Source organism: Krasilnikoviella flava (assembly GCF_900167525.1).
GTDB lineage: Bacteria > Actinomycetota > Actinomycetes > Actinomycetales > Cellulomonadaceae > Isoptericola > Isoptericola flavus.
Genome location: NZ_FUZQ01000002.1, coordinates 509,132 through 621,051 on the forward strand (window position 1 = coordinate 509,132; position 111,920 = coordinate 621,051).

Annotated in this window: 103 protein-coding genes and 1 tRNA gene (2 of these 104 running past the window's edge); 57 read left to right on the top strand and 47 right to left on the bottom strand. The window is 74.0% G+C overall.

Annotation, left to right across the window (positions count from 1 at the left end):
• Positions 1-287 carry the 5' portion of a DUF1905 domain-containing protein gene (locus B5Y66_RS06975; RefSeq protein ID WP_079572801.1) on the bottom strand. 10 nt of this gene lie to the left of the window's left edge, so 287 of the gene's 297 nt are visible here — the first part of the coding sequence; its start codon is at positions 285-287; the stop codon falls past the left edge of the window.
• Positions 288-387: 100 nt separating this feature from the next.
• Positions 388-2,049 (bottom strand): DEAD/DEAH box helicase, encoded by a 1,662-nt coding sequence (locus B5Y66_RS06980; RefSeq protein WP_079573282.1) that lies wholly within the window; start codon positions 2,047-2,049, stop codon positions 388-390.
• 270 nt (positions 2,050-2,319) lie between these two features.
• On the opposite strand from B5Y66_RS06980, the gene B5Y66_RS22485 reads away from it, so the two are divergent.
• On the top strand, positions 2,320-2,994 hold the full coding sequence (locus B5Y66_RS22485; RefSeq protein ID WP_176168801.1) for a ferritin-like fold-containing protein: 675 nt from the start codon (positions 2,320-2,322) through the stop codon (positions 2,992-2,994).
• A gap of 33 nt (positions 2,995-3,027) precedes the next feature.
• Here B5Y66_RS22485 and B5Y66_RS06990 read toward each other — a convergent pair whose 3' ends face one another.
• A complete protein-coding gene (locus tag B5Y66_RS06990; RefSeq protein WP_079572803.1) occupies positions 3,028-3,252 on the bottom strand; it encodes a DUF3107 domain-containing protein in 225 nt (74 codons plus the stop codon).
• A gap of 212 nt (positions 3,253-3,464) precedes the next feature.
• Between B5Y66_RS06990 and B5Y66_RS06995 the strand changes: the two genes are divergently transcribed.
• Together B5Y66_RS06995 and B5Y66_RS07000 are read left to right on the top strand one after the other, a co-directional pair.
• Complete coding sequence (locus tag B5Y66_RS06995; protein WP_079572805.1) at positions 3,465-6,953, top strand: PD-(D/E)XK nuclease family protein; 3,489 nt, start codon at positions 3,465-3,467, stop codon at positions 6,951-6,953.
• Positions 6,950-10,639 carry an ATP-dependent DNA helicase gene (locus tag B5Y66_RS07000; RefSeq protein WP_245806966.1) on the top strand — a complete coding sequence of 1,230 codons (3,690 nt, stop codon included), beginning with the start codon at positions 6,950-6,952 and terminating at the stop codon, positions 10,637-10,639. Before B5Y66_RS06995 ends, B5Y66_RS07000 begins: the two co-directional genes overlap by 4 nt.
• Here the strand turns inward: B5Y66_RS07000 and cynS are convergent.
• From cynS to B5Y66_RS07015, 3 genes are all read right to left on the bottom strand, one after another.
• On the bottom strand, positions 10,627-11,064 hold the full coding sequence (cynS, locus tag B5Y66_RS07005) for a cyanase (RefSeq protein WP_079572807.1): 438 nt from the start codon (positions 11,062-11,064) through the stop codon (positions 10,627-10,629). The genes B5Y66_RS07000 and cynS overlap by 13 nt on opposite strands.
• A 58-nt stretch (positions 11,065-11,122) precedes the next feature.
• Complete coding sequence (locus B5Y66_RS07010) at positions 11,123-11,980, bottom strand: formate/nitrite transporter family protein (protein ID WP_079572808.1); 858 nt, start codon at positions 11,978-11,980, stop codon at positions 11,123-11,125.
• A gap of 186 nt (positions 11,981-12,166) precedes the next feature.
• Positions 12,167-13,090, bottom strand: coding sequence for a macrolide 2'-phosphotransferase (locus tag B5Y66_RS07015; RefSeq protein ID WP_079572809.1), 924 nt, complete (start codon positions 13,088-13,090; stop codon positions 12,167-12,169).
• Positions 13,091-13,198: 108 nt separating this feature from the next.
• Between B5Y66_RS07015 and nudC the strand changes: the two genes are divergently transcribed.
• Complete coding sequence (gene nudC, locus B5Y66_RS07020; protein WP_079572810.1) at positions 13,199-14,200, top strand: NAD(+) diphosphatase; 1,002 nt, start codon at positions 13,199-13,201, stop codon at positions 14,198-14,200.
• Positions 14,201-14,210: 10 nt separating this feature from the next.
• Here nudC and B5Y66_RS07025 read toward each other — a convergent pair whose 3' ends face one another.
• Positions 14,211-14,480 (bottom strand): mycoredoxin, encoded by a 270-nt coding sequence (locus tag B5Y66_RS07025; protein ID WP_079572812.1) that lies wholly within the window; start codon positions 14,478-14,480, stop codon positions 14,211-14,213.
• 59 nt (positions 14,481-14,539) lie between these two features.
• Here B5Y66_RS07025 and B5Y66_RS07030 point away from each other — a divergent pair, with 59 nt between their 5' ends.
• Positions 14,540-16,576, top strand: coding sequence for an ATP-dependent DNA helicase UvrD2 (locus B5Y66_RS07030; protein ID WP_079572814.1), 2,037 nt, complete (start codon positions 14,540-14,542; stop codon positions 16,574-16,576).
• Positions 16,577-17,095: 519 nt separating this feature from the next.
• Positions 17,096-17,467, top strand: coding sequence for a WhiB family transcriptional regulator (locus B5Y66_RS07040; RefSeq protein WP_281251989.1), 372 nt, complete (start codon positions 17,096-17,098; stop codon positions 17,465-17,467).
• Positions 17,468-17,606: 139 nt separating this feature from the next.
• Here the strand turns inward: B5Y66_RS07040 and B5Y66_RS07045 are convergent, their stop codons facing one another.
• On the bottom strand, positions 17,607-18,692 hold the full coding sequence (locus B5Y66_RS07045; protein WP_079572818.1) for a ThiF family adenylyltransferase: 1,086 nt from the start codon (positions 18,690-18,692) through the stop codon (positions 17,607-17,609).
• 143 nt (positions 18,693-18,835) lie between these two features.
• On the opposite strand from B5Y66_RS07045, the gene B5Y66_RS07050 reads away from it, so the two are divergent.
• Positions 18,836-19,369: a M48 metallopeptidase family protein gene (locus B5Y66_RS07050; RefSeq protein ID WP_079573290.1), complete on the top strand. Its 534-nt coding sequence runs from the start codon at positions 18,836-18,838 to the stop codon at positions 19,367-19,369.
• Between the two features lie 20 nt (positions 19,370-19,389).
• Here B5Y66_RS07050 and B5Y66_RS07055 read toward each other — a convergent pair whose 3' ends face one another.
• Positions 19,390-20,877, bottom strand: a complete 1,488-nt coding sequence (locus B5Y66_RS07055) for a zinc-dependent metalloprotease (protein WP_079572820.1) — start codon at positions 20,875-20,877, stop codon at positions 19,390-19,392.
• Between the two features lie 272 nt (positions 20,878-21,149).
• Here B5Y66_RS07055 and B5Y66_RS07060 point away from each other — a divergent pair, with 272 nt between their 5' ends.
• From B5Y66_RS07060 to B5Y66_RS07090, 7 genes are all read left to right on the top strand, one after another.
• Complete coding sequence (locus B5Y66_RS07060) at positions 21,150-22,319, top strand: YlbL family protein (RefSeq protein ID WP_245806967.1); 1,170 nt, start codon at positions 21,150-21,152, stop codon at positions 22,317-22,319.
• 118 nt (positions 22,320-22,437) lie between these two features.
• Entirely contained in the window at positions 22,438-25,509 is a 3,072-nt protein-coding gene (locus B5Y66_RS07065) for a UPF0182 family membrane protein (RefSeq protein ID WP_079572824.1), read from the top strand.
• Positions 25,510-25,711: 202 nt separating this feature from the next.
• Positions 25,712-25,788, top strand: a tRNA-Met gene (locus B5Y66_RS07070).
• A 173-nt stretch (positions 25,789-25,961) separates the two neighbouring features.
• On the top strand, positions 25,962-26,552 hold the full coding sequence (locus B5Y66_RS07075) for a winged helix-turn-helix domain-containing protein (protein ID WP_079572826.1): 591 nt from the start codon (positions 25,962-25,964) through the stop codon (positions 26,550-26,552).
• Positions 26,549-27,805: an MFS transporter gene (locus B5Y66_RS07080; protein WP_079572828.1), complete on the top strand. Its 1,257-nt coding sequence runs from the start codon at positions 26,549-26,551 to the stop codon at positions 27,803-27,805. Before B5Y66_RS07075 ends, B5Y66_RS07080 begins: the two co-directional genes overlap by 4 nt.
• 69 nt (positions 27,806-27,874) lie before the next feature.
• On the top strand, positions 27,875-28,144 hold the full coding sequence (locus tag B5Y66_RS07085) for a DUF7218 family protein (protein WP_079572830.1): 270 nt from the start codon (positions 27,875-27,877) through the stop codon (positions 28,142-28,144).
• Positions 28,145-28,232: 88 nt separating this feature from the next.
• Positions 28,233-28,724, top strand: a complete 492-nt coding sequence (locus B5Y66_RS07090) for a dsRBD fold-containing protein (RefSeq protein WP_079572832.1) — start codon at positions 28,233-28,235, stop codon at positions 28,722-28,724.
• A 16-nt stretch (positions 28,725-28,740) separates the two neighbouring features.
• On the opposite strand, the gene B5Y66_RS07095 is transcribed toward B5Y66_RS07090, so the two are convergent.
• From B5Y66_RS07095 to B5Y66_RS07105, 3 genes are read right to left on the bottom strand one after another with little or no spacing between them, the layout of a single operon-like run.
• On the bottom strand, positions 28,741-29,976 hold the full coding sequence (locus B5Y66_RS07095; RefSeq protein WP_245806968.1) for an RNA polymerase sigma factor: 1,236 nt from the start codon (positions 29,974-29,976) through the stop codon (positions 28,741-28,743).
• 14 nt (positions 29,977-29,990) lie between these two features.
• On the bottom strand, positions 29,991-30,341 hold the full coding sequence (locus tag B5Y66_RS07100; protein WP_079572834.1) for a YciI family protein: 351 nt from the start codon (positions 30,339-30,341) through the stop codon (positions 29,991-29,993).
• Entirely contained in the window at positions 30,338-30,721 is a 384-nt protein-coding gene (locus B5Y66_RS07105) for a YciI family protein (RefSeq protein ID WP_079572836.1), read from the bottom strand. Before B5Y66_RS07105 ends, B5Y66_RS07100 begins: the two co-directional genes overlap by 4 nt.
• Positions 30,722-30,902: 181 nt before the next feature.
• Here B5Y66_RS07105 and B5Y66_RS07110 point away from each other — a divergent pair, with 181 nt between their 5' ends.
• The 3 genes from B5Y66_RS07110 to B5Y66_RS07120 are packed head-to-tail and all read left to right on the top strand — an operon-like array spanning position 30,903 to position 33,453.
• Entirely contained in the window at positions 30,903-31,766 is an 864-nt protein-coding gene (locus B5Y66_RS07110; protein ID WP_079572838.1) for an ABC transporter substrate-binding protein, read from the top strand.
• A 5-nt stretch (positions 31,767-31,771) separates the two neighbouring features.
• Positions 31,772-32,665 (top strand): amino acid ABC transporter permease, encoded by an 894-nt coding sequence (locus tag B5Y66_RS07115; protein ID WP_139820771.1) that lies wholly within the window; start codon positions 31,772-31,774, stop codon positions 32,663-32,665.
• Entirely contained in the window at positions 32,662-33,453 is a 792-nt protein-coding gene (locus tag B5Y66_RS07120) for an amino acid ABC transporter ATP-binding protein (RefSeq protein WP_079572840.1), read from the top strand. The genes B5Y66_RS07115 and B5Y66_RS07120 overlap by 4 nt, the downstream gene beginning before the upstream one ends.
• A 32-nt stretch (positions 33,454-33,485) precedes the next feature.
• On the opposite strand, the gene B5Y66_RS07125 is transcribed toward B5Y66_RS07120, so the two are convergent.
• Both B5Y66_RS07125 and B5Y66_RS07130 read right to left on the bottom strand, forming a co-directional pair.
• Complete coding sequence (locus tag B5Y66_RS07125; protein WP_079572842.1) at positions 33,486-34,157, bottom strand: response regulator; 672 nt, start codon at positions 34,155-34,157, stop codon at positions 33,486-33,488.
• Positions 34,158-34,208: 51 nt separating this feature from the next.
• The gene (locus tag B5Y66_RS07130; RefSeq protein WP_139820772.1) at positions 34,209-35,492 is read right to left on the bottom strand and encodes a sensor histidine kinase; all 1,284 of its coding nucleotides are present in this window, start codon (positions 35,490-35,492) and stop codon (positions 34,209-34,211) included.
• Between the two features lie 213 nt (positions 35,493-35,705).
• Between B5Y66_RS07130 and B5Y66_RS07135 the strand changes: the two genes are divergently transcribed.
• From B5Y66_RS07135 to B5Y66_RS07150, 4 genes are all read left to right on the top strand, one after another.
• Complete coding sequence (locus B5Y66_RS07135; protein WP_139820773.1) at positions 35,706-36,416, top strand: FxLYD domain-containing protein; 711 nt, start codon at positions 35,706-35,708, stop codon at positions 36,414-36,416.
• A gap of 92 nt (positions 36,417-36,508) precedes the next feature.
• Entirely contained in the window at positions 36,509-37,489 is a 981-nt protein-coding gene (locus B5Y66_RS22180; RefSeq protein WP_139820774.1) for a DUF2510 domain-containing protein, read from the top strand.
• Between the two features lie 147 nt (positions 37,490-37,636).
• A complete protein-coding gene (locus tag B5Y66_RS07145; protein ID WP_176168802.1) occupies positions 37,637-38,506 on the top strand; it encodes an NAD(P)-dependent oxidoreductase in 870 nt (289 codons plus the stop codon).
• A gap of 75 nt (positions 38,507-38,581) precedes the next feature.
• On the top strand, positions 38,582-39,928 hold the full coding sequence (locus B5Y66_RS07150; RefSeq protein WP_079572850.1) for a DUF2235 domain-containing protein: 1,347 nt from the start codon (positions 38,582-38,584) through the stop codon (positions 39,926-39,928).
• An 84-nt stretch (positions 39,929-40,012) separates the two neighbouring features.
• Here B5Y66_RS07150 and B5Y66_RS07155 read toward each other — a convergent pair whose 3' ends face one another.
• Positions 40,013-40,399 carry a universal stress protein gene (locus B5Y66_RS07155; RefSeq protein ID WP_079572852.1) on the bottom strand — a complete coding sequence of 129 codons (387 nt, stop codon included), beginning with the start codon at positions 40,397-40,399 and terminating at the stop codon, positions 40,013-40,015.
• A gap of 80 nt (positions 40,400-40,479) precedes the next feature.
• Between B5Y66_RS07155 and B5Y66_RS07160 the strand changes: the two genes are divergently transcribed.
• Positions 40,480-40,869: a TFIIB-type zinc ribbon-containing protein gene (locus B5Y66_RS07160; RefSeq protein WP_079572854.1), complete on the top strand. Its 390-nt coding sequence runs from the start codon at positions 40,480-40,482 to the stop codon at positions 40,867-40,869.
• Positions 40,870-40,891: 22 nt separating this feature from the next.
• Here the strand turns inward: B5Y66_RS07160 and B5Y66_RS07165 are convergent, their stop codons facing one another.
• On the bottom strand, positions 40,892-41,332 hold the full coding sequence (locus tag B5Y66_RS07165) for a SufE family protein (protein ID WP_079572856.1): 441 nt from the start codon (positions 41,330-41,332) through the stop codon (positions 40,892-40,894).
• Positions 41,333-41,437: 105 nt separating this feature from the next.
• Positions 41,438-42,364 (bottom strand): sulfurtransferase, encoded by a 927-nt coding sequence (locus tag B5Y66_RS07170; protein ID WP_079572858.1) that lies wholly within the window; start codon positions 42,362-42,364, stop codon positions 41,438-41,440.
• Between the two features lie 418 nt (positions 42,365-42,782).
• On the opposite strand from B5Y66_RS07170, the gene B5Y66_RS07175 reads away from it, so the two are divergent.
• The 5 genes from B5Y66_RS07175 (at position 42,783) to B5Y66_RS07195 (ending at position 49,961) form a co-directional block, all read left to right on the top strand.
• Positions 42,783-43,310, top strand: coding sequence for a nucleoside deaminase (locus tag B5Y66_RS07175; protein ID WP_079572860.1), 528 nt, complete (start codon positions 42,783-42,785; stop codon positions 43,308-43,310).
• A gap of 29 nt (positions 43,311-43,339) precedes the next feature.
• Positions 43,340-44,839, top strand: a complete 1,500-nt coding sequence (locus B5Y66_RS07180; protein WP_245806969.1) for an NCS2 family permease — start codon at positions 43,340-43,342, stop codon at positions 44,837-44,839.
• 90 nt (positions 44,840-44,929) lie between these two features.
• The gene (locus B5Y66_RS07185) at positions 44,930-46,180 is read left to right on the top strand and encodes an XdhC family protein (protein WP_079572864.1); all 1,251 of its coding nucleotides are present in this window, start codon (positions 44,930-44,932) and stop codon (positions 46,178-46,180) included.
• On the top strand, positions 46,171-47,049 hold the full coding sequence (locus tag B5Y66_RS07190) for an FAD binding domain-containing protein (protein WP_079572866.1): 879 nt from the start codon (positions 46,171-46,173) through the stop codon (positions 47,047-47,049). The genes B5Y66_RS07185 and B5Y66_RS07190 overlap by 10 nt, the downstream gene beginning before the upstream one ends.
• Positions 47,046-49,961 carry a molybdopterin-dependent oxidoreductase gene (locus B5Y66_RS07195; protein ID WP_079572868.1) on the top strand — a complete coding sequence of 972 codons (2,916 nt, stop codon included), beginning with the start codon at positions 47,046-47,048 and terminating at the stop codon, positions 49,959-49,961. Before B5Y66_RS07190 ends, B5Y66_RS07195 begins: the two co-directional genes overlap by 4 nt.
• Positions 49,962-50,029: 68 nt before the next feature.
• Here the strand turns inward: B5Y66_RS07195 and B5Y66_RS07200 are convergent, their stop codons facing one another.
• The gene (locus B5Y66_RS07200; RefSeq protein WP_176168803.1) at positions 50,030-50,665 is read right to left on the bottom strand and encodes a nucleotidyltransferase family protein; all 636 of its coding nucleotides are present in this window, start codon (positions 50,663-50,665) and stop codon (positions 50,030-50,032) included.
• Complete coding sequence (locus tag B5Y66_RS07205) at positions 50,662-51,084, bottom strand: winged helix-turn-helix transcriptional regulator (protein WP_281251990.1); 423 nt, start codon at positions 51,082-51,084, stop codon at positions 50,662-50,664. The genes B5Y66_RS07200 and B5Y66_RS07205 overlap by 4 nt, the downstream gene beginning before the upstream one ends.
• A 149-nt stretch (positions 51,085-51,233) precedes the next feature.
• Between B5Y66_RS07205 and B5Y66_RS07210 the strand changes: the two genes are divergently transcribed.
• From B5Y66_RS07210 to B5Y66_RS07220, 3 genes are all read left to right on the top strand, one after another.
• Entirely contained in the window at positions 51,234-52,106 is an 873-nt protein-coding gene (locus B5Y66_RS07210; protein WP_079572872.1) for an SDR family oxidoreductase, read from the top strand.
• 111 nt (positions 52,107-52,217) lie between these two features.
• Complete coding sequence (locus B5Y66_RS07215) at positions 52,218-53,198, top strand: bile acid:sodium symporter family protein (protein WP_079572874.1); 981 nt, start codon at positions 52,218-52,220, stop codon at positions 53,196-53,198.
• A 51-nt stretch (positions 53,199-53,249) separates the two neighbouring features.
• Complete coding sequence (locus B5Y66_RS07220) at positions 53,250-53,576, top strand: DUF3175 domain-containing protein (RefSeq protein WP_079572876.1); 327 nt, start codon at positions 53,250-53,252, stop codon at positions 53,574-53,576.
• An 11-nt stretch (positions 53,577-53,587) separates the two neighbouring features.
• Here the strand turns inward: B5Y66_RS07220 and B5Y66_RS07225 are convergent, their stop codons facing one another.
• Positions 53,588-54,526, bottom strand: a complete 939-nt coding sequence (locus tag B5Y66_RS07225) for an SDR family oxidoreductase (RefSeq protein WP_079572878.1) — start codon at positions 54,524-54,526, stop codon at positions 53,588-53,590.
• A 116-nt stretch (positions 54,527-54,642) separates the two neighbouring features.
• Here B5Y66_RS07225 and B5Y66_RS07230 point away from each other — a divergent pair, with 116 nt between their 5' ends.
• Complete coding sequence (locus tag B5Y66_RS07230) at positions 54,643-55,920, top strand: GAF domain-containing protein (protein WP_079572880.1); 1,278 nt, start codon at positions 54,643-54,645, stop codon at positions 55,918-55,920.
• Between the two features lie 8 nt (positions 55,921-55,928).
• Here the strand turns inward: B5Y66_RS07230 and B5Y66_RS07235 are convergent, their stop codons facing one another.
• Complete coding sequence (locus tag B5Y66_RS07235; protein ID WP_079572882.1) at positions 55,929-56,111, bottom strand: hypothetical protein; 183 nt, start codon at positions 56,109-56,111, stop codon at positions 55,929-55,931.
• 187 nt (positions 56,112-56,298) lie between these two features.
• On the opposite strand from B5Y66_RS07235, the gene exaC reads away from it, so the two are divergent.
• Both exaC and B5Y66_RS07245 read left to right on the top strand, forming a co-directional pair.
• Positions 56,299-57,822 carry an acetaldehyde dehydrogenase ExaC gene (exaC, locus tag B5Y66_RS07240; RefSeq protein WP_079572884.1) on the top strand — a complete coding sequence of 508 codons (1,524 nt, stop codon included), beginning with the start codon at positions 56,299-56,301 and terminating at the stop codon, positions 57,820-57,822.
• A 20-nt stretch (positions 57,823-57,842) separates the two neighbouring features.
• Positions 57,843-58,256, top strand: coding sequence for a DUF779 domain-containing protein (locus B5Y66_RS07245; protein ID WP_079572886.1), 414 nt, complete (start codon positions 57,843-57,845; stop codon positions 58,254-58,256).
• 7 nt (positions 58,257-58,263) lie between these two features.
• Here the strand turns inward: B5Y66_RS07245 and B5Y66_RS07250 are convergent, their stop codons facing one another.
• Positions 58,264-58,629, bottom strand: coding sequence for a DoxX family protein (locus tag B5Y66_RS07250; RefSeq protein ID WP_079572888.1), 366 nt, complete (start codon positions 58,627-58,629; stop codon positions 58,264-58,266).
• Between the two features lie 155 nt (positions 58,630-58,784).
• On the opposite strand from B5Y66_RS07250, the gene B5Y66_RS07255 reads away from it, so the two are divergent.
• The gene (locus B5Y66_RS07255; protein WP_176168804.1) at positions 58,785-59,780 is read left to right on the top strand and encodes a hypothetical protein; all 996 of its coding nucleotides are present in this window, start codon (positions 58,785-58,787) and stop codon (positions 59,778-59,780) included.
• A gap of 34 nt (positions 59,781-59,814) precedes the next feature.
• Here B5Y66_RS07255 and B5Y66_RS07260 read toward each other — a convergent pair whose 3' ends face one another.
• Positions 59,815-60,294, bottom strand: coding sequence for an HNH endonuclease (locus B5Y66_RS07260; protein WP_079572890.1), 480 nt, complete (start codon positions 60,292-60,294; stop codon positions 59,815-59,817).
• A gap of 188 nt (positions 60,295-60,482) precedes the next feature.
• Here B5Y66_RS07260 and B5Y66_RS07265 point away from each other — a divergent pair, with 188 nt between their 5' ends.
• Entirely contained in the window at positions 60,483-60,944 is a 462-nt protein-coding gene (locus B5Y66_RS07265) for a dihydrofolate reductase family protein (protein WP_079572892.1), read from the top strand.
• 55 nt (positions 60,945-60,999) lie between these two features.
• Here the strand turns inward: B5Y66_RS07265 and B5Y66_RS07270 are convergent, their stop codons facing one another.
• The 5 genes from B5Y66_RS07270 to B5Y66_RS07290 all read right to left on the bottom strand — a co-directional run bounded on the left by B5Y66_RS07270 (position 61,000) and on the right by B5Y66_RS07290 (position 64,138).
• Positions 61,000-61,653, bottom strand: a complete 654-nt coding sequence (locus B5Y66_RS07270) for a hypothetical protein (RefSeq protein ID WP_139820775.1) — start codon at positions 61,651-61,653, stop codon at positions 61,000-61,002.
• 39 nt (positions 61,654-61,692) lie between these two features.
• Positions 61,693-61,974 carry a DUF3892 domain-containing protein gene (locus B5Y66_RS07275; RefSeq protein ID WP_079572896.1) on the bottom strand — a complete coding sequence of 94 codons (282 nt, stop codon included), beginning with the start codon at positions 61,972-61,974 and terminating at the stop codon, positions 61,693-61,695.
• 93 nt (positions 61,975-62,067) lie between these two features.
• Positions 62,068-62,943 carry a DUF4190 domain-containing protein gene (locus B5Y66_RS07280; protein ID WP_079572898.1) on the bottom strand — a complete coding sequence of 292 codons (876 nt, stop codon included), beginning with the start codon at positions 62,941-62,943 and terminating at the stop codon, positions 62,068-62,070.
• A 53-nt stretch (positions 62,944-62,996) separates the two neighbouring features.
• Positions 62,997-63,608, bottom strand: coding sequence for a coiled-coil domain-containing protein (locus B5Y66_RS07285; protein ID WP_139820776.1), 612 nt, complete (start codon positions 63,606-63,608; stop codon positions 62,997-62,999).
• Positions 63,605-64,138: a hypothetical protein gene (locus B5Y66_RS07290; protein ID WP_079572902.1), complete on the bottom strand. Its 534-nt coding sequence runs from the start codon at positions 64,136-64,138 to the stop codon at positions 63,605-63,607. The genes B5Y66_RS07285 and B5Y66_RS07290 overlap by 4 nt, the downstream gene beginning before the upstream one ends.
• A 176-nt stretch (positions 64,139-64,314) precedes the next feature.
• Between B5Y66_RS07290 and B5Y66_RS07295 the strand changes: the two genes are divergently transcribed.
• The 4 genes from B5Y66_RS07295 to B5Y66_RS07310 all read left to right on the top strand — a co-directional run bounded on the left by B5Y66_RS07295 (position 64,315) and on the right by B5Y66_RS07310 (position 70,177).
• Positions 64,315-66,420: a hypothetical protein gene (locus B5Y66_RS07295; RefSeq protein ID WP_079572904.1), complete on the top strand. Its 2,106-nt coding sequence runs from the start codon at positions 64,315-64,317 to the stop codon at positions 66,418-66,420.
• Positions 66,421-66,434: 14 nt separating this feature from the next.
• The gene (locus B5Y66_RS07300) at positions 66,435-68,096 is read left to right on the top strand and encodes a class I SAM-dependent DNA methyltransferase (RefSeq protein WP_079572906.1); all 1,662 of its coding nucleotides are present in this window, start codon (positions 66,435-66,437) and stop codon (positions 68,094-68,096) included.
• A 163-nt stretch (positions 68,097-68,259) separates the two neighbouring features.
• Positions 68,260-69,249, top strand: a complete 990-nt coding sequence (locus B5Y66_RS07305) for a restriction endonuclease subunit S (protein WP_079572908.1) — start codon at positions 68,260-68,262, stop codon at positions 69,247-69,249.
• Positions 69,239-70,177, top strand: a complete 939-nt coding sequence (locus tag B5Y66_RS07310; RefSeq protein ID WP_079572910.1) for a 5'-nucleotidase — start codon at positions 69,239-69,241, stop codon at positions 70,175-70,177. Before B5Y66_RS07305 ends, B5Y66_RS07310 begins: the two co-directional genes overlap by 11 nt.
• Here B5Y66_RS07310 and B5Y66_RS07315 read toward each other — a convergent pair.
• From B5Y66_RS07315 to B5Y66_RS07325, 3 genes are all read right to left on the bottom strand, one after another.
• A complete protein-coding gene (locus B5Y66_RS07315; protein WP_079572912.1) occupies positions 70,170-71,153 on the bottom strand; it encodes an Abi family protein in 984 nt (327 codons plus the stop codon). The genes B5Y66_RS07310 and B5Y66_RS07315 overlap by 8 nt on opposite strands.
• Positions 71,154-71,307: 154 nt before the next feature.
• Positions 71,308-72,543 carry a HipA domain-containing protein gene (locus B5Y66_RS07320; protein ID WP_176168805.1) on the bottom strand — a complete coding sequence of 412 codons (1,236 nt, stop codon included), beginning with the start codon at positions 72,541-72,543 and terminating at the stop codon, positions 71,308-71,310.
• Entirely contained in the window at positions 72,540-72,806 is a 267-nt protein-coding gene (locus B5Y66_RS07325; protein WP_079572916.1) for a helix-turn-helix transcriptional regulator, read from the bottom strand. The genes B5Y66_RS07320 and B5Y66_RS07325 overlap by 4 nt, the downstream gene beginning before the upstream one ends.
• Before the next feature lie 268 nt (positions 72,807-73,074).
• On the opposite strand from B5Y66_RS07325, the gene B5Y66_RS07330 reads away from it, so the two are divergent.
• From B5Y66_RS07330 to B5Y66_RS07335, 3 genes are all read left to right on the top strand, one after another.
• Positions 73,075-76,374, top strand: a complete 3,300-nt coding sequence (locus tag B5Y66_RS07330; protein ID WP_079572918.1) for a type I restriction endonuclease subunit R — start codon at positions 73,075-73,077, stop codon at positions 76,372-76,374.
• Between the two features lie 109 nt (positions 76,375-76,483).
• Positions 76,484-76,657, top strand: a complete 174-nt coding sequence (locus B5Y66_RS22490) for a hypothetical protein (protein WP_176168806.1) — start codon at positions 76,484-76,486, stop codon at positions 76,655-76,657.
• A gap of 159 nt (positions 76,658-76,816) precedes the next feature.
• Entirely contained in the window at positions 76,817-77,965 is a 1,149-nt protein-coding gene (locus tag B5Y66_RS07335; protein ID WP_079572920.1) for a glycosyltransferase, read from the top strand.
• Between the two features lie 22 nt (positions 77,966-77,987).
• Here B5Y66_RS07335 and B5Y66_RS07340 read toward each other — a convergent pair whose 3' ends face one another.
• From B5Y66_RS07340 to aceA, 4 genes are all read right to left on the bottom strand, one after another.
• Positions 77,988-78,410, bottom strand: coding sequence for a hypothetical protein (locus tag B5Y66_RS07340; protein WP_079572922.1), 423 nt, complete (start codon positions 78,408-78,410; stop codon positions 77,988-77,990).
• Positions 78,411-78,475: 65 nt separating this feature from the next.
• Positions 78,476-79,402: a DinB family protein gene (locus B5Y66_RS22675; RefSeq protein WP_139820778.1), complete on the bottom strand. Its 927-nt coding sequence runs from the start codon at positions 79,400-79,402 to the stop codon at positions 78,476-78,478.
• Between the two features lie 89 nt (positions 79,403-79,491).
• Positions 79,492-81,246, bottom strand: a complete 1,755-nt coding sequence (gene aceB / locus B5Y66_RS07350) for a malate synthase A (protein ID WP_079572924.1) — start codon at positions 81,244-81,246, stop codon at positions 79,492-79,494.
• A gap of 51 nt (positions 81,247-81,297) precedes the next feature.
• A complete protein-coding gene (gene aceA / locus B5Y66_RS07355) occupies positions 81,298-82,614 on the bottom strand; it encodes an isocitrate lyase (RefSeq protein WP_079572926.1) in 1,317 nt (438 codons plus the stop codon).
• Between the two features lie 153 nt (positions 82,615-82,767).
• Between aceA and B5Y66_RS07360 the strand changes: the two genes are divergently transcribed.
• Positions 82,768-84,267, top strand: coding sequence for an XRE family transcriptional regulator (locus B5Y66_RS07360; RefSeq protein WP_079572928.1), 1,500 nt, complete (start codon positions 82,768-82,770; stop codon positions 84,265-84,267).
• 14 nt (positions 84,268-84,281) lie between these two features.
• On the opposite strand, the gene B5Y66_RS07365 is transcribed toward B5Y66_RS07360, so the two are convergent.
• Complete coding sequence (locus B5Y66_RS07365; RefSeq protein ID WP_079572931.1) at positions 84,282-84,965, bottom strand: TetR/AcrR family transcriptional regulator; 684 nt, start codon at positions 84,963-84,965, stop codon at positions 84,282-84,284.
• 118 nt (positions 84,966-85,083) lie between these two features.
• Between B5Y66_RS07365 and B5Y66_RS07370 the strand changes: the two genes are divergently transcribed.
• Positions 85,084-86,511 (top strand): MFS transporter, encoded by a 1,428-nt coding sequence (locus B5Y66_RS07370; RefSeq protein WP_217700747.1) that lies wholly within the window; start codon positions 85,084-85,086, stop codon positions 86,509-86,511.
• 81 nt (positions 86,512-86,592) lie between these two features.
• The gene (locus tag B5Y66_RS07375; RefSeq protein WP_245806970.1) at positions 86,593-87,354 is read left to right on the top strand and encodes a DedA family protein; all 762 of its coding nucleotides are present in this window, start codon (positions 86,593-86,595) and stop codon (positions 87,352-87,354) included.
• Here the strand turns inward: B5Y66_RS07375 and nhaA are convergent.
• Both nhaA and B5Y66_RS07385 read right to left on the bottom strand, forming a co-directional pair.
• Positions 87,320-88,681 carry a Na+/H+ antiporter NhaA gene (gene nhaA / locus B5Y66_RS07380; protein WP_139820779.1) on the bottom strand — a complete coding sequence of 454 codons (1,362 nt, stop codon included), beginning with the start codon at positions 88,679-88,681 and terminating at the stop codon, positions 87,320-87,322. The two genes, B5Y66_RS07375 and nhaA, sit on opposite strands and share 35 nt — an antisense overlap.
• 63 nt (positions 88,682-88,744) lie before the next feature.
• A complete protein-coding gene (locus B5Y66_RS07385) occupies positions 88,745-89,302 on the bottom strand; it encodes a DUF1697 domain-containing protein (RefSeq protein WP_079572935.1) in 558 nt (185 codons plus the stop codon).
• A gap of 351 nt (positions 89,303-89,653) precedes the next feature.
• Here B5Y66_RS07385 and B5Y66_RS07390 point away from each other — a divergent pair, with 351 nt between their 5' ends.
• Positions 89,654-90,937, top strand: a complete 1,284-nt coding sequence (locus tag B5Y66_RS07390; protein ID WP_245806990.1) for a PhoH family protein — start codon at positions 89,654-89,656, stop codon at positions 90,935-90,937.
• Between the two features lie 63 nt (positions 90,938-91,000).
• Here the strand turns inward: B5Y66_RS07390 and B5Y66_RS07395 are convergent, their stop codons facing one another.
• Positions 91,001-92,341: an FUSC family protein gene (locus B5Y66_RS07395; RefSeq protein ID WP_079572939.1), complete on the bottom strand. Its 1,341-nt coding sequence runs from the start codon at positions 92,339-92,341 to the stop codon at positions 91,001-91,003.
• Between the two features lie 50 nt (positions 92,342-92,391).
• Here B5Y66_RS07395 and B5Y66_RS07400 point away from each other — a divergent pair, with 50 nt between their 5' ends.
• The gene (locus B5Y66_RS07400; protein WP_176168807.1) at positions 92,392-92,901 is read left to right on the top strand and encodes a MarR family winged helix-turn-helix transcriptional regulator; all 510 of its coding nucleotides are present in this window, start codon (positions 92,392-92,394) and stop codon (positions 92,899-92,901) included.
• A gap of 188 nt (positions 92,902-93,089) precedes the next feature.
• On the opposite strand, the gene B5Y66_RS07405 is transcribed toward B5Y66_RS07400, so the two are convergent.
• Entirely contained in the window at positions 93,090-94,523 is a 1,434-nt protein-coding gene (locus B5Y66_RS07405; RefSeq protein WP_079572943.1) for a class II fumarate hydratase, read from the bottom strand.
• A gap of 83 nt (positions 94,524-94,606) precedes the next feature.
• Between B5Y66_RS07405 and B5Y66_RS07410 the strand changes: the two genes are divergently transcribed.
• Complete coding sequence (locus B5Y66_RS07410; protein ID WP_079572946.1) at positions 94,607-95,176, top strand: DUF1697 domain-containing protein; 570 nt, start codon at positions 94,607-94,609, stop codon at positions 95,174-95,176.
• A gap of 37 nt (positions 95,177-95,213) precedes the next feature.
• Here B5Y66_RS07410 and B5Y66_RS07415 read toward each other — a convergent pair whose 3' ends face one another.
• The 3 genes from B5Y66_RS07415 to B5Y66_RS07425 are packed head-to-tail and all read right to left on the bottom strand — an operon-like array spanning position 95,214 to position 97,143.
• Positions 95,214-95,855 (bottom strand): carbonic anhydrase, encoded by a 642-nt coding sequence (locus B5Y66_RS07415; protein ID WP_079572948.1) that lies wholly within the window; start codon positions 95,853-95,855, stop codon positions 95,214-95,216.
• On the bottom strand, positions 95,855-96,850 hold the full coding sequence (locus tag B5Y66_RS07420; protein WP_079572950.1) for a carbohydrate kinase family protein: 996 nt from the start codon (positions 96,848-96,850) through the stop codon (positions 95,855-95,857). The genes B5Y66_RS07415 and B5Y66_RS07420 overlap by 1 nt, the downstream gene beginning before the upstream one ends.
• Positions 96,847-97,143: an exodeoxyribonuclease VII small subunit gene (locus tag B5Y66_RS07425; protein WP_079572952.1), complete on the bottom strand. Its 297-nt coding sequence runs from the start codon at positions 97,141-97,143 to the stop codon at positions 96,847-96,849. Before B5Y66_RS07425 ends, B5Y66_RS07420 begins: the two co-directional genes overlap by 4 nt.
• Positions 97,144-97,244: 101 nt before the next feature.
• Between B5Y66_RS07425 and B5Y66_RS07430 the strand changes: the two genes are divergently transcribed.
• Entirely contained in the window at positions 97,245-98,864 is a 1,620-nt protein-coding gene (locus B5Y66_RS07430; RefSeq protein ID WP_079572954.1) for an ATP-binding cassette domain-containing protein, read from the top strand.
• A gap of 15 nt (positions 98,865-98,879) precedes the next feature.
• Here B5Y66_RS07430 and B5Y66_RS07435 read toward each other — a convergent pair whose 3' ends face one another.
• Complete coding sequence (locus B5Y66_RS07435) at positions 98,880-99,512, bottom strand: TetR/AcrR family transcriptional regulator (protein ID WP_079572956.1); 633 nt, start codon at positions 99,510-99,512, stop codon at positions 98,880-98,882.
• Between the two features lie 95 nt (positions 99,513-99,607).
• Here B5Y66_RS07435 and B5Y66_RS07440 point away from each other — a divergent pair, with 95 nt between their 5' ends.
• Positions 99,608-100,822 (top strand): FAD-dependent monooxygenase, encoded by a 1,215-nt coding sequence (locus B5Y66_RS07440; RefSeq protein ID WP_079572958.1) that lies wholly within the window; start codon positions 99,608-99,610, stop codon positions 100,820-100,822.
• On the opposite strand, the gene B5Y66_RS07445 is transcribed toward B5Y66_RS07440, so the two are convergent.
• Positions 100,806-101,957 (bottom strand): epoxide hydrolase family protein, encoded by a 1,152-nt coding sequence (locus B5Y66_RS07445; protein WP_079572960.1) that lies wholly within the window; start codon positions 101,955-101,957, stop codon positions 100,806-100,808. The two genes, B5Y66_RS07440 and B5Y66_RS07445, sit on opposite strands and share 17 nt — an antisense overlap.
• Before the next feature lie 61 nt (positions 101,958-102,018).
• Here B5Y66_RS07445 and B5Y66_RS07450 point away from each other — a divergent pair, with 61 nt between their 5' ends.
• On the top strand, positions 102,019-102,981 hold the full coding sequence (locus tag B5Y66_RS07450; protein WP_079572963.1) for a helix-turn-helix transcriptional regulator: 963 nt from the start codon (positions 102,019-102,021) through the stop codon (positions 102,979-102,981).
• Here B5Y66_RS07450 and xseA read toward each other — a convergent pair.
• Positions 102,947-104,239, bottom strand: a complete 1,293-nt coding sequence (gene xseA, locus B5Y66_RS07455) for an exodeoxyribonuclease VII large subunit (RefSeq protein WP_079572965.1) — start codon at positions 104,237-104,239, stop codon at positions 102,947-102,949. The two genes, B5Y66_RS07450 and xseA, sit on opposite strands and share 35 nt — an antisense overlap.
• Before the next feature lie 83 nt (positions 104,240-104,322).
• On the opposite strand from xseA, the gene B5Y66_RS07460 reads away from it, so the two are divergent.
• Positions 104,323-105,366, top strand: a complete 1,044-nt coding sequence (locus B5Y66_RS07460; RefSeq protein WP_079572967.1) for a 4-hydroxy-3-methylbut-2-enyl diphosphate reductase — start codon at positions 104,323-104,325, stop codon at positions 105,364-105,366.
• A 12-nt stretch (positions 105,367-105,378) separates the two neighbouring features.
• Here the strand turns inward: B5Y66_RS07460 and rmuC are convergent, their stop codons facing one another.
• On the bottom strand, positions 105,379-106,977 hold the full coding sequence (gene rmuC / locus B5Y66_RS07465; RefSeq protein ID WP_079572969.1) for a DNA recombination protein RmuC: 1,599 nt from the start codon (positions 106,975-106,977) through the stop codon (positions 105,379-105,381).
• A gap of 196 nt (positions 106,978-107,173) precedes the next feature.
• Here rmuC and B5Y66_RS07470 point away from each other — a divergent pair, with 196 nt between their 5' ends.
• From B5Y66_RS07470 to ychF, 5 genes are all read left to right on the top strand, one after another.
• Entirely contained in the window at positions 107,174-107,995 is an 822-nt protein-coding gene (locus B5Y66_RS07470; RefSeq protein WP_079572971.1) for an ABC transporter ATP-binding protein, read from the top strand.
• Positions 107,965-109,560, top strand: coding sequence for a hypothetical protein (locus tag B5Y66_RS07475; protein ID WP_079572973.1), 1,596 nt, complete (start codon positions 107,965-107,967; stop codon positions 109,558-109,560). Before B5Y66_RS07470 ends, B5Y66_RS07475 begins: the two co-directional genes overlap by 31 nt.
• A gap of 77 nt (positions 109,561-109,637) precedes the next feature.
• Positions 109,638-110,678: a GNAT family N-acetyltransferase gene (locus B5Y66_RS07480; protein WP_079572975.1), complete on the top strand. Its 1,041-nt coding sequence runs from the start codon at positions 109,638-109,640 to the stop codon at positions 110,676-110,678.
• 55 nt (positions 110,679-110,733) lie between these two features.
• The gene (locus B5Y66_RS07485) at positions 110,734-111,534 is read left to right on the top strand and encodes a DinB family protein (protein ID WP_079572977.1); all 801 of its coding nucleotides are present in this window, start codon (positions 110,734-110,736) and stop codon (positions 111,532-111,534) included.
• A gap of 25 nt (positions 111,535-111,559) precedes the next feature.
• Positions 111,560-111,920, top strand: partial view of a redox-regulated ATPase YchF gene (ychF, locus tag B5Y66_RS07490; RefSeq protein WP_079572979.1) — the start only. Its footprint extends 725 nt past the window's final position; 361 of the gene's 1,086 nt are visible here — the first part of the coding sequence; the start codon lies at positions 111,560-111,562; its stop codon lies beyond the right edge, outside the window.

A 111,920-nucleotide genomic window follows, 5' to 3' on the forward strand; every position in this document is an offset into this window, starting at 1 on the left:
ACCGGCTTCAGGGTGACCCGCACCGTGGCGCCGGGCTCGAGGCCCTCGGCGACCCGCACCGCCTTCTTCATCGGCAACACGTAGCCGCGCTGCTCGTCGCTGGGGAACACGGACGTCGACCAGGTGGTGGCGCCGACGGTCACGGTCACCTTGATCGACCCGAACCCGCGCGGCGGCCGGGGCAGCTCCGCGAGGGTGTCGGACTCCTCCGGCGGCACGGTGACGAACCACCACGAGTCAGCGCGCACCTGCCACTGCCACAGCGGTGCCGAGAACGTCAGGCGCATGCCTGCACGCTACGACGTGCCCCGGACAGCAGAACGGCGGTCGAGCCCGTCGAGACCCAGGACTCGGGTCTCGACGGGCTCGACCGCCGTTCTCGGGGGGTCAGCCCTCCGACGGATCCTGCGGGGCGGACGAGCCGCCCTCGACCGGGCGGCCGCTGCGGGTGCGGCGGCGGTTGCGGCTGCGACGACGGCGCTGCTCGCCGTCCTGCTGCTCGCCCGCGGCCGGCACCGCCTCGGAGCGCTCGCCGTGCGCGGAACCGCCCTGCGGCGAGCCGCCGCGCGCGCCCTGCCCGGAGCGCGAGCCGCCACGGCCACCGCTGCGCGAGCCGCCGTCACGACCGCCGCCGTCACGACGACCGCCGTCACGCTGGCCGGACTGCGAGCTGGTGCGCTTGCCCGTCTCGCCCAGGTCCTCGAGCTCCTCGGCGTCCAGGCCGCCGAGCTGCTGCTTGCTCTTCGGCAGCCGCCCCTTGGTGCCCTCGGGGATGCCGAGGTCGCTGTACAGGTGCGGCGAGCTCGAGTACGTCTCGACCGGCTCGGGGAACCCGAGGTTCAGCGTGCGGTCGATGAGCTGCCAGCGGGGGATGTCGTCCCAGTCGACGAAGGTCACGGCGGTGCCCTGCTTGCCCGCGCGGCCGGTGCGGCCGATGCGGTGCAGGTAGGTGCGCTCGTCCTCGGGGCACTGGTAGTTGACGACGTGCGTCACGTCGTCGACGTCGATGCCGCGCGCGGCGACGTCGGTGGCGACGAGGACGTCGATGTGGCCGTGGCGGAACGCGCGCAGCGCCTGCTCGCGGGCGCCCTGGCCCAGGTCGCCGTGGATGGCGCCGGCCGCGAAGCCGCGGTCGCGCAGGTCGTCGGAGACCTTCGCCGCGGTGCGCTTGGTGCGGGCGAAGACGATGGTGCGGCCGCGGCCCTCGGCCTGCAGCAGGCGGGCCAGCACCTCGACCTTGTCCAGCGCGTGGGCGCGGTAGACCACCTGGCGGGTGTTCTTCACGGTCGCGCCGTCGTCGTCCGGCTCGGCCGCGCGGATGTGCGTGGGCTGCGACATGTAGCGGCGGGCCATCGAGACGACCGGGCCGGGCATGGTCGCGCTGAACAGCATGGTGTGCCGCACCGCAGGGGTGCGCGACAGGATCTTCTCGACGTCGGGCAGGAACCCGAGGTCGAGCATCTCGTCGGCCTCGTCCAGCACGACCGTGGCCGCGCGGGTGAGGTTGAGGTGGCCCTGGTTGAGCAGGTCGACCATGCGGCCCGGTGTGCCGACGACGACCTCGACGCCCTGGTTGAGCATCTCGATCTGCGGCTCGTAGGCGCGCCCGCCGTAGATCTGGGCGATGCGCACGGAGCGCTTCTTCGAGGCGGTGGCGAGGTCGTTGGCGACCTGGACCGCGAGCTCGCGGGTGGGCGCGACGACGAGGGCCTGCGGCTTGCCCGGGGCGGGCAGCTCGTCGAAGCCCGGCTCGCCCGGCGCCACGACGCGGTGCAGCAGCGGCACGCCGAAGCCGAGCGTCTTGCCCGTGCCGGTCTTGGCCTGGCCGATGATGTCGTGCCCCTGCAGCGCCACCGGCAGCGTCATCGCCTGGATGGGGAAGGGGTGGGTGATCCCGGAGTCGCGCAGGGCCTCGACGATCTCAGGGCGCACCCCGAAGTCCGCGAAGGACACGTCCTGCGCCTGGATGGCGGCTGGGGTGGAGTAGTCGGGCTCGCCGGAGTCGCCGGGAGTGGTTGCCGCGGTGGCGGCGGTGTCGGTCGTGGTCACGGGTACCTTCGTCTGCTCGTCGGCGCGCGCGAACCGGGCTCCCGGACGGCCGGAGCCGGCGACGGGCCGCACTGTTCGGGTCGCAATGAGCGCCGAGGTGGTCGGCAGCCGATCGTGGAAGAACGTCGCTCAGGCCTCGCGGGACATCCCGCCGGGCCGCTGCGGTCGAGTCAAAGCGTGACGACCGGGCAACCGAAGTACGCCTCCCATGGTACGCGACGGGGCCCGGCTCCGGGTGTGACACGGCCTGGCGCCCCTATCCTGGGGCGCGTGAGCCAGCAGCCGAGCACCCCGGACCCCGCCCTGACGACGCTGGTGGGGCTCGCGGCCTTCACCGAGCTGGCGGCGTTCGGGCTGCTCGCGAGCCGCTCGGTGGACGCCCCCGACCTCCCCGTCCGTCAGACCCTGGCGACGGCGGCGGGCGACGCTCTGGGCCGCCAGGGACGGCTGCTGGCCCTGGTCGTGGGCCCGGGGGCCGACGGCGCGGCCGAGGCGATGGCGCCGTTCGACGGCGCCCTGACCGACTTCGACGCGCGCACGACGCCGTCGACCTGGGCGGAGGGCCTGCTCAAGAGCGTGGTGGGGCTCGGCGTCGCGCAGGACCTGTGCCGCGAGCTCGCGGCGGGGCTGCCCGACGGCGGGGCCGGCTTCGCGGCCGCCGTGGGCGAGCCGCGCACCGACGACCCGGCGACTGCGGTGCTGGCCGCGGCCGCCACGGCGGACGACGTGCTCTCCTCCCGCATGGCCCTGTGGGGTCGGCGCGTCGTGGGCGAGGCGCTGGGCCTCGTGCCCGTGCTGCTCGCGGCGCACGCACCGCTGGCGGCGCTGGCCTCCCACGCGCGGGAGGGCGAGCCGGACGGCGGTGCGACCGTGCAGGCGTGGCTCGTCTCCCGGCTCACGGCGGAGCACACGCGGCGGATGGACCGCCTCGGCCTCGCCGCCTGACGGGCGTCGCTCCACCAGCGCCCCCGACCGGCGTCAGAGGGCGCCGAAGCCCACCTTGGCCTGCTCCGTCGAGCCCACCTCGACGTACCCGATCGTGGCGGTCGGCACGAGGATCGTGCGGCCGCGCGAGTCCGTGAGCTCGAGGACCCCGCCGTCGGCGATCGCCTCGCGCACCGCGGAGGTCACGTCCGCGGCCGTCTGGTCGGTCTCGACGACCAGCTCGCGGGCCAGGTTCTGCACACCGATCGTGATGTCCACGTTGTCTCCTTCGCGAGCCGCCCCGGCCGTGCCGACGCGGCTGTCGGCCTTCTGTCGTTCCCGGTCGTCCCGGAAGTCCCGACGATCCTAGCCACGGGCGCGCGCCGCGACGGGCCAGGAAGGACTTTGTCAGCGGAGGGTGAAACCGCGCGGTGCGTGCTGGGGCGTGCGGCGGGTGTCGGGTGTCGGTGGGACGTGGTCGAATCGCTCCCGTGACGCCAGCGCCCCCCACCGCCCCCCGCCTCGTGGCGCCGGCGCGAGCCGACGTCGTGAGCGCCGGCGTCGTGCTCGACGCGACGCAGGAGGCGGCCGTCGCGGCTGCCCTCGACGGGCCCGTCACCCTCGTGGTGGGCGGGCCGGGCACAGGGCGCACCACGGTCGCGACGACAGTGGCGGTGCGCGCGCTCGAGGGCGGGGACGACGGTGCGCCGGGCGTCGACCCGGCGCGCGTGCTGGTGCTCGCGGCGTCGCGCCGGTCGGCGGCCCGGCTGCGCGACGAGGTCACCGCCCGCGCGGGCCGCACGGTCGGGGCGCCCATGGTGCGGACGCCGGCGTCGGCGGCGTTCGCCGTCCTGCGCACCCGCGCGGCGGCGCACAGGGAGGCGACGCCCACCCTCGTCTCGGGCCCGGAGCAGGACCTCGTGCTGGCCGAGCTGCTGGAGGGTCACCTCTCGGGCGAGGGCACCGACCTCGCGCTCCCGCCGGGGCTCCCGGAGGAGTCGCTGGGCCTGCGCGGCCTGCGCCAGGAGCTGCGCGACCTGCTGATGCGCGCGGCCGAGCGAGGGCTGGGCCCGGTCGACCTCGACGAGCTCGGGCGCCGGCACGACCGGCCGGAGTGGGTGCTCGCCGCGCAGCTCTACGAGGAGTACCTGGACGTCACGACGCTGCGGCTCGGCACCCCGGACGCGGGCGCGCGGTACGACCCGGCGGGCGTGATCGACGAGGCCGCGCACGCCCTCGCGGGCTGGGACGACGAGCTGCCGGACGTGCCGCGTCCCCGCTGGGACCTCGTCGTCGTGGACGACTACCAGGAGGCGACCGTCGCCACGGCGCGCCTGCTGCAGGTCCTGCACGACGCGGGTGCGCGTCTCGTGCTGCTCGCCGACCCCGACTCGGCCGTGCAGGGCTTCCGCGGCGCGTCGCCCGGGTTGGTCGGCCGGGCCGGCGCGCCCGTGCGGACCGGGGTCGTGGGGGCGTTCGACGCGCGCACCGTCGTGCTGGGCACGGCGTGGCGCCAGCCGGACGGGCTGCGCGCGGTGACGCGGGCCGTCACGTCGCGCATCGCGACTGTCTCCGGGGCGTTGCACCGCGGCGCCGGTGCCCGGCCCGAGCCGGACGAGGCCGGCGCGGACGACGCGGATGAGACCGATGTCGCCGACGAGGCAGGTGGCGACGAGCTTCCCGGCACGGCGCCACGCGACGGCGCGACCCGCGTCGAGGGTGGCACGCCGCCGCCGGGAGAGGGCCACGGGGCGTCAGAGGGCCGGACGGTGGAGGGCTCGGGGCGGGACGCCGCGCCGTCGGGCGTGCAGGTCGCGGTGCTCGCGGGACCGGCGCAGGAGGCGGCGTACGTGGCGCGCGAGCTGCGCGCGGAGCGCCTGCTGCACGGCACGCCGTGGGAGCGGATGGCGGTGGTGGCGCGCAGCGGCGACCGGCTGGCGTCGCTGCGCCGGGACCTCGTCGCGGCGTCGGTGCCCGTGGCATTGCTCGGCTCCGACCTGCCGCTGCGCGACGAGCCGGCGGCGGCGCCGCTGCTCGCCGCGCTGCGCGTGTGCGCGGCGGGGGGCGGCGTCGACCGGCTGCTCGCGGAGGAGCTCGGGGAGCCGGGCGTGGGGTCCACGCTCGACGCCGAGACGGCGGCGCTGCTGCTCACGTCGCCGGTCGGCGGCCTCGACGCGGTGGCGCTGCGCCGGCTGCGGCGCGCGCTGCGGGCCGAGGAGCTGTCGGGCGGCGGTGGACGGTCGTCGGACGCGCTGCTGGTCGAGGCGCTCGACGACCCGGCGCGCGCCGGGACGCTCCCGTCGACCGTGCGGCGCGGCCCGCTCGCCGTCGCGCGCGTGCTCGCCGCAGGACGGGCCGCCGCGGCCGAGCCGGGCGCCACCGCCCAGACCGTGCTGTGGGCCGTGTGGGCGGCCACCGGGCTCGCGGACCGGTGGCGCGACGCGGCGCTGGCGGGCGGCCCCGCCGGTGCCCGCGCCGACCGCGACCTGGACGCCGTCCTCGCCCTGTTCCGCGCGGCCGAGACCTACGTGGACCGCATGCCCGGGGCCCCCGTGGCGGCATTCGTCGACTACCTCGCGTCGCAGGACCTGCCCGCGGACTCGCTCGCGGCGTCGGCGACCGGGGCGCACGCCGTCGAGGCGCTGACGCCCGCGGGCGCTGCGGGGCGCGAGTGGGACGTCGTGGTCGTGGTCGGCGTGCAGGACGGCGTGTGGCCCGACCTGCGGCTGCGCGACTCGCTGCTGGGCTCGCAGGCGCTCGTGGAGCTGCTCGCCGGCCGCTCCGAGGACGCGCACGGCATGGGCCCGGAGGCCCGCCGCCAGGTGCTCGCGGACGAGCTGCGCGCGTTCGCCGTCGCGACGTCGCGCGCGCGACGCCGGCTGGTCGTCACCGCGGTCGAGGACGCGGAGGACGCGCCGTCGGTGTTCCTCGACCTCGTGTCCCCACCCGACGACGGCCCCGATGGCGCGGCAGGAGTCGACGGCCCCGACCCGCGGCGCGTGACGGTGGGCCCGCCGCTCGACCTGCGCGGCGTCGTCGCCGAGGCCCGCGCGACCTTGGTCCGCGCCGCCTCCCGGGACGACGTGGAAGGATCCGGCGACAGGCCCGTGGACGCGGCGGCCGCCCTGCTCGCGGGCCTGGCGGGCGCCGGCATCGCGGAGGCCGACCCGCGGACCTGGTACGGCGTCGCGGCGACGTCCAGCGAGGCGCCGCTGTGGGGGCCGGAGGACGTCGTGACGGTCTCCCCGTCCAAGGTGGAGACGGTGAGCACGTGCGCGCTGAAGTGGGCGTTCGAGTCGGCGGGCGCGACGGCCCCCGACGCGACGCACCAGACCCTCGGCACGCTCGTCCACGCCATCGCGGAGGAGCTCCCGAAGGCGTCGCTCACCGCGCTGCGCGCCGAGCTCGACCGCCGCTGGCCGGAGCTCGCGCTGCCCGACGGCTGGCCCTCGCGGCAGCTGCGGAACCGCGCCGAGCGGATGATCGAGCGGCTCGCCGCCTACTACACGGAGGCGGGGGAGCCGCTGCTGGTGGAGCCGGCGTTCGAGCTCACCGTGGGGCGTGCGCAGCTGCGCGGCAAGATCGACCGGGTCGAGGACGCGGGCGACGAGGGCGTGACGGTCGCCGACCTCAAGACCGGCCGCACCGCACCTGCCCGCGCGAAGGCCACCGAGCACCCGCAGCTCGGGGCGTACCAGCTCGCGGTGGCCGAGGGGGCCCTCGACCTGCCGCCGGGCACGCCCAGCGCGGGGGCGCGGCTGGTGTACGTCGGGACGCCGACCGTGGCGCCCACGCTGCGCAGCCAGCCCGCGCTGGACGTCGGCGAGGACGGGTCGAGCTGGGCGCGCGCCCTCGTGGAGAGCGCCGCGGACACCATGGCGGCGGGCCGCTTCACCGCGCACGAGAACGACCTGTGCCCGATGTGCCCCGTGCGCCGGTCGTGCCCCGTGCAGCCCGAGGGAAGGAACGTGATCGGATGACAGGGGACGGGACGACCGGGCCGGCCGCGCCCGAGCCCGGGCGCGACGGCGAGCTCGACGACGCCGCGGGCGCGTTCGCCCGGGACGCGTGGGCCGCGCTCGGCGAACCCGGCCGCGAGGCCGACCTCGGGTTCCCGGAGCTCGCCGGGCTCGTTGCCACCGCCCAGGGCGTCGGGGCCGCCTCCCCGGACGCGTTGCTGTTCGACGACGACACCCTGCGGGGTGCGGCGCCCTCCTCCCCGGCGGGACACCGGCCGGACGCGCCCGCGAGACCGGGCCTGTCCGCCCGGGACATCGCCGAGCTGCTCGGGCGGCCCGCGCCCACGGACGAGCAGGTGGCCGTGATCGAGGCGCCGCTGGAGCCTGTGCTCGTGGTCGCGGGCGCCGGGTCCGGCAAGACCGAGACGATGGCGGCGCGTGTGGTGTGGCTCATCGCCAACGAGCTCGTGGCGCCGGAGGAGGTGCTCGGGCTGACGTTCACGCGCAAGGCGGCGGCCGAGCTCACCCAGCGCGTGCAGTCGCGCCTCGCGGGGCTCGCCCGCGCGCAGGGGCGCGCGACGTCGGGCCTGGACCTGCTCGCGCGGCCCACGGTGGCGACCTACAACGCGTACGCCGCGGCGCTGGTCGCCGACCACGGGCTGCGGCTCGGCATCGAGCCGGGCTCGCGGCTGCTGGGCGAGGCGAACCAGTGGCAGCTCGCGGCGCAGGTCGTCGAGTCGTGGGCCGACGACCTCGGCACCGACCGCGCGGTGAGCACGGTCGTCGGGGCCGTGCTCGCGCTGTCCGGGGAGCTGGGGGAGCACCTGCTGCCCGTCGACGACGCGCGCGCCGCGCTGGCCGACGTCGTCGCCCGGCTGGACGCGCTGCCGCTCGGCCCGCGCCAGAAGAAGCGGACCAAGGAGATCCAGGGCCTGATCGACTCGGTGGCGGAGCGCACCAGGCTGCTGGACCTCGTCGCCGAGTACCGGCGCCGCAAGCGTGTCGCGGACGCGCTCGACTTCGGCGACCAGATCGCGTTCGCGGCCGAGCTCGCACGGTCGGTGCCGGCCGTCGGGGCCACCGAGCGCTCCCGCTTCCCGGTGGTGCTGCTCGACGAGTACCAGGACACGTCGTACGCGCAGGTGGAGCTGCTCGCAGGGCTGTTCGGCGGCGGGCACGCCGTGACGGCGGTGGGCGACCCGCACCAGTCGATCTACGGCTGGCGCGGCGCGTCGGCGTCGGGCCTCGCGCGTTTCGGCGAGCGATTCCGCACGCGCGGTGGCGCCCCCGCGGCGGTCCGCTACCTCAGCACGTCGTGGCGCAACGACGCCGCCGTGCTGGCGGCCGCGAACGTCGCCGCCGCGCCGCTGCGGGACCGCGCGCGGCGGACGGGCACGGGCGTCGACGTGCCGCCGCTGGACCTGCGCCCCGGTGCGGGCACGGGTGTCGTGCGCGCGCACGTCGCCGCCACGAGCGAGGAGGAGGCCGAGGCGGCCGCGGAGTTCGTCGCGGCGCGCTGGCGCCGCTCCACCCGGCGGGACGGCTCCGACCGTGTGACGGCCGCCGTGCTGTGCCGGGCGCGGTCGCAGTTCGCGGCCGTCGAGGTGGCGCTGCGGCTCCGCGGGCTGCCCGTGGAGGTCGTGGGCCTCGGCGGGCTGCTGTCCACCCCGGAGGTGGTGGACGTCGTCGCGCTGCTCGAGGCGGTGCACGACCCGTCGCGGGGCGACTCGCTGCTGCGGCTGCTCACCGGGCCGCGCGTCAACCTCGGCGCGTCCGACCTGCACGCTCTCGGCTCGTGGGCGTCCGACCTCGCGCGCGCCGACGGTGTGCGGCCGGGCAGGCGCGCCCACCCCCAGGGTGACCCGCAGGAGGACGACGACGCCGTGGTCGTCGAGGGCGACGTCGTCGACCACCGCTCGATCGTCGACGCCCTCGACGACCTGCCCGCCCCCGGGCGTCCGGCCCGGGACGGGCGCGTGCTGTCCGCCGCGGGCCACGGCCGGCTCTCGGCGCTGTCCCGGCTGCTGCGGGAGCTGCGCGGCCTCACGTACCTGTCGCTGCCCGAGCTGGTGGTCGTGGCCGAGCGCGCGCTGGGGCTGGACGTCGAGGTCGCCACGGCGCAGGTGCTCGCGGACACGCTCACCCCGGCCGCGGGCCCCGGGGGCGGCGCGGCCGCGGGGGTGAGCCTGCGCGGCCGGGAGCACCTCGACGCGTTCCGGGACGTCGCCGCGAGCTTCGCGCAGTCGGCCGACGTCGCGACCCTGGGGGCGTTCCTCGCCTGGCTCGGCGTCGCGGGCGACCAGGAGCGCGGCCTCGACATGCCGGTCCGCGAGCCCGACCCGGACGCGGTGCAGGTCATCACCGCGCACGCCGCCAAGGGACTCGAGTGGGACGTCGTCGCGGTCCCCGGTCTGGTGGACGGCGTGTTCCCGAGCCAGGCCGAGTCGTCGCAGGGGCGGCTGGACGGCGGCTGGCTCACGGACGTCTCCGCGCTGCCCTACCACCTGCGCGGCGACGCGCCGGACCTGCCCGAGTTCACCTGGGCGGAAGCCGCCGACACCAAGGACCTCGCCGCCCGTCGCGACCTGTTCCGCGCGGAGAGCGGCGCGCACCGCCTGGCCGAGGAACGCCGGCTCGCGTACGTCGCCTTCACGCGCGCCCGCCGGGAGCTGTTCCTCACCGCGCACTGGTGGGGCACCGGGAGCACGCCGCGGCGCGTGTCGCCGTTCCTCGCGGAGCTCGTCGAGGGCGGGGTGGTGCGCGCCGACGGCTGGGCCGACCAGCCCGACCCGGCGGCGGGCAACCCGCGCGACGCGGTGGAGCGCGCCGCCCCGTGGCCGGCGACCGAGCCGGCCGCGGGAGCACCGACGGACGACCCCGGGTCCGCACAGCGGCCCGACGACGACGGTCCGACGCCGCGCGACCTGCTGCGGTCGTCGGCGGCCCGGGTGGAGGCCGCCCGGGCCGAGGGGACGGGCGCGCCGACCGGCGTGCTGCGCGACTCGTCCGGCCGTGACCTCGTGCTGCTCGCGCGCACGCTGCTCGCCGAGCGCGGGGAACGGGGGACGCGGGAGGTCGAGATGCCGGCGCACGTGTCGGCGTCGGGCCTGGTGCGGCTCGCCGGGGACCGCGACGCCTTCGCGCTCCAGCTCCGCCGTCCCGTGCCGCAGGAACCGACCGTGCACGCCCGCCGCGGTACGCACTTCCACGAGTGGGTGGAGCGGTTCTACACGTCGTCGTCGCTGGTCGACGTCGACGACCTGCCGGGCGCCGAGGACGGCGAGATCGCGCCCGACGTCGACCTGGAGACCCTGCGGCAGCGCTTCGCCGACTCGGAGTGGGCGGCCCGCACGCCGCTCGCGGTCGAGGTGGACGTCGAGACCCCGGTGGGCGGCGTGATGCTGCGCAGCCGGATCGACGCCGTCTTCCCGGACCCGGAGGCGTCGTCGAGCGACGACGGCCCGCAGGCCGTCGTCGTCGTGGACTGGAAGACGGGTCACGAGCCGCGCGACGCGGCCGCCCGTTCCGCCCGCGAGGTCCAGCTCGCGGTCTACCGCCTGGCCTGGTCGCGGTACACCGGCCTGCCGCTCGACCGGGTGTCCGCCGCGTTCGTCTACGTGGCGGGCGGCACCACCGTGCGGCCGCGCCGGCTGCTCGACGAGGCCGAGCTGGAGGCGCTCGTGCGGGGCGAGCGTCACCAGCGGTAGTCGAGGAACTTCCCGTCGAAGGTCACCACGACCCGGTCGCCGTCCGGGTGCGGGCGGCGGGCGATGTCGACCTGGAAGTTGATCGCGGACATGATGCCGTCGCCGAACTCCTCGTGGATGAGCTCCTTGAGCGCCGGACCGTACACGCTGAGCGCCTCCGTGAAGCGGTAGATCGTCGGGTCGGAGAGCACGGCCTCGTCGCGCACGCGGTACGGCTGCAGCCGCAGCGCCTCGGCGACGTCGTCGCCCAGGCCCAGCAGCTTGCACGCGGAAGACGCCTGCTCGGCGCTCATGGGGTGGTTGCCGAGCAGCGCGGCGGTCGTCCAGACGACCGGTGCTCCGACCGTGTCGGCGATCTCCTGCCAGGTGCGGCCGGACCGGAGGCGGGCGGTGACGACCTGCTCGGCCGCGGCGGCCTTGGTCATGATCGGATCCACGGGTGTCCTTCGTTCGGGGTGACGGGGCGGGCTGGGGGAGGGCCGGTCAGCCGACCGGCGTGGCCACGCGCTCCTCGACGGGCTCCGCCGGCGCGGGACGACGGCGCTCCGGCCGGGTCTTGTAGTGGGTCAGGTACAGCGGGAGGCCGACGAACGTCAGGCCGCCGACGAGGTTGCCCAGCACCGTCGGGAGCTCGTTCCACACCAGGTAGTCCATGACGGTGAAGTCGCCGCCGAGCAGCAGGCCGGAGGGGAACAGGAACATGTTCACCACCGAGTGCTCGAAGCCCATGTAGAAGAACAGGAACACGGGCATCCACATCACGACGGCCTTGCTGATCGTGTCCTTCGACATGAGGAACGCGACCACGCCGGTGGAGACCATCCAGTTGCACAGCACGCCGCGCACGAACAGCGTGAGCATGCCGGCGGCGCCGTGGTCGGCGTACCCGACGGTGCGGCCCTCGCCGATCACACCGAGCGCCTGCCCGATCTCGTTGGGCGGCGTGGAGAAGCCGTAGGTGAACGTGATCGCCATGAGCACGGCCACGGTGAACGCGCCGGCGAAGTTGCCGCAGAACACCAGGCCCCAGTTGCGCCACATGCCCGCCCACGTGGCTCCGGGGCGGCGGGCGATGACGGCGAACGGCACCAGGGTGAAGACCCCGGTGAGCAGGTCGAAGCCCATCAGGTACAGCATGATGAAACCGATCGGGAAGAACGCGGCCCCGAGCAGCGGGTTGCCGGTGTTCGTCGAGATGGTCACGGCCATCGCGGCGGCCAGGGCGAGGATGGCCCCGCCCATGAACGAGCGGATGAGGGTGTCCCGGGTGGACATGAACAGCTTCTTCTCGCCCGTGGCGATCATCTGCGAGACGAAGTCCTGCGGCATCACGTACGACATGTCGGACCCTTCGGCGGGAGTGGCGGCGCTGGTGTGCCGCCGAGTCTCGCCGCCGCAGGTTGTGGCCACGTCGCCACGGTGTTGAGGTCGTGTTTCGACCCGGGCCGGGGCGGTGATCCCCGTGTTTCGCGCACCTCGCAGGACGCCGGGAAGGTCGGTGAGGCCTCCCGGCGCTCTCCGGACGGGTCAGGCGGGGGCGTCCTCGCGCGTGGCCTCGTCGAGGTCGGCGAGCATCGCCTCGGCGTCGGCGACGACGTCGGGCAGGCCGCGGCGGACGCCGTGCAGCAGCCAGCGGGCCAGGGCCAGCTCGCCCACGAGCAGCGCGCGGTCCACGAGGCGCGCGTCGTGCAGCTCGGTGCGGCGCAGCTGGTAGGCCTCCATGATCGAGTCCACGGAGTCCGGCGGGGCGGCGACGAGCAGCCAGGCGAGGTCGTCGGCCGGGTCGGCCACGCGCGCGTCGGACCATCCGCTGATCGCGGTGACACGACCGCCGGTGACGAGCATCTGCTCGGTGGCGAGGTCACCGTGCACGACGACGGGCTGGAACCGCCACAGGGCCACGTCCTCGAGCGCCGCCTCCCAGCGGCGCAGCAGCGTGGGCGGCACCTTGCCGGTCGCGGCGGCCTCGTCCAGCTCCACCAGGCGCCGCTCCCGGTACTCGGCCGCGGTGTACGACGGCAGCCCGCACGACTCGACGACGGACGCCGGCAGCTCGTGCACGGCCGCGAGGGTGCGCCCGAGGTCGGCGGCGAGGCCGGGCCCGGGGCGCAGGGCCTCGAGGTCGAGCGCCGCGCCCGTCACGTGCCGGTGCACGACGGCGCGCCCGCCCTCGGGCAGCAGCGCGAAGCCGGCCACCTGCGGCACGGTGAAGGGCAGCACGCCGGCGTCGACGTACAGGTGCAGCGCGTCGAGCAGCTCGGTCTCCGCCTCGAGCGCCGCTCCGGCCATGGTGGTGCGGGGCGCGCGCACCAGCCAGTCCACGCCGTCGTCGGCCGTCACGACGGCGACGTCGTAGTCGCCCGGCAGCTCCTCGGGGCGGACCGAGCGGGCGTCGAGGCCCGGGACGGCGGCCGTCGCGAGGGCGGCGAGAGCGAGCGGACTGCGTGGCACCCGCCCACCGTAGACGGTGCCGGGGCCCGGCCGGGAGCACCGCGGTGCGCGTGTCCGCCGTCGCACGGCCGGGAGCCCGGGGCCAGTCGCCGCAGGTACGGTCGAGGCGTGACGGCCCCCTTCGCGCTCCCTGACCTGTCCTACACCCGCGCCACCCACGACCGGGCGGCCGCACGTCGCGCCGAGCCGGGCCTGCTGCCGCGGCTGCTGGCCGACCCGGCGACCCGCGTCGTGCTGGTGCTGCGCGGTCGCGTCGCCGTCGACGCCGCAGGGGACCTGCTCTTGCTGGACGCCGCCGCCGCGGAGGGCCTCCCGGCCGAGCCCGACCGGTCCGACCGCCCCGACGCGCACACGCCCGGGCACCGGTGGCTGTTCCTCGGTGAGCAGGACGGGGCGGGCCTGCTCGGTCTCGTGCTGCCCGACGAGGCGGACGCCGACGCCGTGGGGATCGAGGGCGTGTCCCCGGCGGCGCCTGCCCCGCGGCTGGCGCGCGAGCACGCCTGGGCGGGCCTGCGGGAGGTGGGCGGGCGGCACGGCGACGCGCTCGCCGCGGAGGCGGTGGCCCTCGCCGCGTGGCACGCCTCGCACGAGCGCTGCCCGCGGTGCGGCGAGCCGACCGTCGTCGAGCAGGCGGGCTGGGTACGGCGGTGCCCGGTGCAGGACGTCGAGATCTACCCGCGCACCGACCCCGCGGTGATCATGGCGGTGGTCGACGACGCCGACCGCCTGCTCCTGGGGCACGCCGCCCACTGGCCGGAGGGCCGGTTCTCGACGCTCGCCGGCTACGTCGAGCCGGGTGAGGGGCTGGAGCAGGCCGTGCGGCGCGAGGTGGCGGAGGAGACGTCGGTCGTGGTGGGCGACGGGCCCGGCGACGTCGTGTACCGCGGGAGCCAGCCGTGGCCGTTCCCCGCGTCGCTCATGCTCGGCTTCCGCGCGCGCGCCGTCGCGACCGACGTCGAGGTGGACGGCGTCGAGGTGACCGCAGCGCGCTGGTTCACGCGCGAGGAGCTGGCGGCGGGCGTGCGGGCGGGGGAGCTCGGGCTCCCCGGGCGCCCGTCGATCGCGCGGGCGCTGGTCGAGGAGTGGTACGGCGGCGAGCTGCCCGGCTGACGCCGCTCGCTCAGGCGGTCAGGCGCGCCTTCACGTCGTTCAGGGACGGGTTGGTCGCGGCCGTCCCGTCGGGGAAGACGACGGTCGGGACGGTGCGGTTGCCGCCGTTGACCTGCTCGACGAAGTCCGCCGTGTGCGGCTGCTCCTCGATGTCCACCACGGTGTACCCGATGCCCACGGAGTCGAGCTGGGTGCGCAGCCGGCGGCAGTAGCCGCACCACGCGGTCGAGTACATCGTGATCGTGCCGGGCTCGGGGAGCTGCGGCGTGACGGCGGTCATCGATCCTCCTGGGGACGACGGGAGCGGGTTGTCGGCGACGGCTGCGAGAATCGCAGACGATGTCGACCACCACCAACTCCCCGGCCCACCCGCTTCATCCCGACGCGATCCTCGACGCTCTCGACCCCGAGCAGCGGGAGGTGGCGCTCGCGCTGACCGGGCCGGTGTGCGTGCTGGCCGGTGCGGGCACGGGCAAGACGCGGGCGATCACGCACCGCATCGCCTACGGCGTGCGCACCGCCACCTTCAAACCGACGTCGGTGCTCGCGGTGACCTTCACCGCGCGGGCCGCGGGAGAGATGCGCACCCGGCTCCGCGAGCTGGGGGTGGTCGGCGTGCAGGCGCGCACGTTCCACGCGGCGGCGCTGCGCCAGCTCGGCTACTTCTGGCCGCGCGTCGTGGGCGGTGCCCCGCCCCGGATCCTCGAGCACAAGGCGTCCGTCGTGGCGGAGGCCGCCCGTCGCGTCGGGGTGAGCGTCGACCGGGTCGCCGTGCGCGACCTGTCCTCCGAGGTGGAGTGGGCCAAGGTGTCGCTCGTGACGGCGGAGGACTACGTGAAGGCGGCGCTCGTCGACGACCGCCCCGCACCCTCGGGCTACGACCATCAGACCGTGGCGCGCCTCATCACGGCGTACGAGGACGTCAAGACCGAGCGCGGCGTCATCGACTTCGAGGACGTCCTGCTCATGCTCGCGGACATGCTCCACTCGCACCGGCAGGTGGCCGACGAGGTGCGCTCGCAGTACCGGCACTTCGTCGTCGACGAGTATCAGGACGTCTCGCCGCTGCAGCAGTTCCTCCTCGACCAGTGGCTGGGCGACCGCAAGGAGCTCTGCGTCGTGGGGGACCCGTCGCAGACCATCTACTCCTTCACCGGCGCGACCCCGCACTACCTGCTCGACTTCACGCGGACGTACTCCGACGCCCAGGTGGTGCGGCTCGTGCGCGACTACCGCTCCACGCCGCAGGTCGTGCACCTGGCGAACCAGGTGCTGCGCCGTGGTCGGGTACCGGGAGCCCTCGAGCTGGTGGCGCAGCGCCCGGCCGGCCCGCCGGCGAGCTTCACGACCTACGACGACGACGACGCGGAGGCCACGGGGATCGCCGCCCGGGCCGGCCGGCTCGTCGCGTCGGGGGTGCGGCCCAGCGAGATCGCCGTGCTCTACCGCACCAACGCCCAGTCCGCCGCGTTCGAGTCGGCGCTCGCGGACGCCGGCATCAGCTACCTCGTCCGCGGCGGCGAGCGGTTCTTCCAGCGCAAGGAGGTGCGCGACGCCATCGTCCTGCTGCGCGGCGCGGCGCGGTCGGCCGACCCGGACGAGCCGATGCCGGAGCAGGTGCGGGACGTGCTGACCTCCGCGGGGTGGACCGAGCAGCCGCCCGCGGCCCGCGGCGCCGCGCGCGAGCGCTGGGAGGCGATGCAGGCGCTCGTGGGGCTCGCCGACGACGTCGCCGCCGCGGCACCCGAGGACGCGCCGGCCACGATGGCGGCTCTCGTCGCGGAGCTGGAGGAGCGCGCGTCGGCCCAGCACGCGCCGACCGTCGAGGGCGTCACGCTGGCCTCCCTGCACGCGGCCAAGGGCCTCGAGTGGGACGCCGTCTTCCTCGCGGGCGTGAGCGAGGGCCTCATGCCCATCTCGTTGGCGGAGACGGACGAGGCGGTCGCGGAGGAGCGCCGCCTCCTGTACGTGGGGGTCACCCGCGCGCGGGAGCACCTGGAGCTGTCCTTCGCGCGTTCCCGCAACCCCGGCGGGCGGGCCACCCGCAAGCGCACCCGGTTCCTCGACGGGCTCTGGCCGGACGACCCGGCGGACCGGCGCGGCCGCGGGCGTGCCGTACGAGGGCAGGCCCGGCAGCAGCTCACGGGGGAGCACGACGTGGCCCTGTTCGACGCGCTGCGCGAGTGGCGGCTGTCGGTGGCCCGCGAGACGGACAAGCCGGCGTTCACGGTGATGGGGGACGCCACGCTGGCCGCCATCGCGGAGCTCAAGCCCACGTCGGTGGCGCAGCTCGCCCGCGTGAACGGGGTGGGTCCGGCGAAGATCGACCGGTACGGGCAGACGATCCTCGCGATCGTGGCCGAGCACGCGGGCTGAGGACGCCTCCGAGGCCCCTCGAGTCGGCCGCACGCGGGGCCCGAAAAACTCGTCGAAGAAAAATCCGAAAAAGATGTGGCGGTCCTGGCGGGGCCGTCTATGCTCGGAGAGTCCCAGACGGAAGTGGCGTCTGCCGAGAGGCTGAGGTCCGAGAGCAGTGAGGAGGTGGGTGCAGAAGATGGACACGATGACTCAGATCGTGGTGGCGAACGCGTTTGTTGGCGCGCCCGGGTACACGTCTGCCCGTGGCGAGCTCAGCGCTGTCGTCCCGTTCCGTGCGCGGAAGCACGGAGCAGGCAACGCCGATCTCCACATCGCACCCGACTCCGCCCCCTGGAGCCATCCGGTCTAGAACCGGATCCAGGCCGCGGAGTCCCACCGGGACCCGCGGCCTTCGTCTTTCCGCCCAGGGAAGAAGACCTCACCAGGTCGTTCGAGCCGGCCCCCTGACTCCAGGGGGCCACCGCAGGTCCTGAACACCGAGTTCACATCAACACCCAGGACCTGACGGAGGAACTCGTGCGTCTCGCACAGTTGTTGGACGAGCGGCTGCTCGACACGATCCCCCAGGGCGGATCCGGCCCCTGGACCCCGCATCAACCCCTCACGCAGAGCCCGGCCGAGGTGGCCGAGCTCGACCGCCAGTTCGCGGCCCTGCTGCCGTGCCGCACCAACGACCCGGAGCTCTGGTTCGCCGAGCACACCGCCCAGGTCGAGGAGGCCAAGGCGCTGTGCCGTAGCTGCCCGCTGCAGGCCGGCTGCCTCTCCGGCGCCCTCGATCGGCAGGAGCCCTGGGGCGTGTGGGGTGGTGAGGTCTTCGTCGACGGCAAGGTCGTGGCCCGCAAGCGCGGTCGCGGCCGGCCCCGGAAGTCGGAGACCGTCGCAGCATGACCGCGCAGTGCGCCCGGGAACCCCGGCGCGCTGCGCAGGCTGAGCAGCAGGACACCATGACAGGCCTCCGGCGTACCCCGGGGGAGTGCGTCCGCACCCTGTGCGGACGGCTCTCCTCGGGTTCGCCGGGGGCCTGTCGTCATGCCGGCAGACGGGTGCAGCCGCAGCCCGGGTGCGGCGCGACGTCCCGCACACGCGGCACGGCCTCGGGGAGCGCCACCTCCAGCCGCCGCCCCACCGTCGTGGGCCTCGCGCCGTCGAGCTGCGCGAGCACCTGCCCGGCCGCGAGCGCGGCGCTCGTCGCGGCGAGCGTGGTCTCGTGGGCCACGTCCGCGAGCGGACGGCGCGCGAGATCGGCCACGACGAACGGCCAGCCCCGGTCCGCGTCGGCGGCGTGCCGGTCGCAGCACCCCACACAGGCGGACCGTCCGGGCAGGACGAGCGGGCCGACGACGACGTCGGCCTCCCGCACCACGACCGGCAGGTGCGGCACGGCCGCACCCAGCAGCCGCTCGTAACGCTCCGGGCGTGCCGCGTGCGACTCCACCACCACGACGACGTCCGGCAGCCCGGTGGGGCCTCGCCCCACGACCCCCAGCTCGCTGCCCACGCGCAGACGCGGGTGCGCGTGCCTCAGCCGCTCGGCGGTGGCCTGCTCCCGCGGGCGGCCCACGTCATCGGGGCCGTACCCGCCGAGGCCCAGGTCACCCACCTGGACCGGGTCGCGGTCGTCGAGCACGAGGCCGCCGACGCCGGCGTCGGCCAGGAGCCCCGCCAGCGCGGCACCGATCCGGCCGAGGCCGTGCAGCCCGACGACCTGTGCGCCGCGCCGGGAGAGCGTCGCCGCGCCGGCGCCGTCGGGGCGCAGCGCGCCCAGCACGGCGGAGTCGGAGGACCACCCCGTGTCGCCGCCGGGAAGGTCGGGCCCGCCGTCCTCCGCGGGGCGGACGAGGAACCCTCCGTCGGCCAGCGCGCGCACGATCTGCTCGCGGCGGTCGGGGTTCACCCCCCAGTGCCGGGCGCTGCGGTCGAGGGAACGGTGCCGCCGTGCCCCGACGTCGCGGAGCCAGCGGGCCTCGTGGTCGGCCAGCCCGGACAGGACCAGGCTCCACCGCGGGTCGGTGCCGACCTGGACCTCGCCGTCACCGTGGTCGAGCACGGGTGTCGCCGGGCGCAGTATGAGGAGGGAGCCCGTCCCGGCGGCCGGGCTGTCGGCGTCTGCCATGCGGTCACCCTGGCACGCGCGTCCCGGGTGCCCGGGCCGTCGTCCACAGGCCTCGGCGCGGGACCGGCCGACGCCCGGTTCGTGTGTTCTGACACACAAAGTTCACGATTCCCCGGTACCGTCGTGCCGTGGCCCACGACACGATGACGTCGGTGGAGGTCCGGCGCAGCCGCCGGCGGACCGCCACGGTGAGCGCGTACCGCGACGGTGAGCGAACCGTCGTGGCCATCCCCGCGCGATTCTCCCGTGCGCAGGAGCGCGAGTGGGTGGCGAAGATGCTCGCGCGGCTCGAGGACAAGGAGCGCCGGCGGCGCCCGTCGGACGCCCAGCTCGTGGAGCGGGCCAGGGAGCTGTCCGAGCGGTACCTGGACGGCCGCGCCCACCCGACGAGCGTCTCGTGGTCGCCCCACCAGGGTCGGCGCTGGGGATCGTGCACGCTGGCGGACGGCTCGATCCGGATCTCCACCCGCGTGCAGGGGATGCCCGAGTGGGTGCTGGACTACGTGCTGCTGCACGAGCTGGCGCACCTGCTGCACGCCGGCCACGGCCCCGCATTCTGGCAGCTCCTCGAGGGCTACCCGCGCACGGAGCGGGCGCGCGGCTTCCTCGAGGGCGTCTCGTTCGTCCAGGACGACGGCGGCGCCTCGCTTGCGCCCGGCGACGCCGCGGACGGCTGACCGCCGGCCGCGGCGCCGCGTCACCCCCGTGGGCCGTCGTCCTTCGACGAGTCTCCGGCCGAGGAGTCGCCCTGCGGTGCGTCGCCCTCCGCGGCGTCGAAGATCTGCGCGAGCGCCGCATCGACGTCGGACTGCTCGTCCGCCTGCTCCTGGCGGCGGGTGAAGTAGCCGGCCGGGTCGTCGAGGTCGGCGGTGCCGGGCAGCAGGTCCGGGTGGTCCCAGACGGCGTCGCGCGCCTGCGGCCCACCCTCGGCGAGGACGTGCGCGAAGAGCGCGGTGGCGTCGCGGGAGCGGCGCGGGCGGAGCTCGAGCCCGACGAGCGTGGCGAAGGTGTGCTCCGCAGGCCCGCCGGCCGCGCGGCGGCGGCGGATCATCTCGCGCAGCGGGTAGGTGTGGGGCAGGTGGGGGAGCGCCGCGGTGGCCGCGACCTCCGTGACCCAGCCCTCGACGAGCGCCAGGGCGGTCTCGAGTCGCAGCAGGGTGGCCTCCTGCTCGGGCGTGTGCTGCAGCCCGAAGACGCCACCGGTCAGCGCCCCGCGCAGGGCCTCGGGATCGCTGGGGTCGATGTCGCGCACCTGCTGCTCGAGCACGTCGATGTCGATGGTGATCCCGCGCGCGTACTGCTCGACCAGGCCGTGCAGGTGCGCGGCGAGCCACGGCACGTGGGTGAACAGCCGGGCGTGGGCGGCCTCGCGCAGCGCGAGGAAGTGGCGCACCTCCTCCACCGGGGCGTCCAGGCCGTCGGCGAAGGCGGCGACGTTGGTCGGCAGCAGCACCGTGGCGGGCTCGGGCAGCAGCGGGACGCCGACGTCGGTGGCCCCGAAGACCTCCCGCGACAGGGTGCCCGCCGCCTGCCCCACCTGCATGCCGAACACGGCCGAACCGAGGCGGCGCATCATCTGGGCGGGGTCGAGGCCGCCGCCCAGGGCACCGGCCGGGAGGCCCGCGAGGCCCGGCATGCCCAGGGCGTCGGCGTCCCCCAGGTCGTCGGGAAGCTGGTCGCGCAGCACCGTGGCGAGGGCGTCGGCGACCGACGTCGCGACCGGGGCCACCAGACGGTGCCAGGCCGGCAGGGTGGCCTCGACCCACTCCGAGCGGCTCCACGCGTGCTTGCTGCCGCCGGACGGCGGCAGGTCCGTCACGGCGTCGAGCCACAGCTCGGCCACCCCGAGGGCGTCGGTCGCGGCCTTCGCCTGGCCGCCCGTGAGCGACGGGTCCCCTTCGGCGACGGCCACCTGGCGGGCGATGTCGTGCGCGACGTCGGTGTTCACCGGGCCGTCGCCCGACGCCGACAGCAGGCGCTGCACCTGGGCCAGGACGTGCTGCATCGTCGCCGGGTCCGGGGTGCCGGCGCCGGGCATGCCGGCCAGCGCGGCGGGGTCGATGCCCTGCGCGCGCATCTGGGCGAGGACCTCGTCGGTGCGGTCGCCGAAAAAGCCCTCCAGCATCGAGCGCAGCATGCGCTCGCGCTCCTCGGCACCCTCGGGGTCGTCGGGAAGGTTGCTCATGAGGGCTCCTCGCCTCTGCTGCGGAACGTGTTCGGCGGATGGTCGGCGGACGTCGGCACCGGCCGTGGGCCGACCGGTTCACCGTAACCATCGACGACGCCCGGCCGGGCCGTGGGGTTCCACCAGTTCGCTCTGGGCGCAGATCTCCCCGAGCCCCTGGCCCGCCTGGGCCACCTCGCGCGCGGCCGGGCCCACGACTGTCGCTCACGACCACGCTCATGACCTGCTCACGACCCGGCGCGGCGTCCAGGAACGTCGGCGATGATGTGGCAGTGACCTTCGACCGCGACATCCTCGCGCCCGACGACCCGTCGTCGCCCGACGAGGACACGCACCTCGCATCGCGCGCGTCGCGACGCAGCGTGACCCTCGGCGTCTCACTGCTGGTGACGGCGCTCCTCGCCGCCGTGCTCCTGGTGCTCCCCACCCCGTACGCGATCCGGGCCCCGGGGCCCACGGAGGACACGCTCGGGCTCCAGGGCGCCGACGTGCAGGGTGGCGCGGGGGAGACGTCCAGCGGCGGCAAGAGCGCCACGGCGCTGCCGGTCGTCGAGATCGACGGCGCGAAGACGTACGACGTCACGGGCGAGCTGCGCCTCACCACCGTGTCGGTCTACGGCGGCCCCGGCGGCGACGTCCTGCTGGGGGACGTCCTGTGGGGCTGGGGCTCGCGCGAGCGGTCGGTGCAGCCGGTCGAGGCGATCTTCCCGGAGCAGACGACGCGGCAGCAGCAGCAGGAGGTCGGCCAGGCCCAGATGGCGGGGTCGGAGTCGGCCGCGACCGTGGCGGCGCTGACGGAGCTCGGGTACGAGGTGCCCGCCACGCTGACGGTCGCCGGCGTCGCGCCGGGTTCCGGCGCCGAGGACGTGGTCGAGGCGGGGGACGTGGTGCGCAGCATCGACGGCCACGCCGTCACGACGCACCAGGACCTGCTCGCCTCACTCGACGACGTCGACCCCGGCGACGACGTCGTGCTCGGCGTGGAGCGCGACGGTGAGGCGCAGGACCTCACGGTGACGACGGCGGAGGGCGACGGCCGCGCCGCACTGGGCGTCTACCTGGACCCCGTGTACGACTACCCGGTCGACGTGACCATCCGCCCGGGGGACATCGGGGGCCCCAGCGCCGGCACGATGTTCGCGCTGGCGATCATCACGAAGATGACGCCCGAGGACGAGCTGGACGGGGCGCACGTCGCGGGCACGGGCACGATGAGCGTGGACGGCAAGGTCGGGCCGATCGGCGGCATCCAGCAGAAGCTCTTCGGTGCGGTCGACGACGGCGCGGACTGGTTCCTGGCCCCGGCGGACAACTGCGACGAGGTCGTCGGGCACGTCCCGGACGGGCTGCACGTGGCTCGGGTGGCGACGATCGACGACGCCCGCGCCGCGATCGAGGCGATCGGCGCGGGGGAGGGCGCGGACCTGCCGACGTGCTCGTGACGGGCCCGTGAAGGGCCGGTCACCCACGTGGGGGCGAAGCGTGGGAACCTGAGGGATGACAGGGACGTTCCACATCAGAACGTCCGTCCGTCCCGAGCACGAGTGAGGTGCCCGCACCGTGTCCTTCGCTGCCCCACCCCGTCGACGACCAGGCGGCCCGCCCGCCAAGCGTCGTCGCAGCCCCTTGGCGATCACGCTGGTCGTGATCGCCGCGGTCGTCGTCGCGCTGCTGCTCCTCGCGCAGTTCTGGACCGAGATCATGTGGTTCGACGCGCTCGGCTTCGGCAACGTGATCTGGACGGAGTGGATCACGCGCGGCATCTTGTTCGTCGTCGGCTTCCTCGCGATGGCCGGCGCCGTGTTCTCGTCCTTCGCCGTCGCGTACCGGGTGCGCCCGGTCTACGCGCCGTCGACGCCCGAGCAGGCGACCCTGGACCAGTACCGGGAGGCGATCGAACCGCTGCGGCGCGTCGTGACGATCGCCGGGCCGGTCGTCGTCGGCTTCTTCGCCGGCGTGGCCGCGTCCGCGCAGTGGCGCAGCGTCCTGCTCGCGCTCAACCCGGCGTCGTTCGGCGAGCAGGACCCGCAGTTCGGCATCGACCTCGGTTTCTACGTCTTCTCGCTGCCCGCCCTGCGGTTCATCGTGAGCTTCCTGATGGCGGTCGTGATCATCGCGGGCATCGCCGCGCTGGTGACGCACTACCTGTACGGCGGGCTCCGGCTCGGGCCGGTGCCCGCGGGCACACCGCGCACGACGCGGGCATCCCGCGTGCACCTCGCCGTGCTGGGCGCGGTGCTCATGCTGGTGATCGGCGCCAACTACTGGCTCGACCGGTACTCGCTGCTGACGGCGACGAACGGCGGCAGCACCGCGGCCCGCTACAACGGCGCCTCCTACTCGGACGTGCACGCCGTCATCCCGTCCAAGGAGATCCTCACGGGTGTCGCGGTGCTGGTGGCGCTGCTGTTCGTCGTGGCGGCCGTCCGGGGGACGTGGCGGCTGCCGGCGATCGGCGTCGGCCTGATGGTCGTCTCGGCGATCGCGATCGGCGGCATCTACCCGGCTGTCGTGCAGCGCTTCCAGGTGAACCCCAACGCCCAGGAGCTCGAGGCGGACTACATCCAGCGCAACATCGACGCCACGCACGCGGCGTACGGGCTGGACGGCATCGAGACGCAGCCCTACGACGCCACCACGGAGGCCGAGCAGGGCGCGCTGCGCGAGGACGCCGACACCACGGCGTCGGTGCGTCTGCTCGACCCGCAGATCGTCAGCCCGTCGTTCCGCCAGCTGCAGCAGAACAAGCAGTACTACAACTTCGCCGACAACCTCGCGGTGGACCGCTACGAGATCGACGGCGAGTCGCGGGACACCGTGATCGCCGTTCGCGAGCTGAACCTGGCGGGGCTCGGTGACGGCCAGCGCAACTGGGTGAACGACCACACGGTGTTCACCCACGGCTACGGCGTGGTCGCCGCGTACGGCAACCAGCCCGGCCCGGACGGGCAGCCCGCCTTCTACGAGGGCGGCATCCCGACGCAGGGCGCGCTCACCGACAAGGGCTACGAGCCGCGCATCTACTTCAGCCCGTCCACCACGGACTACTCGATCGTGGGCGCGCCCGAGAGTGCCGAGCCCTGGGAGCTCGACTACCAGGCCGACGACGAGCAGGGCGGCCAGCAGGTCAACACCACGTTCCCCACGCAGGACGTGACCGCCGGCCCGTCGGTGGGGGCTTTCGGCAGCAAGCTCCTGTACGCGCTGAAGTTCGGCTCGCAGGAGATGCTGTTCTCCGACCGCGTGACGGAGGATTCGCAGATTCTCTACGACCGCGACCCGATGACCCGCGTGCAGAAGGTCGCCCCGTGGCTGACCCTCGACCAGGGCATGTACCCGGCAGTGGTCGACGGGCGGGTGAAGTGGATCGTCGACGGGTACACGACGTCGGACGCGTATCCGTACTCGACGAGCCGCCCGATGCAGGAGGCGACGGCGGACTCGCTCACCCTCGCCGCCCAGGGCGTGCCGGTGGAGATGCCGCCGGAGGTCAACTACATCCGCAACTCGGTGAAGGCCACGGTCGACGCCTACGACGGCACGGTGACCCTGTACGCCTGGGACACGCAGGACCCGGTCCTCAAGGCCTGGTCGGACGTGTTCCCGACGTCCGTGCAGCCCCTGTCGGAGATCTCCGGCGACCTCATGAGCCACGTGCGCTACCCCGAGGACATGTTCAAGGTGCAGCGCACGCTGCTGACGCAGTACCACGTGAACGACGCGGGGCAGTTCTTCTCCGGCCAGGACTTCTGGGCGAACCCGGCTGACCCGGTGGCGAGCGGCAGCACGTCGGAGGCGAAGCAGCCGCCGTACTACCTGTCGTTGCAGATGCCGGGACAGGACAGCTCGGCGTTCTCGCTGACCAGCACGTTCATCCCGGGCGGTAATACCGACCGAGAGATCCTCACCGGATATCTCGCCGCGGACGGTGACGCCGGGTCCTCCGAGGGCGAGGTGGCCGAGGGGTACGGCAAGCTGAGGCTGCTGGAGCTCCCGCGCGACTCGACCGTGCCCGGCCCCGGGCAGGTGCAGAACAACTTCGACTCCAACCCGACGATCTCGGAGCAGCTCAACATCCTGGAACGCGGGTCGTCGAACGTCGTGCGCGGCAACCAGCTGACCCTCCCCGTGGGCGGTGGCCTGCTCTACGTGCAGCCGGTGTACATCCAGTCCGCCGGGGGTACGGCGTACCCGCTGCTGCGCCGTGTGCTGGTCGCGTTCGGCGACCAGACCGGGTACGCGGAGACGCTCGACGAGGCCCTGGACCAGGTCTTCGGCGGAGACTCCGGCGCGACGGCCGGCGACGCCGGTGGCGAGGTCGAGACCGACGTGCCCACCGCGCCCGTCGAGGGCGAGGACGGCGCGACGGAGCCGTCCACGGAGCCCAGCACGGAGCCGTCGACCGAGCCGTCGACCGAGCCGTCGACGGAGCCGACCGGCGGCGCGACGCCGTCGGGCGACGCGCAGTCGCGTCTGAACGCCGCCCTCCAGGAGGCGAACGACGCGATGACCGCCAGCGACCAGGCGCTCAAGGACGGCGACTTCTCCGCCTACGGCGAGGCGCAGGACCGCCTGCAGAAGGCGATCGAGGACGCGGTGTCGGCCGAGAAGGAGATCGAGTCCGCCGGCTGACGGTCCGGGGGAGCGCGTGCGGGGTCGTCGGTCCACGGACCGGCGGCCCCGCGGCGTTTCTCCGGGGCCGGCGTGGCCCGCGATCCGGCCCGGCCCGTGGCCGGCACGAAGCCCGGAGCACGGTCTGAAGTGTGACCTGGGTCCCATCTGCCCGTTTCGACTTGTCTCGTGGCCGACCACGCCGTAATGTTCAGGGAGTCGACGCGGGGTGGAGCAGCTCGGTAGCTCGCTGGGCTCATAACCCAGAGGTCGCAGGTTCAAATCCTGCCCCCGCTACCACGGGATGTCGTCGACATCCACGAAGGCCCCGACCGGGATCCGGTCGGGGCCTTCGTCATGTCCACGGTCGGGCAGCGATCGCCCGTAGGGCCCGGCGCCGATGGTCCGCCGTGGGGTGCGAAGAATCGTCCGCACTGGTTGCGAAGAACTCTTCGCATCTCTACCGTGCCGCTATGGGACACGACGACGCAGCTCCATCGCGCGGCATGCGCGAGGCCGAGGCCGGGACCGCACAGCTACGCGTGCTCGCCCATCCCACGCGGCTGGCGCTCCTCCGGCGGCTGCGCACGATGGGGCCCGGCACCGCGCGAGCCCTCGGCCGAGAGCTTGGCCTGGACTCGGGTGCGGCGAGCTACCACCTGCGCCGACTGGCCGAGGGCGGGTTGATCGTGGAGGAGCCGGGGCTCGGAACCCGGCGCGAGCGCTGGTGGCGGGCGGTCGCCGACTCCGTGCAGTTCGACCCCGCGGAGCACGAGGACGACCTGACGCGCGAGTATGTCCGGGCGACCCTGGCCGCGTTGGCCGACGACCTGCGCGGCGTCGCCGCCGCCGTCCCGTCGGTACCGCGCGAGTGGCTCGAGCGCGCGGCGTTCCTGGACGACCGCCTCTGGATCGACGACGGCACGGCCGACGCGCTCCGCGGGGAGCTGCTCGCTGTGCTGGAGCGTTACCGGCCTCGGTCGCTGGCCCCGGATGTCGAGGGCCAGGCCGAGGGGCGCCCCGCGCCGACGATCGTGCAGGTGCAGCTGTACCGACGGCCATGAGCGGTGCCGGCGCCTGGCGGGGCGGTGCGGCGCGCTGGGTCGTGGCGTACACCGTCGCGGTCGTCGGTGACGTCAGCTACTTCCTCATCCTGACCTGGGCAGCCGCCGAGGCGGGCGGACCGCGCACCTCGGGCCTGGTCCTGGCGCTCGGCGCGGTACCGCGGGCCGTGCTGATGCTGCTCGGTGGGGTCCTGGCCGACCGGGTCGACCCGCGTCGTATCGCGGTCGGCACGGACGCGGCCCGCGCCCTCCTGCTCCTGCTCGCGGCAGGCGCCGCGTCCTGGTACGGCCTGGTGCCGTGGTGGCTCGCCGTGCTCGCCGTCGCCTTCGGCGTGGTGGACGCGTGCTTCATCCCCGCAGTGGGTGCGATGCCCGTGCGCCTCGTGCCCATCGAGGCGCTCCCGCGACTGCAGGCGTGGCGGCTCACCGGGCTGCGCGTCGGAAACGCCGTCGGCCCGTCGCTGGGCGCGCTGCTGGTCGCGCTCGGGATCTCCGCCGCCCTCGCCTCGGTCGCCGTCCTGTTCGCGATCTCGGTCGTGCTGCTGCTCACGGTCCGCAGCCGTCCCGGCGAAGGGCCGGCCCCGGCGGCCGCAGCGCCCGCTCCACCGCTCCGCCTGTCGCGGCTGCGACAGGAGGGTCTCGTCCCGCTGGTGGTGGGCACGGCTCTCTCCGAGCTGCCGTTCTCCGGACCGGTGGCGATCGGCGTCGTCCTGCTGGCCCAGGAACGGGGCTGGCCGGTCGCGTCGGCCGGAGGCGTCCTCGCGGCCTTCAGCGTCGGAGGCCTCGTGGTGAGCGTCCTGCTTGCGACGATCCCGACCCAACCCCTGGGGCGACGGGCGACGCTCGCCGCGCTCTGGCCGACCGCTCCGTTGCTCGTGCTGCTCGGCACTACCCCGGTGGTCGGGGTGGCGATCGCCGCGAGCGGACTCCTCGGGGCGATGACCGGGACCGTGATGGTGCTGTGCCACGGACGGATCCAGCAGTCCACGCCGCCGGCCCTGCTCGGGCGGGTCACCGCCCTGCTCTCGATGGCGACGCTCGGGCTGAGCCCGCTCGGCTACGGCGCGGTCGGCATGATTGCCGGTGCCTGGGGGGTCGGGGTGTTCTTCGTGCTCTCCGCCGCCGTCGTCACGCTGGCGGGCCTGGTGCTCCTCCGCGACAGGTCGTGCCCGCCGGTCGCCGCGCCGTCCACCGGCGGCGCGGTCGACCACCACGACCCGAGACCCGCGGGTGCCGACATGTGCGGTGAGTGATATGTCTCGAGCGTGGGCACCGCGTGAAGCCGGCGCGCGGGCGTGAGCCGGTCACGGGAGGGAGACACCATGCCGCGACGAGATGCGGGACCGAGCGTCAAGGACAAGGAGCTCTACGAGGAGCTGCGCGACGAGGGCAACAGCAAGGAGAAGTCCGCGCGGATCGCGAACGCCGCCGCCGCGCGGGGGCGCAGCAAGGTCGGCGAGAAGGGCGGGAAGTCCGGCTCCTACGACGACTGGACGGTCGCCGACCTGCGCAAGCGGGCGTCGGAGATCGATATCGAGGGACGGTCGTCGATGCGCAAGGCCGAGCTCGTCAAGGCGCTGCGCTCGCACTGATTGCGCCGTGCCAGGGGCCCGTGCCGGGCGCATGATGGAAGGAGCCACCGCCGGGACGGCGGGTATCCGACGACGCGAGGAGGCTGCGATGAGAGCGACCGTGGGCGACCGGATCGTGGTGGCGTCCGGAGTGGTCGGCGGGGCGGTGCGCGACGGGGTCGTGGTCGGCTGCCCGCACGACGACGGCTCGCCGCCGTACCAGGTGCGCTGGTCGGACACCGGGGAGGAGACGCTCGTCTTTCCCGGCGCCGACACCCTGGTGCAGCACGACGGCGGGGAAGCGGAACGGATGCGGCCGCCGCCGTCTCCGGCGCGGGCGCTCACCTGGGACGTGCGCGTCTCGCTCGTGGAGTCGGCCGGGAGCACCACCGCCGAGGCGATGCTGACGCCCGGGCCGGACGTGGGGTCGCTGCGTGCCGTCGGGCACGCGCGCAAGGACCCGGAGGATCTCCAGGTCCCGGTGATCGGGGACGAGGTCGCGGCGGCGCGCGCGCTGCGCCGGTTGGCGGACGCCCTGCTCGAGCAGGCGGAGCACGACATCTCGTCGCAGACGGGGCACCAGGCGCACGTGCACCCCTGACCGCCCCGGGCAGGGCTCAGGCGAGCTCCGCGCGCCTGAGCCGCAGGTGGTCGTGCTCGGCGGCGTGGCCGCACAGGGCCAGCGCCGCGTCGTAGGCCCGGCGCGCGCCGTCCGTGTCGCCCGTCCTGCGCAGCAGCTCGGCCCGTAGCGCCGGCAGCCGGTGCCCGGGCAGGGCGACGCCGGCGAGGGCGTCGAGCCCGGCGCGAGGCCCGGCCACCTCCGCGACGGCGACAGCGCGGTTGAGCCGCACCACCGGGGTGTCGGTCAGCGTCAGGAGCTCGTCGTACCGCGCGAGGATGCGGTCCCAGGCGGTGGCGTCCGCGGTGCGGGCGATCGCGTGCTCCGCGGCGACGAGGGCCTGCAGCAGGTAGGGCGTCGGAGGGGCGGTGGCGAGCGGTGTGAGCAGGTCGAGGGCCTCGGCGATCTCGTCCTGGTGCCACCGGGAGCGGTCCTGGTCCGGGAGCAGCACGAGTGCGCCGTCGTGCACGCGGGCGTCGCGTCGCGAGTGCTGGAGGAGCACGAGGGCGAGGAGCGCGTCGAGCCCGAGAGCGTCACGGGCACCGGCGCGGTCGCCGTCGCCCGAGGGCCGCACCTCTCGGACCACGCGGACGAGCCGCACCGCCTCCGCGGCGAGGTCGCCCCGCACGACGTCGTCCCCGGTGGCGGGCGTGTACCCCGCCGTGAACGCGAGGTAGGCCACGTCCGCGGCGACACGGAGACGGTCGACGAGCTCCTGGCCGTCCGGCAGGGCGAACCGCTCACCGGCGAGCTTCTTGCGCGCCCGGGTGAGGCGCGCCGCCATCGTGGGCGTGGACTGCAGGAACAGCCGGGCGACGTCGGCCGTCGGGACGCCGAGCACCAGCCGCAGCGTGAGCGCCGCGGCCGCCTCGTGCGACAGCCGGGTGTGGGCGCACAGGAGCACCAGCCGGAGCCGCTCGTCGGTCAGGGGTTCGTCGGCGTCCGCCATCACCCGCCGTGCCCGGGCCGCGAGGTCCGCCTCGACCTCCAGCAGCGGCATGGACCGTGCGAGCACCTGCTCGGAGCGGAGCCGGTCGAGGACGCGGCGCCGAGCGGCGGTCAGGAGCCAGGCCGGCCCGTTCGCCGGTACGCCGTCGCGCGGCCACGTGCGCGCCGCCGCCTCGAACGCGTCCGCGAGACCGTCCTCGGCCAGGTCGAGCCGCCGGAACCGCGCGACGAGCAAGGCCAGCAGCCGGCCCCACTCGTCGCGCATCAGGTCCTCGAGTGCGGTCACGGAGGCCGTCCGCGTTACGCGGCCGTCGCGGGCCGCAGCTCGACCGTGAGGTTGTCGGGCAGCAGGCGCGCGAGCTCCACGGCCGTGTCCAGGTCGGGCAGGTCGACGAGATAGAAGCCGCCGAGCTGCTCGGCGGCCTCGGCGTACGGCCCGTCGGTGACGGCCCGGCCGTCATCCGTCCGCGGACCCAGCGTGCGGGCCCGGCCGTGATGGTCGAGGCCCTCGCCCGCCACGATCGCGCCGCGTTCCGCGACGGCGTTGCCGAAGGCCTCCAGGCGGTCGAAGAAGCGGCCGCGCTCCTGGGCGTCGGCGGCCTCCCAGACGTCGTAGTGGTCGGGCTCGGTGAGCAGCACCATGATCCTCATGCCGTGCCCCCGGGGTGGTCGACGACGGCGCGGACCTCGACGACGCCGTCGGCCCCGCCGTCGGACGAGCCGGCGAGGACGGCGCTCACCTGGAGCAGGTCGTCGAGGTCGTCGGACTCGACCAGGTAGAACCCGGAGAGCTGCTCCGCCGTCTCGGCGAACGGGCCGTCGGTGACGACGACACGGCCCGCGGCGTCGCGGCTCACCTGCTTGGTGGTGCGGGAGTGGGTGAGCTCGGCGCCTCCCGTGACGCGGTGCCCGCGCTCGGCGAGCATCCGGGCGAACTCCTCGTGCCGCGCGTAGACCGCGGCGCGTTCCTCGGCGCTCGCGCGTTCCCAGGCGTCCTCGACGCCTGGCAGCAGTACGACGTACGTGGTCATGGTCCCATCGTCCTTCCTCGTGGCGGGTCGTCCACCTGGATGACGCGCGAGCCCGGGGAAGATCGACAACCGGGCCGAGGTTCCCCTGTGACGACCGCCATGCTGCCAGGACCCGTGGGCGGCATAGGCTCGTCGACGGCGCGACCCGCCGCGTCCCTCCTTCGTCGGAAAGGCTCCACCCGTGCGCACTTCCCGTCCCGTCCTCGCGGTCGCTCTCGCCTCGGCCGCCACGCTCGCGTTCGCCGGGTGCTCATCGTCGGACGACGGTGGCGAGGGCACGCCCGCGGCCTCCGGCAGCGCCACCGACTGCACGCCCGATGGGCTGCAGACCCTCACCGAGGGCACCCTCACCGTGGGCGCGAGCGACCCGTTCGAGCCCTGGTACGTGGGCGAGCCGAGCAGCGGGGAGGGCTTCGAGTCCGCGCTCGTGTACGCCGTCGCCGACGAGCTGGGCTTCGCGAAGGACGACGTCGAGTGGACCTCGGTCACCTTCGAGCAGATCATCAGCCCGGCCGTGAAGCCGTTCGACGTCGCGGCCTACCAGACGACGATCACCGACGAGCGCAAGGGCGCCGTCGACTTCTCGAGCCCGTACCTGACCAGCCGCCAGGGCGTCATCGTGGCCGACGAGGGCGAGTTCGCGGACGCCGCGAGCCTCGCCGACCTCAAGGGCGCGAAGATCGGCGTCACCGCGTCGCAGACGTCGCTCGCCGTCGCCGACGCCGCGTGGGGCGACGACGTGGAGGTCACGCCGTTCAACGCGGCGGGCGACGGGATGACGGCGCTGAGCTCGGGCACCATCGACGCGATGGTGATGGACGTCGACCAGGGCGTCGCGGCGTCCACCGTCTACTTCCCGGACACGCACGTCGTCGGCACGCTGCCGCCGGTGGGCGAGCCCGAGCAGCTCGGCCTCGTGCTCGACAAGGGCTCGTCGCTCACGGCGTGCGTCTCCGCCGCCGTCGACACGCTCGAGGCGAACGGCACCCTCGACGAGCTGCGCACCACCTGGCTCAAGTCCGACGACGTCCCCGAGCTCTCCTGACGCGCGTGAGCCAGGGCACGCCCGCGGCGACCGACGGCTGGCAGCCGTCGGAGCGGGCGCGCGCCCGCGCGGCGTACCGGCGCACCCAGCACCGCCGGGCGCTGCTCGTGGCGGGCGTCGCGACCGCCCTCGTGGTCGCCGCCGTGGTGTCCGTCGTGACGACGGCGCCGGGCTGGGAGCGGGCGCGCGAGGCGTTCTTCTCCCCGGAGCGGGCGTGGGAGGTGCTGCCCGAGGTCGCGGCGGGGCTCTGGCTCAACCTGCGTGTCTGGGTGGTGGCCAGCGTCGTGGCGCTCGTCGTGGGCATGCTGCTCGCCGTCGTGCGGACGTCCCGCGTTCCGGCGCTGTTCCCGCTGCGGATCTTCGCCGTCGGGTACGTGGACGTGTTCCGCGGCGTGCCGCTGCTGCTGGTGCTCCTGCTGGTCGGGTTCGGGCTCCCGGCGTTGCGCCTGCCGTGGCTGCCCGTGAGCGCAGCGTTCCTCGGCGGCCTGTCGATCGTCGTCTGCTACACCGCGTACCTGGCGGAGATCTTCCGGGCGGGGATCGAGTCGGTGCACCCGTCGCAGGTGGCCGCCGCGCGGTCGCTCGGGCTGAGCCGGGGGCAGGCGGTGCGCCGCGTCGTGCTGCCGCAGGCGGTACGGAACGTCACGGCCCCCGTGGCGAGCATGCTGGTGTCGCTGCAGAAGGACTCGGGCCTCATCTCGATCCTCGGCGCGGTCGACGCGATCCGGGCCGCGCAGATCGCCACCACCGGCGACTACAACTTCACGCCCTACGTGGTGGCGGGCCTGCTGTTCCTGGCGATCTCGATCCCGCTCACCCGGCTGGTCGATGCATGGTCGGCGCGCCAGGGTTGGCGGGGCGAGCTGCGTGGCGTCGCCGGCGCGGGGGTGGTCCGATGACGACCGTCTCCGCCCGTGGCCCCGGTCCCGGCACGCCGCTGCTCGCGCTGCGTGACGTGCGCAAGTCGTTCGGCAGCGGGGCCGACCGCAAGGTCGTGCTCGACGGCGTCGACCTCGACGTGGCCGCAGGGTCGTGCGTCGTCGTGGTCGGGTCGTCCGGCTCCGGCAAGTCCACGCTGCTGCGCGTGGTCGACCTGCTCGAGGAGGTCGACGACGGCCAGGTGCTGCTCGACGGCGAGGACGTCGCGGATCCCTGGGTGGACGCCGACGCCGTGCGCGCCCGGCTCGCGATGGTCTTCCAGCAGTACAACCTGTTCCCGCACCTGCGCGTGCTCGACAACGTGACCCTGGCGCCGCGTGTCGTGCACCGGGTGCCGCGCGCCGAGGCGGAGGCGGCGGCGTCGGCGATGCTCGAGCGTGTCGGCCTCGCGGACAAGGCCCGCGCCTACCCGGACCAGCTCTCAGGCGGCCAGCAGCAGCGCGCCGCCATCGCCCGCGCCCTCGTGAACGGGCCGGAGCTGCTGCTCCTCGACGAGGTGACGTCCGCACTCGACCCCGAGCTCGTCGGCGAGGTGCTCGACCTGCTGCTGTCCCTGCGTCACGAGGGCGTCGCGGGGCGACCGACGACCATGCTCGTCGCGACGCACGAGATGAGCTTCGCCCGCGAGGTGGCCGACGAGGTGGTCTTCCTGCACGACGGGCGCGTGCACGAGCGCGGCACGCCCACGCAGGTGCTCGACGACCCGCAGCAGGAGCGTACGCGGGAGTTCCTGCGGCGACTGCGCTGACAGTCGGCGGGTCGAGCCCGTCGTGACCCGCGTCAGGGGCCGGCGGCGGGCGCCGTCGCGCCCGCCCGGTCGACGAGGACGGCCAGCTGCTCCCGCGCGGTGAGGTCGAGCTTGGCCATGGCGCGGCCGAGGTGCGCCTTCACCGTCGACTCGGACAGGAAGAGTCGTCGACCGATCTCGCGGTTCGACAGGCCGTGCGGCAGGTACGACGCGATCTCCTGTTCTCGCGCGGTGAGCCTGTCGAGCGCGCTGCGGGCTTCGGCGCGACGCGAGTCGAGGCGGCGGGTCCCGCCCAGATGACGGATGACCGCGCCGGCCGAGGCATGGTCGAGCGCTCCCGCCCCCGTCGCGACGTCACGCACGTGAGCGGCGATGTGCTCGGGGTCGTCGTCCTTGCCGAGGAATCCCTGCGCGCCTGCCGCCAGTGCGGCGACCACCGTCTCGTCCGTGCCGAACGAGGTGAGGGCGATGACGGCGGGCGGCTGCGGATGACGCCGGAGCTCGCGGATGGCATCCAGCCCGCCGGTCCGGCGCATGTGCAGGTCCATGAGCACGACGTCGGGCCGGTGCTTCGCGACGGCTGGCACGACCTCGTCGCCGTCGGTCGCCTCGCCGACGACGTCGATGTCCTGGGCGGTCAGCACCGTGGTCAGGAGCCGCCGCACCATCGGGTCGTCGTCGACGACGAGGACGCGCACCTTCATTCCGGCAGACGATAGCCCGGGGCGTCTGCGTTCGCCGGGCGAGACCCCGGGTCAGGTCGCGCGGGCGATCCACGGCAGGTGGGCGCGGACCACGAACTCCCCGCCCTCGCGCCCCGCGGACAGCGTGCCACCGACGGCGTCGGCCCGTTCGCGCATGCCGAGCAGCCCGGAACCGGTGCCGGGGACCGCCGGCTCGGCGGCGTCGCCGGACGCGCGCTCGGGCAGCGGGTTGCGCACCACGATGTCGACCCCCGCGTCGGGGGACGCCTCCACCCGCACGTCGAGAGATTCTCCGTGCGCGTGCTTCCGGGCGTTGGTCACGGCCTCCTGCACCACGCGGAACGTGGCCCGCACCAGGGTGGGAGCGGCGTCGTGGCCGCCCGAGACGGAGACGGTGGCGGCGGTCAGGGGGTCGTCGCCCGCCATCCGGTAGAGCAGCGGTCGCAGGTCGTCGAGCGTCGCGCCCGGGAAGCCCGTCACGGTGTCACCCGAGCGCAGCGTGGTCACCAGGGAGCGGAGCTCGCCGATGGCGTGCTGCGCCGAGGTGCGCATCTCGCGCGCGGCGCGCGCGGCGTCGGGGTCGCCGGCGCTGGTGACCTCCAGCGCCGACGCCTGCAGCGAGATGGCCGCGACGTGGTGCGCCACGGTGTCGTGGACCTCGCGGGCGATCAGTCGCCGTTCCTCCTGGCGGTGCACCTGGTCGCGCAGGACGGCGGTCGCCGCCGCCTGCGCCTGCTGCATGTCACGGGCCCGATCTGCCGCGATCTGCGCCCGGCGGACCAGCCCGGCCGCGACGGACACCCCCAGGAGGCCGACGCCGACGACGGCGTAGGTCGCCGCCGTCGGGTCGGGGGACAGCACGTGGGTCTGCTCGTCGACCGTCACCAGGACCTGGGCCTCGTGGTCGCGCAGCGCGTCCCGGAGAAGCGCCACCGCGGTCGCGACCACCGTCGCGCCCGCCGCAGCGAGACAGGTCCGCACCGCGGCGGTGGCCAGCACCCATGGCAGGGCGAGGAGCGCCGCGGACGCGTCCAGAGGGAGCAGCACCGAGCAGGCCGAGGCTCCGAGACAGAGCGCCAGCGGGTGGCGCCGACGCAGCACGAGCAGTCCGGCCAGGGCGAGGCCCACGAGTGCGCTGACCAGGTACAGCGCAGGGCGCGGGGCGCTGGTCGGCGCTTCCGCGAGCGACGCGAACCCCACCGCCACCAGCGAGCTGGCCGCGGACACCGCGACGGCGAGCGCCGTGCCCGCGGTCTGTGCCCAGCGCAGGACGACGGCACGCCCGGTGATCACGCTCTCCCCGAGGCCCGGAGCGGCAGTCGCTCGAGCGAACATGCGTCGACACTACGGCGGGGCGCGCAGTCACGCGTCCGCCAGACGGACAGGACTGGCCGTGCAGGTTCTGCCCGATCGGGCACCCCGGGGTACCCGATCGGGCGATGCGCCGCGGGTCGGGCGGAACGGATCGTGGTCGAAGGCAGATCGTCCGACGGCCCGTGGGGTAACGGACGCGCGTTCACCGCATCCCATTCGCACCGAGGAGCACCCGTGTCCCAGACCGTCCCGCCCGCTCAGGGCATCCCTGTTCCGCCCGCCCCGGGGCAGCCCATGCCCGGCGCCCCGGCGCAAGCGCCGAACCGCGGCAACGCCCTGGCGGTCACCGGCTTCGTGCTGGCCCTCGTGGGCTTCCTGCTGTGCCTCGTCCCGGTCGTCAACGTCTTCGCGATCGTGCTCGCGGTGGTCGGCCTGGTCCTCGCCGTCATCGGCCTGGTCAAGACCCGCAAGGGTGCCCCCCGCAAGGGCCTGGCTGTCGCCGGCATCGTTCTCGCCGTCCTCGGCGGGGTGGGAGGGGGTGTGTCCGCGGCGGTGTACGGCGCGGCTGCCGACGCCGCGATCGAGACGCTGGACGACGCGTCCGCCGACCTGGACAAGATGACGGGTGACGCGACGGAGCAGGTCCTCGCCGAGGACGTCTCGGTCGAGATCGGCGACTTCACGGCTGAGGAGGACGAGTTCGGCCTGGTCACCACCGGGCTGCCGGTCACGCTGACCAACACGTCGGACGAGACGCAGTCCTTCATGGTGACGATCGACGCGCTGGACGAGTCGGGCAACCGTGTCGCCCAGGACATCGCCTACTCGAACGAGCTGGCGGCCGGGCAGTCCGAGAAGGTCGACCTCTTCCAGTTCGTCGAGCGGGGCGACCTTGACGCCATGCGGTCCGCCACGTTCGAGGTGGTCGAGGCGACCGCGCTCTGACCCACAGCCTCCTCGATCCGAGCCCGGGCCGCCGAAGCTTGTTCCGCGCGGTCCGGGCTCGACCCCTGCACCCTCCCCGACGAAGGAACACCGTGAGCAACCCGACGCCACCTCCTGGCTGGTACCCCGACCCGCAGAACCCGCAGGAGTCCCGATGGTGGGACGGCCGGTCGTGGGGACCCGCTACGGCATCCCCGACCACGACGGCGCAGGCGATCCCGACCCACCCCGCCGTCGTGCTGGGCACGGGTGTCTTCGTCCTCGCGATCGCCTCTCTCGTCTTCTTCTGGATCCCGGTTCTGGGCCTCCTCCTGGCTGCCGGTGCCCTCGCCTGGTCGATCGCGTCCCTGACGAGGAACCTGCGGACGTGGAAGGTCGTCAGCGCCACGGTGATGTCGTCCGTGTCCCTCGTCCTGGGCGTGGCGTTGATGGCGTCGTTCGCCGGCGGGAACGACGATCCGACTCCGACGGTCGCGTCGGGCTCGGCGACGGACGAGGCCACCGAGGCAGCGCCCGGCGCTCCGCAGTCGAGCGCGCCCGGAAGCAAAGAGCCGCGGGACAAGCAGCAGAAGAGCGAGTCCCACGGGTCGGAGGGCGCTGCGACGTACGGCAAGCAGCCCCGGTCGGAGCGCGAGTTCGTCACGATCGTCACCGACGGGTTCAGGTCGTTCGACAAGGCGGACACCGACCTCCAGCAGTCCGAGGCGATCCGCAAGAGGAACGAGAAGGTCTGCAGCGACGTCGGCTCGACCGCCGACAGCTGGACGGGGGTCGTCGTGGACGTCGGTGCGAACGGGGAGGGCAAGGCGTGGGTGGAGGTCGAGGTGGCGCCGAACGTGACGGTGCTGACATGGAACAACGCGCTCTCCGACACCTTTGACGACACCCTCATCGCGCCTGGATCGTCGATGTTCGAGAACCTCGTCGCGATGAAAGAGGGCGACAAGGTGACCTTCTCGGGCGAGTTCGTCCGTGACGACGACGCCTGCGTGCAGACGACGAACGTGACCCAGTACTTCAGCGGAGTCGATCCGCAGTTCCTGATGCGGTTCTCCCAGATCGACGCGCGCTGACCACCCGTCCTGTCCTTGGATGTCGTCGTACCTCGGCCTCCGCATCGGAAGCGGCGCGGGCGGAGGACCCCATTTCGCTAAGGTGCACTGGCACCGTCGCCGCCGGGCGATGTGGTGTTCATCGCTCGGAGGTCGGGGATGCGGGGCATGTCGATCGGGTTCGTGGGCACGGGGCCGATGGGAGCGCCGATGGCGCAGAACCTGCTGGCGGCGGGGTTCGACGTCGCGCTGTGGAACCGCACGGCGGTGCGCGCGGAGGACGTCGCGCGGGGCGAGCAGCGGGCGACGGTCGCCGCGACGCCGGCGGACGCGGCTCGACCGGTGGTGGTCGTGATGCTGCCGGACCTGCCGCAGGTGCGCGACATCGTCGAGCGGCCCGACGGTCTGCGCGAGGGATGGAGGGCGGCCGGGGTGACCGACCCGGTGCTGGTCGTCATGAGCACGGTGAGCCCCGTGGCCGTCGCCGAGTGGGCGCGGGAGCTCGCGGCCGAGGGGATCCGGCTGGTGGACGCCCCCGTGAGCGGTGGCGTCGAGGGCGCGGTCGCGGGCAGCCTGAGCATCATGGTGGGCGGGGCGGACGCGGACCTCGCGCTCGTCCGGTCGGTGCTGGACGCGATGGGTGCCACGGTGCGGCACGTCGGCCCGGTGGGCGCGGGCTCGCTCACCAAGACGTGCAACCAGATCGTCGTGGGCGGCACGCTCAACGCGCTCGCCGAGGCGGTCGCCATCGCGCGGGCGGGCGGCCTCGACCTCGCCACGGTCCTCGAGGTGCTGGGCGCCGGGCTGGCGGGCTCGCAGCTGCTCACGGACAAGACGCGGCGCTACCTCACGGGCGACTACGCGCACGGCGGCGCGTGCCGCACCCAGCTCAAGGACCTCGAGTTCGGCATCGCCGCCGGACACGCGCTCGGCGTCGACACGACGCTCACCGAGGTGGCGCGCGACCGCTACCAGCGGATGGTCGACCGCGGCGACGCCGAGCTGGACCACAGCGCCGTCATCCGCGTCGTCGTCTGACCCTGCGGATCCGCGCGAACGCTCGTGGTATCAGCGGGACCCTTGCCGCCCTCCGAGGTACATGGAGGGACGACCATGAAACGACTGGTGCTGTGCTGCGACGGGACCTGGAACCACGCGGTGAACTCGCAGGTCTCCAACATCGAGAAGCTGGCGCGCTCCGTGCTCCGGTCCGGGGGGAGCGCTGATCCCGACGTCGAGCAGGTCGTCGGGTACGTGGCGGGCGTCGGCGCTCGCGGTTACCTGGTGGACCAGCTGCTGGGCGGTGCCTTCGGGTACGGGTTCACCCGCAACGTGGTGGACGGCTACCGGTTCCTGGCGATGAGCTACGAGCCCGGCGACGAGATCGTCGTCCTCGGGTACTCGCGCGGCGCGTACACGGCGCGCAGCGTCGTGGGGATGCTGTCGCAGGTGGGGCTGCTCACCCCGGAGGCGACGGATGCCGGCCTGCTGTGCGAGGCGGAGCGCGTCTACCGGCTCAAGCCGCCGACGCCGCGCCGGGTCGCTCGGGCGCGACGGACAGTGGCCCGCACCCGGCCGGGGTCGTGGCGTCGCCGCCGGGCCGAGGCCGTGCTGCGACAGGGGGACGTCGTCCGCGAGACGAAGGAACGCTTCCGCGCGGAGCACGGGACGGAGGTCCCGGTCCACTTCCTCGGCGTCTTCGACACCGTCGGCGCGCTGGGCGTGCCCGGCCCGTCACGGCGCAAGAACCGCTTCCACGACGTCTCCCTGGCGTCCGCCGTCCGCACCGCGCGCCAGGCCCTCGCGATCGACGAGCGACGCCTGACGTTCGCGCCGTGCCTGTGGACCGTTCCCGACGACGACCCGCCCGGCCGCGTGCAGCAGGTGTGGTTCCCCGGCACCCACGGCGACGTCGGCGGGGGCGGGTCGCGCTGCGGCTTCTCCGACGTCGCGCTGCAGTGGATGGCCGCCGAGATGCGGGCTGTCGGGGTCCAGTTCGACGAGCACCGTCTGGCGCGTCAGCTCACCCCGCGGGCGGAGCTGATCCTGGACCAGGCGCCCCCGTGGGCCTTCCGCATCCTCAACGCGGTCACCCGCGTCAAGCCGCGCTACGAGACCGTCGACGGCCGGGTCGTCTTCCGCCGCGGCCTGCGGGTGCTCGCGCTGCCCGCGGCGGTGGCTGCGCCGGAGCTCACGACCGGCGCCTCCTCGCACGACACCGTGTCGTCGTGGCGGGACGGCGTCCGCCTCGCGGACACGGTGCTGAGGCACGTCCTGCGGGACGGCTACGCCTCGCTCGCCCCCAACCTCGGCTGGTGGATCGCCGAGGCCGGCGGCGTCGAGCGGGTCCCGGTGGAGCGGGTGGACGCCGCTCGCGGCGACCTGCGGCCGTTCGTCGTGCCGGGGGACGACGTCATCGCGCCGTCGCGAGGTCGTCGAGCGCTGCCGGCGGGCCGGTGAGGTCGGGCCCTTGGCGAGGTACGCCGTGGTCTCCCGCGGCGGTTCTCCCGCCCGTGAGCCCGGACGGCAGGAGCGGGCCTCCGCTCAGGAGTCGTAGGCGTCCTTGACGACGAGCACGGGGACGGGGGAGTCGAGCAGGACCCGCTGCGTCGTCGTCCCGATGAGGAACGTGCCCGCGTTGGACCGCTTGCGGGACCCGAGGACGACGAGCGTCGCCCCGGCCGCCTCCGCGGCGTCGAGGATCGCGTCCGCGGGCTCCGTGCCGGACGCCCGGCGGGTGACGGGCTGGACCTCGACCCCTGTCGGGGCGTCGGCGAGGAGGCCGTCGAGGGGGTCGCCGTCGGACGGGTCGTCCGACCGCGCGAGGTGCACCACGTGCAGGGGGAGCCCTCGGCGGGCCGCCTCCGCGATCGCCGTCCGAACGGCCGCCTCACCGTGGGGCGACGGGTTATAGGCCACGAGCACCGTCATGCGCACACTCTCGCACACCGAGGGAACCTCACGCCGGTCCGGGCCGTTGACCCCTGCAGCCGACGAAGGAGCAGCGCGCCATGCAGTGTCCGCACGACCAGTCCGTCCTCGTGATGACCGAGCGCAAGGGGATCGAGATCGACTACTGCCCGCAGTGCCGCGGGGTATGGCTCGACAGGGGCGAGCTCGACAAGATCATCGAGCGGTCGCTCGAGTCGGAGATCGCTGCCGAGGCACGCGGTCCCGTCCCTCCCGCCCCGGCTCCGACGTCCCCGGGGTCGCCCTACCCGCCCGCCGGGTACGACGACCGCCGGTACGACGAGCCGAGGTACGACGACCGCCGCCACGACGACAAGCGGTACGACGACCGTCGCTACGACGACAAGCGGTACGACGACCGCGGGTACGACCCGCGGTACCGCAAGCGCAAGAAGAAGGAGTCGTTCCTCGGGGACCTCTTCGACTTCTGAGGCCCGGCCCTCCCTCGCGCCGTCAGGCGGCGAGCTGCTCGCGCACCTGGCGCTTGGCGCGCGTGAGCATGCCCGCCATCCCGTTGAGCCGCAGCGGGCTGACGGCGCGGGTGAGCCCGATCATGAGCGGGAAGTCGTCGGGCACGTCGAGCACCTGCTGCGTCGTCAGCCCGGACAGACCCTGGGCGAGGATCGACGCGAACCCGCGGGTGGTGGGGGCCTCCTGCGGCGCCGTCGCGTAGAAGTGCACGACGTCCCCGTCGACCTCCGCGAACGCGCGGACGGGAGACTGGCACTCCTCGACGGCCTCGAGCAGTCCGGGCGCGCTCTCGTACCGCGGGGGCAGGCCAGGCAGCTCGCGGGAGAACTCGAGCAGGAGCTGCAGCCGCTCACGCTCGGGCAGCTCGAGGAACTCCTCACGGATCTCGGCGAGCGGTGCGGGCAGGGCGGCGGCGTCGGTCATGGGTCCAGTCTCTCGTACGGGGGGAGACGTCGGTCGAGCCCGCCGGGACCAGGTGTCAGGGGCTGACGGGTCTCGGCAGGCTCGACCGACGAGGCGCGGGGGAGGTCAGGCGGCGGCCTTCTGTCGGAGGCCCGCGGGGACCTCGCCGGGCTCGGAGCCCGCGACGATCGGCACGCGGACGGCGTTGCCCCACTCGGTCCACGACCCGTCGTAGTTGCGGACGTCGTCGATGCCGAGCAGGTAGCGCAGCGCGAACCAGGTGTGGCTGGAGCGCTCGCCGATGCGGCAGTACGTGATCACCGAGTCGCCCGCGGTGAGGCCGAGGCCGCCGTCGGTGTAGATCGCCTCGAGCTCGGCGCGCGGCTTGTACGTGCCGTCCTCGGCGACCGCGGTGGCCCAGGGGACGTTGCGCGCCGACGGGATGTGGCCGCCGCGCAGCACGCCCTCCTCCGGGTAGTCCGGGATGTGCAGGCGCTCGCCGGAGAACTCCTGCGGGGAGCGGATGTCCACCAGCGGGCCGTTGCCGAGGTGGTCCAGCACGTCCTCCTTGAAGGCACGGAACGTGGTGTCGTCGCGCTCGACGACGGGGTAGGTGCCGGGGGCGGGGGAGGGCACGTCGGTGGTGAGCTCGCGCCCCTCGGCCACCCACAGGTTGCGGCCGCCGTCGAGGAGGCGGACGTCCTCGTGGCCGAACAGGGTGAAGACCCACGCGGTGTACGCGGCCCACCAGTTGTTCTTGTCGCCGTACAGCACGATCGTCGTGTCGCGCGAGATGCCGCGGCTCGCGAGCAGGTCGGCGAAGCCCGCGCCGTCGAGGTAGTCGCGCTCCACCGGCTGCAGCAGGTCGGTGTGCCAGTCGATCTTCACGGAGCCGGGGATGTGGCCGGTCTCGTACAGCAGCACGTCCTCGTCGGACTCCACGACCACCAGGCCCGGGGTGTCGAGGTTCTCGGCGAGCCACGACGTCGTCACGAGGCGCTCGGGGTGCGCGTACTCGGCGAGGCGCGGCGTCGGGTCGGTGGGTGCGGGCATGGTTCCTCCATCTGTACGGCGTCCGGACGCCGGCCGGGTGTGGTGGTTCGTGGCCACTCTAGGAACTGCACCACCTGCAGCGACAGCCCGTGTCCAGAATGTGGGACCAGCATGCGAGACGGCTGACATTGCCCCGAAACGCCCGCGATACGGAAATGTGATTCCAAAACTGCTTGTGGTGTCCGTCACCGAGTGTTAGCGTCGCGAATGCCAACGGCGGGCCCGGGCCGAGCGGACGTCGACGTCCCCGCGGTGATCGACCTGAAGTCGATCCGACACCGGCAGCTATCTACCAGGCGGCATGAAGGACAACTCGCCTGCAGCGGCCCGCCGAGCGCCCGGATCTCCTGGTCCCGGTGGGGCCTGAACGACCCGAGAGTGCACCCGGGGGTCGCTGCCCGAACCGTGGAGACTCACCATGGACCGCAATGCCGTGGACACCCGTCCCGCCGTTCCCGTGGACGCAGCGCACCTCGAGAAGGCCGTCACCCTCGCCGTCGACAGCGTCGCGAACGCCGGCGGCCCGTTCGGTGCCGTGATCGTCACCCGCGACGGCCGCGTCGTCGAGGGGAACAACCGCGTCACCCAGGACCACGACCCGACCGCGCACGCGGAGGTCACCGCCATCCGGCGCGCCTGCGCCGAGCTCGGCACCCACGACCTGTCCGGGGCCGTCCTCTACTCGAGCTGCGAGCCGTGCCCCATGTGCCTCGCCTCGGCCTTGTGGGCGCGCGTCGACGCCGTCTACTTCGCCGCCGACCGGCACGACGCGGCCGCGGCCGGGTTCGACGACGCCGCGTTCTACGACTACTTCGCCGGCCGGCTCCAGGAGCTGCCCGGGACCCGGGCCGGCACAGGGCTCATGACGGTGCGTCACGAGCGCACCGCGTCCGCCGTCGCGCCGTTCGACGCATGGCGCGTCCTCGAGACCCGCATCGACTACTGACGCGTGCCGGCCGGAAAGGACACAACGACGTGACCATCCTGGGAACGCGGCGGGACGCCGCCGAGAACGACGAGACACCCACCACCGGCACCCGGCGCCCCGCGCTGGACCGGCTGTTCAAGATCACCGAGCGGGGCTCCACCACGGGACGCGAGATCCGTGGCGGTCTGGTGACCTTCTTCGCGATGGCGTACATCGTCATCCTCAACCCGCTCATCCTCGGCGGCACGAGCGCCGAGAACGCCCCCACCGACGTCGCGGGCGGCTGGCTCGCGACCGCCCAGGTGGGCGCCGTCACCGGCCTCGCCGCGGGCGTGCTGACCATCCTGTGCGGCCTCGTCGCGAACCTCCCGTTCGCACTCGCGGCCGGGCTCGGGATCAACTCGTTCCTCGCCGTCGCCGTGATCGGCGACGTCACCTGGCCCGAGGCGATGGGCCTCGTGCTGATCAACGGGCTGCTCATCGTGCTGCTCGCCGTCACCGGCGCGCGCTCGGCGATCTTCAACGCCGTGCCGCGCCAGCTCAAGGCTGCCATCACCGTGGGCATCGGCCTGTTCATCGCCTTCATCGCCTTCATCGGCTTCGTCGACGCCGGCTTCGTCACCCGCACCCCGGGAGGCCCGCCGGTCCAGCTCGGTGACGGGGGGTCGATCACCACCGTCCCGACGATGATCTTCGTGCTCGGCCTGCTGCTGATGGGGATCCTCGTGGCACGCAAGGTCAAGGGCGGCCTGCTGATCGGCCTCGTCGCGACCACCATCGTGGCGATCGTCGCCGAGGCCGTGCTCCGGCTCGGCCCGGCCGGCGACGACAACCCGGGCGGCTGGCACCTGTCGGTGCCCGCGCTGCCCGACTCGATCGTCTCCGTGCCGGACCTGTCGCTCCTGGGCCAGTTCAGCCTCGGCGCCTTCGACCGGATCGGGGCGCTCGCGGCCACGATGCTCGTGTTCACCTTGTTCTTCACGAACTTCTTCGACGCGATGGGCACGATGACGGGCCTCGCCAAGCAGGGCGGGCTCGCCGACGCGGACGGGAACTTCCCGCGGATCAAGTCGGCGCTGGTCGTCGAGGGCGTGGGCGCGGTCGTGGGCGGCGCGACGTCGTCGTCGTCCAACACGGTGTTCGTGGACTCGGCGGCGGGGATCGGCGAGGGGGCGCGCACCGGCCTCGCGTCGGTCGTGACGGGCGGCCTGTTCCTGGTCGCCATGTTCCTCACGCCGCTCACCGCCGTCGTGCCGATCGAGGTCGCCAGCGGCGCTCTCGTGGTGGTCGGCGCGATGATGATGAGAGAGATCAAGGAGATCGACCTGGGCGACTTCTCCGTCGCCCTGCCGGTGTTCCTCACGGTCGTGACGATGCCGTTGACGTACTCCATCGCCAACGGCATCGGGATCGGCTTCATCGCGTGGGTGCTGCTGCGGTTCGCCTGCGGCCGGGGGCGCGAGGTGCACCCGCTGCTGTGGGTGGTGGCAGCCGGCTTCCTCGTGTACTTCGTGCGCGGCCCGCTCTCGGCGGCGCTGGGCGCCTGACCGGACACTGTTCGACACCCCCGGTCGATCTTGCCGAAACCTGGTCTCGGCAGGATCGACCGGGAGGGACCGGCGGGAGGAAGGACACCGATGCTCGCTCTCACCGATCGGCTGGCCCCGTGGCTCGGCCCGGGGCAGCCGCACTTCGCCGTCGCGACCGTGGTCGGGGCCTCCGGCTCCGTGCCGCGACCCGTCGGCACGGCCATGGCGGTGCGCGCGGACGGCGCCGTGATCGGCAGCCTGTCCGGCGGCTGCGTCGAGGCCGCCGTGCACGCGGCGGCCCTCGACGCGATCGCCGTCGGGGAGTGCCATCGCGAGACCTTCGGCTACTCCGACGACGACGCGTTCGCCGTCGGGCTCACCTGCGGCGGCAGCCTCGAGGTGCACGTGCAGCCCGTGCGGCCCGGCGACCCGGACGACCCGGGCGCGGTCGCGCTCGAGCGGCTGGCCGGGGGCGGGGACGTGCCTGCCGCGCTCGTGCGCCGCCTCGACGTCGCGCGACCGACCGCGGTCGTCCTGGGGCCCGAGCAGTCCGCCGCGCCGGGTGCGGCGTCACCCGGCCCTGACAGCCCGCTACGGGCGCTCGTGGACGACGGCGCGCTGCCCGCGGTGTCCGCGCAGGTGGCGGCCGTGCTGCGCGCGGGTGGCGCCGCCACCGTGCACGCCGCACCCGGCGTGGCCGACGGCTCGTGCGCCGAGGGCGGGCCGGAGGAGCCGGTGGCGCTGCTGGTCGAGACCCGTCTCGCCCCGCCGCGGTTCGTCGTCGTCGGCGCCAACGACTTCGCCGGGGCGCTGGTCCGCGCGGTGCGGCTGCTGGGCTACCACGTGACCCTCGTCGACGCCCGCGAGGTGTTCGCGGCTCCGCGGCGCTTCCCGCAGGCCGACGAGGTGGTGGTCGACTGGCCCGACCGGTACCTGGCGGCCGAGGCAGCCGCCGGGCGGCTCGACGGCCGCACCGCCGTCGCCGTCCTCACCCACGACGCGAAGTTCGACGTCCCGACGCTGCGGCTCGCCCTCGGCCTCCCGCTCGCGTACGTGGGTGCGATGGGCTCGCGCCGCTCGCACGCGCAACGGCTGCGGGCCTTGCGCGACCAGGGGGTGACGCCCGAAGCGCTGGCGCGGCTGCGCTCGCCGATCGGCCTCGACCTCGGCGCCGTGACGCCGGAGGAGGTGGCCGTGTCCGTGGTCGCCGAGCTGGTCGCCGTGCGCCACGGCCGCACCACCGCAGTCCCCCTGAGCGCCACGGACGGGCCGCTGCACGCGGCACCCGGCCCTCCCGGCGCCTCCGACATCGACATCCACAGCGGCACCCGCAGCAAGGAGCGTCCCCGGTGGACCTGAACACCGTCACCGACCTCGTCCCCACCGCCGACCCCGCCGACTGGCGCGAGGGTGACGCGTGGCTGGCCGGCGGCACCGTCCTGTTCTCCTACGGCAGCCAGACCCTGCGCCGCCTGCTCGACCTCACGAGCGCGGGCTGGCCCGCGCTCACGGTGACGGACGACGGCCTGGAGATCGCCGCGACCTGCACGGTCGCGGAGCTGTACGACTTCCCGGCCGCCCCGGCGTCGGCGCCCGTGCGGGACGCGTGGCGCGCGCTGGACCTCGTGCGGCCGTGCTGCGACGCGTTCGTCGCGTCGTTCAAGATCTGGAACACCTCGACGGTGGGCGGCAACGTCGCCACGTCGTTGCCGGCGGGCCCGATGACGTCGCTCACGGCGGCGCTCGACGGCGTCGCCGAGGTGTGGGGCCCCGGCGGCGCGCGGCGCACCGAGCCCGTGGCGGGGCTGGTGACCGGCGAGATGCGCAACACCCTCGCCCCTGGCGAGCTGCTGCGCGCGATCCGCCTTCCCGCCGCCGCGCTGCGCGCCCGCACCGCGTTCCGGCGGCTGTCGCTGTCGAACCTCGGCCGCTCGGGCGTGCTGCTCGTCGGCCGCCTCGACGCGCCCGCCGACGGTGGGGAGCTCGTCGTCACCGTGACGGCGTCGACCCGCCGGCCCGTGCAGCTGAGGTTCCCCGCCGGAGCCCGCCCCGACGCCGCCGGGCTGGCGGCCGCGATCGACGCGGCGATCCCCGACGACCTCTACCACGACGACATCCACGGCCTGCCCGCCTGGCGTCGCGACATGACCTACCGGCTCGCGGAGGAGATCCGCCTCGAGCTGCTCGACCGCACCACCGACACCTCGATCGAAGGGGCCCGGCGATGACCGACGCGACCACCCGCCCCACCACCGGGCCGACCGACGACTCCGGCGGGCCCGACTCCGGCGAGCCCACGGGCGCGTCGCCCGTGCTGCGCGTGGACGGCCGTGACGTCGGTACCGTCCCGCGCGCGGGCCAGTGCCTGCGCACGTTCCTGCGCGAGCAGGGCTCGCTCGGCGTGAAGAAGGGCTGCGACGGCGGTGACTGCGGGGCCTGCACCGTGCACGTCGACGGTGTGCCGGTGCACAGCTGCGTGTACCCCGCGCGGCGGGCGGCCGGGCGGGAGGTGACGACGATCGGCGGTCTCGCCGCTGCCGGGGCCGACGACGCTTCCCGCGGCGGGGCCACGACCGGCATCACCGACGAGGCGCTGCACCCTGTGCAGCAGCGGTTCCACGACGCGCAGGGTTTCCAGTGCGGCTTCTGCACCGCGGGCATGATCATGACGGCCGCCACGTTCGACGACGAGCAGCGCGCGAACCTGCCGCGCAGCCTCAAGGGCAACCTGTGCCGCTGCACGGGGTACCGCGCCGTCGAGGACGCGGTGCTGGGCACCGAGAACGCGGAGGCTCCCGGAGCCTGCGGCACCGCCTTCGGCACGAGCGAGCCCGCGCCCGCGAGCCGCGGCGTGGTCACCGGACAGGTGCGCTTCACCCTCGACGTCGACCCGGCGGCCTACCCCGGCCTGCTGCACATGAAGCTGGCGCGCTCGCCGCACGCGCACGCCCGGGTCGTCGCGATCGACGCGACCCGCGCGCTCGCGGTGCCGGGCGTGCGCGCCGTGCTCACGCACGAGGACGCGCCCGCCGCCCGGTTCAGCACCGCCCAGCACGAGCTGTGGACGGACGACCCGGACGACACGCGGATCCTCGACGACGTCGTGCGGCACGTCGGGCAGCGGGTGGCCGCCGTCGTCGCCGACTCGGTGGCCGCCGCGGAGGAGGGCGTGCGCCGGCTGCGCGTCGACTACGAGGTGCTGCCCGCCCTGATCGACCCCGAGGAGGCGATGACGCCGGGTGCGCCGCTGGTGCACCCCGAGCTGGCCGCCGCGACGGCGCGGGTGTCGCGACCGGCGGCGAACGTCGTCGCGGAGGTGCACAGCGTGCTGGGCGACGTGGAGGCGGGGCTCGCGGAGGCCGACGTCGTGCACGAGGCGACCTACCGCACGCAGCGGGTGCAGAACGCGGCCCTCGAGACGCACGCGGCGATCGCCTCCTTCGACGACGACGGCCGGCTGGTGGTGCGCTCGTCCACCCAGGTGCCGTTCCTTGCCCGCCGCCACCTGGCGCGCGTGCTCGACCTGCCGATGGACCGCGTGCGGGTGTACTGCGAGCGCGTCGGCGGCGGGTTCGGCGGGAAGCAGGAGGTGCTGGTCGAGGACGTCGCCGCGCTGGCGGCCCTGCACCTGCGACGGCCCGTGCAGCTCGAGCTCACCCGCTCGGAGACGTTCACCGCCACGACGACCCGCCACCCGTTCCGCATCCGGGTGCGGGCGGGTGCCCGGCGCGACGGCACCCTCACCGCCCTGCACCTGGACGTGCTGAGCAACACCGGCGCGTACGGCAACCACGGGCCGGGCGTGATGTTCCACGGCTGCGGCGAGTCGATCGCCGTCTACAACTGCGCGAACAAGAAGGTCGACGCGCACAGCGTGTACACGCACACGCTGCCGTCCGGCGCGTTCCGGGGGTACGGGCTGAGCCAGATGATCTTCGCCGTCGAGTCCGCGGTGGACGAGCTGGCCCGGCAGCTCGGCATGGACCCGCTCGAGCTGCGCCGCCGCAACGTGGTGCGCGAGGGCGACCACATGCTGTCCCTCACCCCGGAGCCCGAGGAGGACGTGCTGTACGGCAGCTACGGCCTCGACCAGTGCATCGAGCTGGTCGACGACGCCCTGGCCCGCGGCCGGGCGCGCGACGTCGCCGCGTACGGGGCGGACCCCGACCACCCGGGGACCCCGTGGCTCGGCGACGAGTGGGGGATCGGCGAGGGGACGGCCGTCTCCATGATCGACACCGTGCCGCCGCGCGGGCACATGTCGCACGCCCGCGCCCGCCTGCGCCCCGACGGCGTGGTGGAGGTCGAGGTCGGCACCGCCGAGTTCGGCAACGGCACGACCACCGTGCACGCGCAGCTCGCCGCCAGCGCGCTGGGGCAGCGGGCCGCCGACGTCGTCGTGAAGCAGTCCGACACGGACCTGGTCGAGCACGACACGGGCGCGTTCGGGTCCACGGGCACCGTGGTGGCCGGGAAGGCGTCGCTCGCGGCTGCCACCGAGCTCGCGGAGCGGGTGCGCGTGGTCGTGTCGTCGCTGACCGGGACCGCGCCGGCCGACTGCCGGCTGGTACCCGGCGGGGTCGGCTACGAGGGCGGCGCGGTCGTGCCGCTGGCCGAGGTGGCGCGGCACGCCGGCGCCGCGGGCGTGCGGCTCGAGGCCGAGGGCCGCTGGGGCGGCACGCCGAGGTCGGTCGCCTTCAACGTGCACGGCTTCCGGGTGGCGGTGCACCGCGGCACCGGCGAGATCCGCATCCTGCAGAGCGCGCAGGCCGCCGACGCGGGGGCTGTCGTCAACCCGCGCCAGTGCCGCGGCCAGGTCGAGGGCGGCATCGCCCAGGCCCTCGGCGCCGCGCTGTACGAGGACGTCGTGATCGACGACGCCGGCCGCGTCACGACCGACATCTTCCGCCAGTACCACCTGCCCACCTTCGCGGACGTGCCGCGCAGCGAGGTGTATTTTGCGCGCACCACGGACTCCACCGGGCCGATGGGCGCGAAGTCGATGAGCGAGAGCCCGTTCAACCCCGTCGCCCCGGCGCTCGCGAACGCGCTGCGCGCCGCCACCGGGGTGCGGTTCACGGAGCTGCCGCTCGCCCGCGACAAGGTCTACCTGGGCATCAAGGCGGCCGCGACGCCTTGACCTCCCCCGCCCCGCCGGCTGAGCTTGTCGGAACCAGGTCTCGACAGGCTCGACCGGCGATCCGGGGCTCAGGCGAGCAGGTCGAGGTCGGCCTCGGTGTCGACGTCGCGACCGTCGCCGGGATGTGTGACGACGTCGATGAGGTCCGCGTGGGTGCGCAGGAAGTCGCGCGCCCCTGTGTCGCCGACGGCGCTCGCGGCGGCCGGGGCGGCGAGGGCCGCGTCCAGCACCAGCGGGTGCGACCAGCGCGGGCGGGCACTCTGCGCGACCGGGGCGTGCGCCCAGCGGGAGGCGGTGACGCGGCCGGGCCGGTGCGCCGCGAGCAGGCGGGCGACGTCCTCGGGCGCGACGCCGGGCTGGTCGACGTGCGCGACGACCACGCGCGCGGCTCGCCCGCGGCCACCCGCGTCCAGCGCTGCCGCGACACCGGCCCGCAACGACGACGCCATGCCGGTCCACCAGTCCTCGTTGACCACGACGCGCAGGCCGGAGGCGTCGAGCGCGGACGCCGCGCGCACGCGGTCCGCCTCCGCCCCGAGCACGACGACGACCTGGTCGCAGCCGCCGTCGAGCAGGACGGCAGCGGCGTGCTCGACCAGGGGCCGGCCGCCGTCGGGTGCCCAGGGGAGCAGCGCCTTGGGGCCACGACCCAGCCGGGTGCCCGCACCGGCGGCGAGCAGGACGGCGACGGTAGGACCCGTCACGAGGCCTGACCGCGCGTGGCGTCGTAGCGCTGCTGCGCTGCGGTGACCTCGTCGACGGATCCCTCGAGGACGTCGAGGAGGCCGACGAGCCGGTCGGCGACCCGGTGGCCGAGGCCGGTCAGCGAGTACTCGACGTGCGGCGGGATGCTGGTGCGGACCTCGCGCACGACCATGCCGTCACGCTCGAGCGTCTGAAGCGTCTGGGCGAGCATCTTCTCGCTCACGCCGTCGATCCGGCGGCGCAGCGCGTTGAAGCGCACGGCGCCGTCGCGCAGCCCGGCCACGGTGAGCACCCCCCACCGGCCCGTGACCGCCTCGAGCGCCTGACGCGACGTGCAGCCGCGCGAGAAGACGTCGGCGATCATCGCGTCGGTCGGGCCGGGGTCGGTCTGCGCGACGGCGGGGGAGTCGGTGGTCACCCGCCCAGGATACGGCGCGATCCGTCGGGGAGCACTGTGACGAAGGCCGCACTGCTGATTGGTTGGCGCTTTCGAAAAGTGAGCGCATGCTGGCATGGTGGCCCCCTCGCGGGCCGTCCCCTCAGTCCCGTCAGGTAGGGAGCATCACCATGACCATCGCCGTCACCGGAACCAGCGGCCACCTCGGCCGCCTCGTCGTCGAGTCACTGCTCGCCCGCGGCGCGGCGCCCGCCGACGTCGTCGCCCTCGCCCGCTCCGCCGCCAAGGTCGGGGATCTCGCCGCACGCGGCGTCGTCGTCCGCGAGGCCGACTACGACCAGCCGGAGACGCTCGCCCCTGCGCTCGACGGCGTCGACGTGCTGGTGCTCGTCTCCGGCTCCGCCGTCGGGCAGCGGGTGCGCCAGCACGGCGCCGTGATCGACGCCGCCAAGGGCGCCGGCGTCGGCCGCGTCGTGTACACGAGCGCACCGCACGCCGACACCTCGCCGCTCGTCCTCGCCCCCGAGCACAAGGCCACCGAGGAGCTGCTTGCCGCCTCCGGCCTGTCCACCACGGTGCTGCGCAACGGCTGGTACACCGAGAACTACCTGCCCGACGTCCAGCGGGCCCGGGAGACGGGAGAGCTCGTCGCCTCCGTGGGAGAGGGGCGCGTCGCCAGCGCGAGCCGCGCGGACTACGCCGAGGCCGCCGCCGTCGTCGCGTTGGACGCGCACCGCGACGGCAGCCATGACGGCGCCGTCCACGAGCTGTCCGGCGACGTCGCGTGGGACTTCGACGAGCTCGCCCGCACCGCCACGGAGGTCCTCGGCCGCCCCGTCACCTACCGCCGGGTGACCTCCGACGACCACCGCGAGCTGCTGCTCGCCGCGGGCCTGGACGAGGGCACCGCCGGGTTCGTGGTCGCCCTCGACGGCGACACGCGCGAGGGCCTGCTCGCCGAGACGTCGGGCGACCTCGCCCGCCTGATCGGCCGCCCCACCACGCCGCTGGCCGAGGGCCTGCGCCGCGCGCTGGACGCCTGACGCTCCACACCGCCGAGGTCCGCCAGGCCTGACCGGCCCACCGCGCGTGGCCGACCGCCCCGGGCGCGGACACGCCCGTGCCCGGGGCACGGAACTCCCTACACTCGCCCGGTGCGTCGTGTGCTGAGCCGTTGGGTGGACCCGTTCGTCGTCACGCTCGTGGCGGTGATGGTGCTCGGGCTGGTGGTGCCGGTCGGCCCGGGGGCGCAGCGGGTCGTCGACGTCGCGGCGGACGTCGCGGTCACGATCCTGTTCCTCGTGTACGGCATGCGGCTGTCCACGCGCGAGGTGTGGACGGGCCTGCGCAACTGGCGCCTGCAGGGCAGCATCCTCGCCGCGACGTACGTCGTCTTCCCGCTGCTGGGGCTGCTCGTCGCGTGGGCCGTGACGCCGCTCGTCGGGGGGCCGCTCGCGGCCGGCATGCTCTACCTGTCGCTGCTGCCGTCCACCGTGCAGTCCTCGGTGGCGTTCACCTCCGTGGCGCGCGGCAACGTCGCCGGGGCGATCTGCGGGGCCACCGTGTCCAACGTGCTGGGCATGGTCCTCACGCCGCTGCTGGTGCTGTGGCTCATGAGCGATGCGCAGGGTGACGCGTCGGGGACCGCCGGTCACGGCCTGGACGGGCTGCAGACCGTGCTGCTGCAGCTGCTGCTGCCGTTCGTCGTGGGCCAGCTGCTGCAGCCGTGGGTCGGCGGCTGGATCCGCGCCCGCCGGTGGCTCACGCTCGGCGTGGACCGTGGCACCATCCTCGTCGTCGTGTTCTCCGCCGTCGCGGCGGCGAGCTCGGCGGGCGTGTGGGCCGGCATCTCGGGCTGGGCGATCGTCGCGCTGCTGGCGGTGAGCGGGGTCATGCTCGCCGTCATGCTCGGCCTCACGTGGTGGGGAGGCGCCGCGCTGAAGCTGCCGGTCGAGGACCGCGTCGCCCTGCTCATGTGCGGGTCCAAGAAGTCCCTGGCCACCGGTCTGCCCATGGCGAGCGTGCTGTTCCCGGTCGCCGTCGCGGGCGTCATCGCGGTGCCGGTGATCATCTTCCACCAGCTCCAGCTCGTGGTGTGCGCGGTGCTGGCGCGCCGCCTCGCGCTCCGCGACTGAGCCCCGCCGGCCGCCCTGCGAGCATCCGGTCCCGTGCCTAGCGTCGCGGGCATGGCGAAGCAGGACGACGCGAAGCAGGACGACGCGAAGCAGGACGACGACGCGTCGGGGGAGCGGTGGTCGCACGACGTGACCGAGCACTCCGACGCGCTGGACCTCGAGGACGACGTCTTCACCTGGGACGACCCCGCCCGCATCGCGGCGTCGCTGAAGCGGTCGGCCGAGGCGAGCGACCGGCGCAAGGGCACGCCCTACCAGTCGGCCATGTCGATGCTGACGTTCTACGTCAACCGGGCCGGGGCGAACCTCCCCGCCGCGCAGCGCGACGTCCTCGACCGGGCGAAGGACGAGCTGCGCACGGCGTTCGGCCGGGACTGAGCGCCAGGCCGTCAGGTGAACGCGACCCCGGTGAGCTCCTCGGACAGTGCCCACAGGCGGGAGGCGTCGCCGGTACGCCGCAGAGGTGCCCAGGGCCGCTGCGGTCCGGGCGGGCCGCCCAGGCGTCCCGGCCGGCCGGGGCCGTAGAAGCCCCCGTCCCGCGCCTCGGACGAGACGGCCGCCAACAGCGCCGGCAGCGCGGCGCTCTCGACCGTCCCGACGACGAGGCCGCGCGCGCAGAGCCAGCGGATGACGCGCACGTCCCGGGTGTCCGCGGCGCGGCCCACCTCGGGCCGCGCGGCGAGCAGGCTCGTCGGCGCGACCCCGGGGTGCGAGACGTTGCTCGTGACGCCCCAGCCCGCGGCCCCGCTGCGGCGGGCGAGCTCGAGGCCGAAGAGCCCGCAGGCGAGCTTCGACTGCCGGTAGGAGCGCATGCCGTCGTACCTGCGCTCCCCGTTCAGGTCGTCCCACCGGATCGTGCCGCGGCGCGCGGCGATGCTCGTCTGCGAGGTCACGCGCGCGCGTCCGGCCCGCAGGAGGGGCAGCAGGCGACCGGTGAGCGCGAAGTGGCCGAGGTGGTTGGTGCCGAGCTGCAGCTCGAAGCCGTCGGCGGTGACCTGCCGCTCGGGCGGGGTCATGACGCCCGCGTTGTTGACCAGAAGGTGGATCGGCGCACCTTCGGCCGTGAGCTTCTCGCCCAGCGCCGCGACCAACGCGAGGGACGCCAGGTCCAGCTCGTGCCGGACCAGCCGCGCCGCCGGGTGCTGCGCCCGGATCCGCGCGGCGGCCGCCTCGCCCTTGCGGGGGTTGCGGACCGGCATGAGGACCTCCGCGCCGGCGCCCGCGAGCCGCGTCGCGATCTGCAGGCCGACGCCGTCGCTCGCTCCCGTGACCAGCGCGCGATTGCCGGAGAGGTCGGGCAGGACGATGTCGTGCTCGGTACGTGCCATGGGCCCCACGGTGCCCGACGGCGGCGGTGCGAGCCAGGGTCCGGCGATCCCGGGCTGGGCGGTGCGGGCCCCTAGACTGGCCCGCACGCACCGGACGACGACGTCGGGAGGTCGCGATGCACGGGGAGACCCGCAGCGCAGAGCAGGGTCCGCGCGGGGCAGGCGTGCGTCGCGACCCGCGCACCGTGCGCGCCGCGTACGAGCGGTTCCTCGGCACGGGCGAGCTGCCCGGCGACATCGACCCGGTGGTCGCCGAATCCTGGCGCCGGTCCCTGCGCAGCGGCGTCGACCCGGACACCCCCCACCTCCAGGTCGCCCTCGGCGACGCCGAGCTCGCCGCCTACCGTGCCTCCCACCCGCTCGCCGCCGTCATGCCCGTGGTGCGCGAGCTCGTGGTCGACGGCGCGGCCGACGACGGCCTCGTCGTCGCCGTCTCCGACGAGATCGGCCGCCTGCTGTGGGTCGAGGGCAACCACCGCCTGCGGGGCACCGTCGACCGGGTCGGGTTCGTCGAGGGCGCGGTGTGGCGCGAGGAGAGCGTGGGGACCAACGCGCCCGGAACGGCGCTCGCCACCCGCCGCGCCGTGCAGGTGATCGGCGCCGAGCACTACTCCCGCCCCGTGCAGGAGCTCAGCTGCGCGGCCGCGCCCATCCGGGACCCTGCGACCGGCCGGGTGCTCGGCGTCCTCGACGTCACCGGCAGGCGGGCCGCGGCGTCGCACGTCGTGCTGTCGCTGGTGCGGGCGACCGTCGCCACCGTCGAGCGGGAGCTCGCCCACCGTGCGGCTGCGAGCGCCGGCACGGGTGGCCTCGCCGCCCGGCCCGCCGTCGACCTGCGCGTGCTCGGCCGGCCCGTGCTGCGCACCCCGGGGGGCGAGCACCGGCTCTCGCTGCGGCACGCCGAGATCCTGCTGCTGCTCGCCGAGCACCCGCGCGGGCTGGGCGCCGACGAGCTCGCCGTCCTGCTGCACCCGGGCGAGCTGTCCGACGTCACCGTGCGGGCGGAGGTGTCCCGGTTGCGGCACGTGGTGGGCGCGCTGCTCGCCGGGTCGCGGCCCTACCGGCTCGCCCGGCCGCTGCGGACCGACGCCGACGCCGTGCGGGACGGGCTCGCCGCGGGCGACGTGCGCGGCGCCGTCGCCGCCTACGCGCCGCTGCTGCCGCGGTCCGTCGCCCCCGGCGTGGAGCGGCTGCGGGCGGAGCTGACGGCGGAGGTGCGGGCCGCCGTCCTGGCGTCGGGCGACCTCGACGCCCTGGACGCGTGGGTGCGCGGCGGCGACGGCGCCGACGAGCACGCGGCCTGGGCCCGGCTGCTCGCCCTCGCGCCGGCCGGTAGCCCGCAGGCCGTGCGAGCCCGCGCCCGCGTCACGCTGCTCGACACCGAGCTGTCGTAGCCGGGGGCTCAGCAGCCCGCGAGCGCCTCCGTGACGCCGTCGCCGGGACAGACCTCCCGGCTCCAGCTCCCTGCGCCGTAGGTGTCGGCCGCCGTGTCGTAGTAGATCTCGAGGTCGCCGCCGACGACGCGGTAGTCGGGCCGCCCTCGGTGGTGGGCGTCATCACGGCGAGCTCGGCCCCGGACTCCCATGCCGCGTCGAGGCAGTCGCGCGCCTCGGCGGGGATCTCGCCGCCCTGCGGCGATGGTCCTGTCCGCGCGGGCCGTGGTCCAGACCGGACGGACGTTCGGGCCGCACTGCAACGGAGCTGCAACCTTCGCCGTCCTAGGGTCGGCGGCATCGCGGCGCGACGAGGCGCCGCACGTGCGAGGAGGCAGCATGACCGTCTACGCAGCCCCCGGTCAGCCCGGGGCGATCGCCGAGTACCGCGCCCGGTACGACCACTGGATCGGCGGGGAGTACGTCCCGCCGGCGAGCGGGCAGTACTTCGAGAACCCCAGCCCTGTCACCGGGCAGACGTTCACCGAGGTGGCGCGCGGCAACGCGGAGGACATCGAGCGCGCGCTCGACGCCGCGCACGGCGCCGCGCCGGCGTGGGGCCGCACGTCCGTCACGGAGCGGGCGAACGTCCTCAACAGGATCGCGGACCGGATGGAGGCGCACCTCGAGGAGATCGCCGTCGCCGAGACGTGGGAGAACGGCAAGCCCGTCCGCGAGACGCTCGCCGCCGACATCCCGCTCGCCATCGACCACTTCCGCTACTTCGCGGGCGCCATCCGCGCCCAGGAGGGCTCGATCTCGGAGATCGACGAGGACACGATCGCCTACCACTTCCACGAGCCGCTCGGCGTGGTCGGGCAGATCATCCCGTGGAACTTCCCGATCCTCATGGCCACGTGGAAGCTGGCGCCGGCGCTCGCGGCGGGTAACGCCGTCGTGCTCAAGCCGGCCGAGCAGACGCCCGCGTCGATCTTGTTCCTCATCGACATCATCGGCGACCTGCTGCCGCCCGGCGTGCTCAACGTGGTCAACGGGTTCGGGGTCGAGGCGGGCAAGCCGCTCGCGTCCTCGTCGCGGATCCGCAAGATCGCGTTCACCGGCGAGACGACGACCGGGCGCCTGATCATGCAGTACGCGTCGCAGAACATCATCCCGGTGACGCTGGAGCTGGGCGGCAAGAGCCCCAACATCTTCTTCTCGGACGTCGCGTCGGCGCGGGACGACTACTACGACAAGGCGCTCGAGGGGTTCACGATGTTCGCCCTCAACCAGGGAGAGGTGTGCACCTGCCCGTCGCGCGCGCTCATCCAGGCCGACATCTACGACCAGTTCCTGGGCGACGCGCTCGAGCGGACCAAGGCCGTGAAGCAGGGCAACCCGCTGGACACCGAGACGATGATCGGCGCGCAGGCGAGCAACGACCAGCTCGAGAAGATCCTGTCCTACATCGACATCGGCAAGGCCGAGGGCGCCAGGGTGCTCACGGGCGGGCACCGGGCCGAGCTCGACGGCGACCTCGCGGGCGGCTACTACGTGACCCCCACGGTCTTCGAGGGCAAGAACTCCATGCGGATCTTCCAGGAGGAGATCTTCGGGCCGGTCGTGTCGGTCACGGAGTTCGCGGACTTCGACGACGCCATGAAGATCGCCAACGACACCCTCTACGGGCTGGGCGCCGGCGTCTGGTCCCGGCTGGGCGAGACGGCGTACCGCGCCGGGCGCACCATCGAGGCCGGGCGGGTCTGGACCAACTGCTACCACGCGTACCCGGCGGCCGCGGCGTTCGGCGGCTACAAGGGCTCCGGCGTCGGGCGCGAGAACCACAAGATGATGCTCGACCACTACCAGCAGACGAAGAACCTGCTGGTCAGCTACTCGGGCCAGAAGCTCGGGTTCTTCTAGGCCGACGACGGGAGCGGACGATGACCGACGACGCGGTCTCCCGCGTCGCCGTGACCGACGCCGCGGCCGGGCTCCTCGCCCGGCTGCGGCGTCAGCACGGCGACCTGATGTTCCACCAGTCCGGCGGCTGCTGCGACGGTTCGAGCCCGATGTGCTACCCGGACGGCGACTTCCTGCTCGGCGACGCCGACGTGCACCTGGGGGACCTGCTCCTCACGGACGGGCCGCCCGCGGCCACCGGCGCGACAGGGGAGGAGTTCACCGTGCCCGTCTGGATGAGCCGCGCCCAGTTCGAGTACTGGCGGCACACCCACCTGACGATCGACGTCGTGCCCGGGCGGGGCGCCGGGTTCAGCGTCGAGGCGCCGGAGGGGGTGCGGTTCCTCATCCGGTCCCGACTGCTCACGGACGCGGAGGTGGCGACGCTGCGCTGAGCCCGTGTCACCAGCCGGCGAACCTCCCGAGCGCCACGAACGCCGCGGCGAGCAGCAGGAGCACGTTGACCCACAACTGGGCGAGCTCGCGCCGCCGCACGTGCACCGCGATCGCGAGCGCCTGGAGCACGACGAGGCACGTCGCGGCCGTCGGGGTGAGCCAGGGTTGTGTGCCGGTCGCCAGGGGCAGGACCAGGCCCAGCGCGCCCGCGATCTCGGCCAGGCCGATCAGGCGCACCACGACGACGGGGAAGTCCTCCACCCACCCCATGGCCGACCGCAGGCGTTCGCGGCTGCGGGTCAGCTTGACGAAGCCCACCGCCAGGTAGAGCAGGGCCAGCAGCCCGACGGCGACCCACAGTCCGATGTTCATCCGGTGCCTCCTCGCGGCAGCAGCTCGAGGCGGGCGGCGATGCCAGGGCGGAGCGGCGACGCCGTCGTGCCTGCTGGGAACCTAGCGCGGGGACGTCGTCACCGGAACGACCGCGCCCGTGGTGTCGGAGGGTCGACGCCCGATATGTTCTCCCGGTGACCCGAGAGACCCTCCCCTCCCTGTCGGCGCTCCCCGCGTGGCTCGTGCCGTCCGTGTACCTGAACTGGTCGGCCGACTGGCTGACGGAGTCCGTCGCGATCGCGACCCGCACGCCGGAGCACCGGCTGCCCGCGGGGCCGGACGGGCCGCAGCGCGGGGACGTGGTCGTGACGGTGCTCGGCGACGCCGGCGTGGTCGCCGCCGTCGAGCTCATGGGCGCGAGCGACGGCGAGAGCTGGGTGAGCGACGACCTCTTCGGCCCGGACCGGCCGATCGTGTGGGCAGACCTGTTCGAGGGCGCCGACACCTACACCGGCTCGTCGGGCTGGCTGCCGCCGGAGCACGCGCGGCTCGTGCTGGACGGCGTCGCCGAGCAGTTCCGGGGCGGCCCCGTGCACACCCTCGACCCGGGCGACTGCGGCGCCCGCGCCACCGCGCCCGACGTGCACGCCCTGCGCATCCTCGGCCATCGCGCCGTGACCGGCTGGTCGATGCGCCGCGAGGAGCGCTGCGCCACCTGCGAGCGGTTCGTCGACGTGCACCGCATGCACGCCCACGACGACGGCGCCGTCCGCCTCGGCACCACCACCGCCGGCGGCCGCACCCTGGAGCAGCTGGTGCGCGACGTGCACCTCCTGTGCGAGCAGTGCCACGACCTGCTGCACGCGCACACGGTGTCGTCGCAGCGCGCGCGGATGCGCCCCCAGTGCCCCGGCTGCGGCGCGCGCGGCAAGACCAAGCGGATCGTGTGGGGCATGACGTTCCAGGACGACGTGATGAACGCCGAGCCGGACGTCGTCTACGGCGGCTTCGAGGTGCCGGTGCCGACGCCCGAGTGGTACTGCACCGAGTGCCACGCCAACTTCGCGAGCAGCGTCATCGCGTCGCGGGCGCTGACCTCCGCCGACACGGGCGGCAGCGCAGGGGTCGTGGCCGTGACGGGAGCCCTGTCGGTGGTGCCCGACCTGCCGGACGACGAGCCCGCCGCCTGACACCCGTCGTGGTGGGGCCGCGGCCGACCTCGGGTCAGGCCGCGGCCGTCGCCGTGGCGCGCCGTCGTCGGCGCACGAGACCGTGCTCGGCCGGGGGCACGAACGGGGCGAGCAGCAGCGGCATGCCCGCCTCGAGCGGCGTGCGGTCGGCCTTGAGTCCGTTGCACCGCTCGCACGCGGCGACGAGGTTCAGCCACGACGAGTCGCCGCCGCGCGAGCGGGGGATCACGTGGTCGACCGTCTCCGCGGGGCCGCCGCAGTACGCGCAGGCGCCGTCGCGGCGCTTGACGCCGTCCTTGGTGACAGCGGGCCGGCCGGCGCTGCGGTAGCGCCAGCGCATCGCGACGTACCGCACCAGGCGGAGCACCCGCGGCATCGGGTAGGGGCCGAACCGATGGCCCTCCACCGCCTCCTCGACCACCGCGACCTCGCGGACCAGCATCGTGATGGCGTGCTTGACCGACACGCGGTGCAAGGGCTCGTAGCCCGCGTTGAGCACCAGGACGTCGGCCACGGCCCGCTCCCTCCTCGACCGGCGCGCACACCGTGTGAATCCGGTCACAGCATGCTGCCGAGGTGAAAGTATGCCGCCGAGGCGCGGAAGTCCAGGGCAAAGCCCGGTCGGGACGCCCGTCGGAGGCCGATGAGTCCGGTCCGCGCGCGCCGTCCACCCTGCGTCCACGACACCCGACGGAGGGCCACATGAGGCTCAGCGTCACCATCGTCACCTCGCTCGACGGGGTGGTGCAGGGACCGGACGGGCCCGAGGAGGACACCCGCGGCGGCTTCGCCGAGGGCGGCTGGTTCGTCCCGTTCACCGCCGGCACCACCGTCGTCCGCCCCGCCGACGAGGCCGACCTGGCCGCCGAGGTGCAGGCGCTCAAGGACGGTCCCGACGGCGAGCTGCAGGTGCACGGCAGCGCGCGACTCGCGAGCACCCTGCACGACCTGGGGCTCGTGGACGTCTGGCGCCTCGTCGTCGCGCCCGTGGTCGTCGGTTCCGGGGCGCGGCTGTTCGACGACGGCGCAGCGCCGTCCGGGTTCGCGGTCACGCGGTCGTGGCTCGGCGACACCGGGCTCGTGTTCCTGGAGCTCGAGCCTCGGCCCCTGCGGCACGGCGCCGCCGACGTCGTCGACGGCGCGCAGTCCGTGCGCGTCGACTGAAGGGTCGGTCGCCCCCGTCCGTGCGTGGCAGGCCGACGGAGCGTCCGACGGCCGGTCATGCGCCGCGACGGCGACGGCGTGCGTCCCGCTCGGCCTCCTCTTTCGCGAGGAGCACCGCCCGTGTGATCGAGCGCGCGCGGGACGGTTCCGACGGGGCGCCCGTCTCGGTGAGGAGCGCCGCGAGGAGGCCCAGGGGCGCCGTGGCGAGGCCGAGCGGCGGAGCGAAAAACGGGAAGGCGAAGATGCCGCCATCACGCAGCACGTTCCTGTCGAACCAGTAACGCCCCACGCAGATCGCGAGGGTGAGGGCTAGCCACGCGGCGAACCACGGTGTCAAGGACTGGCCGGCCTGGGCCAGCGTCGCGAGCGACAGCCAAAGCGTCAGCGACGCCGGTGTCTCGAACGCCTCTCGGGCGGTGCTCGCGAAGCCGATCGTCAGGGCGACGCAGAGCAGGAGCGCAGCGGCGCCCACGGACCACGGTCCCGCTCCGTGGGCGAAGGCGCTGGTGGCCGTCCCGGCAAACCACGTGCCGCCGCTCGACCACCCGACGGCATCGGCCCACGACCCGATCTGGGCCAGTGGCCGAAGTCCTGACGAGTGCGCGCCCCGCAGGGCGGCGCAGCCGAGGACCGAGCACAGCAGGGCGTACGCCTTGATAAGGACCGGCCTCCGGCCGGCCAGGTCGGTGATCAGCGACGCGACGTCCATGGGTTCCGTCTCCTTGTCGTCCGAGTTGCCCGTCATCGGTCAGAACCGGGGCAGCCGCAGCAGGTTGTCGGTCTCCGTGCCGTTGGCAACCGTGGCGATGTACCGCGTGCCGCGGGAGCTCACCCTGGCCACGACGTCGGTCTGCACGTGGGTGACCGGGTGCAGGGCCCGGTAGCGGGTGCCGCGCACGATGTCGGTGTGCACGGCCTCGCGGCTCGAGACCCGGAGCGGGCCGGTGGTCAGGTCGGACACGGCGACGGCCTCGATGTGCTCGTTGTGCGTGCCGGGCTCGGCGACGCGGACGGAGTGGATGAACGGCATGGTCGGCTCCTCGTGGACGGACTCGTGCTTGTCGGTGTGGTGGGGAGCGGCGGGCGCGTCGGGTCCGGACCTGTCACGCCCGCCGTGGGGGCCTCAACCCTTCGCGCGGAAGAAGACGGGGTCGGCGAACCAGCCCGCCGTCAGCGTCCAGGTGCCGGGGGCCCCGGCGGGGACGGCGACGCACACGTTCCCCTTGGCGGAGCCGCCCTCGTACAGCTCGTCGACGTCGGTGAGGTCGTCAGGGATGACGCCGCACGAGTCGGAGTAGGTGACGCTGTCGTCGCCGACGAACTCGACCGTGAGGTCGACCCACGGTGTGCCGGTCTCGTCGCCCGTGTAGGTCGCCTCGACCGGGACGATCCAGTACTCCATGCCGTCGGCGGGCGCCTCGTTGAACTGGTTCTCGGCGTGGATGTCCGCCCAGGCCTCGTGGGGCTTGCCGAGGTCGACGGTCCAGTCGTCGTTGCCGACGGTCTCGGCGAACGTGAACGGATTGTCGCGGGTGCCCTCCTCGGCCGCGGCCGGCTCGGGGTCGGCCGCGACGTCCTCGTCCGTGGTCGCCTGGTCCGCGACGTCCGCATCCGGCTCGGCCGGAGCATCCTCACCGGTAAGGGCGGGGGTGTCGTCGAGCGAGTCGGAGACGTCGTCGAGCACCGAGCTGTAGAAGGCCTGCGACGCCAGGACGGCGGCGCCGGCGACGACGGCCAGCACGATGCCCGCGACCGCCATGCCCTGTCGGGGCGCACCTCGACGGGCCTTCACCAGCCCGACGATCGCCAGCACCAGCCCTGCAAGGGCGAGCACGAACGCCCCGTTGTTGACGATGGGGATCAGGGACAGCAGCAGCGCGACCAGCGCGACGACGAAGCCGGCCACGGCGAGCCCGTTGCCGCGCGTCGGGGGAGGCGTGACGGGAACCGGGGGGGCGGGGTGCGGCTCGAAGGTCGGGCCGTTCGGGGTGGTGGACATGGGAACTCCTTCGGTGGTGTCGGGTGAGTGCTGAGGTTGCGGCTGGTACGGGGTCACTGCTTGTCCCACGTGCCGCAGCGGTTCGTCTCGAAGTCCTGGCCGTCGCGCAGCGCGACCGTGGGTCGGCCTCCGGTGACGATGTCGTTCTGGACGATGTCGTCCTGGTTGGTGCCGGACCGGTAGATCGCCCAGTAGCAGTCGCCGGAGACAGGCTCGGTGGTCCGGTAGGTGCCGGCCTCGACGTCCGTGCCGACGGTCCAGACCCCCTCGTCGATGCGGTTGTTCTCGATCGTCTTCTCGGTCTTGCTGACGGCCTTCTCGCGCCCGGCGACGTCCTGCTCGCGCTCGTCCAGCCCGGACTCGCGCTCGTCGAGCTCGGCCTGCCGGGTCGCCGCCTCCGTCTCGGCGTCGTCGATCCGGCTCTCCGCCGTCTCGGCGCGTGCGACGGCGCCGTCGAGCTCCGTGCGCGTCGCGTCCAGCTCGGCGGCGGTGTCGGTGACCTGCGTCTGCGCGGTCCGGGCGTCGCGATCGCGGTCGGCGGCGACCACGGTCGCCCCCGTTGCGAACGCGCCCAGGAGCGCCGCTGCCGTGCCCAGCACGATCGGCGTGCGGTGGTCACGCACCCATCGGGACGACGTCCGGGGTCGAGCGTCGGCGCCGCTCACGTCTGGTCTCCCGTCGGATCGACCGTCAGGAGCAGGTCGAGCCCCGTGTCGGGGTGGTAGCCCCACGACGCGGTGATGCCGTCCCAGGAGTCGGTCTGCCTGCCGTCGAGCGCCCGCGTGGAGTACATGAGCTCCGTGACCCGGGCCGGGGTCTTGAGCGCGCTGAGGACACAGTCGACGGTCGTGTAGCTCGCGCCGGTGAGGTCGTCGTCGCCCTGGACGTCGAGCGCCAGGGTGGTGCCGTCGTCGACGAGCTCCATTCCGTCGCTGGGCCCGCAGCCGTCGAAGGCGGCCTCGAAGGCTGCCGCACCGGGCCCGGTGTCGGTCGCGTCGCCGGCGGGTGCCGGATCACCGAGTGACAGTGCGAGCGCCACGACGGACGCTCCCACCACCATCCCGCCGAGAGTCGCGGCGACGACCGTCCCGGGGCGGTATCGCCTGTCGTCCCTCGTCGGGTCGTCGTGCGGCGGGCCCTGCGGCGGAGGCGGGGCGGTGGCCACCCGGCCGTCGACCGGTGCGTCCTCGTTCATCGTCGGCTCCTCGCGTCGATGTGCGTCGGGTGGGTTGTTCCGACCCGTCTGGCAGGAGCATCGACTCGGGGGACAGGCGCTGTCAGGAACGCGGGTGATAAAGCCTCTTATCGCGCCGCCGTGACCTTGCCGGCGCGGGTCGTGCGCCTACCCTTGGCGCGACGAGAGGAGGCGCGATGGACTCGACACCGCTGCGACCGGCACGGACGGCCGAGGCCGGGCTGCACGACCTGACGTTGTCCCTGCCGGACATCGCGCTCACGGCCGGCGTGCAGCGACCGGTGGTGTCCATGTGGCGTACGCGCCACGCCGCCGGCCCGAATCCGTTCCCTGCCCCCGTCGTGGACAGCGCAGGCTCGCCGCGTTTCCGTGCGTCGGAGGTCGTCGCATGGGTGGAGCGCACCGGCCTGGGGAAGAACATCGACTTCGCCGCCGACGTCGCGGTACGCGGCGTGCTCGACGCCCGTCCGGGGGGCGGCCGCCCCACCGACGGTCTCCTCGCGCTGCTGTGCCTGCGCGCGTACGCATCGGCGGTGCTCGCGGACCTCGCCCCCGGCGACGTGCTCGACCTGGCCGACGAGCTCGACCCCGACGACGAGTTCCTCTACCGGGAGGTGGCGGCGCTCGGGGCAGACCTCCCGGCCGTGTGCGAGCTCGCGGACCTCATGGCGTCTGCCGCATACTCGCCAGGCCGCGCCGCGGAGGCCGTGCTCGCGGACCGCTACCGCGCCGGCCGTGCGGACCTCACTCGGTCGGCGCTCGCGCCGGCAGCGCTCGACCTGGTCGCGCGGGTGGTGGAGGTGGTGGCGCCGGCGGACGTCGTGGCGAGCCCGGCGCCCGGGTGCGGCGACCTGCTGCATGCCGTCCTCGCCACGCCCGACGCCGTCGACGTCCCGACAGCGCTGGTGCCGCTGGGGGAGGGGCGCAGGCTCGCGCGACGCCGCCTGGTCGCGCACGGTTGGGACGTCCGGACGCTGGAGGACGGCGACCTGCCGACCGAGGCGGTCGTCGTCCGCCAGGTGCCGGAGGTCGGCGTCGGCGACGTGTCGGACGAGGAGGCGCTGGCCCGGGTCGACGAGGTCGTGCTGTCGCTGGGTCCGGGGCAGCGGGCGGTGGTGATCGGCCCGGCGAGCGCGCTCGTGGAGGCGGCGTCGAGCCCGGCGGTGGAGTCTGCGCGCTCGGCGCTGCTGCGCACGCACCGCCTGCGCACGGCGGTGCTGCTGCCGCCGGGGCTCGTCGTCGGCCGGTCGCGGCAGCGCCTCGCGCTGTGGGTGCTCGGCGATGCGCACCCCGACGTCGCGATCGGGGACCGGTGGACGATGGTCGCGGACCTCTCGGACGCCACCGTCAACGGCCCGACCTTCGACAGGGCAATGCTCGACGACCTGCTCACCGACGTCGTCGCCTCCCTCGACAGCGCGGATTCCGTGCGCGCGCACGCGTTCCGGTTCGCCCGCTTCGTCAGGCTCCCGGAGGTGCTCGCGCGCGGCGGCTCGCTGATCGAGTCGGGACGAGGCCTGGCGCAGGTGCCGCGCGACGACCGCGGTGCGGCGGCGGTGCGCGTCCGCGAGCTCGCGGAGCTGCTCGACGGCGAGGGCCGGCGCCCCCTCGACGTCACCGTGCGACGGGGCGCGGCGCAGCCGCTGCATGAGGCCCTGCTGGGCACCCTTGCCGACGACGGGAGGGTGCGCAGACTGCCCGGAGTCCGCCTCGCGGAGTCGATGGTCGTGCCGGCGCCGGAGAGGGATCCGGCACTGACCCGCGTGCTGGGCCCGGACGAGCTGCTCGGTGCCGTCCCGTGGGGCACGCGGGCCGTCGACCGGATGCGCCTGGCCGCCGAGCACCCTGGTGCGCGGCTCACCGAGCCGGGCGACGTCGTCGTCACGACCACGCCCCGTCCCGCGGCCGAGGTGGACCGTGACGGCTTCTCCGCCGTCGTGTACCCGGCGTGGGTTCTGCGCGTCGTCGACCCCGATGGTCCCGGGGACACCCCCCGCCTACTGTCCGATGTCGTGGCCCGCGAGATCGCCGCCCAGCCCTCGGGTGCCAAGCGGTGGCGGTCGTGGCGGGTGCGGATGCTGCCGGCGGACCAGGCGGACGACGTCGAACGTGCGCTTCGTGCCGTCGCTGACCGTGCCGCTGCCGCCCGCCGCGAGCTCGACCGTTTGGAGGAGCTCGCCGGGGCGTTGGTCGACGGCGTCGCGGTCGGCGTCGTCAAGATCGTCCCTGGCGAGGTCGACGACGGCGTCAGTGCCGCAGGACAAGATGAGGCCATCGAATGAGGAAGGACAACCGAGTGCCCCCGAGGACCAAGGCGGCCATGCCGTCGGTCGCCACGGCGACCACCATGAAGGATCTGAAGGACACGCTCTGGAAGGCCGCGGACAAGCTGCGCGGCTCGATGGACGCGAGCCAGTACAAGGACGTGATCCTGGGGCTGGTGTTCCTGAAGTACGTGTCGGACGCGTTCGAGGAGCGCCGGGAGGCGATCCTCGCGGAGTGCGTGGCTGACGGGCTCAGCGAGAACGACGCCGCGCCGCTGCTGGAGGACATCGACGAGTACCGACGTGCCGGCGCGTTCTGGGTGCCGGAGCGGGCGCGGTGGGGCTACCTGGCGCGCAACGCCAAGGGCCGCGTCGCGACGGTCGACGAACCGGAGGCGTCGGTCGGCCAGCTCGTGGACGACGCGATGGCGCACCTCATGGGGGCGAACCCGCCGCTGGCGGGCACGCTGCCGACGATCTTCAACTCGATCAGCGTGGACCAGCGGCGCCTGGGCGAGCTGGTGGACCTGTTCTCCTCGGCCAGGTTCACGGGCGTGATGGCGGACGGCACCAAGGTGTCCAAGGCACGCGACGTGCTGGGTGAGGTGTACGAGTACTTCCTGGAGAAGTTCGCCCGCGCCGAGGGCAAGCGCGGCGGCGAGTTCTTCACGCCGCCCTCCGTGGTGCGCGTGCTCGTCGAGGTGCTCGAGCCGTACCGCGGGCGCGTGTACGACCCGGCATGCGGGTCCGGCGGCATGTTCGTGCAGGCGGAAAAGTTCCTCGAGAGCCACGGCGCCGACCCGCAGGCCATCAGCGTGTACGGGCAGGAGCTCAACCAGCGCACCTGGCAGCTGGCGCGCATGAACCTGGCGATCCACGGCCTGTCCGGGCAGCTCGGCCCGCGCTGGGGCGACACCTTCGCGCGCGACCTGCACCCGGACGTGCCGATGGACTACGTGATGTCGAACCCGCCGTTCAACATCAAGGACTGGGCGCGCAGCACCGACGACGCGCGCTGGAAGTACGGCGTGCCGCCCGCGGGGAACGCCAACTACGCGTGGATCCAGCACATCCTGTCCAAGCTGGCGCCCACCGGGTCCGCGGGCGTGGTCATGGCGAACGGGTCGATGAGCTCGAACTCCGGGGGAGAGGGCGAGATTCGCGCCCAGCTCGTCGAGGCCGACCTGGTGAGCTGCATGGTGGCGCTGCCGACGCAGCTCTTCCGGTCCACGGGGATCCCCGTGTGCGTGTGGTTCGTCGCGAAGGACAAGGGCGCGCGCGCCGGCGAGGTGCTGTTCATCGACGCGCGGAACATGGGCCACATGGTCGACCGTGCCGAGCGCGCGCTGTCCGACGAGGACATCGCCAAGATCGCGAGCACGTACCACGCGTGGAAGCGCACCCCGTCGCAGGTTGAGCTTGTCGAAACCCTGTCGCTGGTTGAGCCTGTCGAAACCGAGACCACCTACGCCGACATCCCCGGCTTCTGCTACTCCGCGACGCTCGCAGAGATCAAGAACGCTGGCTATGCGCTGACGCCCGGTCGGTACGTAGGCGCCGCCGAGGCGGAGGACGACGGCGAGCCGGTGGAGGAGAAGATCGCGCGGCTCACCAAGGAACTATTCGAGCAGTTCGACGAGTCCGCGCGGCTGGAGAAGGTCGTGCGCGAGCAGTTGGAGCGGGTCCGTGCGTGAGTGGAGTGAGACAAGTTTCGGGCACCTCGGCGAGATATTCGACGGGCCGCACGCGACACCTACCCGTCGAAGCGTCGGACCATACTTCCTCAACATCTCGAGTCTTCAGAATGGTCGCCTAAACCTCAGCGAGTCAGACCATGTGTCCCCTGAAGATTTTGCGATGTGGACCAGGCGCGTGACGCCGGTGGAAGGAGATCTTCTCTTCTCATATGAGACTCGCCTTGGCGATGCCGCACTCATGCCGGGCGGCGTGCAAGCGTGCCTTGGTCGCCGGATGGCACTGCTTCGCCCGGACCGCGAGGTGGCCGACCCTCGGTATCTCCTCTATATGTACCTCGGCCCCCAGTTTCAGCGGACCATCGAGCAGAACACGATTCACGGTGCGACCGTTGAGCGGATCTCGCTGAAGACGATGGGTTCGTGGCCGGTACGTCTCCCCGACTTACGGGAACAGCGCGCGATCGCCGAGGTCCTGGGCGCCCTCGACGACAAGATCGCGGCCAATGCCCGCCTCGCCGCGACTGCTGACGAACTCGTCGGCGAGCTCTACCAGCGAGCCCTCGAAGCGGGCGATTGTCGGACCGGCTGGTTCTTTGACTTCTTCACCGTTGCGTTCGGCTCCGCCTTTAAAGGTGAGTTCTTTTCCGATCGTGGAGCGGGCCGGCCGCTCATCCGGATTCGCGATCTCAAGACCTTTTCGCCACAGGTGTGGACCAGCGAAACTCGCGCCGACGAGACGATCGTCAGGCCCGGCGACGTCGTCGTCGGGATGGACGCGGACTTTACGCCGACACCGTGGCTCGGGAGCGAGGGACTGTTGAACCAGCGGGTCTGTGTCGTGTCGTCGGCGCACTCGCGAGCGTTCACTCTCGAAGCTATCCGTGGGCCGATCGCGTTCATTGAGGGGCACAAGTCCGGGACCACGGTGATCCATCTGAACAAGAGCGATCTTACCGAGACACGGGTTGTGATCCCGGGCGAGGCGGCCGCTCGCCGGTTCGATGCCGAGGCTCAGGGCGTGCTCGACACTCGGGTGAACGCAGCGGCCGAAGCGGGCCGGCTCGCATTGCTGCGCGACGCCCTGCTCCCGCAGCTCATGTCGGGCAGTCTGCGTGTCCGTAAGGCTCGGGAGGTCGTGGATGCCCTATGAGCTCGCGGATCGGCTCGTCGTTGGTGTCGCGTCGAGCGCGCTGTTCGACCTGGCGGAGTCGGACGCCGTCTTCCGAGCGCAGGGAGAGGAGGCGTACCGGCTCCATCAGGAGGCGCACATCGATGACACTCTGAAGCCGGGGGTGGCGTTTCCGTTCCTCCAACGGCTCCTTGCACTGAATGACCTGAGGCCGGATGACGCGCTCGTCGAGGTCATCGTGCTGTCGAAGAACGACCCGTCGACGGGGCTGCGCGTGATGCGGTCGATCGCCACGCACGGGCTGGCGATCACGCGGTCGGTATTCACCCAGGGGAAGGCCCCGTACGACTACATCCCGGCGCTGGACATGTCGCTGTTCCTGTCCGGAGACCCGGCCGACGTCCGTGCGGCGGTCGACTTGGACCTCCCAGCGGGACAGGTGCTCAGCTCGTCGGCGGCGACCGAGGACGACGGACACGAGCTGAGGATCGCCTTCGACTTCGACGGCGTCCTCGCGGCGGACGACTCGGAGCGCATCTACCAGGGCGGGGGCATCGAGAAGTTCCGGGAGTACGAGCAGCAGCATCAGGCGATCCCGCTGAATCCTGGACCGCTCAGCGGATTCCTCCGGGACGTCAACCGCATCCAGGCGGTCGAGTCACAGGTGCGCGACGCGGACCCGACCTACCAGCCTAGGCTCCGGGTCTCGATCGTCACGGCCCGGAATGCACCGGCCCACGAGCGGGCGGTGCGGACGCTCCAGCAGTGGGGCGTGACCGTCAACGACGCGTTCTTCCTCGGCGGCATCGACAAGGGGCGGATCCTCGAGGTCATGCGTCCGCACATCTTCTTCGATGACCAGGAGGCGCATCTGCTCTCGACGGCGGCCTTCGCGCCGAGCGTGCACGTCCCGTACGGGGTGACGAACCAGGCGTCCGACGTCAGCTGAGCAGCGTCGTCCAGGCAATCGGCGCGCCTAGGTCACCGAGGGTCACGACGTCGTCGGCCGGAAAAGTGTCGAGGTGTTCGCGGAGACGACGGTTCCACGTCGACGTCGGATCGATTGCCCGCATCAGGTGGGACGTGACCGCGAGGATCGGATAGACACGGCCCAGGCTGCGGGCGTCAAACTTCGCGAGATAACGGAGCCTGTCGATGTGTCCGAGGCGCTTCGTGCTGATCTGTTCGACGAAATTGCGGTTCCACAGTCGTGCGTGATGTGCACAGGTGTTGCGCGCGATGTTCAGCGATTGCAACCAGTTCCCGAGGATGCGACCGTCGCCGCGCCCCTCGGCGTCGAGCAGGCCGAGGCGCGCAGCGACGGTGTCGCGATCAGCCCGTCGAGCCCCGTGGAAGAGGATCGACATCGAGCCGAAGTCGAGCACCTCGACAGCGACCCAGATGGGGATGTCGCCGTCGTACTTGTCCTGGAAGTGCTTGACGAAGTCCTCGGAAGAGCGGCCGAGGTGTTCCTCGTACTTTGCGAGCCACCGGGCGTGGCCCGACGGTTCATCGGGCCGGGAGGGCTTGGGCCGGGTGAATCGTCCGTCGAGGTGCGCAGCCTCGCGGTACGCATACGCCGAGTGCTTGCCGAGTACGTACGCGAGCTCGACCCGGACGGCGACCTCGACGCGTTCCAGTGCGTCCATGAGCAGAAGCTTGAGCCGGCGGTCGAAATCGTAGAGGCGGAGGACCTGGTCGAGCGTGGTCCCTGCGCGCACCTCGCTCCTGCGGACGGCGTGACCTGATGATTCGGACGCATCGTCGTCGATGATCCGGTACGGGTACCAGTAGCCGCTCAGTCGGTAGTAGCCGATCCGTTCCACCGCCCAGAGGCAGGTAGCCATGTCGGCTTCGATGCCGCGTTCGAGGAGGAGGCGCGCCTGCTCGTCGAAGGACCGGTAAGGCTTGCTGTAGGTGACCATCGCCCTCCTACAAATGAAGACCAGCCCGTGCCCGACCGAGGTCGGGCAGAGGGGCTGGCCGTGATGAGAGTTACTGTACCTGGGCCCGCCGACGGAGTGTCAAGGTGCTTGTACTGTTCGAGGGCAAGGCGACATCGAGGGCTGACGGCCCAGGTCACCGACGCGACGACCTGGCGATCCGTCCGGCCCGCTCGCGGAGCGCAGCTGGGACGTCGGCGTGGACGTCGAGCTCGGACGCCGAGCCGACGGCGTCGGTGACGGCTTCGGCCGTGGCGACGACGACGGCCCGGGCGTCATCGGCCCGCATGCCCCACGACTCGGCCTCGAGCACCAGGTCGCCACCGGTGATGAGGTCCAGCCTGTTCTTGCCGGCGATCGCCATGCCGGAGTGCCGGTAGTCGGCGGACACGAGGAACACCGGAGCCGTGTCATACAGGGGCGCGACGCCGTACGACGCCTCCTGGTCGATCGTGAACGAGTAGTTCTTCGCGTGCGCGTCACCGTTGCCGATGACGACGTTGAAGGTCACCTGGCGCAGCAGGTCGCGGAGGAGTTCGCTCGGGTCGACCGCCTCGGCAGCTGCCTGGCGGGCGACGGTCGCCAGCCGGCCCGGCCCCGTTCCCGAGCCTTCGTACTTGTCCACGGCGGCGAGCCCGAGGGCCTGGGCGAGGTCCTCCTGGTGGAGCCGACTCCCGTCGGCCCGGTCGAATCTCTCCACAACGATGGCCTCGCGCCCGCCCAGGGTGACGAGCTCCGACCGCGCTGCGGGAATACCCGCCGCGCGTGCGAGCCCGAGCGTCCAGTGCTCGAGCTGCACCAGGTGCGGAACGCCGGTCGCACCCCAGGGCTCGGGCTTGATCAGGTGGGTCGACATCGCGCCGTCAGCGGGCCAGGCCCACCCCGTCGACGTGCGGTGCAGCAGGACCTTGGCCTGGATCCCGCCCAGCGACGCGGTGACCGCGAGTCCGTCCGGCGGCTCGAGGGTCGGCAGGTCGGCCACGATCCGCGCGACCTCGGCGTCGTCGAGCGGCCGGAGGTGCCCGTCGGTGGGTTCCGCGCCCTCGGGGAGGAGCTGGACGGCTCCGGCGCACTCGGCGCCGACGTGCGACAGGAGGCCGAACGTGTCGCCCGGGCGCACGTGATGCTCGCGCTCCAGGGCGGCACGGGCGGCGCCCTCCGGGAGCAGGTTGTCCAGGAACCGTTCGAGCTCGGGGCCCTCGACGCGACGCTCGGTGAGCGGGAGGGACAGCGACAGCGGCCGGCTGCCCTCGCCCCAGCGCCCGAGGGCGCTCGTCGCGAACCGGAGCCGGAGGCGTCCGTTGCGCAGGCGGCGGACCTCGCCGAGCTCCTCACCCCGGAGGAACATCGTGAGTGCGGCGACCACGGTCATCCCTTCCCCTCGTCGCGGGGCTCGACGGTGATCCGGGAACCGCGGGGCACCAGGACGATCTCGTAGCCGCATGCGCTCGCCAGCTCGATGACGGTGCCGCTCGCGACGGAGGCGCCACGTTCGAGGCGGGAGACCGTCGGGCGTGACGTCCCGGCGGCCTCGGCCAGCTCGTCCTGACTCAGGAGCGCACGTTCCCGCGCGCGCTTGATCGCGGTCCCCAGGGCAGGGCCGGTGCGGGCGCGGAACCACGTCGGGGCGCTCATATCTGATTCATATCAGGTCATGCCCCGCCATGCATCATTTTTGACGCATTCGCTGCTTGGCCCTGTATGAATCACATCTGACACAGGCGCCGACCGACTGATGTGGCCGTCGCGCAGGTGGAGCAATGCAGCTGCGACCACACAGCCTGGAGAACCGACGACTTGATAAGGGTGATTACCGGCCGAAACTGCTGCTTAGGTCCGCTGGTTCGGCCACGATGGGTGCCGAGGACGACAGCCACGACCACCCGACCAGCACGGAGGACCAATGCGACCGCACGAGGCCGACTGGGAGCAGCTCGCGCTCGACCACCTGGCCGAGCCGCTCGGCTGGCAGCCCCTGCGCGGGCAGCAGATCGTTCCCGGCGCGCTCTCGGACCTCGGGCATGCCAGCTACACGGCGCTCGGCGAGCAGCCGCAGCGCGAGGCGTGGTCCGAGCTCGCGATCCCGTCCCGGATGCGTGCTGCCGCGCGCCGCCTCAACCCCGACGTGCCGCGCGAGTACCTGGAGCAGGCGCTCGCGGAGATCCTCAGGCCGACGTCGCAGGACGCGATCACCGAGAACAAGCGGATCCATGACGTCCTCGTCCAGGGCTACCGAATCGCGTACGTCGAGGACGGGCGTGAGCAGACCGCGACGGTGCGCCTCGTCTCGGCGCACGAGCACGAGAACGAGTGGCTCGCCGTCAACCAGGTCACCGTGGTCGACGGAGATGTCGAGCGACGCTTCGACGTCGTCCTCTACCTCAACGGGATGCCCGTGGTGATCGTCGAGCTGAAGAACGCAGGCTCGCCGCATGCCGACGTCGCCGCCGCGCACGCGCAGCTCACCACCTACGTCCGCGAGCTGCCGATGGCGTTCCGCTTCTGCGTGCTCACCGTCATCAGCGACGGCGTCGTCGCCAAGTACGGCACCCCGTTCACCCCGCTCAACCACTACGCGCCGTGGAACGTGGACGACGACGGTCGGGTGGTCGGCCCTGACGGACGCCCGGAGGGCGACCGGCCGTTGCACCTGGTGCACGACGACGGGCTGCTCGGCGAGGTGGCGGCGCGCACGCCCCTGGAGGTCACCCTCGACGGCCTGTTCAACCCGGAACGCTTCGGTCAGCTGCTGCGGGGCTTCGTCGCCTTCGACGCGGACGAGGACGGGCTGCACAAGCGGGTCGCCAAGCCGCACCAGTACTTCGCCGTCACCAAGGCGGTCGCCGCGACCGCCGAGGCGGTCCGCGGGGACGGCAGGGCCGGCGTCGTGTGGCATACGCAGGGCTCCGGGAAGTCGATGGAGATGGAGCTCTACGCCGCGGCGATCGGGCGGCATCCCGCGCTGGAGAACCCGACGATCGTCGTCATCACCGACCGCACGGACCTGGACGACCAGCTCTTCCAGACGTTCGCCCGCTCCCAGCTGCTCGCCGAGCAGCCGCGCCAGGTCACGCGCCGCAGCGAGCTGCGCAGCGAGCTCGCGAACCGTGCCACCGGCGGTATCTACTTCACGACGCTGCAGAAGTTCGGGCTCACCGCCGAGGAGAAGCGCGCGGGCCGCAAGCACCCCGTGCTCTCCGAGCGGCGCAACGTCGTCCTCGTCGTCGACGAGGCGCACCGCAGCCACTACGACGACCTCGACGGCTACGCGTGGCACCTCAAGAACGCGCTGCCGAACGCGACCCTGATCGCGTTCACCGGGACGCCGGTCACCGGCGAGCGGGACACGGAGGCCGTGTTCGGCGACGTCATCGACGTCTACGACCTCACCCGCGCGGTCGCCGACGGCGCGACGGTCCCGGTCTACTTCGAGTCGCGACTCGTCAAGGTCGCGTTCCCCGACGACGTCGACCCGGGCACGATCGACACCGCCGCGGACGAGGCGACCGTCGGCCTCGACGACGCCGAGCGCGCCCGCATCGAGAAGTCGGTGGCCGTCGTCAACGCCGTCTACGGCGCCCCCGCCCGCCTGAAGACCCTGGCGGACGACCTGGTATCGCACTGGGAGCAGCGCAGGGACGCGGTCGCCGAGCTCGTGCGCCCGGCGACCGGAGCGCGAGTCGCGGCCGGCGGAGCCCCCGGCAAGGCGCTCGTCGTCGCCGGCACCCGGGAGATCTGCGCCCGGCTCTACGAGCAGATCGTGGCGCTGCGGCCCGAGTGGCACTCGGACGACGTCACCCGCGGCAGGGTCAAGGTCGTGTACTCCGGCGACGCCGGGGACCAGCCGCCGATCGCCGACCACGTGCGACGCGACGGCGAGAACACCCTGATCAAGAACCGGCTCAAGGACCCCGACGACGAGCTCGAGATCGTCATCGTCAAGGACATGCTCCTGACCGGGTTCGACGCCCCGCCGCTCCACACCCTGTATCTCGACCGACCGCTCCGCGGCGCACTGCTCATGCAGACCCTGGCGCGCGTGAACCGGACGTTCCGCGGCAAGGACGCCGGTCTGCTGGTCGCCTACGCTCCCGTCGCGGAGAACCTCGCGGCGGCGCTCGCGCAGTACACGGTGCGGGACCAGGCGGAGAAGCCCGTCGGGACACCGCTCGCGGAGGTCGCCGCCGCCACGCGCGAGCTCGTCCTGGCGCTGCGAGAGCTAGTCGAGCCCACCGGCTGGCGCACGCGACTCCGTGAGGCGGGGTCCGGCGGCCGTGCCTACATCGGCGTCGTGCTCGATGTCGTGAGCTGGCTCCGCAGCCCGCGCACGCCGCAGAACCGTGTGCCTGCCGATTCCGACGCGGAGCCTGTCGGTGACACCTTCCGCCGTCGAGCACAGGCGCTCTCGCGTGCCTGGTCGGCGTCGGGTCGGCACGACTCGCTCGCCGACCTCGCGGACGAGGCGCGCTTCTACGAGGAGGTGCGGGTCTGGATGGGCAAGCTCGACGCCGAGGAGCGGCAGGCCAGTGGCCAGCCCATCCCCGAGGACGTGCAGCGCCTGCTCAACCAGTTGACGGCGACGTCGGTCGACGCGCGCGACGTCGTCGACGTCTACGACGCGGCCGGCCTGGAGAGCCCCCGGCTCGACCAGCTCGACGGCGACTTCCTGGCGAAGGCCAAGGAGGCACCCCACCCGCAGATCACGATCGAGGCGCTGCGCGCCCTCGTCGTCGCCGAGGCCCGCGCCGCCACGGCCGGGAACCTGGTGCGGCGGCAGGCGTTCTCGGAGCGGCTGTCACAGCTCATGCTCAAGTACACGAACGCGAACCTCACCTCGGCGGAGGTGATCGCGGCGCTCGTCGAGATGGCACGCGAGGTCGTGGCCGAGTCCGAGCGGGGGGCGAGGTTCGACCCGCCGCTCGGGCGCGACGAGCTCGCCGTCTACGACGCGGTCGCGCAGAACGAGTCCGCCGCACTGCTGCAGGGTGACGACAAGCTCGCGGAGATCGCGCGCGAGCTGATCGTGGTGCTCCGTCGCGACGTCAAGACCGACTGGACCGTGCGCGACGACGTGAAGGCGAAGTTGCGCTCGTCGATCAAGCGCCTGCTCATCAAGCACAAGTACCCGCCGGACCAGCAGCCCGAGGCCATCCGTCTCGTCATGGCACAGATGGAGGCCATGGCCCCGAGGTACGCGGCATGAGCCCGGAGTCTCCCGAGGGGGCGCGTCGCCGGTTCAACCTCCCGATGGGGAGCCGGAGCGGTGCAGGCCGGACCCGCGCCTGTTTCACGAGTCGCAGGCTCTCCGCAACGTGCAGCCGCGGATCCAGGCTGCCGTCGCCGAGGGTGCATTCCTCGCCGTCCAGGAGGCCAAGGGCGCCGGCGAGAGCGACACGATGCAGGCCGCCATCCTCGCGGCGTACGCCCGTGCGTGGGACAACCTGCGCGTGGTCATCGAGCGCCGGGTCGAGGACGACGTGATCTAGATCGCGTGTCGCCTCGAAGGCAAGGTCGACCTCGGGTTCGGGATCCACACGCGCGACGCGCTGCCGGTAGCGACGGCGGACGAGAGCGGTGGAGAGGCGTCCTGGTCCGGCCTCGGAATTCGCCCCTTCCGCCGGGCGTGACCGACCTACCCTCGAAGGATGCGGGTGCTGTTCGCGACGACGGGCGGTCAGGGGCACTTTCTGCCGATGGTGCCGCTCGCCCGCGCGGTCGCCGAGGCCGGTCACGACGTGCGGGTCGCGGCGCCCGACTCCTTCGCGAAGCACGTCGCGCCGACCGGTCTGCGCCACGAGCCGTTCGGCGACGCGGACCCCGCGGCGCTGGGGGCCGTCTTCGGCGCGCTGCCGGGCCTGTCCCCGCAGGAGGCGAACGCACGAGTGATGACCGAGGTGTTCGGCCGCCTCGACCCGGTCGCGGCGCTGCCTGCGGTCGCCTCGCTCGTCGACAGGTGGCGGCCCGACCTGGTGGTCCGTGAGCCCGCGGAGCTGGCCTCGCTCGTCGCCGCGGAGGCCGCCGGAGTCCCGCACGCGCAGGTGGCGATCGGGCTGCGGTCCCTGCTCACGGCCTTCGTCGACGAGCTGACCGGTCCGCTGGCCGCCCTCGCGGCCGGGGCGGGCATCGACCACGACCTCGCCGCCGCGGCCGCGGCGGAGCCCGTCTTCACCAGCGTGCCGTCCTCGTTCGACGACGACCACGACGACGTCCCGCCGGTGCGCTACCGGATCCCGGCGTCCAGCGCGCCGGCCCCGCCGCTGCCCGCGTGGGGCGACCCCGACGCGCCGCTCGTCTACGTCTCCTTCGGCACGGTCGCCGCCGCGCAGGGGTTCGACGGCGCCTACGCCGCCGCCGTCGAGGCCATGGCCGAGGTGGACGTGCGCGCCCTCGTGACGGTCGGCGCCCACGGCGACCCGGAGGCCTGGGCCCCGTGGCCGCGCAACGTGCACGTGGAGCGCTGGTGGCCGCAGGAGGCGGTGATGCCGGACGCGTCGGCGATGGTCGGGCACGGCGGGTTCGGCACCACCACCATGGCGCTCGGGGCGGGCGTCCCGCAGGTGGTGGTCCCGTTGTTCGCCTCCGACCAGTGGATCAACGCCAGCCGGGTCGCCGAGCTGCAGGCGGGTATCGCCCTCGAGGCCGGGCGAGGGCTCGCCGACCGGCTGCGTCCTGCGCTGCACGCCGTCCTCCACGACGCGCGCTACCGGGCCGCCGCACGGGGCCTGGCCGACGAGATGGGCGCGCTTCCTCCCCCGTCGGCGATCGTGGGACGGTTGATGGCGCTGGCCCGGTGACCTGAGGGCGGCGTCGGCGGCGTCACGCGTCGTCGAGCGCCAGCGGACGCACCCGCCCGCCGGCGGCGACGAAGAACCCGCGCAGGCGGACGCCCCGGTCGTCGGCCTCGGCGCGCAGGTCGTGGTTCCAGGCGCGGTCGTCGGCGGTGAGCGTGGCGTCGCCGGGCCGCTCGAGGACGACGACGGCGCAGCCGCCGGGCGCCTCGTCGTCGACCACGCTGCGCAGCACGGTGCCCAGGCCGACGAGAGCGGCGGCATCGGGCCGGACGGGGACGTCGTCGATGGGGAGGGCCAGACCGAGGAGCCGGTCGTCGGCGTCGAGCCAGGTGACGGTGAGGGTGCGCCGCCGCGCGTGGACGCCGCCCGCGAGGAAGTGGGCGAGCTCGAGGAGCTCGGCGTCGTCGGCGACCTGGTCGCCCGGGCGGAACGGGGAGATGGTTTCCATGCGCCGTCACCCTGCCGCAGCGGTGCCCCCGCCCGCCGGAGTTATCCACAGGCCCGGCCGTCCGGTCAGACGGAGAGTAGCCCCGCCAGCTCGGCACGGCCCAGGTACTCCGCCCAGCCGGCCGGCGTCGTCCCGAAGCGACCGTCGACGGCGGTGGGGTCCGCGCCCGCCTCGAGCAGCAGCCGAGCGTCGTCAGGGGTGCCCGTGCTCGCCACGTGGTGCAGCGCCGTGCTTCCGTCGTCGGCCACGACCGTGACCGGGAAGCCGTGGGTCACGAGCGACCGCACCGCGTCCCAGCGGCCGAGCCCGGCCAGCTCCACGAGCAGCGTCGGGTGCCGGTCGGGCAGGTCGCCCAGGCCGCCGTTCAGCCGGAGCATCCGCTCGAGGTCGGCCGCGCGTCCTCCGAGCGCCACGGCGACGACCGGGTCGCGGCGCTGGCGCTGTGCACGGTAGATGTCGCGCAGCAGGCAGATCTCGGCACCGTGCGCCATCGCCTCGCGGTTGAGGTGCACCACGAGCGCGGCGAGGGAGTCGCCCGCGAACGGCCCGCCGCGGGGCCCGAGGGGCTCGGCGAGCGCGTCGTCGTCGAGCCGCCGGAGGTTGTCGCGCCACAGCTCATAGCCCTCCCGCAGGAGGTCGAGGCCGCCGGCGGCCGTCAGGGGCAGCGGCTCCGGCCAGTGTCGGCCGTCGAACATGTCGGCGTCCGCGGGGGCGGGAGTGGGGCCGAAGAACGTGCGGCCCCGCTTGCCCCAGACGTCGCGCCCCAGATGCGCGGCACGCCACGCGATCGTCGTCACCGGGGGCACGGGCGGGTCCACCGGCGTCAGCTCGATCCGGACGGCGCCGTCGTCGTCGCGCCGCAGGCTCCACGCGCCGTCGACCGGCTCCCACAGGTACTCGTCGTCGGTGAGCCCCTGCAGCCGCGGCCACAGGTGCGCGTCCCAGTAGAACTCGACCTGGCCCAGCAGGAGCGTGCGCAGCGTCGTCGTCATCCCCCGATCCTGCCCCGGAGTCGGTCGCCGAGCATGCAGTTGCGCACGTTCTGAGCGTTCAGAACGTGCGCAACTGCATGCTCGGATGGTCAGCCGGCGAGGTAACGGGCGTACGCGCCGGTGGTGAGGAACGGCGGGAACTCCTCGCCCAGCGCCACCTCGCGGAACAGGGCCACGGCGTCGTCGAACCGGTCGCCGGACGACCGGGGTAGGCCGCGGAGCACGTCGCGCAGCACGGCCTCGCACCGCACGCGGGTGATGGGCAGACCGTCCTCCGTGGTCGTTCCGGAGGCCACCCACTGCCACACCTGCGACCGAGAGATCTCGGCCGTGGCGGCGTCCTCCATGAGGTGGTCGATCGCCGCCGCACCCGTGCCGCGCAGCCACGACTCGATGTACCGCACCCCCACGGACACGTTGGTGCGCAGGCCCGCCGCGGTGACGGTCGCTCCGGTCCGGCGGGCCGACGCGACGTCGAGCAGCTCGGCCTGGCCCACCTCGACGTCGTCGCGCAGGCGGTCCACCTGGTGCTCCCGCTCGCCGAGCACCTCGTCGAACGCGCCCCGCGCCACCTCGACCAGGTCCGGGTGCGCCACCCACGTGCCGTCGAAGCCGGCCGCGGCCTCGCGCGTCTTGTCGGACCAGACCTGCTCGACGGCGCGCTCGGTCACCTCGGGGGAGCGGCGGTCGGGGACGAACGCGCTCATCCCGCCGATGGCGTGCGCCCCACGCCTGTGGCACGTGGCGACGAGCAGCTCGGTGTACGCCCGCATGAACGGCGCCGCCATCGTCACCTGGCCACGGTCGGGCAGCACGTACGACGACCCCCGCTTGCGGAAGCACTTGATGATGCTGAACAGGTAGTCCCAGCGACCGGCGTTGAGCCCGGCGCAGTGGTCGCGCAGCTCGTAGAGGATCTCCTCCATCTCGAACGCGGCGGGCAGCGTCTCGATGAGCACCGTCGCACGGATCGTGCCGCGGGGGATGCGGAGCGCGTCCTGGGCGACCTCGAAGACCTCGTTCCACAGCCGCGCCTCGCGGTAGCCCTCCAGCTTCGGCAGGTAGAAGTACGGCCCGCGCCCGCGCTCGATCAGCTCGGCCGCGTTGTGGAACAGGTACAGGCCGAAGTCGACCAGCGAGCCCGACGCCGGCTGCGTGGACCCGTCCGGGCCGGTGTACGCCAGGTGCGACTCGAACAGGTGCCAGCCGCGGGGCCGGAACACGATCGTCGGGAGCTCGGTGAGGTCCGTCGAGCGCAGCGCGTACCGCTTGCCCGCCGGGTTCGTGAACGTCAGCGTGCCGCGGATCGCGTCGTGCAGGGCGAGCTGGCCCTCCACGACGTTGCGCCAGGTCGGGGACTGCGCGTCCTCGGCGTCGGCCAGCCAGCACCGGGCGCCCGAGTTGAGCGCGTTGATCGTCATCTTCGGGTCCGTCGGGCCCGTGATCTCGACCCGGCGGTCGCTCAGCCCCGGCGCCCCGGCCGCGCCCGCGACCCGCCAGGACGGGTCGTCGCGCACGGGCCGGGTGGCCGGGTGGAAGTCCGGGTCGTCGCCGTCCGCGATCCGCCGCATCCGGCGCTGGCGCTCCAGCAGGAGGCCGGTGCGGTCGTCGGCGAACCGGTCGTGCAGCATCGCCAGGAACGCCAGCGCCTCCGGGGTGAGGATCTCCTCGTCGCGCGGCCCGAGCGGGGCGGTGACGCTGAGGTGCCCCTCGGCGAGCGTCGTCCCGCCCCAGACGAACGGGTCGGTGGCGGTGTCGGCGAGCGGGGTGCCGACGGCGGGAGCCACGGCCGGCACGGGGGCGGTGCGCGGGGGAGCGGTGGTCGAGGACGTGAGCGTGGTCATGGCGTGCCTCCGGTCGATCGGGGCTGGGAGGGGGGAGGGGAGCGGTGCCGCTCAGAACTGGGCGGCCTCGGTGGAGCCGGCGAGCGCGAGGGTGGCGGCGTCGGGGTTGAGCGCCGTCGACACCCGGTCGAAGTAGCCGGTGCCGACCTCGCGCTGGTGCTTGGTCGCGGTGTAGCCGCGCTCCTCGGCGGCGAACTCGGCCTCCTGCAGCCGCACGTAGGCGGACATCTGCTCGCGGGCGTAGCCGTGGGCGAGGTCGAACATCGAGTAGTTGAGGGCGTGGAAGCCGGCCAGGGTGATGAACTGGAACCGGAAGCCCATCGCGCCCAGCTCGCGCTGGAACTTCGCGATCGTGTCGTCGTCCAGGTGCTTCTTCCAGTTGAACGACGGCGAGCAGTTGTAGGCCAGCATCTGGTCCGGGAAGTCGGCCTTCACGGCCTCGGCGAACGACCGCGCCAGCTCGAGGTCCGGGGTGCCGGTCTCCATCCAGATGAGGTCGGCGTACGGGGCGTAGGCCTTGGCGCGGGCGATGCACGGCTCGACGCCGTTCCGCACCTCGTAGAAGCCCTCGCCCGTGCGCCCGCCGGTGAGGAACGGGCGGTCGCGCTCGTCGACGTCGGACGTGATCAGCGTGGCCGCCTCGGCGTCCGTGCGGGCGATGACGACGCTCGGCACGTCGGAGACGTCGGCCGCGAGCCGCGCCGCGTTCAGCGTGCGCACGTGCTGCTGGGTGGGGATCAGCACCTTGCCGCCCAGGTGGCCGCACTTCTTCTCGCTGGCGAGCTGGTCCTCCCAGTGCACGCCCGCGGCACCCGACGCGATCATCGAGCGCATCAGCTCGTACGCGTTGAGCGGGCCGCCGAACCCGGCCTCGGCGTCCGCCACGATCGGGGCGAGCCAGTCGCGGGTCGGCGCGCCGTTCTCGGAGACGTCGATCTGGTCGGCGCGCAGCAGCGCGTTGTTGATGCGGCGCACGACCGCCGGCACCGAGTTGGCCGGGTAGAGCGACTGGTCGGGGTAGGTCTGGCCCGCGAGGTTCGCGTCGCCGGCCACCTGCCAGCCCGAGAGGTAGATCGCCTGCAGGCCCGCCTTCACCTGCTGCACGGCCTGGTTGCCGGTCAGCGCGCCGAGGGCGTTGATGAAGTCCTCCTCGTGGAGCTGGCGCCACAGCCGCTCGGCGCCCCGGCGGGCCAGGGTGAACTCCTCGCCGACCGACCCCCGCAGCGCGACGACGTCCTCGGCGGCGTAGGTGCGCTCGATGCCCGCCCAGCGGGGGTCGGACGCCCACTGCTCGGTCAGCTGCTCGGCCGTCTGCGTCTGGTCGCCGGCGGCGGTCGTGGTGGTGCGGGGCTCGAGGGTGGCGGTCATGTCGTGCCTCTTTCGTCTCTCGGTGTCGCGTCGTCCGGTGGTGCCGATGTCCACGACCCTGACGCTTCGAACGACCCCGCCGCCAGCAGTTCCGAGGAGAAGATTCGAGGTTCTTCTCCTGGACGGAAGGTGTGGCACGTGTCACCCTCGAGCATGGCCATCTCGACCGAACCGCGGCCCGGTACCCGGGACGACGCCACCCTGCCGATCGCTCAGGAGGCCGACGCCCTGACGATCGGCCGCCGCATCCGGCACCTGCGCACCCGCCGCGGCATGACGTTGGAACAGCTCGGTGACGCCATCGGACGTGCGCCGTCACAGGTCTCGATGCTCGAGAACGGCAAACGCGAGCCGACGATCGCGCGCCTGCAGGCGGTGGCCCGCGCCCTCGGTGCGACGGTCGAGGACCTGCTCTCCGCCGAGCCGCCGTCCCACCGTGACGCCCTCGAGATCGAGCTCGAGCGCGTGCAAAGGGGGTCGCTCTTCTCCGCGCTCGGGGTGCGCCCCGTGAAGGTGGGCAAATCGCTGCCGTCGGACGCCCTGGAGGCGATCGTCGGACTGCAGCGAGAGCTCGAGCGGCTGCACTCCGAGCGCGCGCTCACCCCGGAGGAGGCGCGCCGGGCCAACACGGAGCTGCGCGCGGACATGCGGGCCCAGGACAACTACTTCCCCGACCTGGAGATCGTCGCGCGCGGCCTGCTCGACGACGTCGGGCACGGCCGGGGCCCGCTGCCGCAGCGCGCGGTGGGCGAGCTGGCCGCCCACCTGGGCTTCTCGATCCACTACGAGCCGGACCTGCCGCAGTCCACGCGCGCCGTCATCGACCAGCTGCACCGCCGCGTGTACCTGCCGAGCAACGGGATCCGGGGCCGGTCCGAGGCGCGGTCGGCGGTGCTCCAGGCGCTCGCGTCGCACGTGCTGGAGCACGCGGAGCCGCGCGACTACCGTGAGTTCCTGCGCCAGCGCGTCGAGGCGAACTACCTGTGCGCGGCGCTGCTGGTGCCCGAGCGGGAAGCCGTCAAGCAGCTGCGCGAGGCCAAGGAGCGGCGGTCGATCTCCTTGGAGGACCTGCGCGACGCGTTCGCCGTCTCCTACGAGACGGTGGCGCACCGCTTCACGAACCTGGCGACCCGGCACCTCGGCATCCCGGTGCACTTCATGAAGGTCCACGAGTCGGGGGCGATCCACAAGGCGTACGAGAACGACGGCGTGCGGTTCCCGGCCGACCCGCTGGGGACGGTCGAGGGGCAGCACGTGTGCCGGCACTGGACCGCCCGCGTGGTCTTCGGCATCGCCGACCGGCTCAGCCCGTACTACCAGTACACCGACACCCCGACCGGCACGTACTGGTGCACGTCCCGCGTGCAGGACACCGCCGACGGGCGGTTCTCCGTGAGCGTGGGCGTGCCGTACGCGCAGGTCAAGTGGTTCCTGGGGCGGGAGACGACGGCGCGCAGCACGTCGCGCTGCCCCGACGAGAGCTGCTGCCGCCGGCCCGCCGAGCCGCTCGCGCGCCGCTGGGACGGCCATGCGTTCCCCAGCGCCCGCCCGCACGCGTCGATGCTGGCCGCGATGCCGTCCGGCGCGTTCCCCGGCGTCGACACGACCGAGGTGTACGAGTTCCTGGAGCGGCACGCGCCGGTGGCCGACTGACGCCGACGGAGGGGTCAGTCGTGCCAGGCGCCCACCCACTCGTCCCAGCGCGGGCCGTCGCCCAGGGGCTCGCCGTCGCCCGACCGGGCGCGCAGGCCGGACAGGACGAGCCCGAGGTAGCGCAGGTGCAGGGCGTCCGCCTCGGCCCGGGGGAACGGCAACGACGGTCGCAGATGGAGCAGGAGCTGCATGACGTCGGCGGTGGTGAACCCGGCGGGCAGCACGCCGGCCGCGCGGTCGTGCGCGACGAGGCGCTCGAGGCCGGCGCGCAGGTCGTCGGTGGCGGCCGCGAGGTCCGCCGGCAGCGGGCCGGTCGCGCCGGTCGGGCGGAGCAAGGGGCCGGTGGCGCCCGTGATCTGCCGGGCGAGAAAGGTGCCGACCCCGCCGTCGGCGCCCTCCCGCGGCGTCCTCTCGACCTCGTCGGCCACCTCGGCCGCGAGCCGGGCCGCCTCGCGCACGCCGTGCACGCGCAGCGCCTCGACCAGCGCGTCCTTGGTGGGGTAGCGGCGGTAGACCGAGCCGACGCCGACGCCGGCGTGGCGGGCGACGTCGGCCATCGACGCGCCGTGCCCCTGGGTGGCGAAGACCTCGCGGGCGGCGGCCAGCACGGCGGTGTCGTTGGCCCGCGCCTCCCGCTTCCGGCCGGGCAGCGGGCGGTCGGCGCGCTCGTCGGCGGGGCCGTCGGTGGGGGAGGGCATGGGCACACGGTAGCCCGCGCCCGGATGCTAGGGTGAATCGGAACGGGCATTCCGTTCCGATTGATTGGCACCGCGCGACGAGGCGCTGCCACCCTCACCACAGAGAGCGAGCACGCCCGTGCCTCCGACCCGCCCGGCGCCCGACGGCGCCCCCGCCCGCCCGACCGACAGCACCGTCGTGCGCCACCCCGGCCGGGTGACGTTCGCGCTGAGCGCCGCGGTGCTCGCGTTCTCCCTGATGCAGACGCTCGTCGTCCCCGCACTGCCGACCCTGGGCCGGGAGCTCGGCGCCACCGCGCAGGGCACCGGATGGATCCTCACCGCCTTCCTGCTCGCCGGCGCCGTCCTGGCTCCCGTCGTCGGAAACCTCGGGGACCGGTTCGGGCACCGCCGCGTGCTGCTCGGCACGATCCTCGTGTTCGCCGCGGCGACCCTCGCGGCCGCGGTTGCGCCTAGCCTCGGCGTGCTGCTCGCGGCCCGCGTGGTGCAGGGCGTGAGCACCGCGACCTTCCCGCTCGCCCTCGCGCTGGCGCGCTCCGTGCTGTCCGGGCCGCGGCTCGCGGCCGCCTTCGGCTGGATCCCCGGCATGATCGGCCTCGGCGCGGGCGCCGCGCTCGTCGTGGGCGGCGTCGTCGTGGACGCGCTCGGCTGGCGCTGGCTGTTCGTGCTGGGCGCCGTCCTGATCCTCGGCTCGGGCGCCCTGGTGGCCGCCTGGGTGCCGCGCGGCGGCGCGCCCGCCGTGCAGCGCCGCACCGACTGGCCCGGCATCGCGCTGCTCGCGGGCGGCCTCGTGGGCGTGCTGCTCGCGGTCTCCCAGGGCGGTTCCTGGGGCTGGGGCTCGGCGCGGACGCTCGTCGTCGGCGCCGCCGGCGTGCTGCTGCTCGCCGTGCTGGTGCTCGTGGAGCGCCGCACGGCCGCGCCGGTGGTGGACGTGCGGACCTTCCGCCACGGCCCGATCGTGCTCGTCAGCCTGCTCACCGTGGCCGTGGGCTTCGTGCCGTACGTCTGCTACGTGGCGCTGCCGCTGCTCATGCAGGCCCCGGCGGGCACCGGCTACGGGCACGGGATGAGCGTGACCCTCTCAGGGCTGGCCATGCTCCCCAGCGCCGTGCTGGTCTTCCTCGGCGGCCGGGCGACCCCGGCGCTGGTGCGCCGTATCGGCCCCGGTGGCACCGGTGCCGTCGCGGCGGGGGTCATGGCCCTCGGCGCGGCCGGCCTGGCGCTGTGGCCCGCGACGCCGTGGGCCGTGGTCGTGGCGTTCTCCGTGCTGGGCCTCGGCAACGGCATCGGCTACGCGATCTGCGCCCAGCTCGTCGTCTCCTGGTCGCCTCCCACCGAGACCGGCGCTGCGACGGGCCTCAACAGCGTCGTCCGCACCGTGGGCTCCGCGGCGGCAGCGCCCGTGGTCACCGCGCTGCTCGCGGCCGGCACGACCGACCCCGCCGGCGCCTACTCCGCCGCGTTCTGGGTGGCGACGACGGTCAGCGTGGTCGGCGTGCTGGTCGCGCTCACCCTCGTCGTGCGGTCGCGGCGCGCGGCGCACTGAGGCCGCTCAGGGTTCCCCCAGGGTCGAACCGGGGGGACACCCCATGGTGGCGGCACCGCCCCGCACCGGAGGGTGGGAGGCATGATCGACGCGATCGCCTCCCTCTGGGCGCAGCTGGAGAGCATGCTGTTCGGCCTCGTGGCGTCCGCCTGGGCGTTCCCCGCGCTGTTCGCGTCGACGGCAGCCGACGGGTTCTTCCCGCCCGTGCCCGGCGAGACCGTGATCATCATGCTGGCGGTGGGCGCCGAGACCGGCTCCGGCGTCAACCTCGCCCTCGTGGTGCTGGTGGCGGCGCTCGGCGCGTGGTGCGGCGACCAGGTGGCGTACGCGCTCGGTCGTGCGCTGGGCACGTCCCGGGTGCCGTTCCTGCGCGGCCCCCGCGGTCAGCGCGCCGTGGCCTGGGCCGCCCGGTCCTTCGAGCGGCGCGGCGCCTCCGTGGTCCTCGGCGCGCGCTTCGTGCCCGTGGGGCGGATGGCGGTCAACGTCACGGCCGGCGCCGTCGGCTTCCCCCGGCGCCGCTTCATGGGCCTGTCTGCCGTGGCGTCGGTGGCGTGGGCGGGCTGGTCGGTGCTGATCGGGGTGGTGGCCGCCCAGCCGCTCGGCGACCACCCGCTGCTGGCCGTCGCCGTCGGGGTCGTCGTCGGCACCGTGCTCGGCGTCGTCGTGGACCGGGTCCTCACGGCCTGGGGTGCGCGCGGCAGGCGGGCGGCCGCCCCGGCGCCGCGGACGCCCGCGGTCGCACGGCGCGAGCCCGCCCTCGCGGGCGGAGGCGTCGGTCCGCGCGTGCCCGCCCGCGGTACCGGTGCGCTCAGTGCTCCCTGCGGTCCTTCTCGTCCCCGATGAAGTCCTCGACGTCGTCGTCGATGCCGTCGAGATTCATGTCGGCGGTGCGGGCCCGGCGGGCGTCCCAGCGCAGCATGAGGGCGCCGAGCACCGCCGCGATCACCGAGCCCATGAGGATGGCCGCCTTGGCCCCTTCGGTGTGCTCCGAGGCGTGCCCGAACGACAGCTCCGCCACGAGTAGCGCCACGGTGAACCCGATACCGGCGAGGAGCGCGACGGGCAGCAGGTCGCGCACGCCGATGCCCTGCGCGAGCCGCAACGGCGTCAGGCGCGTCACGAGCCACGTCGTGCCGAGCACGCCGACGAGCTTGCCGACCACCAGCCCGACCGTGATCGCCGGCACCACCGGCTGGGAGAGGATCTCGGTCACGCCGCCGCCGTCGACGAGGTTCACCCCGGCGGCGAAGAAGGCGAAGACGGGCAGGGCCACGCCCTGCGACCAGGGCTTGACCGCGTGCTCGTAGCGCTGGGTGCGCGCCTCGGCCTCGCCGTGGGCCGGTCGCGCGGCCACGGTGAAGCCCATGAGCACGCCGGCGACCGTGGCGTGCACGCCCGAGGAGTGCATGAATGCCCACGCGACCACGAACAGCGGCACCAGGATCCACCACCGCGGGGCGCGCGAGCGCACGTACCAGCCGAAGACGGCGATCGTGACCAGCGCGGCCGCGAGATAGGCGAAGCTGAGGTCCTCCGTGTAGAAGACGGCGATCACGATGATCGCCAGCAGGTCGTCGACGACGGCGAGGGTGAGCAGGAAGGTCCGCACCGCGGTGGGCAGGCCCTTGCCGAAGACGGCGAGGACGCCGAGCGCGAACGCGATGTCGGTGGCCGTCGGGATCGCCCAGCCCTCGAGCGCGCCCGGCTCGTCCAGCGCGACGACGACGACCGAGTAGATGACCGCGGGCACCACCATGCCGCCGACGGCGGCGAGCATGGGGACACCCGCCTCCTTCGGGCTGCGCAGGCTGCCGGCCACGAACTCGTGCTTGAGCTCGAGGCCGACGACGAAGAAGAAGATCGCCAGGAGCCCGTCCGCCGCCCACTCGGCGACCGTGAGGTTCAGGTGCACGGGGACGGGGCCGATGCTGTCGAAGCCGACCGTCGCCTCGGACAGGGCGAAGTACCAGTCACGCCAAGGGGCGTTCGCGCAGATCAGGGCGAGGACGGCGGCGCCGATGAGGAGCGCTCCGCCCGTCGTCTCGCGGGAGGCGAAGCGGCGCAGCCGGGCGCCGGCGGTCGGGGTGGCGGTCTCGGAGGTCAGGGCGTTCTCCTGTCCGGTCGTGGGGTCGTTCTGTCGCCCGGCGTTGCAGCCGGTGCCACCGACCAGACTTCCCGGCTCACCCGCGGGTCAGCCTAGCGTCCGGCGGGCGGTGCCCGGGGCCAGCGTCCGTCAGGTCGTCTCGCGGGCCATCTCGACCAACCGGGTCAGGGTGTTCCAGTTCCGCGCCGTGGTCCAGGTGCCCGCGGCGCGGTCGATCGCCGCCGGGGTGAGCCTCGACCGGCCGATGCCGTTCACGTAGTCCACGTAGAGCACGTCGTCGACGACGGCGAACCGTTCCGACCGGCCTTCCGCGAGCTGTGCCAGGCCCTCGGGGTCCGCCGGCTCGGGGGAGACATGCACCTGCACGTGCGACGGGTGGTCCGCGACGGCGTCGGGGAACGGGTCGGCGGCCAGGATCGCGGCCGCGCGCTCCGCCGTGACCGCCACGGCGCGCAGGTCGCCGCCGAGCTGTGCGGCGAGCGCGGCGGTGACACGCTCGGCGACGTCGTCGTCGCCCGCGTCGCCCGTCGCGACGAGGTTGCCGCTGTTCGCGTAGGTGCGGGCGTCCGAGAGGCCCGCCGCGCCGGCGGCCTCGCGCAGGTCGGCGGAGCTCACGCGGCGGGACCCGCCGACGTTGACTCCGCGCAGCAGCACGACCCAGGCGGTGGGCGCGTCGGAGGAGGTCATGGGTCCATGGTGCTCGCCCGGCCGGGGCGCGTCGCGGCGGAGTCCGTCGTGTGAACGCCGGGTGACATCTTCCCGACCCGCCGACGCGGGGGTGGTGGCGCGAATCACAGCGTCGTAGTTTGACGGCAGGGACGGTGTCCAGCCGTCCTTCGGGAGGCCAGCCGATGGGGTTCACGCTCCGTGCGGGAGGGCCGGCACCGGCCCCGCGCCGCACGGCGCGCCCGGGTCGGCCGCCCGCCCACCAGGAGGGAGCTCGTCGTGGCCCGAACCGCAGCCGTCCCTGAGTGCGACACCGTCGACACCGTCAACACTGCCGGCACGACCCCGCGCACGTTCGTCGTCGACACGTCCGTGCTGTTGTCCGACCCCCGGGCGATCCACCGCTTCGCCGAGCACGACGTCGTCCTGCCGGTCGTCGTCATCACGGAGCTCGAGGCCAAACGGCACCACGCCGAGCTCGGCTACTTCGCCCGCAGCGCCCTGCGGATGCTCGACGAGCTGCGCCTCAAGCACGGTCGGCTCGACGCGCCGATCCCCGTGGGCGAGGTGGGCGGCACGCTGCGCGTCGAGCTCAACCACACCGACCCGCAGGTGCTGCCCGCCGGGTTCCGCCTCGGCGACAACGACACGCGGATCCTGTCGGTCGCGGCCAACCTCGCGGCCGAGGGTTGCGACGTCACCGTGGTCTCCAAGGACCTGCCGATGCGGGTCAAGGCCTCGGCGGTCGGCCTGCGCGCGGAGGAGTACCGGCATGAGCTCGCCGTCGACTCCGGGTGGACCGGGATGCGCGAGATCGACGTCGCCGACGAGCAGGTGGGCACCCTGTACGAGGGGGGCGAGGTGGAGCTGGCGACCCTCGACCCCGAGGTCGTCGAGGCGGCGTCGCCCCTGCTGTGCCACACCGGGCTGGTGATCCACTCGCCGGGCGGCTCGGCCCTCGGCCGGGTGACACCGGACAAGACGGTCCGCCTGGTGCGCGGCGACCAGGACGTCTTCGGCGTGCACGGCCGCTCCGCGGAGCAGCGCATCGCCATCGACCTGCTGCTGGACCCCGACGTCGGGATCCTGTCGCTGGGCGGTCGCGCCGGGACCGGCAAGTCGGCGCTCGCGCTGTGCGCCGGCCTGGAGGCGGTGCTCGAGCGCCAGCAGCACCGCAAGGTGATCGTCTTCCGGCCGTTGTACGCGGTCGGCGGCCAGGAGCTGGGCTACCTGCCCGGGTCCGAGTCCGAGAAGATGAACCCCTGGGCCCAGGCGGTGTACGACACGCTCGGGGCGCTCGTGGCACCGGCGGTCCTCGACGAGGTGATCGACCGCGAGATGCTCGAGGTGCTGCCCCTGACGCACATCCGCGGGCGTTCGCTGCACGACGCGTTCGTCATCGTGGACGAGGCCCAGTCCCTGGAGCGGAACGTGCTTCTCACGGTGCTGTCCCGCATCGGCCAGGACTCGCGCGTCGTCCTCACGCACGACGTCGCCCAGCGGGACAACCTCCGGGTGGGTCGGCACGACGGCGTGGCGGCCGTGATCGAGGCGATGAAGGGCCACCCGCTGTTCGCGCACGTGACCCTCACGCGCTCGGAGCGTTCGCCCGTCGCCGCCCTGGTCACCGAGATGCTGGAGTCGCTGGAGATCTGACCTCGCTGGTTGAGCCTGTCGAAACCTGCTTGTCGACACCGAGGCGACGTGGTTTCGACAGGCTCAACCAGCGGCGTGGCGGCGCGGGTGCACCAGCACGACGGCGAGCACGCCGAGGACGGCGCCGATCACGGTGTCGAGGGCGCGGGAGGCGGCGATGCCGCCGGGGTCGACGGTGCCGCCGAGCGACGTCATCAGCAGCGCCATCGGGGTGATGGTGAGCATCGCCAGGCCGTAGTGGCGCCCGACGACGATCTCGGTGACGACCTGGAGCGCCACGACGACGACGCAGGTCGCGGCGAAGGACAGGTGGGCCGCGAGGAGCGGCCAGGCCAACAGCGCGCCGAGCACGGTCCCGCCGCCGCGCTGCAGGGCACGGACCACGGCGTGGTGCGTGCTCGCGCCCTGCAGCGTGGCCGTGGCGCCCAGCTGCGCCCAGGCGGGGTGGCTCAGGCCGGCCGCGAGCGTGGCGCCTCCGGCCACGACGCTCGCCAGCACGACGCGGGTCCCGCCGAGGCGCCACCCTGCGGTGTGCCACGTCGCGCGGACGTCGTCCCGCAGGCGTCGGCGTGCGGGCAGCGTGTCGGCGGGGGGCACGGTGCCGGGCCGCGCGGCGACGGGGTCGCCGAGGCCGTCGGCATCGAGCACCTCCGCGACGGCGGCCAGCTCGGCGGCCAGCACGCGCGCCGTGTCCCGGGTGCGCCGGTGCGACAGGTCGTCGGCCAGGACCTCGCGCGCCCGGGCGACGGCAGCCGCGGCCGTCCTGGCGGCCTCGGGAGCGCGGTCGGGGCCGGCGTCGAGAGACCTCCGCACCGCGTCGGCCGCCCGTCGGACGGCCAGCCGGGCCGGGGCGCTCGGCCGCACCAGGTAGCCGCTCATCCCGACGAGCCACGCGATGACGGCCCCGACGGCGAACGCGGTGCCGCGCTCCGCGACGCCGGACCAGGTCAGGGGCCCGACCATGCCGCCCGCCGCGGCGAAGACGACGATGCTCGCCCCCGGGGGCCCCGTGCGGACCAGCGCGCACAGGGCAGTCGCCAGACCCGCGACGAGCGCCACCACGCCGAGGACGACGACCGTGGGCGCGCCCAGGGCGGTGAGGGAGGCCGTCAGCGCGAAGGCGGCGACGAACACGCCGGCCACGCCGGCCAGCAGGGATGCGCGGCGCCGGTACGGCTCGTACCGGCCGTACAGGATGACGAGCGCCCCGAGGGAGGCGAAGGCGGCGAGGTCGGCGCGTCCGACGGCGGCGCTCAGCGCGAGGACGACGGCCGCGGCGGCGCCGACGCGCAGGGCTGCCGCGAGGGTGGCGTCGGCGGGGTTGATGCGCAGCGCGGCCCGCAGGTGGGCGGGGTCGAGGACGTCGCGGGCGCTCGTCAGGACAGGAGAGGGAGAGGGAGGCATTGCGGGACATGATAGTTCACGGGTAAACCATCATGGAAGCAGTCGTGGGTGTGACCTCTATCCTGGTCGCCGTGGACTACATCGAGCGCGTGCGCGCGCAGTGGGCCGAGCGCCTGCCCGACATCGACACGTCCCCGGCCGAGGTGGGCGCCCGGGTGCGCCGGATCGCGGCCCTGCTCGAGGCCGAGCTCGCCGACGACCTGGCCGCGGAGGAGGTCACCCGCGCCGAGCTCGACGTCCTCACCGCCCTGCGACGGTCCGGGCGTCCGCTGCGCGCGGGGGAGGTCACGACGATGACGGGCTCGCCCGGCGCGTCGATCACCAAGCGGCTCGACCGGCTGGAGCGCGCCGGCCTGGTGGAGCGGGCCGTGCACGAGCGGGACAAGCGCGGCGTCCTGGTGGCGCTCACGGCGCGCGGGGAGTCGCTCGTCGACGAGCTGTTCCCGCGGCAGATCGAGCACGAGCGTTCCGCGCTGACCGATCTGTCGGTGACGGAGCGGGCCGAGCTCGGCCGGCTGCTCGCCGTCGTGCTGCGCCGGCTGGACCCGCGCGACTACTGAGCCGCCCGGGCGTCGTGCTGCGCGGGGAGGTGCCGCAGTCAGGTGGAACCCCCCAGCCCCGCGCCCCGAGGGCGCCTCCCCGCGTACGCCGACAGTAGCAGGTGAGGTTAGCCTTACCAACCCTCTTCGGTGGGTGAGCCTGTCGAGACCGGGAAACAGGGTCTCGACAGGCTCGACCGGCGAGAGGGTCAGGCCCGCGGGGGCTTCGTCATCGAGAGCACGTCCAGCGCGGAGTCGAGCTGGGCCTCCGTGACCTCGCCGCGCTCCACGAAGCCGAGGTCGATCACGGCCTCGCGCACGGTCATGCCCTGCTTGACGGAGTGCTTGGCGACCTTCGCGGCGGCCTCGTAGCCGATCACGCGGTTGAGCGGCGTGACGATCGACGGCGAGGACTCGGCGAACGCGCGGGCGCGGTCCACGTTGGCCGTGATGCCCGAGACCGTCTTGTCGGCCAGCACGCGCGACGCGTTGGCGAGCAGCCGGGTCGACTCCAGCACGCCCTGCGCGATGACCGGGATCTGCACGTTGAGCTCGAAGGAGCCGCTGGCGCCGGCCCACGCGACGGTGGCGTCGTTGCCGACCACGCGGGCGGCCACCATGAGCACGGCCTCCGGGATGACCGGGTTGACCTTGCCAGGCATGATCGAGGAGCCCGGCTGCAGGTCGGGGATCGCGATCTCGCCCAGGCCGGTGTTCGGGCCGGAGCCCATCCAGCGCAGGTCGTTGCAGATCTTGGTGATCGAGACGGCGATGGTGCGCAGCGCGCCCGAGAGCTCGACCAGGCCGTCGCGCGCCGACTGCGCCTCGAAGTGGTCGCGCGCCTCGGTCAGCGGCAGGCCCGTGTCCTCGCGCAGCAGCTCGATGACGCGCTGCGGGAAGCCGGCCGGGGTGTTGATGCCCGTGCCGACCGCGGTGCCGCCCAGCGGCACCTCCGCCGCGCGGGGCAGCGCCGCCTCGACGCGCTCGACGCCGAACCGGATCGCCGCGGCGTACCCGCCGAACTCCTGGCCCAGCGTCACGGGGGTGGCGTCCATGAGGTGCGTGCGGCCCGACTTCACGACGGAGGCGAACTCCTCGGCCTTCGCGCCCAGCGCGTCGGCCAGGTGCCGCAGGCCCGGGATCAGGTCGTGGATCGCGGCGGCCGTCGCGGCCACGTGCACCGAGGTGGGGAAGACGTCGTTGGAGGACTGTGACGCGTTGACGTGATCGTTCGGGTGCACGTCCTTGCCGAGCGAGCGCGTGGCCAGGGTGGCCAGCACCTCGTTGGTGTTCATGTTCGACGACGTGCCCGAGCCGGTCTGGAAGACGTCGATCGGGAAGTGCGCGTCGTACGCGCCCGAGGCGACCTCGTCGGCCGCGGCGACGATGGCGTCGGCGATGTCCCGGTCGAGCACGCCGAGCTCGGCGTTCGCGCGCGCGGCGGCCTTCTTGATCCGGGCCAGGGCCTCGATGTGGCCGCGCTCGAGCGTGGTGCCGGAGATGGGGAAGTTCTCCACGGCGCGCTGGGTCTGCGCGCGGTAGAGCGCGTGCGCCGGGACGCGCACCTCGCCCATCGTGTCGTGCTCGATGCGGTACTCGGTCTCGCCCGCGCCGGTGCCGGGGACGACGGTGTCGGAAGTCATGCCTCTATCGTGCCGCACCCCGGCGGGCGGTCCGTCGTGAGGCGGGTCACTCCGGTGTCGGTGCTGCGGGGGAGGATCGGCGCGTGACCTTCACCCACGTGGTCCTCTACCGCGCGATGAACCTGGGCCACCGCGGCAGCCCCGTCCGCGCGGAGCTGGAGGCCGCGCTGCTGGCGGCGGGCGCGCGTGCCGTGCGGTCGTTCCAGACCAACGGCACCGTGCTCCTCGACCCGGGGGAGCCCGGCACCACGACGGCGGACGCGGCCGCCGAGCGGGTGATGCGCGCCGCCGTGCCGCGGCTGGCCGAGCGCTCCGGCTACACGCACGCCGCGCTGGTGCGCCCGCTCGACGACGTCGCCGCCGCGATCGACGGCGACCCGTTCGCCCGCACCCGCGACGAGCGGACCTACCGGGAGACCCTGACCTTCGTCGACGGCGGCGAGCCGCTCCCCGTCGACCTGCCCTGGACGGACCCGCGCGACCTGCTCGACCTCGTCGCCGCACGACCGGGCCTGGTGCTCGGCGTGGTGCGCGGCGGGCCGGGCAGCGGGGGCGACCCGAACGGCGCCGTCGAGCGGTTCACCGGCGGGGTCGCCACCACCCGCACGCTCGGCACCGTGCGGCGGCTGCTGGCGGCCGCCGCACGGGGCTGAGCGGAGCGTCGGGGCCGCGCGGGCGGCGCAGGCGAGGTCAGGCGGCGGCCGGCTGCTCGCCGACCTCGCCGTCGACCGCCACGAGGCGCGCGCTGCCGTCGTCCAGGTCGTAGACGACGCCGACGACGGCGAGGCGGCCCGCGTCGACGGCCGCGGCGAGCGCGGCCGAGTAGCCGCGCAGAAGGCCGACGGTGTGCTTGACGTGCGCCGTGCGCAGCACGTCCGGGTCGATCGGCCCGGAGACGCCCTGGCGGCTGGTGAGCTCCGCCACCGACGGGATGACCTTGTCGACCACGGCGCGCACGAAGCCGGGCGGCTGCTCGCCGGTGGCCAGCGTGTGGGCCGTGGCGGCGACGGCGCCGCAGGAGTCGTGCCCCAGCACCACGACCAGGGGCGTGTGCAGCACCTCGGTGCCGTACTCGATGGAGCCCAGCACCGTGGTGTCGACGACGTGGCCCGCGGTCCGCACCACGAAGACGTCGCCCAGGCCCTGGTCGAAGATGATCTCCGCGGCGACCCGGGAGTCCGAGCACCCGAAGATCACGGTGTGCGGGTGCTGCACGGTGCGCAGCTCGTGGCGGCGGTCGGCGTCCTGGTCGGGGTGCTCCGGGGCGTCCTGCACGAACCGGGCGTTGCCGTCGCGCAGCCGCGCCCACGCTTCTGCCGGGGTCAGGGTCATCAGTGGTTCTCCGTTCCGGTGGGCGCCTCGGGGGCGGTGGGTTCGTGACGGTCCGCGCCGGCGAACCGCACGCGGTCGGGACCGATGAGGTCCGTGGGCCACGGCGGGTTCGCGCCGGCGCGGGAGACGGTCACGGCGGCCACGGCGACGGCGCGCGCGAGCATCCGCGACGTCGCTGCGCGGTCGATGGCGCGCAGGGCGTCGCGACGCGCCGACCCCAGCAGGTCCGCGCCCCACAGCCAGTCGAGCAACGCGCCCATGAACGAGTCGCCGGCGCCGACGGTGTCGACCACGTCGACCCGCGGCGCCGCGATCGTCACCTCGCCGGCGGCCGTGACCCCCGTCGCGCCCTCGCCGCCGAAGGTCACGACGACGAGCGCTGGGCCGGTGGTCTGCCAGGCTCGCGCGACGTCCAGCGGCTCGCGGCCGGGGTACAGCCACTCCAGGTCCTCGTCGCTGACCTTCACCACGTCCGTGAGCGCGACGATCTCCTCGACGCGGGGGCGCACCGCGCCGGCGTCGCCCATGATCGCCGGGCGGGCGTTGGGGTCGTACGTGACGGTCGCGGTGTCGCGCGCGGCCGCGAGGAGGCGCCGCACGTCGGCGTCGCCCGGGGCGAGGATCGCCGCGATCGAGCCGGTGTGCACCGCGAGGGTCTCGTCGGTCGCGCCCGCGCTGTCGGGCACCTGCCACTCGAGGTCGAAGTCGTACGTGGCGGCGCCGGCGGCGTCGAGGGTGGCCTGCGCGACGCTCGTGCGCGCGGCGCCGTCGCTGCCCGGTGCGAGCCCGACGCGCGACTCGGCGAGCCAGGCCCGCACGTCGTCGCCCCGCGCGTCGCGCCCGAGCCACGTCGCCAGCCGCACGTCGCGGCCGAGGCGACCGAGCGTCAGCGCGACGTTCGCCAGGCTGCCGCCTGGGTGCTCCTCGCTGGCCCCGTCGGGACGGTGCACGACGTCGACCAGCGCCTCGCCGACCGCGAGGACGTGCGCGCTCACGCGTCGTCCTCGGCGCCGTCGCCGGACCCGGCGAGTCCCGTGGAGCTCGCCTGCGCGGCCGCGAGCCGCTGACGCGCACCGTCGAGCCACTGCTGGCAGCGGGCCGCCAGGGCCTCGCCGCGCTCCCACAGGGCGAGGGACGCCTCGAGCGGCTCGCTGCCGGCCTCGAGCCGTGCGACGACCTGGACGAGCTCGTCGCGCGCCTCCTCGTAGGTCAGGTTCACCACGTCGGCGGGCAGGTCGGGGGTGGCGCCGGGCGGAGGGCTTGCGGCATCCGTGTTCGCGTCGGTCACGGGGACAGTCAACAACACCCGGCCGGCAGGGTGCCGCGGCGGTCCGCGGGCCGGGCGGAAATGCCTTGCGAGCCGGGTGGCGGTCGGGCAGCGTGCGCGGCATGGGTCATCTGGAGGTGGCGCACGTCGAGCACGTGCTGCCGGACGGTCGCACGCTGCTCGACGACGTCTCGTTCCGCGTCCCCGAGGGCAGCGTCACCGCCCTCGTCGGTCCCAACGGCTCCGGGAAGACCACGCTGCTGCGCCTGCTGTCGGGCGACCTGACGCCGCAGGCCGGCACCGTCACCGTGACGGGCGGACTCGGCGTCATGAGGCAGTTCGTCGGCTCCGTCCGCGACGAGAGCACCGTGCGAGACCTGCTCGTCGACGTCGCCACGCCGCGGATCCGCGACGCCGCCCGCGCCGTCGACGCCGCCGAGCAGGCGATCATGGAGGTCGACGACGAGCCCGCGCAGATGGCGTACGCACAGGCGCTCGCCGACTGGGCCGAGGTCCGCGGGTACGAGGCGGAGACACTGTGGGACGTGTGCACCGTCGCCGCTCTCGGCATCCCGTACGAGCAGGCGCGGTGGCGCGAGGTGCGCACCCTCTCCGGGGGCGAGCAGAAGCGCCTGGTGCTGGAGTCGCTGCTGCGCGGGACCGACGAGGTGCTGCTGCTGGACGAGCCGGACAACTACCTGGACGTGCCCGGCAAGCGGTGGCTGGAGGAGCAGCTGAGGGCCACGCGCAAGACCGTGCTGTTCGTCTCGCACGACCGGGAGCTCCTGGCGCGCTCGGCCGGCCGGATCGTCGCCCTCGAGCCGGGGCCTGCAGGGGCGGACGCGTGGGTGCACGGCGGTTCGTTCGAGACGTTCCACGACGCGCGGCGCGAGCGGTTCGCCCGCTTCGAGGAGCTGCGCAGGCGCTGGGACGAGAAGCACGCCCAGCTCAAGCGGCTCGTGGTCGACCTGCGTCGCGCCGCGACGATGAGCCACGACATGGCATCGCGCTACCGCGCCGCGCAGACCCGCCTGGCCAAGTTCGAGGAGGCGGGCCCCCCGCCGGAGCCGCCCCGCGAGCAGGACATCACGATGCGGCTGCACGGCGGCCGCACGGGGCTGCGCGCGGTGACGTGCGAGCGGCTCGAGCTGACCGGTCTCATGAAGTCGTTCGACCTCGAGGTCTTCTACGGTGAGCGGGTCGCCGTCCTGGGGTCGAACGGGTCCGGCAAGTCGCACTTCCTGCGGCTGCTCGGCGGTGGCGACGTGGCGCACACCGGCAGCTGGCGGCTCGGGGCGCGCGTCGTGCCCGGTCTGTTCGCCCAGACGCACGCCCACCCGGAGCTCTTCGGCCGCACGCTGCTGGACATCCTCTGGGCCGACCATGCGCACGACCGCGGCAAGGCGATGGCGGCGCTGCGCCGCTACGAGCTGACCGTGGCGGCGGAGCGACCGTTCGACCGCCTCTCCGGCGGCCAGCAGGCGCGGTTCCAGATCCTGCTGCTCGAGATCTCCGGGTGCACCGCGCTGCTCCTCGACGAGCCCACGGACAACCTCGACCTGGAGTCCGCGGAGGCGCTGCAGGAGGGGCTCGAGGCGTTCGAGGGCACGATCCTCGCCGTCACGCACGACCGCTGGTTCGCGCGGGGGTTCGACCGGTTCCTCGTGTTCGGGCAGGACGGCGTGGTCCGTGAGACGACCGAGCCCGTCTGGGACGAGGGGCGCGTCGCCCGCGCCAGGTAGGCGGGGGAGGCGGGGTCAGCCGTCGCGGGGCTCGCGGGCCGCCGCCCGCGCGCGCCGGCCCGCGACGACGTCGAGCACGTTGTCGACGAGCTGCTCGGCGTGCTCGCCGACCGGCTGCAGCATGCCGAAGGTCGCGCCGAGGTAGGCCGGGGACAGGACCAGCAGCACGACGTCCAGCGGGGTCAGCTCGGTCGTCCCGCTCGCGTCGAGCAGCCGCTGGAAGAGCTCGAGCCGCGGGCGGAGGATCTCCTGGGTACGTTCGGGGCCGGACCGCGTGTCCCGTGCCGCGGTCGCGAGCGCGCGGACGAACGCGAGCCCGCCGGGGCGGTCGAACGTCTCCACGAGGTTGCGGGTGTAGGCGAGCAGATCGGCGCGCAGGTCGCCGGTCGCCGGGATCGGTGACGCGACGTTGACGTCGGACACCGCGACGTCGAGGACGAGCGACTCGCGCGTGCGCCAGCGGCGGTAGACCGTCGCCGGGTGGACGCCCGCGCGGGCCGCGACCTCGGGGATTTCCGGCGGCTCGCCGCCGTTCTCGGTCATCAGCTCGCGCACCGCGTCGTGCACGGCCGCCCGCGTCCGGGCCGTGCGGCCACCGGGGCGCACGGTGCCGGTCGCCTGGATCTCCCTGTCGTGGGGGTCGGACATGCGACGACCTTATCGCAACGAAAATTGCGTGAGGACTCGTCGCGCCCTAGTCTCGCTAACGCGAGAGCAGTTGCGTCAATGCTGAGGAGGGCGAGATGTCGAAGGTGCTGATCGTGGGTGCGGGGATCGCGGGCGACGCGCTGGCGGTGCTGCTCGACCGGTCCGGGTGGGAGGTCGACGTGGTCGAGATCGCGCCGGCGCTGCGCGCGGGCGGCCAGACCGTCGACCTGCGCGGCGACAGCCGCGAGGTGCTCCAGCGGCTCGGGCTCCTGGAGGCAGCGCTCGACGCCACCGTCGAGCAGCGCGGCCTGGCGTGGATCGACGCGGACGAGCGGCGTCGTGCCGAGATGCCCGTCGAGGCTTTCGGCGGCGCCGGGTTCGTCTCCTCCGAGGAGCTGCTGCGCACTGACCTGGCGCGCCTCCTCCACGGCGCCGTCGGCCCGCGGACCACCCACCGGTTCGGCGACACGATCGTGGGTCTCGCGGAGGCCGGTGAGGGGGTCGCCGTCGAGTTCCGCGAGCGCCCCCCGGAGGTCTACGACCTCGTCGTCGGTGCGGACGGTGCGCACTCCCGCGTGCGACGGCTCGTCTTCGGCCCCGAGGAGGCGTTCCGGCGGCCGCTCGGGCTCGCCCACGCGTGGTACACGCTGCGGGAGACGCCGACGACCCCCGGCCTCGACGGCTGGTTCCTCATGCTCAACCTGCCGGGGTCCCGCGTCGTCGAGGCGCGACCCGGGCACCCCGGCGAGCAGGAGGTCGGGCTGACGTTCCCGGTCGACGTGCTGCCGCCCCGCGACGACGCCGAGGCGCGGTTCGCCCTCCTCGAGCGCACGTTCGCGGGCGCCGGCTGGCGCACCGCCGAGCTCCTCGCCGCCGCCCGGGCGGCCGACGACTTCGCGCTCGACACGTACGACCAGATCCGGATGGACGCCTGGTCGCGGGGTCGGGTCGTCCTCCTCGGGGACAGCGCCTGGTGCGCGAGCCCGCTGAGCGGCCTCGGCACCGCGCTCGCGCTGCGGGGTGCCGCGACGCTCGCCGACGCGCTCGGTGCGCGGCTCCCGGACGACGTCGCCGGCGCGCTCGCGGCGTACGAGTCCGCCATGCGGCCCGTGACCGTCCGGGCGCAGGCGATGTATCCCGGGCGGGTGCGCTCGTTCGCGCCGCGCACGCGGCTCGGCATCGCGGCCATGACCGGCGTGATGCGGCTGGTCCAGCGCGGTCCGGTCGCGACGTTCCTCACCCGGCACGTCGGCGACTACGGGCAGGCACCCGAGGCGGCGCCCACCCGGCCGGTCACGACCGGCCGCTGAAGAATGCGCGGAGGTCCGCCGCCAGCAGCTCGGGCTCCTCCATCGCGGGGAAGTGCCCGCCCTCGGCGTGCTCGGTCCACGAGTCGATCGCTCCCCACGCGTTGAACACTTTCGCCATCAGCGGGTGGGTGTCGAACACGGACCAGGCCGACGGGACCTCGGAGGCCGCGAGCCAGTCGAGGCCGGAGTGCGAGGCCTCGTAGTAGAACTGCGCGCTCGACGCGCCGCTGCGCGTGAACCAGTACAGCGACACGTTCGTGAGCAGCTGGTCGCGGTCGACCGACTCGTCCGGGGTGCGGCGGGCCGGGTTCGTCCAGGTCTGGAACTTCTCGGCGATCCACGCGAGCTGGCCGACGGGCGAGTCGGTGAGCGCGGCGCCGATCGTGTCGGGGCGGTGGTTCTGCATCTCGAAGTAGCCGTGCTCGCTTGCGTCGGCGGCGCGCACCGCCTCGATCTGCGCGACCTCGTCGTCCGTCAGGCCGTCGGGCAGCGGGAACTGGTCGCCGACCATGCCGAGCGACCGGCCGTCGCTCCCGACGTGGGTGCCGATCACGCGCTGCGGGTACAGGGCGGCGAGCCGCCCGGTGGTGCCCGCGCCGATGTCGGTGCCGTGCACCGCGAACCGCTCGTGACCGAGCCGCGTCATGATCTCGGCGTACGCCTCGGTGGTGCGGGCGATCTCCCAGCCGGTCCCGGACAGGGGCGTCGAGTACCCGAACCCGGGCAGCGACGGGACGACGACGTGGAACGCGTCGGTGAGCAGCGGGACCAGGCGCTGGTACTCGACGAACGAGCCGGGCCAGCCGTGGCACAGCAGCAGCGGGGTCGCGTCCGGGTTCGCGGAGCGGGCGTGGACGACGTGGAACGTCTGGCCGTCGACGACGGTCGTGACCTGCTCGTGGGTGTTCAGTGCGACCTCCTGCGCGCGCCAGTCGAAGCCGTCGCGCCAGTACTCGGCGAGCTCGCGCAGGTACGGCAGGGGGATGCCGCGGCTGAAGTCCGTGCGGTCGTCGCGGCCGGGCACGGGCAGGGGCCAGCGGGTGCGCGCGAGCCGGTCGTGCAGGTCGTCGAGGTCGGCCTGCGGCACGTCGATGCGGAAAGGGACGAGGGCGCTGTCTGCGGTGTTCGTGGTCATGGCTCCACGCTCCCAGCAAACGCGGAAGACGAGCTTCCGCGATCGGTGACAGGATCGCGACGTGATCGAGACGTCGGCCCGCCTGCTGCAGCTGCTCTCCCTGCTTCAGCTGCGTCGCGACTGGACCAGCGGCGAGCTCGCCGGCCGCCTCGGGGTCAGCACACGCACCGTGCGCACGGACGTGGGCAAGCTCCGGTCGCTCGGCTATCCGGTCGAGGCACGCCCCGGCGTCGCCGGCGGCTACCGCCTGGCCGCCGGGACCGCGATGCCGCCGCTGGTGCTCGACGACGACGAGGCGGTCGCGGTCGCGATCGGGCTCGGTGCCGCCGCGCACGGGGTGCCCGGGGCGGGGGAGACGTCGCTCACCGCGCTGGCCAAGCTCGAGCAGGTGATGCCCGCGCGCCTGCGGCGCCGCGTCGAGGCCGTCCGGGACGCGACCAGCGTGGTGCCCGGCGGGGACCCGGCCCTCGACCTCGAGGTGCTCGGCGGCGTCGCCGCCGCGATCCGGTCCGGGGAACGGCTCCGGTTCCGCTACACCTCCCACGACGGTGCCGGGTCGGCGCGGCACACCGAGCCGCACCGCCTCGTGAGCTGGGGCTCCCGCTGGTACCTGCTCGCATGGGACCTCGAGCGCGTGGACTGGCGCGTCTTCCGGGTCGACCGCATCGCCCTGCGCCCGCCCACCGGCGCGCGGTTCCGGCCGCGCGTCATCCCCGAGGACGACGTGCTGCGTCACGTCGTGGCGCGGGTGGGCCGGGCGACCTGGCGCTACCGGGCGCGGATCCTCGTGCACGCGCCCGCCGCGCAGGTCGTCGCGAAGGTCGGCTCGCCGCTCGAGGTCGAGGAGGTCGGGCCGTCCACCTGCCGGATCGAGGTCGGGAGCGACGACCCCGACCGGCTCGCGCTCTGGGTCGCCCAGCTGGGCATGGACGTCGAGGTGCTCGAAGGAGCGGAGCTGGCCGCGGCCTTCGGCCGGCTGGCGGACCGGTTCAGCCGCGCGGCGCGGGTGACGCCGTCGCGGTGACGGCGGCGTCCAGCGCCCCGTCGGCGACGCGCACGTGCACCGCGTCCCCGGGCTCGACGTCCCGGGCCGCGCGCACCACGTGCCCGTCGCCGCGCTGCACGACGGCGTACCCGCGCTCGAGCGTGGCCTGCGGGGACAGGGCCCGGACCTGCGCCTCGAGGCGGCCGACCTCGCCGGCGGCCCGCAGCAGGGCGGCGTCGAGCCGGTGCCGGGAGTGCCGGACGAGCTGGGCGATCTCGCGCTCGCGGACGTCGATCGTCGTCTGCGGCCGGGCGAGCGCCGGCCGCGACCGCAGGGCGTCCAGGCCGTGCTGCTCCCGCGCGACCCGGCCCGCGACCGCCGCGCGCATCCGCCGGCGCGCCTGGTCGAGGCGCTGCCGCTCCTCGGCGACGTCGGGCACGACCTGCTTCGCGGCGTCGGTCGGGGTCGACGCACGGTGGTCGGCGACGAGGTCGAGCAAGGGCGCGTCCGTCTCGTGCCCGATGGCGCTGACCAGCGGCGTCGTGCAGCCGGCCGCCGCGCGGACCAGGGCCTCGTTGCTGAACGGCAGCAGGTCCTCGACCGAGCCGCCGCCGCGCGCCACGACGATCACCTCGACCTCGGGGCGGGCGTCGAGCTCGGCGATCGCGGCGCTCACCTCGCGTACCGCGTCGACGCCCTGCACCGCGACCTCGCGGATCTCGAACCGCACCTGCGGCCAGCGCGCCCTCGCGTTGACCACGACGTCGTGCTCGGCCTTGGACTCGCGACCGCACACGAGGCCGACGACGGCGGGCAGGAAGGGCAGGGGGAGCTTGCGGTCGAGGTCGAACAGGCCCTCCGCGGCGAGCACCCGCCGGAGCTGGTCGATGCGCGCGAGGAGCTCGCCGACGCCGACCTGCCGGATCGCGGTCGCGCGCATCGACAGGCGCCCGTTCTTCATCCAGAACTCGGGCTTGGCCTGCACCACCACGTGGTCGCCCACCTCGGGCTTGTGGTGCAGGCCGTCGTAGATCTTGGTGAGCACGTGCACCGGGAGCGAGGCCTCCGCGTCGGTGTCGCGCAGCGTGACGAACTGCAGCCCCGACCGTCCGCGGTACGTGTGCTCCACGACCTGGCCCTCGACCCAGACCGCCGACATCCGCGCGACGTAGTCCCGGATCTTCGCGGACAGCAGGCGCACCGGCCACGGGCGCTCCGGCGTCGTCTCGCGGGCGAGCTCGGGCAGGGGCTGCGGCTGGGCTTGCGGCTGGGACGTGTCCGACACGGCGTCCAGCATGCCCCACGCCCCTGACGGGCCCGTCAGCCGCTCGGCAGGAGCCCGTCACAGGACGTCCACACCGGCCCACCTAGACTGGCCGCGTGACTGCGACCGCCCCGGCTCCGATCAGCCCGACCACCACCAAGCGCGTGCTCCTCGCCGCTCCGCGCGGCTACTGCGCGGGGGTCGACCGCGCCGTCGTGGCGGTGGAGAAGGCGCTCGAGACGTACGGCGCGCCGGTCTACGTGCGCAAGGAGATCGTGCACAACAAGCACGTGGTGGAGACCCTGCGCGACCGAGGAGCGATCTTCGTCAACGAGACCGACGAGGTGCCCGAGGGTGCCCGGCTCGTGTTCTCCGCGCACGGGGTCTCGCCCGCGGTCCGGGAGTCCGCCGCGGCGCGCAGCCTCGACACGATCGACGCCACCTGCCCCCTGGTCACCAAGGTGCACAAGGAGGCCGTGCGGTTCGCGAAGGACGACTACGACATCCTCCTCATCGGCCACACGGGGCACGAGGAGGTCGAGGGGACGGCCGGCGAGGCACCCGACCACGTGCAGGTCGTGAACTCCCCGGACGAGGTCGACCAGGTGCAGGTCCGCGACCCGCAGAAGATCGTCTGGATCTCGCAGACCACCCTGTCCGTGGACGAGACCATGGAGACCGTGCGGCGTCTGCGCGACCGCTTCCCCGAGCTGCAGGACCCGCCCAGCGACGACATCTGCTATGCCACGCAGAACCGCCAGGTCGCGGTGAAGAAGCTCGCCCCGGAGTGCGACGTCGTGATCGTGGTGGGCTCCGCGAACTCGTCCAACTCGGTGCGCCTCGTCGAGGTGGCGCTGCAGGCCGGCGCCCGGACGTCCTACCGCGTGGACCGCGCCGCCGAGATCGACCCGTCGTGGCTCGACGGCGCCACCACGGTGGGCGTCACCTCCGGCGCCTCGGTCCCGGAGATCCTGGTGCAGGACGTCATCGACTACCTGGACGGCCGCGGCTTCGCCGACGTCCAGGAGGTGCGCACCGCGACCGAGGACCTGATGTTCTCCCTGCCGCGCGAGCTGGCGCGCGGTCTCAAGGCCGCGGGCCACGAGGAGAAGCGGCCCCGCCGCGGTGCCCGGACCGCGCTCCCCGTCGAGCCCGCCTGACCGCCGGCGGGCTCAGCCCGCTGCCGACTCGTCCTTCTCGTCGGGCTCGGACGCGCGCGCGAGGTCGCGCTGCGCGGCGTCCACGAGCGACTCGACGGAGTCGTCGCGGTCGCCGCCGGCCGTGAGGGTGCCGAGGTCGACGACCAGGCCCTCCTCGACGGCGAGCAGCTCCGGCTTGGTGACGGCGCGGGTGGTGTCCTCGACCGCCTTGAGCGGCTCGATGGCCTGACCTGCGTCCACGACCTTCAGCTCGACCATCCGCCGCGCCTGCGGCAGCACGCGCGTCTCGAGCGACCCGACGAACGCGTTGTAGTGCTTCGTCGCGGTGGTCATGGACTGCCCGAGCCGGGTGATGCTCTTGGTCATCGTGACGATGCGGGCGTACAGCTCCTTGCCCGTCTGCAGCACCTTCTGCGCGTCCTCGGCGACGGCGTCCTGCTGCCACGCGTACGCCACGGTGCGCAGCATGGCGACGAGCGTCATCGGGGTGGCGACGAGCACCCGCTTGCGGATGGCGCTCTCGAGGAGGTCGGGCGACCGCTCGACGGCGGCGGCCAGGATCGGCTCCGCCGGGACGAACATGACCACGAACTCGGGGGCGGCGTCGAACTGCGACCAGTAGGCCTTGCCCGCGAGCACGTCCACGTGCTTGGCGAGGTCCTTGGCGTGGGCGTCGAGCTCCTTGTCGCCGTCGGCCGGGCTCGTCGCCTGCTGGGCACGCAGGTACGCGCTGAGCGGGACCTTCGCGTCGACCACGATGTTCTTGCCGCCCGCGAGGCTGACGACCAGGTCGGGGATCAGCGTCTCGCCCTCCGCGGTGGTGCGGTGCACCTGGGCCTCGAAGTCGACGTGGTCCAGCATCCCGGCGGCCTCGACCACGCGCTTGAGCTGCAGCTCGCCCCACACGCCGCGGGTCTGGTTGGAGCGCAGGGCGGAGACAAGGTCGCTCGTGCCGATCCGCAGCTGCGAGTTCACCGTCTCGAGCTGGCGCAGCTGCTCCGTGAGGGCCGTGTGCCCCTGGAGGCGAGCCTGCTCGGCGGTGTCGACGCGCGCGTTCACCTTGTCGAGGGTCTTGCTCATCGGGTCGAGCAGGGCGCGGATCGCCTGCTCCCGCTGGGCGAGCGTCTCGTCGTTCTTCTGGGTGCTGCGCCGGAGGCGCTCGTCCGCGAGGTCGAGGAACTGCTTCTGGTTCGCCGTCAGCACGTCGTTGGCCAGGGCGCGGAACCGCTGCGCCGCGGCCTCCTGGTCGCCCTTCGCCTCGGCGAGCTGCCGCTCCAGGTCCTCCCGCACCTGGATCAGCAGACGGTCGGCCTGCTCCCGGGCCTCCACCACGCGCCGGTCCGCCTCGTCGCGGGCGCGGTCGAGGTCGCGCTCCGCCAGCTCGCGCTGCTCGGCCAGCCGTCGCTCGGCGTCCGCGGCCGCGACCTCCAGCCGGCCGCGCAGGTCGGCGGCGTCGCGCCGCACCGACTCCAGCTCGCCGTGCTCGCGCAGGCGCTCCATCTCCTGCGAACGACCGGACCGGGCTCCGCGGTACGCGTGCCCGAGCCACCCCAGCAGCGCTCCCACCACGAGAGCGCCGAGGGTGAGCAGCAGCAGGGTGGTCGTCGTCATGGGCCACACGGTGTCACGCGGGACCGACACGGCCCAGCACCCACGCGACGAGCGCGCTGACCCGACCCTCAGGACGTGGGTCCGAGGATCGCCTCGGGACGCCCGGCGCGCCGGGAGGATCGCGGGGCGTCGCTGACCTGGGCGGTGACGTGCCGCGGCGCGGGTCCGGGCGCCGCCCGCGCACTACGGTGGACCCGTGAGCGACCAGACCGGGCCGCCGCCGCCCGCGGCCACCGTCCCCCCGCCCGACCTCGGCGCCGCCCTCAGCCTGCGCGGCCTGTGGAAGCGGTTCGGCCAGAAGATCGCCGTCGCGGGGGTCGACCTCGACGTCCCGACCGGCTCGTTCTTCGGCCTCGTCGGCCCCAACGGCGCGGGCAAGACGACGTCCCTGTCGATGGCGACCGGGCTGCTGCGCCCGGACTTCGGCACGGTGCACGTGCACGGCACCGACCTGTGGGCGCGGCCCGAGGAGGCCAAGGCGACGCTCGGTGTGCTCCCGGACGGGGTGCGCCTGTTCGACCGGCTGACCGGCGCCCAGCTGCTCACGTACGCGGGCCTGCTGCGTGGGCTGGACCGGGACACGGTCGCCGGGCGCACCGAGGACCTGCTGCGCGCGATGGACCTGGTGGGGGACCGCGACACGTACGTCGTCGACTACTCCGCCGGCATGACGAAGAAGATCGGCCTCGCCTCCGCGATGATCCACGCGCCGGGCGTGCTCGTCCTCGACGAGCCCTTCGAGGCGGTGGACCCGGTCAGCGCCGCGAACATCCGCGACATCCTGCACGGCTACGTCCGCGACGGCGGCACGGTGGTGGTGTCGAGCCACGTCATGGACCTGGTCCAGCGGATGTGCTCGCACGTGGCGATCATCGCGGGCGGGCACGTTCTCGCGGCCGGGACGGTCGCGCAGGTGCGTGGCGAGCAGAGCCTCGAGGACCGGTTCGTGGACCTGGTCGGCGGACGCCGGGAGTCGGAGGGACTGGCGTGGTTGCGCAGCTCGTCCGCCTCAAGCTGACCCTCCTGGCCAACACGTTCCGCCGGAGCGTGTGGCAGACGGTCGGCCTGGTCCTCGGCTCCCTGTACGGCCTCGGCGTGCTCGTGCTGGTGGTGGCCGCCGCGGTGGCGGGCGGCACCGCCGACCCGGTGGTGACGGGGCACGTCGTGACCGTGGTCGGGGCCCTGGTGGTCCTCGCGTGGTGGGTGGTCCCGGTGTTCGCGTTCGGGGTGGACGCCACCCTCGACCCGCGGCGGTTCGTGACGTTCGCGATCCCGCGGCGCACGCTGCTGGCGGGCCTCGCGCTCGCGGGCCTCGTGTCGATCCCCGCGGCGGTGACGACGCTCGGCGCCCTCGGCGTCTCGCTCGCCTGGTGGCGGCACCCCGTGGCCCTCGTCGCGGGCGTGCTGGGCGGCCTCCTTGCGACGGCGCTGTGCGTCGTGGGCTCGCGTGCGACGACGACGGCGCTCGCGCCCTTGCTGGACTCGCGCCGCTCCCGCGAGGTCCTGACGATCGTGGCGGTGCTCCCGCTCGTGCTCATCGGCCCCGCGGTGGGCTGGCTGGCGAACGGCGTCGAGGTCACGGTCGGCGGCTCGCCGGACGGGCTCGACGCGGCGCTCGCGCCCCTGGTGCAGGTCGTGGGCTGGACTCCCCTCGGGGCGCCCTGGGGGCTCGCGTCGGCCGCCGGCGAGGGCGCGTGGGGGCTGTTCCTGGCACGGCTGGCGATCTCTGTCGCGGCCCTGGCCCTCGCCTGGTGGGTCTGGGACCGTTCGCTGGCCCGGGAGCTCGTGACCCCGCGCGGCGGCGGGGAGGCCGCCGCGGCGAAGGGGCTCGGCTGGTTCGGCCGGCTGCCCGCCACTCCCACGGGCGCGGTGGCCGCGCGGGCCGCCACCTACTGGCTGCGCGACCCGCGGTACGCGGCGTCGATCGCCATGGTGCCGCTGCTGCCGCTGGTGCTGCTCGCCGTCGGGCTGACGAACGGCGCGGGCGGCGGGCTCCTGCTGGTCATGGCCCCCCTGGCGGCGTGGCTGCTCGGCTTCGGCATCTCGAACGACGTCGGGTACGACAACACGGCGTTCGCGCTGCACGTCGCGACCGGCACGCCGGGGCGCGTCGACCGGTGGGGGCGCGTGCTGCCCGTGCTGGTGGGCGGGCTGCCGCTGTCGCTGGCGTTCGCCCTCGTCGGCTGCGCCGTCGCCGGGCGGTGGGACGCGCTGCCGGCGCTGCTCGGCCTGACCCTCGGCGTCCTGGGCGCGTCGCTGGGGATCTCGAGCGCCGTCTCGGCGCGGCTGGTCTATCCCGTGCCGAGGCCGGGGGAGAGCCCGTTCAAGTCCCCCCAGGGCGCCACGATGGCCACGATGCTCGCCCAGATGGCGGCGATGGCGATCACCCTCGCGGTGAGCGTGCCCACGCTCGCGCTCGCCGTGCCCGCGATCCTGCTGCCGATGGCGACGCTCGGGTGGGTGGCGCTCGGCGTCGGGGTGGTGACGGGCGCGGTCGTGCTGCTGCTGGGCGTGCGCTGGGGCGCGCGTACCTACGACCGTCGTCTGCCGGAGCTGCTGCAGCAGGTCATGGCCTTCGGCTGACGGTCCGGCGCCCTCATGCCGCGCTGCGTGGGTGCGCGGTCACGGGCCGGCCAAGGGCACTTTGCGACAATAGACGCGTGACCTCCGCGAACCCCGATCACCTGTCCCTGCCTGACGGCTGGACGACGTCCGCCCCCGACCTGTCCGACCTGCCCCGCCTCGGCGACCTGCGCGGGGCCGCCGCCGCACCGTTCACCGGGTCGTCGGTCGTGAACCAGGACGCCCTGGCGGCCGAGGTGGCAGGTCCCATGTCGTGGACGCGTCGTCAGGTGGTGGCGCGCGACGCCGACGGCGTGGTGCGGGCCTGGGCGTGGGCGCACGACCGCGCCGCCGGGCGCGTCGTGGTCGGCGTCGACGTCGACCGCGGGGTGCCCGAGGCCGACGAGCTGGCGGCCGCGGGGTACGCGTGGGCGGCGCGGCAGGGCCGGGAGCTCGCCGCCCAGCGCGGGCTCCGGCGCACCCAGCTCGACGCGGGCTCGTACGCAGGCGACGAGACGCAACGGCGCTGGCTGGCCGCCGCGGGGTACGGCCGGGCCCGCTCGTGGCTGCAGATGTCGCGGCCGGTCGTCGCGGAGGAGGCCTTGCGCGGGATCCTGCCCGACCCGCGGCCGGGCGTGACGGTGCGCCGGGTCGCGACGCACGACGACGGCATGCCCGTGGCGGACGACCTGCAGACCGTGCACCGGGTGCTCGAGAGCGCGTTCGAGGACCACTTCAACTCCTACCGGGAGAGCTTCGGGGAGTTCCTGGTGCGGCTGCGTTCCGACCCCGGTCACCGGTGGGACCACTGGTGGCTGGCGTTCGTCTCCGACCCGCAGCGCCCCGACGTGCCGCCGGAGCCGATGGGGGCGCTCGTCGGCGCGGTGCTGCCGTCCGGCCCGTCGGGCAAGGAGGGCAGCTACATCGAGTACCTGGGCGCCGACCGCCGTGCCCGCGGCCGCGGGGTGGCGACGGCCCTGCTGTTCGCCGTCGTGCGTGACGCCGCGGCCCGGGGTCGTGACCGCGTGGGGCTCGAGGTCGACGCCGACAGCCCGACGGGTGCCGCGTCCCTGTACGAGAGCTGGGGCTGGCGCACGGCGTACGTGACGGAGTCCTGGCACCAGGACGTCGACGTCTGAGCCGCGCGCGACGCCCGGTGGGGCCGGTGTCGGTGCCCGCACCTACCGTCGCGGCATGACTCTGTTCGGGCCGGACGACGAGCTGCGGGGCGCGCGGCTCGTCGAGGCCGACATGACCGGCGCCACGTTCCGCCTCACGAAGCTCGACGGCGTGCGTTTCGACCAGAGCTTCATGCCTGGAGCGGTCATGCGCGGCGTCGACCTCACCGACGCCGACATCGACGGCCAGATCACCGGGCTGCGCGTCAACGGCGTCGACGTCGCGCCGCTGGTCGAGGCCGAGCTCGACCGCCGGTACCCGGGCCGTGAGCAGGCGCGCTCCGCGGACCTCGCCGAGCAGCGCGCGTCGCTGGACGCGGCGCTGGCCGCCTGGGACGCGCACCTGGCGCGTGCGGCCGCCCTGGGGCCCGGGGCCGTCGACGACCAGGTCGACGGCGAATGGTCGACGGCGCAGACGCTGCGGCACCTGGTGTTCGCGATGGACGGCTGGGTGCGGTACGGCCTGCGAGGGATCGACGACGCGTTCTGGTACGCGGGCCTGCCCTTCACGGAGTACGAGCCCGAGGTGGCGGCGCTCGGCGTCGATCTGACGGCGACGCCGCCCCTGGCGGAGACCCTCGAGGCCCACGCCGACCGGATCGCCCAGGTGTACGCCGTCTACGACTCCCTCGCCGGCACGGACGTCACGGTCGACGCCCCGCGGCTGCCGCCGTGGGCGCCGGAGGGCTTCACCCGTGCGGTGCACCAGAGCATCGGCGTCGTCGCCCGGGAGCACTGGGCGCACCTGCAGTTCGCGGAGCGCGACCTGACGACGCTCGAGGGTCGCGCCGGGAGGCTGGTTGGGGGAGCCGGGTAGTGCCCGGCACGTAGACTCTCCCGACGTGGCACTCACCATCGGCATCGTCGGCCTGCCCAACGTCGGCAAGTCCACGCTCTTCAACGCCCTGACCCGCAACCAGGTGCTCGCGGCGAACTACCCGTTCGCGACGATCGAGCCCAACGTGGGCGTGGTCCCGCTGCCGGACCCGCGGCTGGACAAGCTCGCGGAGATCTTCGGCAGCGAGCGGGTCCTGCCCGCGACGGTGTCGTTCGTCGACATCGCGGGCATCGTCAAGGGCGCCTCCGAGGGCGAGGGGCTGGGCAACAAGTTCCTCGCGAACATCCGCGAGGCGGACGCGATCTGCCAGGTGACGCGCGTGTTCGACGACGGCGACGTCGTTCGCGTCGAAGGCTCCGTGGACG

What these genes read in the sequence shown, in the direction of transcription:
- aceA (WP_079572926.1), bottom strand. Translation starts at nt 82,614, where the DNA reads ATGACCGCCACCCTCGAGCCCCGCACCACCACGACCGCCGCCGGCGAC.
- B5Y66_RS07305 (WP_079572908.1), top strand. Translation starts at nt 68,260, where the DNA reads ATGTGGACCAGGCGCGTGACGCCGGTGGAAGGAGATCTTCTCTTCTCA.
- B5Y66_RS07160 (WP_079572854.1), top strand. Translation starts at nt 40,480, where the DNA reads ATGCAGTGTCCGCACGACCAGTCCGTCCTCGTGATGACCGAGCGCAAG.
- B5Y66_RS07330 (WP_079572918.1), top strand. Translation starts at nt 73,075, where the DNA reads ATGCGACCGCACGAGGCCGACTGGGAGCAGCTCGCGCTCGACCACCTG.
- B5Y66_RS07315 (WP_079572912.1), bottom strand. Translation starts at nt 71,153, where the DNA reads ATGGTCACCTACAGCAAGCCTTACCGGTCCTTCGACGAGCAGGCGCGC.
- B5Y66_RS07230 (WP_079572880.1), top strand. Translation starts at nt 54,643, where the DNA reads ATGCACGGGGAGACCCGCAGCGCAGAGCAGGGTCCGCGCGGGGCAGGC.
- B5Y66_RS07010 (WP_079572808.1), bottom strand. Translation starts at nt 11,980, where the DNA reads ATGTCGTACGTGATGCCGCAGGACTTCGTCTCGCAGATGATCGCCACG.
- exaC (WP_079572884.1), top strand. Translation starts at nt 56,299, where the DNA reads ATGACCGTCTACGCAGCCCCCGGTCAGCCCGGGGCGATCGCCGAGTAC.
- B5Y66_RS07155 (WP_079572852.1), bottom strand. Translation starts at nt 40,399, where the DNA reads ATGACGGTGCTCGTGGCCTATAACCCGTCGCCCCACGGTGAGGCGGCC.
- B5Y66_RS07125 (WP_079572842.1), bottom strand. Translation starts at nt 34,157, where the DNA reads ATGAAGGTGCGCGTCCTCGTCGTCGACGACGACCCGATGGTGCGGCGG.
- B5Y66_RS07185 (WP_079572864.1), top strand. Translation starts at nt 44,930, where the DNA reads ATGCTCGCTCTCACCGATCGGCTGGCCCCGTGGCTCGGCCCGGGGCAG.
- B5Y66_RS07145 (WP_176168802.1), top strand. Translation starts at nt 37,637, where the DNA reads ATGTCGATCGGGTTCGTGGGCACGGGGCCGATGGGAGCGCCGATGGCG.
- B5Y66_RS07080 (WP_079572828.1), top strand. Translation starts at nt 26,549, where the DNA reads ATGAGCGGTGCCGGCGCCTGGCGGGGCGGTGCGGCGCGCTGGGTCGTG.
- B5Y66_RS07445 (WP_079572960.1), bottom strand. Translation starts at nt 101,957, where the DNA reads ATGACCACGAACACCGCAGACAGCGCCCTCGTCCCTTTCCGCATCGAC.
- B5Y66_RS07335 (WP_079572920.1), top strand. Translation starts at nt 76,817, where the DNA reads ATGCGGGTGCTGTTCGCGACGACGGGCGGTCAGGGGCACTTTCTGCCG.
- B5Y66_RS07100 (WP_079572834.1), bottom strand. Translation starts at nt 30,341, where the DNA reads ATGAGGATCATGGTGCTGCTCACCGAGCCCGACCACTACGACGTCTGG.
- xseA (WP_079572965.1), bottom strand. Translation starts at nt 104,239, where the DNA reads ATGCTGGACGCCGTGTCGGACACGTCCCAGCCGCAAGCCCAGCCGCAG.
- B5Y66_RS07250 (WP_079572888.1), bottom strand. Translation starts at nt 58,629, where the DNA reads ATGAACATCGGACTGTGGGTCGCCGTCGGGCTGCTGGCCCTGCTCTAC.
- rmuC (WP_079572969.1), bottom strand. Translation starts at nt 106,977, where the DNA reads ATGACGACGACCACCCTGCTGCTGCTCACCCTCGGCGCTCTCGTGGTG.
- B5Y66_RS07150 (WP_079572850.1), top strand. Translation starts at nt 38,582, where the DNA reads ATGAAACGACTGGTGCTGTGCTGCGACGGGACCTGGAACCACGCGGTG.
- B5Y66_RS07105 (WP_079572836.1), bottom strand. Translation starts at nt 30,721, where the DNA reads ATGACCACGTACGTCGTACTGCTGCCAGGCGTCGAGGACGCCTGGGAA.
- B5Y66_RS07340 (WP_079572922.1), bottom strand. Translation starts at nt 78,410, where the DNA reads ATGGAAACCATCTCCCCGTTCCGCCCGGGCGACCAGGTCGCCGACGAC.
- B5Y66_RS07270 (WP_139820775.1), bottom strand. Translation starts at nt 61,653, where the DNA reads ATGGACGTCGCGTCGCTGATCACCGACCTGGCCGGCCGGAGGCCGGTC.
- B5Y66_RS07175 (WP_079572860.1), top strand. Translation starts at nt 42,783, where the DNA reads ATGGACCGCAATGCCGTGGACACCCGTCCCGCCGTTCCCGTGGACGCA.
- B5Y66_RS07025 (WP_079572812.1), bottom strand. Translation starts at nt 14,480, where the DNA reads ATGACCGCCGTCACGCCGCAGCTCCCCGAGCCCGGCACGATCACGATG.
- aceB (WP_079572924.1), bottom strand. Translation starts at nt 81,246, where the DNA reads ATGACCACGCTCACGTCCTCGACCACCGCTCCCCCGCGCACCGCCCCC.
- B5Y66_RS07325 (WP_079572916.1), bottom strand. Translation starts at nt 72,806, where the DNA reads ATGAGCGCCCCGACGTGGTTCCGCGCCCGCACCGGCCCTGCCCTGGGG.
- B5Y66_RS07485 (WP_079572977.1), top strand. Translation starts at nt 110,734, where the DNA reads ATGACTCTGTTCGGGCCGGACGACGAGCTGCGGGGCGCGCGGCTCGTC.
- B5Y66_RS07395 (WP_079572939.1), bottom strand. Translation starts at nt 92,341, where the DNA reads ATGCCTCCCTCTCCCTCTCCTGTCCTGACGAGCGCCCGCGACGTCCTC.
- B5Y66_RS07085 (WP_079572830.1), top strand. Translation starts at nt 27,875, where the DNA reads ATGCCGCGACGAGATGCGGGACCGAGCGTCAAGGACAAGGAGCTCTAC.
- B5Y66_RS07295 (WP_079572904.1), top strand. Translation starts at nt 64,315, where the DNA reads ATGGACTCGACACCGCTGCGACCGGCACGGACGGCCGAGGCCGGGCTG.
- B5Y66_RS07165 (WP_079572856.1), bottom strand. Translation starts at nt 41,332, where the DNA reads ATGACCGACGCCGCCGCCCTGCCCGCACCGCTCGCCGAGATCCGTGAG.
- B5Y66_RS07265 (WP_079572892.1), top strand. Translation starts at nt 60,483, where the DNA reads ATGAGGCTCAGCGTCACCATCGTCACCTCGCTCGACGGGGTGGTGCAG.
- B5Y66_RS22675 (WP_139820778.1), bottom strand. Translation starts at nt 79,402, where the DNA reads ATGACGACGACGCTGCGCACGCTCCTGCTGGGCCAGGTCGAGTTCTAC.
- B5Y66_RS07435 (WP_079572956.1), bottom strand. Translation starts at nt 99,512, where the DNA reads ATGTCCGACCCCCACGACAGGGAGATCCAGGCGACCGGCACCGTGCGC.
- B5Y66_RS07415 (WP_079572948.1), bottom strand. Translation starts at nt 95,855, where the DNA reads ATGACCCTGACCCCGGCAGAAGCGTGGGCGCGGCTGCGCGACGGCAAC.
- B5Y66_RS07275 (WP_079572896.1), bottom strand. Translation starts at nt 61,974, where the DNA reads ATGCCGTTCATCCACTCCGTCCGCGTCGCCGAGCCCGGCACGCACAAC.
- B5Y66_RS07320 (WP_176168805.1), bottom strand. Translation starts at nt 72,543, where the DNA reads ATGACCGTGGTCGCCGCACTCACGATGTTCCTCCGGGGTGAGGAGCTC.
- B5Y66_RS07000 (WP_245806966.1), top strand. Translation starts at nt 6,950, where the DNA reads ATGACAGGGGACGGGACGACCGGGCCGGCCGCGCCCGAGCCCGGGCGC.
- B5Y66_RS07030 (WP_079572814.1), top strand. Translation starts at nt 14,540, where the DNA reads ATGTCGACCACCACCAACTCCCCGGCCCACCCGCTTCATCCCGACGCG.
- B5Y66_RS07245 (WP_079572886.1), top strand. Translation starts at nt 57,843, where the DNA reads ATGACCGACGACGCGGTCTCCCGCGTCGCCGTGACCGACGCCGCGGCC.
- B5Y66_RS07120 (WP_079572840.1), top strand. Translation starts at nt 32,662, where the DNA reads ATGACGACCGTCTCCGCCCGTGGCCCCGGTCCCGGCACGCCGCTGCTC.
- B5Y66_RS07235 (WP_079572882.1), bottom strand. Translation starts at nt 56,111, where the DNA reads ATGGGAGTCCGGGGCCGAGCTCGCCGTGATGACGCCCACCACCGAGGG.
- B5Y66_RS07430 (WP_079572954.1), top strand. Translation starts at nt 97,245, where the DNA reads ATGGGTCATCTGGAGGTGGCGCACGTCGAGCACGTGCTGCCGGACGGT.
- B5Y66_RS07045 (WP_079572818.1), bottom strand. Translation starts at nt 18,692, where the DNA reads ATGGCAGACGCCGACAGCCCGGCCGCCGGGACGGGCTCCCTCCTCATA.
- B5Y66_RS07130 (WP_139820772.1), bottom strand. Translation starts at nt 35,492, where the DNA reads ATGTTCGCTCGAGCGACTGCCGCTCCGGGCCTCGGGGAGAGCGTGATC.
- B5Y66_RS07290 (WP_079572902.1), bottom strand. Translation starts at nt 64,138, where the DNA reads ATGAACGAGGACGCACCGGTCGACGGCCGGGTGGCCACCGCCCCGCCT.
- B5Y66_RS07385 (WP_079572935.1), bottom strand. Translation starts at nt 89,302, where the DNA reads ATGACCTCCTCCGACGCGCCCACCGCCTGGGTCGTGCTGCTGCGCGGA.
- B5Y66_RS07220 (WP_079572876.1), top strand. Translation starts at nt 53,250, where the DNA reads ATGGCGAAGCAGGACGACGCGAAGCAGGACGACGCGAAGCAGGACGAC.
- B5Y66_RS07360 (WP_079572928.1), top strand. Translation starts at nt 82,768, where the DNA reads ATGGCCATCTCGACCGAACCGCGGCCCGGTACCCGGGACGACGCCACC.
- B5Y66_RS07310 (WP_079572910.1), top strand. Translation starts at nt 69,239, where the DNA reads ATGCCCTATGAGCTCGCGGATCGGCTCGTCGTTGGTGTCGCGTCGAGC.
- B5Y66_RS07440 (WP_079572958.1), top strand. Translation starts at nt 99,608, where the DNA reads ATGTCGAAGGTGCTGATCGTGGGTGCGGGGATCGCGGGCGACGCGCTG.
- B5Y66_RS07075 (WP_079572826.1), top strand. Translation starts at nt 25,962, where the DNA reads ATGGGACACGACGACGCAGCTCCATCGCGCGGCATGCGCGAGGCCGAG.
- B5Y66_RS07090 (WP_079572832.1), top strand. Translation starts at nt 28,233, where the DNA reads ATGAGAGCGACCGTGGGCGACCGGATCGTGGTGGCGTCCGGAGTGGTC.
- B5Y66_RS07280 (WP_079572898.1), bottom strand. Translation starts at nt 62,943, where the DNA reads ATGTCCACCACCCCGAACGGCCCGACCTTCGAGCCGCACCCCGCCCCC.
- B5Y66_RS07195 (WP_079572868.1), top strand. Translation starts at nt 47,046, where the DNA reads ATGACCGACGCGACCACCCGCCCCACCACCGGGCCGACCGACGACTCC.
- B5Y66_RS07225 (WP_079572878.1), bottom strand. Translation starts at nt 54,526, where the DNA reads ATGGCACGTACCGAGCACGACATCGTCCTGCCCGACCTCTCCGGCAAT.
- B5Y66_RS07055 (WP_079572820.1), bottom strand. Translation starts at nt 20,877, where the DNA reads ATGAGCAACCTTCCCGACGACCCCGAGGGTGCCGAGGAGCGCGAGCGC.
- B5Y66_RS07405 (WP_079572943.1), bottom strand. Translation starts at nt 94,523, where the DNA reads ATGACTTCCGACACCGTCGTCCCCGGCACCGGCGCGGGCGAGACCGAG.
- B5Y66_RS07365 (WP_079572931.1), bottom strand. Translation starts at nt 84,965, where the DNA reads ATGCCCTCCCCCACCGACGGCCCCGCCGACGAGCGCGCCGACCGCCCG.
- B5Y66_RS07210 (WP_079572872.1), top strand. Translation starts at nt 51,234, where the DNA reads ATGACCATCGCCGTCACCGGAACCAGCGGCCACCTCGGCCGCCTCGTC.
- cynS (WP_079572807.1), bottom strand. Translation starts at nt 11,064, where the DNA reads ATGACCAAGGCCGCCGCGGCCGAGCAGGTCGTCACCGCCCGCCTCCGG.
- B5Y66_RS07050 (WP_079573290.1), top strand. Translation starts at nt 18,836, where the DNA reads ATGACGTCGGTGGAGGTCCGGCGCAGCCGCCGGCGGACCGCCACGGTG.
- B5Y66_RS07375 (WP_245806970.1), top strand. Translation starts at nt 86,593, where the DNA reads ATGATCGACGCGATCGCCTCCCTCTGGGCGCAGCTGGAGAGCATGCTG.
- B5Y66_RS07170 (WP_079572858.1), bottom strand. Translation starts at nt 42,364, where the DNA reads ATGCCCGCACCCACCGACCCGACGCCGCGCCTCGCCGAGTACGCGCAC.